This window comes from [Clostridium] saccharolyticum WM1 (assembly GCF_000144625.1).
Taxonomy (GTDB): domain Bacteria; phylum Bacillota; class Clostridia; order Lachnospirales; family Lachnospiraceae; genus Lacrimispora; species Lacrimispora saccharolytica.
In genome coordinates this window covers 1,614,053-1,729,395 of record NC_014376.1, presented here as the reverse complement: position 1 = coordinate 1,729,395, position 115,343 = coordinate 1,614,053, and the positions used below count along the sequence as shown (strand labels likewise).

The window sequence follows — 115,343 nt, the reverse complement described above, 5'->3', positions numbered from 1 at the left end:
CTCTGAAATTCCAAGCTTAGCCTTTAGGATTGCCGCCGCAAGGGCCCATAATCCGCCCAGCAGGAAACCGCAGGCAATGGCAAGGATGATCCGGAAAACACCAGGGACTGCGGTGGCATTGATTGCCACCCAGGCGGAAGCAAGCGCCCCTATGTAGAATTGTCCTTCCCCGCCAATATTAAAAAATCCGGTCCTAAAAGCCACGGAGCAGCCAAGCCCGGTTAAGATCAGAGGAGTTGCTTTCACAAACACTTCCCCGAAGCCGCTTGTACTGCCGAAAATTCCGTTAAAGAACATCTTGCTTGCCGTGAGAGGATCAGCACCTGACAAAAGCACAAGAATGGCCGCCGCCCCAATGGAAATCAAAGCGAGCTTCACCACTTCAGCCGCCTTTAACTGTTTCATCTGGTTCATGGCTTTCCTCCTTTTTTGTCACTCCGCCCATGTAAAGCCCGATTTTAAATACATCGGCTTCTTCTCTGTCAAGAACACCCATGATCCGGCCTTCAAACAGAACTGCGATCCTGTCACTTAATGAAAGGATCTCATCCAGATCCGCAGAAATGAGCAATACACTCTTTCCCTGGTTTTTCTGTTTCATCAGAGTCTGATGGACAAATTCCGTTGCTCCGATATCCAATCCTCTCGTAGGCTGGCTGGCAACAATCAATCTTGCCTCCGGGGATATTTCACGGGATAAAATCACCTTCTGCTGGTTTCCGCCGCTCATCAGCTTAACCGGCGTCCTGATCCCGCTTTTTCCAGAAGTGCGGATCCCATACTCTGCCACCGCCTCCAAAGCCAGGCTTTCCGCCTGCTTGTGGTTCAGGATCCTGTTTTTTGAAAAAGGCTGCCGGTTATAGCTACGCAGGATCATGTTTTCCGTTACCGTCATATCTGCAACCAGACTGTCCTGGTGCCGGTCATCGGATATATAGGAAATGCCCTTGTTAAAACGCTCTTTAACCGTTCTGCTGTCAATGGCTTCCCCTTCAAAGAAAATGGTTCCTTCCGTATGCTTACGGATTCCCGTGATCACCTCGGAAAGCTCCTTTTGCCCGTTACCTTCCACTCCGGCAATTCCAAGTATCTCACCTTTATAAACCGTAAGACAGATGCTGTCCAGGGACTTTTTGTTTCCATGTCTTTTCAATAAGGAAACACCCTCAAGTCTTAAGGCTGTTTCCTCTATCGGTTTCTTCCGCTCCGCCATGCCAGGGGATAGAGGCCTGCCTATCATATGGGCGGACAATTCCTCCGGGGTTGTATTTTGCGTGATGAAATCCTTAACCGCCTTGCCATCCCTTAAAATAGTGACCTTGTCACTGATTGCCATGATTTCACTTAAGCGGTGAGTGATGATGATAATCCCATGTCCCTCTTCCTTTAACCGCTTTAATACCTGAAAGAAATTTTCCGTTTCCTGCGGGGTCAGAACTCCTGTGGGTTCATCTAAAATCAGCAAATCTGCCTTCCGGTATAATGCCTTTAAGATCTCCACTCTTTGCTGTTCCCCCACGGATAAGCTGCTCACCTGTTCATAAGGATTTACAAACAGGCCGTATTTTTCAGCCAGCAGGCAGATCTCCTCTGCTGCCGCCTTTCTGTCAAGGACCTCTTTCTTACGTCCAGATCCCAGAATAATGTTGTCAAGCACTGTCATCCGGTTCACAAGAGAAAAATGCTGGTGGACCATGCCGATCCCCCGGCTGATGGCATCGGCCGGAGATTGGAACCGGGCTGTTTTACCTTTGTAAAGGATCTCTCCCCCATCCGGCTGATAAATACCGAACAAGATATTCATAAGCGTCGTCTTTCCTGCCCCGTTTTCCCCAAGCAGGGCATGGATTTCCCCCTGTTCCACGGACAGGCTTACATCCTGATTGGCGTAGACGCCGGAAAATGCTTTTGTGATGTGTTTCATCTCCAATAATGCCATAGCAAAGCTCCCTATCTGACCTTTGTATCACATGGAACCGTAAATTCTCCTGATGTAATGGCTGATACCTTTTTTTCAATCTCTGCCTTCACCTCATCCGGGATCTTAACTTCTAACTCATGGTAGGACGCGATGCTGACCGCTCCTTCCTTCATTCCCAGTTCATAGATTCCTCCTGCAAAGGTTCCTTCTTCCACAGTCTTGAATGCGGCCTCAATCACCTTTGGGATATGGTATACGGAAGAGGAAAGCACTGTTTCCGGAGCCAGCCCGTTCTGGTCATAGGAATCACCGGTAGCATAGATTTTTCCTTCCTTTGCCGCATTGATGGCACCAGTGCCGGATTCATTGGCACAATGGCCGATGACATCGGCTCCATTGTCGATCATCGCCTGGGCAGCTTCTTTTCCAAGAGCCGTATCCGTAAAGGAGCCGGTCCATGCAGTCTGAACTTCGATGTCAGGCTTTACCGATTTTGCGCCGTCTTCAAAGCCATTCATGATTTTTACAAGGGAGGCTCCCTGAATAGGACCTACAAAGCCGATCTTATTGCTTTTTGACATTCCTGCAGCAAGCATTCCCATGACGTAACCGCCTTCTTCGCATTTGGTCACATAGGAAGCTACATTGCCGGCGGAAACCTCTCCTTCTGTTACAATAAATTTTGTATCCGGATACTGCCCGGCTACTTCAACCGCAGGGTCGCCGAACTCATACCCATGACCGATCACCACATCAAAACCATTGGCGGCATAATCGGCAAATGCGGCTTCTATATCATCAGGAGTCAGATTTTCCGTATAGGCGGTTTCACAGCCATAGTCGGATTCCAAAAGCTTTAATCCATCATAGGCGGCCTGGCACCAGCCCATGTCGTTCGCAGCACCGGAAAGACAAAGTGCTACCTTTAAGGTTTTTGAAGTCTCAGCCTTTGTTCCTGCCTCAGCCTTGGTTCCTGTCTCTTCCCGGACCTCTTTTGTCTCTGCGGTTTTGCCGCAGCCTGCCAAAGATGCTGCCGCCATGGAGGCAGCAAGAACCAGGGCTGCCAGCTTTCTCATGTTTTTCATAATGTTTCTCCTCTCTTGTCGTCAACTGTGTCATCATTGCTTTATGGTTTCAATATCCGGATCTGGGTATGAGTGATATAACCGGAACTCTGGTTTTCCACAAACTGATCCAGAATATTAAAATTTATGGTAAGATCTTCAAAATCCAAATCCGGCCTCGCATTGCGGAGGCGTTCAATGGTTGCAGGAACTGTTTCATAAGAACCTAAATGGTAACCGCACAAAAAATCACCGGAAGGGATTCTGCGTATCTGGTCCTTTCTCACATGATCCGGCAACGGCTCTTCTGAGGGATATAAATAGGCTCCGAAATATTTCTCTTCCCCCTGATAGAAGGCAATGGTGGGATAAAAATAGAAGGAATTCTGCCGGTAAAGAGATTCTTCCTCTCCAATGACAAGGTAGGCCCTGTCCTCAAAATGGCGGATGGTGATTTCATCCGTATGAATTTGGTTCATCTCTTCCTCAATAAACCGAAGCTTTCTCTGAATGGCCTCATCAATGGATATCAGCTCCTTCCATTGCCTGTGAAGCTCCTCGGAACGCTGCTTCAATGACTCCAGGGCAGAACCGGCATGCTGAGTACTCCTCTGCTTTGTTATTTCCTCCAGGGAATACCCAAGCTTTCGCATATAGCATATGGTTGCCAACTCATAGATCTGGTCAAATTCATATTTTCTCCTGCCGTTTTTCATCTCCCGCATTCTTGGTTTAAAAATGTCTATGCTGTCGTAATAATACAGGGTCTGTATATTCAGCCCAAAAAGGGAACTCATCTCTCCAATGGATAAAAAGTCCTTCAAACCGCTTTCCTCTTCTTTCCGTGGTCAGGAGGCTTACAGAAAACGGCGGAATGCCTCACTCGGTTTCCGGATCACCCTGGTGCAGACCGCCTCTCCCTCTGAAGCCAGCCTTTTTTCGTCCACTCCCGTGATCACGCCATCCTGATAAACCACTTTTCCATTAATCATAGTGAGCCATACGTTTCCTGTCAAGCCAACTCTTGCAAGGAGGTTCTTGGGGTCATGAACCGCCCCTGCAAGCTCTAAGGCCTCCCCGTCGATCATAAAAAGATCAGCCGCCTTTTCTGGTTCCAGAGAACCTAAATCCTGCCTTCCCAGGGTTTTTGCCCCGTTAACGGTAGCGATTTTCAACATATCATAAGCTGACACACAGCCGCCTCTTTCCTTCGTATGATAAGCCTGCATCATGTAAGATACGCGAAGGGCATCCAGTAAATTGGAGCTGTCATTGGTTGCGGACCCGTCACAGCCTAAGCTTATGAGAACGCCGGCCTCCTGCATTGCCTTAATATCAAGAATGGGAAACCCACCCAGAACAGCCGGCGTGGGACAATGGGACACTCCGGTTTTTGTTTCGGCCAGTAAGCGGTATTCTTCCGGAAGCACTTCCCAGTTATGGGCATACCAGACATCTTCTCCTATAAAGCCGATGTCCCGGCACCATTCCAGGGTACGCTTTCCGTACCGGGACCTGATCCCCTCCGTCTCCCCTTCCCCTAAATGAGTATGCATCCGCACGCCCATGCTTCTGGCTGCCGCCACAGTTTCAATAAACGTTTCCGGCCGGCAGTTAATGGGCTGGCAAGGCGCCATGACGATCTGGCGCATGGAATAGGGCTTTGGATCGTGATAAGAACGGATGAGCCTTTCACAGTCCTTTAAAAATTCACCGGTGGTCTCCAGCATAAGATCCGGAATCGAACTTCCCTCGCTCCGGGGAAGCGTGTTGCTGCCCCTTCCTGCATGATAGCGGATCCCCATAAGATCCGCCGCCTCCATCTGCCGGTCCACCGGATCCTTGCCGGTTTTATTGGTATAGCAGTACTGGTGGTCAAAGGCGCAGGTGCAGCCATGTTTGATGAGATCGGCAAACGCCGTAAGAGTCGAATAGTATATGACATCATTATCAATGATCTGGAAAATCCGGTAGATTTTATCGATCCAGTCCATAACCGTAAGATTGGGATAATCAATGGTGATCAGATTCCTTACAAAGGTTTGAAAGAAGTGATGATGGGTGTTAATCAACCCGGGATATACAAATTTTCCTGTTCCGTCAATGACCTGTGCACCCTCACTAACAATCCCAGGGCCTATGGCTGTAACCTTAGGTCCTTCTATCAGGATATCAGTCTCCTTGTACACATGGTCATTTTCATCGCAGGTCACAATTGCTTTGGCATTTTTTATCAGTAATTTTGAAGCCATGGTATTCCTCCGTTTCCATCGGGGCATCCTGCCGCCGTTTAAAATTGAGGTCATTATATATCCTATAGCAGCTATAGCTTCAAGCTGGAAATACCAACTGATTCATTAAAAAAATTTATGATTATTTTATAATTTTCTTATAAACATGCTTTTGGTTCTTATTCACCGGCAAAAGATCCTCCGGACTTTTTTAAATCCAGTTCTACAAACAGTCGGTCTGCTGCTGTCCTGTACTCCAGCAGATTCTGGGACTTGCGGATTCTTTTTCCATGCTTTTCGCCCCCCTCAAACATCCGGATCATATACGCCCACAGCTCTTTCATCTTAAATAGAACATTGCGGTCCCCGGACATGATTTCTTCATATCCTCTCAGGACCTCATCATGGAAGGCCTTTAACCGTCCTTTCTCCAGGTTTTCCCCTCCCTTTATTTTCCTTACAAGACCTGGATTTGCCACCAGTCCTCTCCCAAGCATGACTCGGTCTATTGAGGGAAAGTCCGCGGTGAATCTCTCAAAGTCTTCCGCGGAAAACAGGTTTCCATTATAACATAAAGGAAAATTACTTATGGAAACCGCATCTTTCACAGACTTCCAGTCAGGTTCATTTCTGTAAAAATCCTTCTGGATCCGGGGATGGACAATCAGCTCCTCTATGGGATATTTGTTATAGATTTCCATAAGCCTTCCAAATTCCTCTGAGCTGTCCTTACCGATTCTGGTTTTTACGGAAACCTTCATGTCCAGTGCAGAAAAAATCTGATCAAAGAAAGCCTCCAGCAGGTCCGGCTCCCCCAGAAAGCCTGCTCCACGGCCTTTGGAAACCACCGTAGGAGAAGGGCAGCCCAGATTTAGATTCACTTCCTCATATCCATACCGCTTCAGCTCTTTTGCCGCCCAAATAAAATCATCTCCCTTATTGGTGAGAATCTGAGGAATCACATGCAAATCCTTGTTATGCTCCGGCAGAAAATCATTTATTTCCCTGGAGGTGAACTTCCGGTTCTGGGTGGGTACGATAAAAGGAGTAAAATACACATCCATCTGATCAAAAAACATATGGTGGGCATTCCGGTAGATATAGCCGGTAATTCCCTCCATGGGGGCAAAATAATACTTCATATCCTGGTCTCCGTTATCTAAATATTTTATATCGGTTCATTTTACCATATGAAACAAAAAATTCATAGAAGGTCATTTACAGAATCTGACAAGAAGTGATATAATGTAATACATAATGCCATTATTCTGGAGGAACGATCATGACTCATTTAAAAAACTTACTGCCTGCAGCCGCAAAGACTCTTTTACTAGCCGTCCTTATTTCCACCACTTCCTCTTCCGTCACATGGGCAGAAGAAGAAACCGGGCCGGCCTTTGCACCTCCGGTAACCAAAATAACAGCCCCTGAAATCGGACCGGGTATGCGGAACAACTCCAATTTTGTTGTAGTCCTGGATCCTGGTCACGGGAAAACCGGCGGACATTATTCCGGCTGCCACTTTGAATACAACGGAATTACTTATTATGAAGATGAGATCACCATGAAGATCGCCTCCTATACAAAACAGTATCTGGAACAGAATTCCAACTATACCGTTTATTTAACAAAGGACAGCGCAGAAACAACCGTCCCCCTGGACCAGCGGGCCGCCTTTGCCGCCTCTGTCCATGCAGACCTTTTTGTAAGTCAGCATGTGGACTCAGCTTTGGGGAACGGTACGGTAAAAAATGCTTATGGTGTAAGCTCCATGGCTCCCAGGACCGGCCGCTATAACAACGAACTGGCCGTTCAGTCCCAGGACGCCGCCAATACCATATTAAAGCAGTTAACCACTCTGGGGCTTCATAACCGGGGCCTGATCCTCAGGGATTCCGAGAACGGAACCTTATTTCCAGACGGCAGTCAGGCCGATTATTATGCCATTCCACGCTATTCCCAGATGTACGGGATCCGTGGCTTTATCATTGAACACGGCTTTTTGAACCATACCAGCGACTTGACCCTGTTTTTATCTACGGAAGTACAGTATAAGGCACTGGGAGAGGCCGACGCAAGAGGCATCATGGAATATCTGCAAAAAGCTGGAAAATCCACTTTCGCACAGACAGCTCAAGCAGCTCAGGCTTCCCAGACTGGTCAAGCTTCTGAGAATACCAATAACCAGAATGCAGGAACCGTTGCCCCTCCTCCTGTCTCTGAAAGCAAGGGGCCGGGGGTAAGCTGAAAACTGCCGGTCAACTCCTTATGATATGGTGTATATTCATTACCAGACGAAAAAGGCACTTACGTTGTCCTTGGCATCCCTGCCCCTCACATATGAAGGGCAGGGATTTTTTCTTTGGTTAAATCGTATTTTTTTTAACGAATACTGAAACAAAAAACCTTCAAGCCCGGCAGATCATCTGCCGACAGCTTGAAGGTTTTATTTGCCGGTCAAAGCCGCAATCTTACTCTTCAACAAACATGTCCTTACCAACTCCGCAAACCGGACAAACCCAATCTTCTGGTAAATCTTCAAAAGCAGTCCCTGGCTCAATACCAGAATCCGGATCACCGATTTCAGGATCGTACACATATCCGCAAGGCTCACAAACATACTTTCCCATCCTATCACCTCCTTTAACTTCACTGTGCTTTCTTTATAGCATATTATACCATTTTTATCAATAGATTTGTTTTACAAGTCCCATATTTATATATCATCAATTAAGGCAAATCTCCGGAAACTCTGTGATTTATAAAAAATCTTCTCTCATAGGCGTAAAAATATCTACTAAAATCCCCTTTTCAAGGCAAACACAGCCATGGACAATGCCATCCTGCTTTAAAAGAGTGTCCCCAGCCTCTACAACTTTAGTCTCTTCTCCAATGGTAAACTCAAACTTTCCGCTGGCAACATAGGTGATCTGGGTATGAGGATGGCTGTGAAGTTTTCCCACTGCCCCCTTTTCAAACTGGTTTTCCACACACATCATACCATCACTGTATGCCAGAATCTTTCTGATAACGCCTTCGGCTGCCTGTTCTCCTTCTATCTCACGATTGAATACCCATTTCTGATCTTTTTCCGGTTTTCTCATTTTATTTTCTCCTTGCTTCTTTTCTGCAATATTCTAGTTCCAGCTTTTCCAAACCTCCGGCCGGTATCCAACCGCAGCCAGTTTTCCGTTTCTGACAATAGGGGTTTTTAATACCTGCTGGTTTTCCAGGATCTTTTCATCCTTATCCTCATCAGCAATGTAACGGATAAGGGACAGGGCTTCCTGGTCCCTGCAGTTTTCATCAAGCATAGCGCCAAGTCCTCCCACAGCCTGTCTGACACCCTGGTATTCGCCTTTGCTCATTCCCTTTTCCTTCATATCAATAAACTGGTACTTGATTCCCCGTTCCTTGAAATAGCGCTCTGCCTTTCTGGTATCAAAACATTTTTTTGTTCCAAAAATCTGTATGTTCATGGGATTTGTCAACCTTTCTGGTACCATCCTTTTGATAGGCCCATTTTAACACAGGGAACCGCTGATTTCAATCCATAATCAGCGGTTCCCTAATTTCAAAATCCTATTTTACATACCGGTGCAGCGTCTTTCTGACCGCTCCGGGACCTTCCAGCATTTCACAAAGCATGACTTCTATCGTTCCGGACAGACCTGCTTTAACCAGATCGGTTCCAAAAAGAAGGGGATTGGACAGGATCTCTTCAAGCCCTTCCTCTCTGCCAGGCCTTTCTCCCAGCCTGATTCCCTTTAACTGTTCTTTTAATTCTGAGAGCATGGGATCACTGCTGATATCCATGGCATTTCCTTTATCATCCACGCCCAGGAGGTAACGGAGCCAGCCGGCAATCGAGAGAGGAATCGCCGTTAAGGTCTGCACATCCAGCTTATCATCTGCCAGATAAGCCTTTATGGTTTCTCCAAACCGGATAGGGATCTTCTGGCTGGTATCGGTTGCAATTCTCTGGGGAGCATCGGGGATAAACGGATTGGGGAGACGGTATTTAATGACCTCTCTGATAAACTCCTCAGGACTCAAGATCCCAGGATCCGTAACCACCGGCAGGCCTTCCCTGTAGCCAATCCGTTCCACAAGAGCTGTTAAATCCTCATCCCTCATCTCTGCGGCAATGCTATTGTATCCCAGCAGGCAGCCAAATACAGCCAGAGCCGTATGCAGGGGATTTAAACAGGTGGTGACCTTCATCCGCTCGGTTTTGTTTACCGTATCCCGGTCCGTCATGTATACTCCAGCCTTTTCAAGATCAGGGCGTCCGTTTGGAAAACGGTCTTCCACTACCAGATATTGAGGAATCTCTGCATTAACAAAGGGGGCAATGTAAGTGTTTTTGCTGGTGACAATCGGTGCCATGTCTTCGATCCCATCCTCCTCCAGCAGCTTCTGCACCACCTCTGCAGGCCGTGGAGTGATCTTATCGATCATGGACCATGGGAAGGAAACCTTATCCTCATCCTGTACCCAGGAAAGGAAGCTCTTAGAAGCATATCCTTTTTCTGTCCATGCTTCGGCAATAGCAACAATGCTGTCCTTTAACTTCTCTCCGTTATGGCTGCAATTGTCCATACTGACCAATGCCAGGGGAAAGCCTCCTGCCAGATACCGCTTAAGAAGCAGGGATGCCACCACGCTCATGGCATGTCCGGCTTTTTCCGGCCCCTCTTCCATGTCCTTTTCCACCACCGGAAATAGCTCACCCCGGAAATTGGCAAGGGCATAACCTTTTTCGGTAATGGTAAAGCTGACCATCTGAAGAGACGGATTTTCAAAGGCCTGTACCAGATATCCGAAATCTGTTTTATTTCCAACATCAGCCTTTATGCCCCTGGCAACGCTGGCCACTACTTCCCGTTCCATGGTTCCATCAGGTTTTAAGCTGACCAACATGGTCATATTGTCAAAGGGGATATAGATCTTCTCAATTATATCATAATCAAAGGTATCTGCCGCTATGATGCCGCTTTCTTCAAGGCCTAGCTCCAGCAGCCGCTGCTGGAGTACTGCAATGAAACCACGGAAAATATTCCCTGCACCAAAATGGATCCATCTTGGAGACTTGTCCGTAGTCTTTGTCATTTTATCCCAGTCAAATTCCGGCAGCTTTACAAAAGCCTTTTCCCAGGCCTCCCGGTTGGTTAAACAGGACCGATTCAGTTTCATAAAACCATGCCTCCTACTTTTTATTTTTATGGGTTTTATCGATGGCCTCCCAAAGACCTAAGAGATAATTTGCCCCAATGGCCCGGTCATACAGGCCATATCCGGGACGTGCCTGCTCTCCCCAGATCATACGGCCATGATCCGGACGGATATAGCCTTCAAATCCGGATTCATATAAAGCCTCCACTATGGAAAACATATCCAGATCTCCGCAGGAAGAAAGGTGGGCCGCCTCATCAAAATCCTTTTCGGAAATATGACGGACATTCCTGATGTGTGCAAAATGAATCCGCTTCCTGTTTCCAAACTCTCTCATCATGGCCGGAAGGTCATTGCTTAAATCACTTCCCAGACTTCCGGTGCATAAGGTCAGTCCATTATAGGCACTGGTGTTTAAGTCAAGAAAAGTGCGGATATTTTCTGCATTGGTAATCACCTTTGGGAGCCCGTAAAGAGGCCAAGGCGGATCATCGGGATGAATGGCCATCTTTATGTCATACTTTTCCGCATAAGGGACTACCGCATCAAGGAAATACTTCATATTGTCCCAATACTGCTCCCTTGTCATGGACTGGTAAAACTCAATATCCCGGGCCATGGCAGAAAGCCGCTCCGGTTCCCAGCCCGGAAGGGAATATCCTCTGGCTTTTCCTTCCATTGCCTTTGCCATCTTTTCCGGATTCATCTGAAGCACCTCATCATGACGGTAGGCCATGACATAACTTCCGTCTTCTGACGGGGAAGCAAGATCGCTCCTTGCCCAATCCATAACAGGCATAAAATTGTAGCAGAGGCACTTGACCCCTACCATGCTTAAATGCTCCAGGGTCTTTATATAAGCATCAATATACTTATCCCTGGAAGAAAGGCCCTTCTTTATATCCTCATGGATATTGACGCTTTCGATCACTTCCATTTCAAGGCCTGCCTCATGGATCTCCTCTTTTAAGGCTTTTAAGGTCTCCATGGGCCAGACCTGTCCCACCGGTACCTTGGGCAGACAGGTTGCCACGCCGGAAACTCCCGGTGTCTGGCGGATCTGGCCAAGGGTCACGCTGTCATCCCCAAAGGGAAACCAACGCATAATCATCTTCATGGTATAATACCTCCGTTCCTAGCTCCAAATTCTTTTATAAATGCAATAATTATGGCTTTCAAATCCTGCTTTTAGTATATATCTAGTATACTAGTAGTTCAATCAGCACATTCGATAAATATTCTATTTTTTTTTGTTAGTTTTACACAAACAACCAGATGTTAATCTTGGTCCTTCTTCAGATACGCACATAAAAAAACGGTAATAAACGATGAATGCCTATTCATCGATTATTACCGTTTTTTTTTAATTCTTAGGAAATTATATTCTGCGGGTCGGCCAGACTAAGAAACTTACCGGAAATACCCGGGATATTCCCTGCGCAAGGCTTCCTCATCAATCTTATATCTGGATAAATGTTTTTCCATCACATCCTTTGCCGTTTTTCCGTCTTTTGCTGCAATGGCTTCCACCATGGACTGATGGTCGGAAATTGTTTTTAAATCCTTTACTGCTATCAGGGACATGCTGCGTATCCGGTCGAAGTGAATGGTAATGCTGTCCATAAGCTGATAAACCTGGTCTTTGCCGGTTATATGAAACAGCAGCCGGTGAAATTCATCATCCAGCTTAAGAAGCTGCTCAGGGGAACGGTTTTCCAGGTAAAACTCCTGAAGCTTCACATTCTCCCTCAGTTTCATGACAGCATCTTCCCCGGCCATCTTACAGGCAAGCTCCACCACGGCACATTCCAGGACATTGCGCATAAAACGGGCCTCTTCCACCAGATTATAATCGATCAAAGCCACTGCGCTTCCCTTTTGGGGATAAATCTCTACAATTTTCACCTTTGAAAGTTCAATCAAAGCCTCTCTCACCGGGGTTCGGGATAAATGCATTTCTGAAGATAATTCATTTTCGCTCAGCATGCTTCCGGGAATCAGATCAAGATGTATGATATTATCCTTTAACATCCTGAGTGCATATTCCCTTCCAGTCTCTTTGGAATACCGTTCTGTCAGCCGCATACCATGACCTCTTTTCTCAAATTCTGTTATACATAGAATAAGCGAAATCTGTCTCAATGTCAAGCACTAGTATACAAGTACGCTGTGGCCGGAGAATCACAGTATCCGGGCTGATTAAAACGTTTCCCAGAAAAAATTCTAATATCTCATAGGTATGATTTCCAGGTATTCCTTAACCGTGGCACCTGCCAGGAACATATCAATGATCTGCTTTCCTAATGGATCCAGATCATCCGTATAATACTTCATCAGCTCCTGCTGAAAGAAATCTGTTAATATTTTCGCTCCGGCATCATACCCCTGGGTTCCTACCTCCTGCTGGGTTTCCGGTCTTAAAAATGCTCTTCTGATATACTGGCCGTCAATTTTTAAGGAATCAAGACCAAAGCCCAGAAGCGGACAGCGGGCCTCTACCAGATGCTCTGGTTTAAACTTGGCGCTGCCTCTTCGCGCAATGTACTCTCTGGCAACCCACTGGGGCATAAAACTCACTTCATAAGCGCCGATGTGCTGATTAGGAATCAGTACATACCGGGTATTGGTTGAATGTAAAATCTGTTCAAGAAGTAAGTTGGCCTGAGTCACCATTTTACCGGTGGCAAAGGGCCAATAGGAGCCGACTCCTTCACTGGTCATTTCCAGAGAATCTATAATGCTTGGATTGTTGAATCCTCTGGGGGCAACCAGACGCCATAACCAGGCCAGGGCCGGCGGCAGAATGTGGAGTATGCCAAGAATGCCGTAGGTAGGGTTTTCCTTGGTACAGGCAGGAGTCCGCACTCCAAAGCTTCTCACATCCACTTCCACCGGCATGTCAATGGCCTTGGGCACCAGCCTTCTTGGTAAAATAACGCGGGGATTGGGGCAAGGTTTTCCGTTTTGGTCCAGGGTATGCTCCCAAACCAGGCAGGTGGCACCGGGCACTGCCTGCATGTTTAAGAAAATAAGGGGTTCTTCCGGCTGGATCAGTATTTTTTCATATTGGGGGGAAGTGCCATAGCATTTGATATTATCCAACCGCAGAAACCATGCGGATTCCGCATCCTTGACAACCAGCTTTTTGCTGTCATTCTGCATTTTGGGATGGCATAATGCCATATCATCCGTTACCGGTATCAGATCACATGTTTCATTCAGTACCAGATAATTCTTTTCACCTGTGACTGTATTTCTGCCCAATATGGCCCTGCCATCCATTTCCTTGTGAATATCCTCAATCATTTCACTTTTTCCGCCTCCGGAGGCGCCTTCATGCATGATGACGATTTCATTGTCATACGGGGTGATTACTTTAACTGTTGAAGCATGGGCTGTTACCCAGCCTTCCTCTTCTCCGATATTAAGAAGAACTCCGTAAATACCTTTTTTGGCACTTGGGCCGGGATATAAATTGTAGGAATAAACTTCATGAATTTCATTCAGGCGGTTATGAACCACAATCTGCTTTCCATCGAAATGAGTATGTCTGAATGGGGGAGCCAGGAAAACTATTGCTTTTGGCTTAAAATCAGATGAAATCTCATCAATATTTAAAAATCCCTGTAAATCCCCCAATCCGGCAGCAAAAAAACCTGCGTTTGACGGTGCGATCAGGATGGAATCATATCCATATTCAAGTCCGCCAGACTTAAATGGGAAAAAAATCAGTTCCTGTTTTTTCAGCCAGTCAAAGGTCTGTTCTCTCAGGGACTCAAAATCAGACTGACAAACATCTTCGTATCTTGGTTTATCTGTTGGCTTCTTATCTGCTATCAGCAGACAGTCAGGATCACGTCTTCTCATATAGTCATCTGTATAATTGACTACAACACCGTTTTTACACTTGATCGCAGTAGCTTCCAAAACCGTGCCTTTGCCTTCTACTTCATATTCAATGTGAAATTCCGTATTTTCTGCATTTCCCATCGCCAGCGCCAGCAATTCTTCCCTGGTCTTTGGAATAACCACACCTTTTGACTGAACCAGTATATCCTCTACATACCCGGGTAAATTCATATCACGTAAAGATTCCAGCATATTTTCCTCCGTTCCTGCGCACGCCCTAATGCACATCTATCATTTGCACCGGCCATGGGACCGGCACAAACCATATAATTAATAATGACCTTTTAACCTTTGATTCCCAATTTTATTAAGTATTACATAGTTTCTATTTTAATATTCCCGGCATGTGATAATCTATGATTTTTTAAAAAACTCTTCACAGCCTCCTGGCGGATACCTTCTGTTATAACCGGAAAATCCATGGATTTCCCGCTACTGCTGCATTTTAACCCATTTACCGCCTCCCTTCTGATATATAGAAAGCCGATATCCAATTCATGGATATCGGCTTACTTACAACTTAGAACGATTCTAATTTGTGACGTCTTCCGGTGTTATTTAACTGTATAAAGCTCCTCTAAATTCCTGTCTACGGTAATGACAATGACCTTTTCACCTGTTTTTGTACTGATATCAGAATGAGTACTGATAACCGCCGCGTCTATGACGTCTGCCAGTAATTTTTCAAGATAATCTCTGCCGCCCTCAAATAAGGAAGTGCGTACTTTCTTCAGTAATTCTACTCCCTGTGAACTTTCTGCCAGCTTTTTCTCAGAAGGACTTAGGAATCCAATTAACCTGATTATGATCATATCACTTAAGATATAGGTACGGATGGTCTTTGGACCCCTTCCCATATATTCGACCTCAAATTTGCTGAGGATTTCACTGATTTTGGCCTCTAACTGACCTTTTGTCATACCTGCATCACCTGACTGATACAATATCATGAAAAACGGGTCATGTCAATGCTTTTTTCTTAAACGCAAATCCTCTTCTTTTTCTCATTTCATTAAATTGGATCTTAAATCTCTCCATAATTCCCCATCATATGATATGACATTCTAATCCTGAGAGAGATGGTTGACCCTGCCGACCGTTATAACCAGTGATTTTACCATACCCTTTCTCAGTTTTTCGGCAGGCGTGCCGGACAGCCCTGCAGCCTTAACTACCTTCGTCTGTCCATCATAATATTCCAGCTCCATCCGTTCAATGCCGTAGGACCCTGGAATCATATCCTGTTTATGAAAAAACCGGTAGATCACTTTTGTTTTTCCTAAAAATCTTGCTTCCACGGTTTTCTCTTTTGGGATTAGATACTCTGGAATTGCCGGCTCAAAAAAGCAGCACAGCCTTTCCCCATCCATGCGAAAGGGCTTTTCCCCAAACATCATGATCTGCCACATCTGCAGGAATTCGGCGGTTGAGCCGCTGAGTCTTGCTACAAAACCTCTTCCATGCAGCTTTTCATCGGCATTTGCACTGCTTACGATAAAGGAAGAGTTCTCCAGCAGGCTTCTTCCATATGCATTTTCATTGAAAAACGGAATACAGGCATTGCGGAAATCCCGGAAGAACTCTTCATATAATTTTGATTTGAGCAATTCCAGCAGATACTTATATTCCATATGAAGCCAGATGGATTCGTTTTCCAGCCAGCCGGGTGAAAATGCCTTAGCTCTTCCGATCTCAAAGGAAGCATTTTCCAGGGATTCATTTACCTTATACATGTTCAATTTCGCATCGTATAACCCGGTCTGCTTTACTTTTTGATACAAACTCAGTTTTTCTTCCTTGGATGCCGGCAGTTTCATATACCGGACAACCCCCTCTAAAAACAAAGGCAGGGGAACGACCCGCAGATTTTCCGGAATGATATGATCTCCTTCCATCTCATAACTGTCAAACAAATGCGTATAATAGGTGGGGATCTTTCCATCCTCCCCGCAGACGGACTTGATTCCCTCGTCCACATAGGAGATCCATTTCCCAAGAATCACCTTAACCATCGCTCCGGACATGGAAACCTCATTCCCCTGCACCCCCTGGGCCGTAAGCGCTCTGTACCGCTCCTTGCATCCATTGCACTCATTCCATACCCAAAGCTTGGTTTTGCCCCCTTTTTCATAGCAGGTAAAGATTTTGTCCAGATCCATGATAAAATCATAGAGTTCGGCCGGTACCGTAACCCTTTCATCAAACCGGTCCAGAACGCTTTCCATATAGTTCAGCAGCCGGTACAGTTCAAAGGTCTCCGCCATGGAGGAGCCTAACAGGCCGGGCAGGCCGTTTAATGCATCATACCAACCCGGCTTGCCTGCTTCCATTTCTATTCCTAAGCCGGACATATCCAGAGAAGCGGTTTTATTGGCGGCCAGCACCATAAGCTTTGTCATTAAGTTTGAAACATAGACCGTTCCCTTTCCATAATCAATGGAAACGGCTTCCTTTAAATCTCCCGTTTTCCGGCCTTCGTAAAGGGCCTGATACTGCCTGATTCCCCGGTCCGTCTTCACATAACGCTCACGCCTCGGCTTTACGGCTGCCCTTGATTCATAATAGGTGTAGCTTTTATCAGTAAACAGCAGATATTCTTCCATTTCTGGATAAACGGAAAGATAGGATTCGATCAGATCGAGATGATATGTCCAGTGATCGGTCCAGTAACCTTCCCCGAAATCAGCATGGAATTTTTCCGTGCTGTTTTCCACCACAGTATTTAAAAAATCCTCCCTGCTGCAATTCAGGGGAATAGAGTGCTGTTCCAGAAAGGCAAACAGGTTTCCAGGTGAAAATTCCTTTTGAAAAAATGCTTCCATAAGGCTTTTGCTGCCTTCTTCCACATGAACCAGTATCTTATCCGTCCGGACAGTTTCATAAGAAACCTGCTTAACCACCAGGGGATTATATCCATCCAACTGAAGCAGATTGTAAAACAGCTTGATGTTATGGTCCTTCACATAGGGCGTGAACAAAACATCACTTCTCCGGTTCTGGTTTACATCCCTGAAATTACCGTTTCCCTGGGAGTAATATTCCGGAATCATGGAAAAATCATTGTAATCTCTCTCCATGTCCCCATGCTTTCTGGAATATACGTAAAAAACAGAGTCCTTTCCAGTTTTTATGGGAAATCCGCCCCGCAGTACATTATCCACATACGTCTGCTTACAGTAGGCATCAAAAACCGGATCAGAGGTTTTCGTTTCAATGAAGGTTCCAAGCTCCCGTGTTTTTTCTGCCGCCCGGTTGTATTTATCCTGAAAATAGGTACTGTCCAGAGTTTTCGACCCATAATCTGCCAGGATCTTTTTATTTGACGCCTGGCCTGTCACACTGTTCCACTCCAGAATCTCCCCGGCAGATAGGATCCTGATCAGGCAGGAAAAGCCGCAAGGCAAAAGATTTTGAGTGATCTGTTTTTTTTCCAAAAGCTCACCAAGACTGTGCCGGTTCAATCCCACGGGATGCTCAAGCGCCGTATCATATTCAAACACCAGCTCTGGATCTGCAATGATTGGAAGCAGTTGGCCGGACTCTGAATAAGAAAGCATATAATTTCCCTTTTCGATCTTCGAAACCACTGATGAATCCCCGGTACTGTACCGCACCCGGTAATAGGGCGTCCTTTTCTCCACATCCTCCACCTGCATCCACGCTTTCATGGTCTGGGCCATATCCTTCATTTCTTTTAACCCGATTCCATAAGGAATGATTCCGGGCATTCCATCCAGGACCTGCAGACGATGCTGATGACGGGAGATATTTTGTACGGTTACCCTTCTCACCAGACCTGCAACCGATTCATCGGGAAGGGTATAATAGAGTACATTGGTTTTCAACCCTTTTTCTTCGTTAATCTCTTCCAGCTCCAGTTCATTCATGCCTACATACATTCGTGTTTTCACGGAATCCTGGCGGAAAGGTTCGTACACTTCATTCCCCAGCCTGATAAAGGTACGAAATCCCAAGTTGCGTACCATCTGGTAAGCCTGATGAGCCGGGTAAAATTCCATAATGGAATGATTTTTGTTTTCTACGCCAAAGCTTGTAATCGCCTGCCCCCGATTGGTATAAAAGCACCAGAGTGGGATACCGTAAATCCCGCTGATCCCAGGTAAGAAACTGGAAAATGCCGGTTTCCTGTGATAATTATCGATCCTATATCTTTCTTTTGAATCAAACATCATCCTGCTATCCTTTCACTGCCCCTGCAACCAGACTGTCCTGGATCTGATTGCTCAGCATAAAGTAAATGACAATGGTGGGCAGGGTGGCTATTACCATGCCCGCTCCGATCAGCCCCCAATCCGTGGAATATTGGCCTGCAAAGGACATAATTCCTACAGGCAGAGTCCGGTACCTGTCGCTGTCCACAAAAGTATTGGCCAGCATCAGCTCGTTCCATGTTCCCAGAAAAGTAAATATAGAAGCAGTGGCAAGTGCCGGTTTAATGATGGGAAGTATGATGGTTCCGAAGCACCGGAAAATCCCGCAGCCGTCAATGCAGGCAGCCTCTTCAATTTCCATTGGAATGCTTTTGTAAAACCCAATTAATATCATAATGCTCATGGGAATCGCCCCTGCAATATAAGGAATGAGGAGCCCCAAATACCCTCCCTTTAATCCGGCCTTATCAAGGACCTGAAACAAGGGAAGCAGGGCGGCCTGGGCCGGGATCATAATTCCCAATGCAAAGGCCCCGAACACCAGGGATTTAAGCCTCCATCTCATTCTGGCTATGGCATAAGCAGCCATGGCGGACAAAAGACCTGCAACAACGACGGTTACCATGGAATAGAATACGGAGTTTAAAAAGTACCGGATAAGGCTGGTCTGGGTAAAGGCATTTCCATAGTTTTCCCATCTCCATACCTGAGGTAGCCCGATGACGTTTTCTCCAAATATTTCTCCGTTGCTTTTTAAGGAAAAAGTAATAAGCCAATATAATGGAAAAATCTGAGTCAGCGCAATCAGGCACAGCAGTAAAAATTTTATCTTTTTTTTCATCTTCATATGACTGCCTCCAATTATATTGCTGATGCGTTTTCTTCTGCCTTTTTAAACAGTCTGCTGACAATAAAGGTAAAAAGCAGACACTCCACAACAATAAAAAATGCCTGCGCACTTCCATATCCATACAAACCCCTGCGGAGGTTTGGGCCGCCTCCTGTCATGACATAAATAAGGTCAAAGGCCCTTAGGGAACCAGTGATGGAGAATATGACGCAGGTCTTGATCACCGGAGCCAGAAGAGGCAGGGTGATCCTGGTATTTACCTGCCACTTACTGGCGCCGTCAATTTGAGCCGCCTCATAATAGTCCTGGGAAATGGACTTGATTCCTGCATAAAAAATCAATAAATGGTAGCCGATGTATTGCCACACTGCGGGAACCAGGGTGGAGAAAAATGCGGTTTTAGGATTTGAAAGCCAGGAGAAAGTGAAATCGGCTGGACCCAACGCCCGGATCACGTGGTTTAAAAGACCGTATTCGCTGTGAAACATCTTCATCCAAAGCTGGCCGATTACCATACTGGAGATCACCACCGGCAAAAAGTAAACAGTCCTGAAAAACTTTTCTCCTTTTACCCCTCTTGCCAAAACCATGGCCAGAAAAAGGGAGATAGGCAGCTGGATGAACAGGGACGCGCCTACTAAAAGGAGGGAATTTAAGATGGCTTTAACAAAATAACGGTCCTCGGCGAACATCCTTATATAATTTCCAAATCCGATAAATTTCATGGTCCCGATGCCGTCGTATAGAAAAAGGCTGTAGGTACCTGAAATAAAGAGCGGTATCATCGTAAAGCTGATAAACAGAATGAGCGCAGGCAGCACAAAGCAGGCCACATACCTCTTTTTCCCCAACATTTTATTCATAATCAATCTTCCTTTCCTTATTCCTGCCCATGGGTTCCGGGCATAAAGGGATACTCGAAGAGTGTTTCCTTATTCCTGCCCATGGCTTCCGGGCATAAAGGGATCCTCCATAGAATTTGGACAAAAAAGGGGGATCGCCTTCTTCCGTAAGCGATACCCCTTTGCTCTTACTTACTTATTGATAGCCGTTTCATGCTCTTTTATAAACTCACTGATGTCTGCATTGGGAGCGAACAGTGTCTGTACCTGTTCATTGTGAATGGTAGCAGGCTCTGCATCCAGTGAAGTATCCCAGGCAAGAACGGAAGTCTTTCCCTGGGAAAGAAGATCCTTGATCTGTATAAAGAGAGGATTTAAGCCTTTTTCATCCACCTCAGTTTTCCAGCCGCTGAAGCCTGTGCCTGTTTCGTAAGCCGCCTCTCCCATCTTTTCATTTATGTAAATAGCGAATTTAGCTGCTTCATCCGGGTTCTTTGTATTTTTATTTACCCAGAAAGATTCCACGAATCCGCCGCAGTAATCGGTTTCATTACCTTTGCCGGTGATCATGGGGATTTTCATAGCCACAACATCTTCCGGCTTGATGGTAACGGTTTTATCGGAGTAGATGCTGTTTGCAAACCAGCTACCCATAAGCCTCATGGCAGCCTTTCCTGTTCCAAATGCTGCATTGGCATCGTCATTGCTCTGCTCCAGAGGATTGGCTCCAAACGCCCCCATCTTGTATAATTCCTGGACTTTATTGGCTGCCTCTTCATAGCCCTCTCCTTCAAAGGGGGCTTTTCCCGACAGCATCTTGTTGATTCCCTCTGCTCCCACGGTCCGCAATGCCAGGGCCTGATAGATAAATGCCGCATTCCAGCCATCCTTTGCTCCTGAGGCCAAAGGTGTTACCCCGTCAAGGGTTGACAGCTTTTCAACTGCAGAAACCAGTTTGTCATAAGTATCGGGAAGCTCAGCACCTGCCTGATCGAACAAGGCCTTATTGCAATATAAGGTCATGTACCAGGAAAAAGAGGGCAGAGAATAGGTCTTGTCATTATATTCAAAGGCTGCCGTAGATCCTTCCAGCAGTTTCCCTTTGACTTCATCGGTAATATAAGGATCCAGAGGAAGCAGTTTATCTGCATTGATCATCTTTCTGGCAGTTCCCGCTCCCCAATAATAGAAAACATCGATTCCTTTTGCATCTCCTGCAAACTCTGCGGAAATCTTGGTCTTATAGGCCTCTGTATCCAGGGTCTGGGTGTTGATTTCCACATTGGGATTCTCTGCCATATAAGCAGAAACCACCTCGTCATATTTTTTCTTCAATTCATTGGTGTCATTGGACCACTGATGCCATACATTCAGTACCACCTTTCCAGATCCTGAACCGCTTTCCGGAGAGGTACTGCCTTTGCTTGCACAACCGGTCATGCCTGCTGCCAGGGCTGCCGCCATTACCACGGCGGAAATCCTTTTTAACATTCTTTTCTTCATTTCAAACTCCTCCTGGGTTTTCTTTGTTTCATGCTGATCTTAGTATACTGAAACTCCCATTTTTACTCAATCTAATATTTTGACCCAAAAGGTTAGAAATTTTACTACCTTTGTTTAAATTCCTTAACAGTTGTCAAAGATCAGCGACAAATTCCCTTTCAGGGCACTGACCGTCTGCGTGCCCGCATTGAAAATCTCATTTTTCGTATAGGAGCTGTTAATGACAGATATGACCGAAAAGGTGATCACAAAGGATAATAATAAGATTGTTAAATATGTAATCAGGATCTTCGTCTTGATCCTCATATTGCTCCACGAAAGTCTTAAACCAGTCATAGCCGCCTCCCTTTAAAACCATGTTAATACTTTTATTCTAGCGGTTCCTCCGGGAAATGTCAAAGAGAGAAGGAGACCTGTTTTTGGATCACTTCTTTCTGTCCGCTGCTTAAAAGTTCTGTAGGAGAATTCTTATCAGAAGTATCCTGATTCTCTATAATCAGGACGCAGCCTTCCTCATCCAGGGCATGGGTATGCCACACACCCTTCTTCACATTATAGAGCTGGTTTTTTATCATTCTTACGCACATTACTTCACCCGGCCGTTCTCCGTCTCCGCCTGAGATCAGCACACAGTTCCCTTCCAGCAATACAAATACCTCGTCGGTTTCCATATGCCTCTGCATGGAGTCCAGCCGCTCCACGTTCACGTCCTCACAATGCCTCAGCACAGCCACTCTCCAGGTCTGAAAATCAACAAGAGGAGTGTATCCCTCTTCTTGGATTTTAACGATTTCAATCAATTCTTTTTCCATTCTTCCCTCCTAATTTAATTCAACCATTATGGTATGCAGCTCCTGATCCGGCAATTTTAAAAGCTCTTCTCTTTTAATGATCCACTCTTCCCCAGGACAATGACAGGGAATTCCATTTACCGTGACACTGGTTATCCTATAGGCATCAGGGTCTAAATTCCGTGGATTTTTATAAAGAACCTTCAGGCTTTTACCTGCAAATTCCATGGACACCCAGGCCTGACAGTGTTCATCAAACTGTTCTTTTATCAACTGGGGCTTAAAAATCAAGTTTCCGTAATGACCTCTGACTCCAAACATCTGAGTGACAACCGTAACAAGATACCAGCTGGCGGCACCTGTGAGATAGTGGTACATTCCTCTCCCTCCGGCATCCACGTATTCAGGGATTCCAGGATATATCCTGCTCTTTTCAGAATTACTGCAATGTTCAAACAAGGACAGGAGGGCATGATACCCTTCCCCTGATGCGTTTCGCCTGTATAAGGCATTTCCAAACATGGTGGCCATATGGGAGAATACCGCTCCGTTTTCCTTATGCCCGTAGGCAAAACCAAACATCCTGCCTAAATCCATTTTTACTTCGTGGAAATCCGTATTTAACCGGTATCCTCCGATATCCTTTCGGTACAGGAGAGCATCGGCTGCCTTTACAATGTCCTTCACCTGGGGATCCTCTGCAACTCCAGACATGAGGGAAAAGACCTGGCTGGTGAGCATCATACGCACCCCTGCTTTTGTTTCACCCTCTACTCGGTTTCCGGAATTGTCATAATATCCGTTATACCAGCCGTACCCTTCCTTGGAATCAATCCATTCCGTTTGCCTGATATGATGATAAATCCATGAGGCTTTTGACAGTAGATCTGCCTGTAAATCCACGGCCTTTACGACCGCCCTTTTACCCGAAACATGGTGAGAACAGGTTCTGCAATAGTCTTTCAGTATTTCCTGCTTCCTTCTGATGTCATCGTAAACAGCCGGATCTTCGGCCAGTAAGAGCCTTACTTCCTCAGCCATCTCAAATTCAGCTACTCCCTGTGCCTTCAGCTCTTCTAAAAAAACGGCAAGACCTTTTAAATTATATCCATACATACAGGTAAACGCCACGCTCTCCCCACGCTGGGCAGCCATATCCAGCGCATCATTCCAGTCTGCGCCTCTGATCCTGATGTGGTTATACTCTCCTACATCATAAAAGGATGTGAGATTCTGGACCAGCAGATGCTCCAGGACCGTACCGGAATAAATCCTGCCTCTGCCATCTCTTAACCGTTCCCCGTCTTCCGTTTTCCATTGAATATCTTTGTCCTCTCCTCTGCATACCTGCATATCCTTAAAATAGCTGTTTTTTTCCAGTAAAATCTTAAGATCTCCAGTCTGATGGATATATAATTCCGTGGTGAGAAAAGGCCATACCCCATGATCCATCCAGACTCTTGTAATGTTATTTCTATCGGCAACAAACTCTCCCTGCCTGTTTCCGATGATGGTTGCGTTGGTTCCATCCATACGTACCCCGCCGAAATTGTCGATTAACATCTGGCGGACACCGGCAGGATTCATCATCAGAAGAGCCAGGCAGTCCTGCCACAAATCTCGCCACCCGCGCCCGCCTTTCCCATAGTCATGATGAGGTAAAAAGGAGCAGCCGTAAATTCTCCGCAGCATGGGCTGAAAGCTTACCCACCGCATCCAGAGATCAAACGCAGGATTGCCCGTCTTCAATCTGACATTCACCTTGTGATTCCAATATTCAGCAGTCTGCTCCCAGCACCTGTCAAAGGCCCGTTCACTTAGGAACTGGCTGCAGTTTTGTATCAGCTCATCTTCTGTATTTCCATAGCCCATAGCCACAACATAAGTGATTTTTTCTTTTGGCCCTACCCTGCATTCCTGAAAGCAGAGTCCTCCCAGCGCTTCATAACCGCCAGTCTTAAAATTCTCTTTCTCTGGCTTTAATTGGCGTTCCTGTAAAGCTTTAGGGTTTTCAAGGCTGCCGCCCTCTCCGATGAAATCCTCCAAAACCGGAAAATATCCCACCGGCCCCTGGGACTCACTGCCGCCAAACACACCGTAGGCTCTGAAATTTGGCTTATGGCCTCGTTCATCAAAGGTCATGGTGGGTGTCACAATCACTCCGGAAGACTTTGTCTTAATTCTATGAAGAAGGGAAGTTACATGTCTGTGGTCTCTGATATTATCCGCGGATCGGGCATAGAGGGGAATGGCTGTGATAATCTGAAAGCTTTTATATTGGGAAGAGGTGTTCTCAATCTGGATTTTCATCAGCTCCACGCTCTCTCCGGTGGCCGGTACAAGGCTGCTGATTTCCCCTTTTATTCCTATTTGATCGGAAGTTCTTGTAATTTTATGATGCATGAAGCCTGCTTCCACAGCCATTGGTTCCTTATTTTCTGAAAATTTCTGTGCTTGCTGCCAGGAAGAACGGCCGGTCAGTGACCATAATGTGGATCCGTCAATCCTGCACCATACGTTCCTGGAGGATTTGTCGTTATGTAAATTTTCGCAGCTGACCGGAGGCATTAAAAAGGAATTCTGGTCCATCTTACTATCTCCTCCCAGATCAGGGGATACGCAGCTCATTACCCCAGACTCATTTGCCAGAGGAAAGTATAAATAACTGGTCAGATCCGGATTTTCCATATAGAAATTGCCCCGATTTCCTTTAAATTCATATTTCATCCCTATTTTCCATCCTTTCATACCGGTAATTTTCTTAAAGTATATCCCAAGTGGATGAATTACTGAATTTAAATATTTTGCTGAAAAGGTCATTATTTTTACTTCCTCAGCACAGCGCCTCCCTTCCGTTTTCACTTTCCGTTCTACAAAAACAGGACAAAAACAGGCTGTCACCTGTTTTTGTCCTGCTTTTAATGGAATTTTATGCTTTCTCAATCCCCTTGCCAATATCCCGTCTCATATACTTGTTCTTAAAAGAAACCCATGTTACCGCCTCATAGGCATTATTCCGGGCCTCCTTTAAATCCGTTCCAACGGCTGTCACTCCCAGCACTCTTCCGCCATCGGTCACCACAACTCCATTGTCCTCCAATTTACTTCCGGCATGAAAGGCAAAATATCCAGTCCGGTGCTTAAAGGCTTCCAGTCCTGCAATAGGAAATCCCTTTTCATACTTCTCCGGATACCCCTCCGACGCAAGGACCACGCAGACCGCCGCATTTTCTTCAAACTGTAAGTCGATCTGGTCCAAAGTCCCATCTATGCAGGCCTCTAAAACTTCCACAATATCATTTTTCATCCGTGGAAGCACCACCTGTGTCTCAGGATCTCCGAATCTGGCATTGTATTCCAATACCCTGGGGCCTTTCTCTGTGAGCATCAGTCCAAAGAAAATAATTCCCTTAAACTCCCGGCCCTCCGCTTTCATGGCATCCACGGTCGCCTGATAGATATAGGCTTTACAAAACTTATCTACTTCTTCCGTATAAAACGGACTTGGAGAAAAGGTTCCCATACCCCCTGTATTAAGGCCCTGATCCCCATCCTTTGCCCGCTTATGGTCCTGCGCAGATGTCATAATTTTAACAGTCTTACCATCTACAAAGGAAAGTACCGATACTTCCCGGCCCGTCATGAATTCTTCTGCCACGATCCGGTTCCCTGCAGAACCAAAGCGCTTATCAAGCATCAGAGCCTTCACCCCGTTTTCAGCCTCTTCCCTTGTGTTGCAAATGAAAACACCCTTTCCCAAAGCCAGTCCGTCAGCTTTTAAAACAATGGGTATACTGGCTGTTTTTAAATAGGCTAAGGCAGCCTCCGGAGAATCAAAGACTTCATATCCTGCTGTGGGAATTCCGTACTTTTTCATCAGATCCTTGGAAAATGACTTGGAGCCTTCCAGCAAAGCTGCAGATTTCCTGGGACCGAACACCCGAAGCCCGGCCGCCTCAAAGGCATCCACCGCTCCAGCTACCAGGGGATCATCCGGGCCTATGACAGTTAAATCAATCTTCTTTTCTTTGGCAAAGTCTACCTGTCTGTCAAAATCCATGACGCCAATGTCCACACATTCCGCAATTTCCCTGATCCCTGCATTTCCAGGAGCGCAATATAATTTATCTACTTTGGGGCTTTGGGATATTTTCCACGCGATGGCGTGTTCACGCCCGCCGCCTCCTATGATCAAGACCTTCATTCCGGTTCCTCCTGTCCGTTTGCAATAAGCTGTATGGCCTGAGGAAGAATCAGCCATTCCGCCTCTTCCATGACACGCCGCTGCAGAACCTCCGGCGTATCCCCTTCCCGGACCTCAACTGCCTTCTGCAAAAGAATCGGTCCAGTATCCATCCCTTCATCCACATAGTGTACCGTGGCTCCCGTAACCTTCACTCCTCTTGCCAGGGCAGCTTCGTGAACCTTAAGTCCATAATATCCCTTTCCGCAGAAAGAAGGAATGAGAGATGGATGAACATTGATGATCTTGTTCCTGTACTTTTGTATCATGGCCACCGGAACCGTGACCAGGTATCCGGCAAGAACGATCAGGTCAAGGCAGTACTGGTCTAACTTTAAAAGAAGGGATTCATAAAACGCTTCCCTCCCCGTAAAATCTCCGGGAGAAATGGAGAAAGCCGGGATTCCATGATTTCTGGCCCTTTCCAGGGCATAAGCATTCCGGTTATTGCTAATAACCACCTTTACCTCCGCATTGGTGATCCTTCCGCAGTCTATGGCATCTAAAACTGCCTGAAGATTGGTTCCCCCGCCGGAAACCAGCACGCCGATTCTCAGCATAAAGTCACACCCTTTTCTCCCCGTTCCGTACGGCCGATTACGTATGGGACCTCTCCCGCCATGCGGATCGCTTCCATGGCTGCATGAGCATCCGTCGGACTCACTGCAAGAACCATTCCTATTCCCATATTATAGGTATTGTACATGGTTTCTTCCTCTATGTTGCCTTTATCCGCCAACAGCCGAAAGATGGCAGGCAGCTGGTAGCTGCTTTTTTCAACTACCGCCCGGATGCCCTCCGGAAGCATACGCGGGATGTTCTCATAGAAACCGCCTCCTGTAATGTGGCTGCAGGCTTTGATCACCACTCCGCTCTCCTTTACACGCTTTAACGCATTTACGTAAATCCTGGTGGGAGTGATCAATGCCTCTCCAAGAGTTTTTCCTAATTCCTCATAATAGGTGTCCAGGCTTTCCTTTGTCATGTCAAATACCTTGCGCACCAGAGAAAATCCATTGCTGTGAATGCCGGAAGAAGCTATCCCAATCAACACATCTCCCTCTTTCACGCCAGCCCCTGTGATAAGATCCTTTTCATCCACCACACCTACCGCGAAGCCTGCCAGATCGTACTCATCTTCCGGATAAAACCCCGGCATCTCCGCTGTCTCACCGCCGATCAAAGCGGCATTGGCCTGTTTGCAGCCGTTTGCAACTCCGCTTACAATCCGGGCGATCTTTTCCGGATAATTCTTTCCGCAGGCAATATAATCCAGGAAGAATAAGGGTTCACCGCCTGCACAGGCGATATCATTGACACACATGGCCACACAGTCGATTCCAACGGTATCATGCCTGTCCATTAAAAATGCAAGCTTCAGCTTTGTGCCCACCCCGTCGGTTCCTGATACAAGAGTGGGTTTTTCCATGTTCTTAAAGGCGGACATGGAAAATGCACCTGAAAATCCTCCGATCCCGCCAAGGACTTCCGGTCTCATGGTTTCCTGCACATGCTTCTTCATCAATTCCACCGACTTATACCCGGCTTCAATGTCCACTCCGGCATTCTTATAATCCATTTTTTCTCCTCGCCTCCGACTTTCTCACTTCTTCATCTGGGATAAATATTCCTCATAACCGATCTGATCCAGTTTTTCCGCCTTTTGTACAACCTCATTTTTTAAATTTTCAGAGAATTCCTTTAGTTTTCCCAGAAGCACCTCTTCACCCACCGCCAGAATCTTAACTGCCAGAATCCCCGCATTCGTTCCTCCGTTAATGGCAACAGTGGCAACCGGAACTCCGGAAGGCATCTGAACAATGGAATAAAGAGAATCCACTCCGCCAAGATCCGAAGTCTTCATGGGAATTCCGATTACCGGCATGGAAAACAAGGCGGCGCACATTCCGGGAAGATGGGCTGCCTTGCCTGCTCCTGCAATAATAACCTTCACACCTCTGGCTTCCGCCGTTTTGGCATAATCGAAAAATATATCCGGTTCCCTGTGGGCAGAGATCACAGTCATTTCAAACTCCACCCCGAATTTTTTCAAAACATCTGCCGCCTGAGCCATAACAGGCATATCAGAATCACTTCCCATAACAATGGATACCTTTGCCATAGTAAATTCTCCTTTTTAATTTGTGTGTTGTGATCACTCATTATTTGCAGTAATGGAATATATTAATTTAATTAATAACTGCGATCAATTAGTTAACTTGTGCTTATCAATATAATACTAGTTTTTTTCTTTTGCGTCAATGGTTTTCTTTAAAAAAATATGTCAAAAAAGCGGAATACAAAAAGGGCGGGAAAACCGGAAAGATATGTTCACTCTCCCCGGCTTCCCGCCTGACTATGTAAAGTTAATACTTTCCGCCTCCAAATGAGGTCGGCTCATCAAAATAAACAGGGTCAATGGTAATAACCGGGTCCTCCTGATCTTCTGAGAAAGCCGGCATTTCCGGCCGAATATTTCCGGAATTTGCATCTGCTTTGGATTGGAGAGCCGTTTCTACCTTCTCTCCATCATAAAGCTTAAATCCCTGAACAAGTCCTTTCATGATCTGGGCCTGGCCAGACAGCTCCTCACTCGCTGCGGCGCTTTGTTCCGCTGTGGCGGAATTGGTCTGAACCACACAGGATATCTGGTCAATTCCCTGAGCAACCTGGTCAACAGCCACTGCCTGCCTGTCAGTAGCCAATGCAATCTCCTCGATAATGGAGTTTATGCGCCGGCTGCCCTCCACAACCGCCTGCATCGCATGTGTCGTCTCCGCAGTAATCCTGGTTCCATTTTCTACCGCCTGCATGCTTTCCTCAATGAGCAGCGTGGTGTTTTTTGCCGCTTCTCCTGACTTGCTTGCAAGATTACGCACTTCATCCGCCACAACAGCAAAGCCTTTTCCGGCTTCCCCGGCACGGGCCGCCTCAACGGCCGCATTCAGCGCCAGAATATTGGTCTGGAATGCAATATCTTCAATCGTCTTTATGATCTTTCCGATTTCATTGGATTTATCGCTGATCTTTGTCATGGCCTGGTTCATTTCAGACATTTTCTTGTTACTCTTTGCCACATTCTCTGCCGCTTCTTCCGATTGGAAACGTGCTTCTTTTGCATTTTGGGCATTGGTATTTATCTGGTTTGAGATATCGCTTATGGTAGCTGCCAGCTCCTGGACCGAAGAAGCCTGTTCCGCAGCTCCCTGGGATAATGCCTGGGCGCCCGATGATACCTGCTCCGAACCATTGGCCACTAAATCAGCCGACTGGTTGATGCGGGAAAGCGCTTCGCTTAAGTTATTCCTGATTCCGCGCATGGCCAGGAGAATCGGTTCATAATCCAGAACATACTGTTCCCGGTACTTGGAGCCAACCTGGAAATCACCCATTGCCAGCGCTCCCAGCAGGTTGCTGATGTCATCAATCATGTTTCCAATATTGGAAATCGTAGTCCGCATGCTTTCGGCCAACGATCCCAGTTCATCCTTTGACTGGTAATTTAAGAGGACGTGAAGACTTCCCTTTGACATTTCCTCGGCAGCCTTTTCAATCTCTTTTACCGGTGCCACAATACTCCTGGTGGTATATAAGGAAAAGCCCAATGTAGCCAATATGGCAAGGATCTGCAATGCTACCACCGTGGTCAGGGTGAACCCTACCAGCTTCTGAGCGTTCTCATAATTATCAACTGCATATTTATTGGCGGAATCACTGATCGTGGCTAAATCTTCCTGAATCTTGGTGAAATAAGGGTCTAATGATTCAAAGTATATATCCGCCGCCTGTCTGGTCTTATTTTCCCTCGCCAGGCCAAACACCTTCTCCTTGTAAGTCTGGGCTTCATTTAAAGTACCTTCAATACTGTTCACCAGGGACTGATCTCCCCGGTAGTTTTCCTTTAGAAACTGCATTCTTTTCTGAAAATCCTCCAGATCTGCTTCTGCAGCATCCACATAGCCTCCGGTGGTCTTTAAATCAAGGCTCATCGTCGCATACCCTACATTCTTAGCTGCAGACTGAATGTCACGCCTCATCTCAAGAACCTGTACGGTAACCTGGTGGCCATTGTTAAAGAAATCTACAAACTTACCATTGCTTTGTCTTAAGCTTACCACTGAAATGGTGGAAACGATTAAAAACAGCATCAGAACAGCTCCAAAAGCAAGTCCAATTCTTTTACCAATCTTTAAATTCTTCACCTTTGTCCTCCATTCACTTTATCTATCATATTTTTCTATACGAATGAATCTATGGGAAATGCTTGCATCTCCGTATCATTCATAAACTTAAGGTTGAAAGAATTTATTCTTTCAACCTTAACCTTCGTATGTTTTATCGGCAAGTACTTTTATTATATAAGCATTTTCATATAATTTGTTAAATAATTGCAATTTTTTTTGATTTTTAAACTTTTTTGGCAATTAATCCTCTGACAAAGGAATATTTAATTCTTCCGTCCCCTTTAATACAAATCTTCCGTCATCAATGATTAAAATCCGCTTTCCCGTTGCTGTTATCGCTTCTATCTTATCCAGCTCTGCATAGGGAATGGTAATATCCGTATGGCAGCTGAAATAAGCCTTTGACGGGTCCTCTTTCCTCAGCATGGATACTTCATTATCCCTGGCGATCACCTCTTTTCCGTTAGGGTTATACACAGGGCTTTCCTCCGCCCAGCTATAGCAGGTATCCCCCACAGCAAAATGAGGTCCCATTTTTTCCACAATCAGAATGGGCAGCTTATCAATGATTCCGAATTTTCTGGCCATTGCATAAGCCGTGGTATTGGTGCCTATGGCAAATTCCCCCATGGGAAGGGTATCATGGTTCTTTAAAATCACCTGTTTTACCAGGGCCTTCCCTTCCGCCTGATCTTCAAAATTGCTGCAGGAATAGTCCTTTATCATGCCGTTTTCAAAGGTCATGACAAGATCCTTAAACTGGAAGTCCGTAATATACACCGAGCTGACAGCCAGAGTCCCTTCCGTTCCCGCAAGCCTTGGGGATGTAAATACCTCGCCAAGAGGAATATTTACATCTGCCACACAGTTTTCAAACTTTGTTTCCTTATCCCTGTCTGACAGCGGATGAAGAGCCACCTTCAGGCGGGTCCTGTTGCTTCCCTTTCCAGTCACCTCCACATACTCCGCCTCATCCAGAACATCAATAACCGATTGCTGGATTGCCTTATATTTTTCATAATCCAAAGTGTTAATAGCAATGGTTTCTTCAAAAATCTTTTCAAAATCCTCTCCGATTTCCGGTACCGGGAACGCAATGAGCGTAAAGCTGGTCTCATCTCCAGGCATATACTGATTGAGGATCCTTGAGGTTTCGTTGGACATTTCCGCAGATAGCTTTTCCTGTCTGGCATCCAATCGGTTGGCTTCCGGCTTATTTACCGGCGCAAAGCCTTCTTTTCCAAAGGTTTCAAGCACCGCAGGACCGGCAAAGGCTTCCGCCAGTTCCTTGTAGGTTTCATAAGCCACTTTTAAAACCGCTGCCTTCCGGTCCTTAAACGCCTTGTTTAAATAAAGAGCGTCATCATATCGGTGGTCATAATCATACTGCCTGTTTGGAGATGTGCTGTAATAACCGGCTTTCCGTCCCGCATTGGTATTGACGGTCCAGACAGCCGCACGGCAAAGAATCACTTTCAGGCCAAGCTTCTCAAAATTCTCTATAGCATACTTCACCATCCGCTCAAAGCCCAGCTCATAGCGGATTTGCACCGCTCCTTTTTTCTTTAAATCCCTCCCCATTACTTCAAAGCCTTTGCGGTACCCTTCCGTATAGGTATCTGCCATAAGGCGTACGGTTTCCTCAGGCAGCGAGTTTAAAAACTCTGCGGTTTTTAGCTCAGAATCGGAAATATATTCCCCAAAATAATACAAATACCGAAGATCCTTCAGATCATTGTCCCGAATGATATCCGATGCAAAGGTAAGACTTGGATCAAGTCCTTCCCTGACACGGAAGGTAACCGTATGATCTGTATAATCGCTGACAAACCAGTAAATCACTTCCTTGATTGCGGAAACCTCAGGGATTCCCTCTTCAAACATGTTGTAAATTTCAATCAGCGTTTCATTTAATATGGTAAGATCCGTAAGTCTCCACTCGTGGACAAAAACAATGTCTCCCCGTATCTCCTTATACAGATAGGAAAGAAGCTGGCCGTAACCCTCTCCCAGTTTAGATACGGCATAGGCTGGGTTTGCATAGCTTTCCTCATAATGGCCTGGTAAAATATCCTGATAAAGCTTCTGGTTCCATTCTTTTAAAACCTCTGCCGGAGCCGCCTTCTGATCTCCAGTCTCAAGGAACCGGAGATACTCCTCCATCATGCTGATAAAAGATGCTGTCCTGGCAAAATAATCACGGTACGGTTCCTGTACGGTCTGTTCCGATGCCATCTGCCTGACCCGTTCCATGGAAAGTTCAAAGCGCTCCATAATATTCTCATTTTCCTGTTGAAACATCACTCGATAATCCATAATTCTTACCCCTTTATTCCTATAATGATGAGAACTGTCCAAAGTATGATCAGACTAAAGCTGATCCCCATCCCAATCTTGGACAGTATGTATTTTTTATCCTTTTCAAAAAACGAAAGGACACCATAAACCAGTGAAAAAACGGAAATCATCAGGCTGCAGAAGCAGACAGCTGCCACATTAAGCTGCGCCTGGCCTTCTGCCATGACAGCGCTGACGATTCCGATGATCCCCAGGGCCAATGCCCCAACCGAAAGGCCCAGAGAGAGAAAGCTTCGCTTAGCAAAGGGCTTTCTAATGTAGGACACTCGTTTCTGCTTTTGCACGCTTTTTCCTCCTAACTCTTACTCTTATGTGCTGAATGATCTTATACAGGATGTATCCAAGAATCCCTCCTAATGTATTCAGTATCATGTCATCTACATCAAAGCTGCCAACCTTGAAAACAAGCTGGATGGTTTCAATGCATAAGCTGAACAGAAAGCTTAACAGCACCGTATTAAACCAGCGGCGGCTTCTGCGGCTGATGACAGGAAGAAAGAAACCGCAGGGCATAAAGCCAACAATATTGCCAACGATATTCAGCAGAAAAGACTCCCATCCAACCACATGGCGGTAAACGATAAAACGCCGTATTTCCTTAAATGGGGTCAGATTGTATGCATATTCCGCCTGAGCGTGGCTGCCCCTGCCAAAATAATCGGAAAAAAATAAAAAGTATGCCAAAAAGATCAGGTAAAATATGAAAATTACCCAACCCAATTTCTGCCGTTTCGTCGTGTTTTTAATCATAAAAGCTCCATCTATATGCGGAAAAAAGAGAGAGGCCGCTTAAAGCCACACTCTTTTAGCAGCATCCTCTCCTATCATAACAGTTAAAATGTAATTTCAGATTTTCTCTTCAGCAGAAGTGCCCCGTTTATAATTGATACAGTTCCGGCAGCAAGACCGATCACTGTCACCACAATCCCGACAGCTATGTTTAAAGCACCTATATTTCTCATCGTCTTATAAACTCTTTCCATACAAAACTCTCCTTTCCTTATTCCTGCCCATATTATTTGGGCATAAAGGGATACCCGCAGGGTGTTTCCTTATTCCTGCCCATGTTATTTGGGCATAAAGGGATACCCGCAATGGGTTATTTCACACCATACACCTGGTAATAAGCGTCAATGGCCCCTTTGATGGCATCATCAATAATGACCGTTCCTTCATACTCCCTGTTATACAGATGTTCAATGACCTCTGCCATGGATACAATCGCAGCCGCTTTAAATCCATACTTTTCCTGTATCTCATCCAAAGCTCCTTTGTCTCCCTTCCCCTTTTCCATACGGTTTAAGGAAACCATCAGGCCTAAGATCTCCACATTTCCCTGCGCCTTAATGATAGGGAAGGTCTCTTCAATGGATTTTCCAGAGGTCGTCACATCCTCAATGATTACTACCCGGTCCCCATCCGTTATGGGGCTTCCAAGAAGGATGCCTGCATCACCGCCGTGATCCTTCTCCTCTTTTCTGTTAGAGCAGTATTTGATCTCCTTTCCATACAGTTCATGAAAAGCAATGGAAGTGGCAACACTTAATGGGATCCCCTTATAAGCAGGTCCAAACAGAACATCAAAATCATCCCCAAAGTTATCGTGGATGGCCTTTGCATAATATTCTCCCAGCTTTTTAAGCTGGGCTCCCGTCACATAGGAGCCAGCATTCATAAAAAACGGAGACTTTCTTCCGCTTTTCAATGTGAAGTCGCCAAATTTAAGGACATTGCTTTCCACCATAAATTCTATAAATTCCTGCTTATACTGTTCCATCTTTTTTTCCTCTCTATTCAAAACCATGGGATTACCGTACGGCTCCTATGATTTCCCTGATGTCTTCCATCTGATATTTCTTCATATAATCCTCAATGCCTCTGACTATCTCTTCCGCCGCATAAGGATTCCGGAAATTGGCCGTCCCTACGGAAACTGCCGTGGCCCCTGCAAGAAGGAATTCCACTGCATCCTCGGCATTCATAATTCCTCCCATGCCGATAATAGGAAGCTTTACCGCATTGGCCGCCTGATATACCATGCGCACTGCAATGGGCTTAATGGCCGGACCGGATAACCCTCCTGTTTTATTGGCCACTGCAAAGGTACGGCGGTTAATGTCGATCTTCATACCGGTCAGGGTGTTAATAAGGGACAGTACATCTGCACCTCCCGCTTCAGCCGCCTTTGCCATTTCCCCTATATCCGTTACGTTAGGACTCAGCTTCATGATCACCGGCTGCTTTGCGTATTTTTTAACTTCCCTGGTTATGGCTTCCACTGCTTTGGGATCCTGTCCGAAGGCAATACCGCCCTCTTTCACATTGGGGCAGGAAATATTGATTTCCAGCATATCCACCGGCTCATCTGCCAGTCTCTCCACAACTTCAATATACTCCTCAGCGGTTTTTCCGCAGACATTGACAATGATCTTTGTATCGTACTGTTTTAAAAATGGAAGATCCCTCTTAATAAAGACTTCCATTCCAGGATTCTGAAGGCCGATGGCATTGATCATGCCACCATAGGTTTCCGCGATTCTTGGGGTAGGATTCCCAGGCCATGGCACATTGGCCACACCCTTAGTCACCACAGCCCCCAGATGATTCAGATCAATCATCTCGCTGTATTCCTCACCGGAACCAAAGGTGCCGGAAGCAGTCATAACCGGATTCTTAAGCTCCACTCCGGCCAGATTCACTTTCGTATTCATTTAAAATTCTACCTCCTCAGCCTTAAATACCGGACCATCCTTACAGATACGCTTGTTATGGACCATGGAATGTTCGTCCACTGACTTGCTTTTGCATACACAGGCAAGACAGGCCCCAATGCCGCAGGCCATCTTTTCTTCCAGGGAAAGATAACATTCCATACTATGTTCAGACGCATAGGCCTTAAGAGCTTTCAGCATGGGGGTCGGACCGCAGGCAAAGATCACATCGCCTTTCAGACCATGTTCCCGTATGGCATCCAGGACATTTCCCTTTATTCCCGCACTTCCATCCTCCGTGGCGACATAGGTTTTTCCGTAGGGTGTAAATTCTTCATTTAAAAACAATGCATCCCGGTATCCCAGAACCACCTGTTTCTCGCAGTGCAAATGCTTTGCCAGTTCCAGCATGGGGGGAATTCCGATTCCGCCGCCGATCAAAAACGCCTTTTTTCCTTCCTTGCAAGCTTCAAGAGGAAAGCCATTGCCCAAAGGCCCCAATACTTCAATCGTATCCCCTGCCTTGTAGTGGGAGAATTCTTCCGTTCCCCCGCCTACGACCCGGTACACCAGCCTTAACAGCCCCTTTTCCTTACGGGTTTCACAAATACTGATGGGGCGGGGCAAAAGCTTTGCCCCATCCCTTGTATATAAGTCAACAAACTGTCCGGGTTCTGCCTGGGCCGTTATATTCTCTGTCCTGATCCACATGCTGTATACGTCGTCTCCAAGCCATGTCTGGCTGTCGACCACTGCGGTTTCCTTTACTTTTGCCATCGTCTTCCTCCTATAATACCCTGTTAATATCGGAAACCATGTCAATGACCGCCTGTCTGGAAGCCTCGCCGAAATGCTCCCCGCCAAACCGGGCGTAGCTTTCAGATTTATAAGCGGCAATGATTCCTCTGGAGGAGTTTACAATAGCTCCCAGGCCATCTTCATTAAAGCAGGGTTTTAAGTCCTCTGCCGTTCCTCCCTGGGCACCGTATCCCGGTACCAGGAAATAGGTGCTGGGCATGAGCTTACGGAGGATTCTGCTCATCTCCGGGTAAGTAGCACCCACAACAGCCCCTACGTTGCTGTAAGCGCCATCCATACAGTCCTCTCCCCATTCAACCACCTTTTCCGCAACCAGCTCATACAAAGGCCTTCCATCGATGAGCCTGTCCTGAAATTCTCCGCTGGAAGGATTTGAGGTTTTCACAAGAACGAAAAGACCCTTGTCCTCTTCTTTACACACATCCACAAAGGGCTTTACGCCATCGGTCCCCAAATATGGATTGACCGTAAGGAAATCTGTACCGAAAGCAGAAAAGCTTTTGTTTCCAACCTTCACATGGCCGATGTGGGCCGCAGCATAAGCAGCTGATGTGGAACCAATATCTCCTCTCTTAGCATCTCCAATGACGAAAAGCCCCTTTTCCTGGCAATAGTTCACAGTCTTTGTATACGCTTTCAGGCCTTCGATGCCAAACTGTTCGTACATGGCGATCTGAGGCTTAACGGATGGAATCAGATCATATACATGATCTACAATTTCTTTGTTGAACTGCCAAATCGCTTCCGCAGCGCCTTCTAAGGTTTCACCGAATTCTTCCAGTGCCCTCTTTGTAACATGCTCCGGTATATAGTTTAACATCGGGTCCAAACCTACGCAGATCGGTGCCTTTGTTTTTTGAATTTTGTCTATTAACTGCCTGATCATAGCTTCCTCCTTAGATCTCTTCGCCCTTATTTTTCTCTATTCTTTCCAATTCTATCATAAGAAGGAACTGGCTTCAAGCCTTTTGCCAAACTGATCGTAAAAATCCTGCTCCCCGTCATAGGGGGTAAGATAGAACTGTTTTAAAACATACATGCTGACTTTATTTGCATAAGCCTGATCCCGGTTTTCCTCAAGCTTTCCTTCCAGCCGTTTCAGGAAGAAATGCCAGTCAGACACATACTTCTCATACCTTTTTACTTCTGGAGTATCCAGCCATTTGTACACCTTGACCTTTGTCCTGTTTTCCTTTCTGCACTCATTTACCTGGAGAAAATATTGAAATCCATGATCTCCGTAGATCCGCCCTAAGGGAAACAGGCGGCACACCCCCGGACGGAAACTGTGGATGCCGCACCGTCCCTCATGATCCAGGAACCCGCACCTTTCCTCTTTTCCTCCCATGATTAAATTGGGAAGTACAATTCCATCCACCACATTTAGCTCCAGTTTATGAGCAAGGAGTGCTTCCATGGTACACTTAAGATTTTCTGTCAGCCGGAAGCAGTCAAGGGGATCCAGGATGACGGACTGTCCCATCCCCTGGCAACAGGCCCAACAGCCCTCACAGTCCCCGCAGTCCGCCTTTACCATATCATTTAAACCATATAATTTTCCATCTGAGATCTCTTTCCAATCGATTTCCCGTTTCATGAATGATTTTTCCTCAACTTTCTTTTCAGCAAACATGGTTATTCTACCATCTCTTGTTCCCACATTCAATGAGATTTATTTCTTTTTTTATGAATAAAAATAAGCTTTCCTGTTTCCATTGATTAACCCTGCTTTCGCCCAAGGAAGAAGCAAGTAAATTCGCAGGGCTCTTTCTATAGAAAAATTAGCACTCACCTCTTGACAGTGCTAACAATGTGTGTTATATTACATGTATAACAAATACAAAAGCACCGGAAAACCGGTGTCACATAAATAACCCAAAAAGGAGGAACCATTTATGTTATTAACCAGAAGAAACAACTTATTTGATGAATTTTTCAATGATCCATTTTTTACGGATGCATATCACAACAGACAGTCTCTGATGAAGACAGACATTGAGGATGACGGAACCAGTTATGTGATTGAAATTGAACTTCCGGGATTTAAGAAAGAAGATGTGCGCGCCGAATTAAAAGAAGGTTATTTAACCATTTATGCGGACACCGTTTCCGAAAATGAAGAGAAAGACCAGAAAAACTATATCCGCAGGGAACGCTACAGCGGCTCTGTGAAGAGAAGCTTTTATGTAGGGACCAGCTTAAGGCAGGAAGATATTAAAGCCGCCTTTGAAAATGGCATTCTAAAGCTGGTGGTTCCAAAGGAAGCCCCGAAGCAGATCGAAGAAAACCACTATATCACCATTGAATAAAACTCCTAACTGAGAATCATCCTAATATGGACAAAAAGGGAAGGCCCCTGAAGAAGGACCTTCCCTTTTTGTCTGTACCAGTCTAAGAAGTAATCAGTATTTATACTCTTTAAAAAACGCCGTAGTCACATACGCACCGCTTTTATAGGACTTTTTCTCCATGGCTTTCTCAGCCTCCAGCTTCACATTCATCCACATTTCTTCTGCAGCAATGGTCAGATGAGAAAGCATGATCCCCGTGCCGATCTCCCGCATGGATACAAGAGTCGGTGACGGCAGGAATTCCCTGCAGGAAAATATATAAATTCTGTCATGATAAACGATAAAACGCCAGGGCTGGGTATTCATGGCCGACGGAGCGAGGCGGACAGCCCTTAAAATATTCTTCATGGATTCTCCGGCTTCTTCCTTAAACACGCACAATTCTTTCAAAGGAAGCCGCTTGGCAGTTGCAGGATCACGGTAGAGCAGGGTCTTGGGATAGCCGAAGGCTACTACGATCACCTGTTTCATCCCTGCCGATGCAGGTTCTAATACCTTGGTGCTTCCCAGATAACAGGTCCCCAGCCCCTTTCCTGTCATATACAAAAGTACATGCTCCATGATATATCCTGCATTTACCAGATACCCCTCTTTTTCCTCGGAATAAAAGGTCAGGTAATAGGGAGCTTCCACCTTCCACAGCCCCTTAACAGGCAGGTGGTCATCCAGATTCTCGCTTATCTCCATTTTGAACAGAATTTCCCCATGCAGCCTTGGTATATTTTCCCCAAAATAAAGGATGTCCTTTAACAACTGCTCCGGAACCTGTTCCTTCTTAAATTTTCTGATGGATCTTCTTTTAAATATCATCTGATACAGATTCATACCTGCTCCCCTCTCCTCTATCCAACAATCAGACCTAAATAAGCCGGCTCATTTCCTCCAAAAGTCCGGCAAATACGAACAGCGCATCCTTTACCGGCTCTGCCGTCCCCATGTCAACGCCGCACAGCTTCAAAAGGTCTATGGGAGTCATGGAATTTCCGCCGCTTAAAAATTCATAATAGCCTTTGACCGCACTCTCATCTCCTTTGAGAATCCTGCTGCTGATGGCAATGGCAGCCGAAAACCCTGTGGCGTACTGGTATACATAAAACGGAGTGTAAAAATGCGGAATCCTGGACCATTCATAACCAATTTCCGGATCAACCACCATATCAGGTCCAAAATACTCCTCATTCAGCCGCTGATAGATCCTGCAAAGGACTTCCCCGGTAAGCACTTCGCCTTCCCCTGCGCGGCGGTGGGTCTCCGCTTCAAATTCTGCAAACATAGCCTGCCGGTATAGTGTGCCCCTGAAACTGTCCATAAAATGATTCACAAGATAAGCACGTTCCTTCTTATCTGCTGTAACCTCCAATAAATGACGGATAAGCAGCGCCTCATTGCATGTGGAAGCCACCTCCGCCACAAAGATCTTATATCCGGCATCGATATAGGTCTGGTTTTTATCGGAAAACCAACTGTGGAGGGCATGACCCATCTCATGAGCCAGGGTAAAGACACTGTCCAGTGTTCCATTAAAGTTTAACAGCACATAGGGATGGATTCCGTAAACTCCCCAGGAATAAGCACCGCTCCGCTTTCCCTCATTCTCATATACATCAATCCACCGGTTGTCAAATCCTTCTCTCAAAAGAGATAAATATTCCGCACCCAAAGGTTTAAGGCCTTCCAGCACCATGGCCTTGGCTTCCTCAAAGGTAATTTTTCGTTCTTCCCTTGAAACCATTGGCACGTATAGGTCATACATATGAAGCTCTTCTACTCCAAGAGCTTTTTTTCTGATGGATATATATTGATGGAGATTAGGAAGTCCCTCATGAACTGCCTTTATGAGATTGTCATAAACTTCCTCCGGAATCTCATTCTCTCCAAGGGAATGGGCTCTTGCGGAAGGGTAATTCCTTGCCTTGGCGTAAAAGGCAGCCTGCTTTACATTGGAAGAAAATGTGGATGCCAGGGTATTGATAAACTGTCCGTAAACACTGTACAGGGCTTCAAATGCGGACTTTCTCACGCTCCTGTCCTGCTTTTCCATAAAAGCTATATAATTACCATGGGTAATCCTTACGGGCTGATTCTTCTCATCCTTTATTTCAGGAAATTTCACATCTGCATTGTTAAACATATGAAAGATCTCCGAAGGTCCGGAGGTGGCTTCCATGGACTTTGCCAGCAGCGCTTCCATGGGAGCTGACAGCGTGTGGTCCTTCTTTTTTAAAATAATTTCAAAGGTCCTGTCATATCGCTTAAGCTCAGCCGTGTTTTCCCGGAACTCAGTAAGGTTTTCCTGGGGTATGGCCAGGATTTCAGGTACTAAAAAGGAGGACAGCCCCGCAGCCTTATAGGATAAAGACCTTGCCCTGGAGGATAATTCCTGATACCTTGCATTTCCCGTATCCTCATCGGATTTCTGCCTTCCATAGACGAACAATGTTTCTATGTTCAGGGACATCTCCTCATCAAACCTTAAGCAGGAAAAAAGCATCTCGCCGGAATCGGCCAGATGTCCCTCGTAACGCTTATAACCTGAAAGCGAGCTTTCTGTTTCACGGAACAGATCCTCCCAAGCACTCTCTGACGGCAGAATGTCCGCCAGGTTCCAGGTATCGCAAACCGGTATTTCATCTCTCTTTTTCAAATAGATCCCTCCAACTGTTCACTTGTGTTTATTCTATCACCCATATTTCAAAGAGACAATCAGCAATATGGAAAATATTTTATTGATTTTTGATATTTTTTTATTGTATTATATTATCGGAAGCAAAAACGCTTCCGGTAATCGGATGGGCGGGGCTACAAGGCAGCCCATTTATCTTCACTTGCGTTACAAGTTCAGATATCCGATACTATACGAAAATACCAGGAGTCCAGCCATGAATATCATACGTACCAAAACCCCCAGCGAAACGCAGAAAAACAACCTGCTTCACCTGCAGGAAGCCTGCAGAAAGCATGACCATATTTCTCTTACTTTTCCCTTAGAAGAGGATTGTACTTTTTACTTATTATATGACGAAGACAATCTCTTATCCGCCTTATGCGCTTTTTTTAATGAAAACGGGGAGTATGAAACCTGCGCCTACACTCTTCCGTCAAACAGGCAGAACGGATATTTTACCATGCTACTGGATGAGCTTTTAAAGGAAACGGCCGACAATGATCTGGTCTTTCCTGTGGATGAAACCTGTGAGGATACGGTTCATACTCTGAATGCATTAGGAGCCGATTTCTGGTATCAGGAACACTTAATGGAGCTTTCAGCCTCTGGCTTTATAGAAACCGGCCTGGCAAAAAGCAACCCGCTTTGGGATTCCCCTGCCCTATCCATGGCCTATAATCCCAATGAAGAACACTCTCCATGGACGTTTCTCATGGATGGCAGCCCCATAGGCTCCTGTTATCTGGATTTTCGGGGTGAAACTGCCTATTTTTACGGTTTTGTAATTGCCGAGAACTTACGGAACCAGGGACTGGGAAGCGCCTGTCTTTTTCTGCTCCTGAAAACCTGCTTTTCGCTGTCCGGCCATAAAAGACTGAAGAAGCTGTTTTTACAGGTATCCGGCGAAAACGTGCCTGCCATTGCCTTATACAAAAAGGCAGGCTTTCAGATTACAGAGAGCCTGTCCTATTATTTGTATTAGTCTTTATTTTATATCCCGGACCATACAGTATTGTTTTAAATGAAGATGCTTTTCCACAATGGTGAAAACCTTAAAGCCAAAGTGCTCATAAAACGGTACATTATTCTCATTGTGTGTTTCCAGTGAGATCAGGAGCTGATTCCTGTCTGCATAGTGTATGGCCTCCCTTAACAGTAGGGAGGATAATCCATGATGCTGCATGGCCGGCCGCACTGCCAGGTAAATAATGTGCATCCTTTTTTCCTGTTCAAGTTCATCCGTCCACCTGGAGTTTAAATAATCCCTTCCCTGAAAAAAGTTCCAAAATGTTCTTAAGGTAGGATCCTCCTTAATCAGATAGCCGTCTGTCTTTAAAAGGGCGGCCGCTTCCGCCAGATAATAATGAAAGGAATTATAGGGTTGGGATTCGTCATCCACCACTAGGATCCCGTTAATCTCCGGGCTGTCGGCATATATTTCACAAGTCTCTAAAAATTCCTCCATATCGCATTCAAACAGCTCCGGAAGCAGGCGGCTCCTTGTCTTTCCGTCAGGAATCAGCTTACAGTAAAGGGGATCCCCTTCAAAGCATTCCGTTAACAGTTCCTTTAATCTTTCCACATCTTCTTTTTGTACCCGGTACAATCGACCGCTATCCATAATCTCAAACCTCTTCCATTCCTTAAACTCCGTACATTTTTCATAGCGTACGTCCATTTCTTTTCTCTTTGGTTCAACTAGCTGCTTGTAATTCCCCATTCCTTATTATATAATATTATATATAAAAATTGTACAGCACTTTACTACAGAAAGGGCGGAAAAAAGAGTATGATTGATATTAAAAAGTTCCTTGATCTAAACGCCTTGCAGAAAATTCAGGATCAATTTTCCGAGTCCACCGGCCTGGCCGCCATCGCAGTGGATGCAGAGGGCAATTACATAACAAAACCCAGCAATTTTTCGGATTTCTGCATGAAATACAACAGAGGGAGTGAGGAAGGTCTCCGGCGGTGCCGGAAATGTGATGAGGAAGGAAAAGGAACTTATTTCTGCCATGCAGGGCTCATGGACTTTTCCACCGACATCATCATAAACGGTGAAAAGGTAGGTGCCATTCTGGGAGGACAGGTGCTTCCCAATGAACCTGAGGAAGAGAAGTTCCGTAGCACTGCAAGAGAGATCGGCGTCAGCGAAGATGCTTATGTGGAGGCCTTAAAAAAGGTTCCGGTAAGGTCCGAGCAAATGATCCGGGCTTCCGCCCAGATGCTGGGAAACATCGTAAACCAGCTGGTCAATCTGGAATATATTAAGACAATTACCCAGAAAAGAAACGATGTTCTTGATTTACAGATAAGCAATATCCAAAGAGCCTTAAGCGAAGTTACAGAAAAAACCCGGGATCTGCAAAAGGTCGCTTCTATGGAAAGCATCCTATCCATCAATGCCTCCATCGAAGCTGCAAGAGCTGGAGAAGCCGGTGTCGGCTTTGCTGTAGTTGCCAGAGAGTTTGGAGAAATTTCAAAGAACTCCGGAGCTGTCTACCAAAGGATCCAGGAGCTTGTTAAGGAAATAGAAAATTCTGTCAGGAACCTGACCGAGATCGATTAGGTATAAAAAAGAGAGGAAAGCCGCTTAAAGCACTTTCCTCTCTTTTATCATTGTTTATTCATCCCAGTTATGGTACGTAGCCTGTACGTCATCCTCTGCATCAAGAAGTTCCAGGAGTCGGTTCATCTTCTTTAGGGAATCTTCATCTGTCAGCTCCACCCATGTCTGGGGGATCATAGTAACGCCTGCCTCCACCATGGGAACGCCTGCCGCTTCTAATGCTTCACGGACACTGCTGAATTCCTCCGGTCCGGTAATCACTTCGAAACTGTCCTCTTCCTCCGCAAAATCTTCTGCTCCCGCATCTAAGGAAACCATCATCAGCTCATCAGGATCCATTTCGCATTCTTCCTTATCAATGATGATCTGTCCTTTTTTATCAAACATAAAGGACACACAGCCGGGAGTACCTACATTGCCGCCGCCCTTGGTAAATGCGTTTCTTACATTTGCTGCAGTCCGGTTCTTGTTGTCTGTCAGCGTGTCTACGATGATGGCAACCCCGTTGGGGCCGTATCCTTCGTATGTAATGGTTTCATAATTAACGGAACCTGCATCACCGGCTGCTTTTTTAATGCCGCGTTCTATGGTATCGTTTGGCATATTATTGGCCTTCGCCTTTGCGATAATATCACGGAGTCTACTATTGTTTGCCGGGTCTGGTCCGCCTTCTTTCACCGCTACCGCCAATTCTCTTCCGATGACAGTGAAAATCTTGCCTTTTGCAGCATCATTTCTCTCTTTTTTGTGTTTAATATTTGCGAACTTTGAATGTCCTGACATCGTTCCCAACACTCCTTTTCTTTCTCTTCTTCGTCCTTATAATATCTGAAAAATAAACATCTTTTCTATTTTAGCACTATTTTTTTCATCTTGCAAGAAAAAGTAATGCACAGCCGCCGATTCTCCCCATTATTTACCGGGAAGCTCTGGCAACTGTGCCTGTTTTATCATTTTTCCGGAAAGGATTCCCCACGGGCCTCCATGTTTCTAGATTCCGGATCTTCCTCACTATTTTCTTCCGGCTCTTCTTTCCAGACCCGGATGGTATGAATGATCTTATTCTCCACCCGAAGGATTTTAAAACGGTATCCCAAAACAGATACCTCCGACTCCTCTCCTTCCTGGGGGATCCGGTCCAGCCTGGATATCAACAGGCCGTTGATGGTATCATAGGAATCATAATCTTCCTCGTCAAATTCAATGTTCAAGGCCCTTTCCAATTCTTCCAGAGGCGTCATGCCGCTGACACAAAAGGAACCATCCTCTGAGGGTATAATGTACTCTTCATCCACATCATATTCGTCCATTATATTGCCTACGATCTCTTCCAGAATATCTTCCATGGTCACGATTCCTGCCGTCTGCCCGTATTCATCTACCACGATCACCATATGGATTTTTCTGGACTGCATCTCCTTAAACAGGGTATCAATATTTCTGGTTTCCGGAATAAAATGAGCTTCTCTGAGAAGTCCTTCGATTTCCCAAAGCTGACGGGACGCATTCCGTTTATTTTCCACGGCAATCAAAGCATCCTTCATATGAAGGATCCCCACAATGTCATCTACATCCTTTTTATAAACCGGGTAACGGGAATTAAATCCTTCCTTTAATATGAAATTCACCGCTTCCCGGAGAGTGATCTCTCCGTCCAAAGCCACCAGATTTTTCCGGTGGGTCATAATATCCCCGGCTTCTTTATCATTCAGCTCAAAGATGTTTGTAATCATCTCCGCTTCCCTGGCCTCTAAAACGCCCTGTTCATGGCCTTCATTCACCATGGACATGATATCCTCTTCCGTAACGTTCTCATTATCCGATGCCATATCAATGCCCAGAAGCTTTAAGACGAAAAAGGCCACCACATTGGCCATCCAGGTAAAGGGGATAATAGGGATCATGATGAGGGATACGGCCGGCAGCATACGATACCCCCATCTTTCAGGATTCTTTGCCGCACAGCGTTTTGGAATAATAATGCCAAAGCTGATCAAAAGTACGATCAGTGCAACAGAAACCAACAGCAGGCTGATTAACGAGATCCACTGGCTGGGATAAACCCTTCCTCTGGTCAGGATCACTTCCAGCCTTGCTCCCAGTTCTTCCAAAACAAAAGCCCCTGTTACCATGCCGATTAAATTGGTGGTGATCTGGATAGTATTTACAAACCTGGTGGGCCTGTTCACTATATGTAACAGCTTCCGGGCTTTTTCACTACCCTCTTCCATCTGATGCTCCAGCTCGCCTGTATTCACGTTTTGGATCGCCGCTCCAAACCCATAGAATATTGCATCCAGCACGATAAAAGCAATAAAAATAATCACGCGTATAAGCGGATTGCCATCGTCCATTCTAAAAATCTACTCCTTTTGTTCATTATCATTCGTATTTTTCTTGCAACTATTAAAAAATATATCATTTTCTCTGTAATCCGTCAAGGAAGTTCGTTTCGCTTAAGGCTCACCGGCCAGCGGATCTGCCAACATCAGACTGCACTCAGCCTTTCTGAAGCAAATCACGCTATGGTGAACTATGTATCCAGTTCCAGGCTCACCCTTAACGCACAATCCACTTCCTGTTGAAGTTCGTCATCAATATGACAGATCTTTTCCTTCAGTCTTTGCTTATCAATGGTGCGAAGCTGCTCCAGAAGGATGACCGAGTCCTTGATCATATCGCATTTTTTTGTATCCAGCTCCACATGGGTGGGAAGCTTTGCCTTGTTCATTCTTGAGGTAATTGCCGCACAGATTACCGTAGGGCTGTGCTTGTTACCTATGTCGTTCTGTATAATAAGAACCGGACGGATACCGCCCTGCTCAGAGCCCACGACCGGCCTTAAATCAGCATAATAAATGTCTCCGCGTCTGATTATCACACTCTCACACTCCGTCAATTATTTAAGAAGTCCGATTCGCCTGACAGCTCACCGAACGGCAAATCTGCCTGTTTCATACTTCACAACTCTTTCTTCAAGCAAATTATGCCTAAGTCTAGTATTGACCTTCTTTGACTCGTGTATTCACTTAAGTTTTTCCGCCGCATACCTTATCATATGTTTTGGACACAGAGTATGTTATCAGACCCGGCAAAACCCTTTATAACAATCATTGAAATAATCTTTCGTGCCAATGACACGGCCGTCTTCCAGGTAAATCCGGGGGACCCGTTTGCCAATATCACAGACGATCTCATAATGAAAGCCGCCGCCGGCCATGGCAAGATCTTCTACTGTAATCTCTTCCTTTCCCTGTCTGCCGATTAAAACCACCTCATCCTCTTCCTCTGCCTCATGGATACCTGTCACATCTACCATGAACTGATCCATGCAGACACGGCCTAAGATCCTGGCTCTCTGCCCTCTGATAAGCACCTCCCCTTTACCGGAAAGATTCCTTGGATAACCGTCCCCATATCCTACGGGAACGGTAGCTACCGTCATTTCCCGGTCAGCCGTAAAGGTTCCTCCATAGCTTACTGAGGTACCTGGGCCAATTTTTTTCACATAAGAAATAAAGCTTTTTAATTCCATGGCAGGCCGAAGCTTTACCGTATCCCTGTCAACCTCTCCCGATGGATAAATGCCGTAAATGGATATCCCGGCCCGTACCGCATGAAGATTTGCTCTCTGCAGATCCAGGATTCCTGCGCTGTTGGAACAGTGGAGCATTGGAATAGTGATCCCGCGGTCAGCAAGCATTGCCACGAATTTCTGATACTGTTCCAACTGATGATCCGTGGCTTTCTTGTCTCTTTCATCGGCCTTTGCAAAATGAGTGAACAGCCCCTCCACTTCAATTCCCGGAAGGCCGCATATGGTTGCAGCTTCCTTTGCTGCTTCTTCTGTGACCGGATATCCGATCCGGCTCATACCAGTATCCAGTACCAGATGGATCACTGCCTTTTTTCCTTCCCTTACCGCCAGGCTGGAAAGGCGTTCCGCCCGTTTCAGCTGAAATACGGCGGAGCTGATCCCGTGTTCCACCAAAAGGCCATATCCCTCATAAGGCACCACGCCCAGGACCAGGATAGGCTTTCTGATCCCATGCTTTCTTAAAATCACCCCTTCTTCCACCGTGGCCACTGCATATCCCCATACATAGGGATCAATGGCCCAGGCGACCGGAACTGCTCCATGGCCGTATCCGTCAGACTTCACAACGCCAATCATCCTGGTTCCATCCTTTAGATTTGCCTTCATGGCCTCCATGTTGTGCCTAATGGCATCTAAATCCACTGTTTCATAAACCCTGCTGTATAATTTCATCTCTCTGTTTCCTCTTTCCGGCCCATGCTTTCTGGGCAAAAAAGGCATACCCGGAGGGTATTACCTGTTTTGTCCCTGCCATATTAAATGTATCTCTTCTGCCAACTCCCTGGCCAGAAGACTGTGATCTCCCTGTCTCTCTCTTACCATGTCTCCTGCACGGCCATGAAGCCATACACCGAAAGCTGCCGCATCGGACTCTTCCAGACCTAGCGCCAGCAGTCCGGCTATGATCCCGGTCAGCACGTCTCCTGACCCGGCCTTTGCCATGGCGCTGTTGCCGCTTCCATTGATATAGGTCCTCTGGTCCTTTAAAGCCCCGACGGTTACTGCATCCTTTAACACACAGGTGATGCCGAACCGGTCCGCATATTCCCTGGCAACGGCCACCAGATGTTTCCTGATGGTATCCACAGAGCTTCCTGTAAGTCTTGCCATCTCTCCCAGATGAGGTGTTATAATGATGTTTTCCGTAAAATAGCTGGTAAGCTCCGGGTTTGTGGCAATGATCCCCAGTCCGTCGGCATCCACAATAATGGGAACATAGGCATTTGCAAGAACTTCCTCCACCAGGTTCCTTGCATAGTCTTCCTGGCCAAGGCCCGGTCCCAGAACAATGGCGGTAGCCCACTCGCACTGCTTTACCAGGAGGCTTTTAAATTCCTCAGTCCCCGCTTCTGCCTCTCCGGCATCATAGGTTGTGATTATGGCTTCCGGAAGGCCTGTCTGAAGAATGGTACGGTTTTCTTCCACAGTAAATATTTTTACCAAGCCAGCCCCTGTCCGGTAAGCAGCCAGGGCACTGAAATACGCAGCCCCGCTCATGTTTTTAGACCCGGCGACCACAAGAACTTTTCCAAAGCTACCCTTATTGGAATAGGCCGGACGTTTTGGAAGACGATCTTCATCTCCTGGCTCCAGAGTGAAATATTCAGTTTTAAGACGTTCTAAGCTTATTCCCGGAAAACCGATGTCAGCCACATGCACCTTTCCGCTGTATTCTCTTCCGGGGTACAGCATGGTCCCAAGCTTTTCATAGCCAAAGGTCACCGTTACGTCTGCACTTAAAGCTATGCCCATGATTTGTCCAGTATCGGAATGGATTCCGGAAGGAAGATCCACCGCCACCGTAAACTTTGGCCGGCAGAGAAGGACTGTCTCCATGATTTCCCGGTATCTTCCAAGGATCTCCCGGTCCAGCCCAACACCGAAAAGCGCGTCGATAAGAATTTCACAGGTGCCGGGAATAAAATCAGAAAATTCCATCAGATTGACGCCCGTTTGCTCCGCTATGGAAACCTGGGTAATATATTCCCTGCTCCCCTTTTCCTTTCCAGCCGCCAGTAAGGCAGACACTGTATATCCTTTTATATGCAGTATCCTGGCAACTGCAAGTCCGTCCGCTCCATTATTACCGTTTCCGCATAGGATCCATATCCGGTCCGTCTTTTTCCCATGTTTTACAACCTCTTCCGTAACCGCCAGGGCCGCCCGTTCCATAAGCACCAGAGAGGGAATCCCTATTTTCTCTATGGTGTAGCGGTCCACCTCCTTCATCTGTCCTCCCGTAACCAGAGCTCTCATAATTTCTCCCGCCTTTCCTCAGGATTTCCCACTCATTTAGGGCACATAAGTATCCCCAAAGGGCGCTTCCTGATAAAACCGTTTCATAGAAAAACTACCGGCAGCGAAGAGCGTTCCCTTCGCCTGCCGGCAGGCATATCACCTTTTTTAAAATTGATTGTTCTTTTCTTCCCCGTTCTTATCCTGCATGCTGCAGACCCGGTAAGACAGCCTCATCAGACTTTCCGATAGGTGGACATTTTCCACGACCACATCGTCAGGTACACTTAAATCCGTATGAGCAAAATTCCAGATCGCCTTGATCCCTGCCTTTACAAGGCGATCCGCAATCTCCGGAGCCTTTGTCTTCGGAATGGTCAGAGCCGCAATCTTAACTTCATTGTCCTTTACAAACTGTTCCAAATCATCTACACTGCGGATCTCAATTCCGCGTACCACAAGGCCGATCAGCCGCGGATTGATATCAAACATCCCTTTAATGAGGAACCCACGTTTTTCAAAGTTCGCGTAATTGGCAATAGCCTGTCCCAAATTTCCAGCGCCTATGATAACGATATTATGCTGCCTGTCTATTCCCAGTATCTTCCCGATTTCTGCATATAAGTATTTTACATTATAACCGTAACCTTGTTGGCCAAATCCACCGAAATTATTCAAATCCTGACGGATTTGGGAAGCGGTCACTTTCATGCGGATGCTTAACTCATTGGAGGAAATACGTTCCACTCCATCTTCCATTAACTCGCCCAGATACCGGTAATATCTTGGAAGCCTGGTAATCACTGCTTTGGAAATCTCTTTCTCTGACACTTCTTCACCTTCTTTAACTTAGAATCTAACTAACATTATTATAACTGCATGACAAAATAATGTCAAACGGGTTTTATGATTGTATCCTTGAAAAAAAAGGGCACCTATATTATACTAGTCCTGTTGCCTTACATTCATTCAGGAGGAAAATAAAACATGATTCTGTCATGCAGTAATATAAGCAAAGCATTTGGAAGCAACCAGGTGATCAAACACGCTTCCTTCCATATAGAAGACCACGAAAAAGCGGCCATCGTGGGAATCAACGGCGCCGGAAAATCCACCCTTTTAAAGATCATCATCGGAGAGCTTCCGGCAGATGATGGAGATGTGGTAGTTTCCAAAGGAAAATCCATTGGTTACCTGGCCCAGCACCAGGATTTGTCCGGGAACCGGACCGTTTACCAGGAGGTTCTGGAAATAAAGCGTCCAGTAATGGAAATGGAAGCAAGGATACGCCAGCTTGAACTAGCTATGAAGCACGCATCAGGAGAAGAACTGGATGCCATGCTCACCACCTACAGCCGGCTGAACCACGAATTTGAGCAGTTAAACGGCTACGCCTATCAAAGTGAAGTAACAGGGGTGTTAAAAGGCCTGGGGTTTACAGAAGAAGAATTTCAAAAGCCTGTTTCAGCATTATCCGGAGGCCAAAAGACACGGGTATCCTTAGGCCGTCTTCTTCTTACCAAGCCGGATATCATCCTTCTTGACGAGCCTACCAACCACCTGGATATGGAATCCATTGCCTGGCTGGAAGGATATCTGATTAACTATGACGGCAGCGTCATTATCGTGGCTCATGACCGCTATTTTCTTGACCGGGTGGTCACAAAGATCATTGAACTGGACAACGGTCTTATGAATGTATATCAGGGTAATTACACCGATTACAGCGGCAAGCGGGCCATGATCCGTGATGCCCAGATGAAAGCATATTTAAACCAGCAGCAGGAAATCAGGCATCAGGAAGAAGTCATTGCCAAATTAAAGTCATTTAACCGGGAGAAATCCATCCGGCGGGCGGAAAGCCGGGAAAAGATGCTGGATAAAATTGAAAAACTGGATAAACCAACAGAAATAAACGATGAAATGCGGATCCGGCTGGAGCCAAATATCATAAGCGGAAACGATGTCCTCACTGTCCGGAGTCTGAAAAAGGCCTTCGATCAAAACCTGCTTTTTAAAGACATCAATTTTGATATCAAGCGGGGCGAACGGGTTGCAATCATCGGCGGCAACGGAACAGGAAAAACCACGATACTAAAAATATTAAACGGTATTGTGGAACCGGATACAGGGGAAATTTCCTTAGGCTCCAAGGTACATATCGGCTACTATGACCAGGAGCATCAGGTGCTTCATATGGAAAAGACACTGTTTGATGAGCTGCAGGATACCTATCCTTCCATGAACAACACCCAGATCAGGAATATCCTGGCAGCCTTTTTGTTTACCGGAGATGATGTGTTCAAACGGATAAAGGATTTAAGCGGCGGAGAACGGGGCCGCGTATCTCTGGCAAAGCTGATGCTTTCGGAAGCCAATTTCCTTATACTGGACGAGCCTACCAACCATTTGGATATTACATCAAAAGAAATTCTGGAAGATGCACTGGTCAATTATTCAGGGACCATCCTCTACGTGTCCCATGACCGTTACTTCATTAACAAAACAGCAACCAGGATCCTGGATCTGACCAATCAGACCCTGGTCAATTATATCGGAAACTACGACTATTATCTGGAAAAGAAAGAGGTCATGACGAATTTATACGCTGCCCCGCTTTCTGCAAAGAATGATTCCCAGGAAGATACTTCCGATACCAAGCTGGACTGGAAGGCACAGAAGGAAGAGCAGGCCCGCCTTCGGAAACGCCAGAATGATTTAAAGAAAACAGAGGATGAGATCCACCATTTAGAAATCAGGGATGGGGAAATAGATGAAGCCCTGGGAAAAGAAGAAATTTTTACCGATGTCTCAAAGCTGATGGAACTAAACAAGGAGAAAGAAGCTATCCGGCAGCGTTTGGATGAGCTGTATGAGCTTTGGGAAGAGCTTGCGGAATAAAGGAACAAAAATGGAAAGCAGTGAATGCGCTGCTTTCCATTTTCTTACTCCCTTTTATCGTGATACAGAATCCTTTTTAAAATCTCCGTCACCTGAGGTGCCGATTCTTCCATCTCTGCCCTGTCAGAGGAATTTCCAACGTAGGCTGCTACCAGCTTTCCAAAATAAAACTTCATATCATCAGAAAAATAATCAGGGATGTAAACAAATTCCTCCACAGAATCCCTGCCCATAAGGAGATCTGTGGCATCCTGGCTGGAACTGCTGTAGAGGCCGGAGACATAACCGATATATTCTCCAAAAGCTGCTGTCAAATCTTCCGGCTGGCATATTTTTATTTTTTTATAATTGATATCCAGCTTATGGCATACGTAATAAATGCCGCTTTCTGTCATTGGAGCAGAGAGATACTGTTTTCCCGGATAATAGATAATCTCCCAGCCCTGATCCGTAAATTTCTTGATCCAATCCCTGGGAATGTTCTTAGAGGCCTCCGTAAAAGCATCCTTTGCCTCAGAAGATACGGATGATGAAGTTTTCTTACCATCAAGAGTGATATCGAATTCTTTGTTTCGCTGGCCATTTTCGTCCATATAGAAAAGACCGACAAACTGATTGGCTGCCAACTGTCCATTGTCAAAGAAATAGTACCGTTTTCCTGAGATATTCTTATAACCGGAGGCCGCCATCTCCCCTTTTATGGAAAACCAGTACCAGTTTTTCCTGTCATCCTGATACCAGCCCTTCTGAGCCGTACCGTCTTCTTTATAATAATGCCACTTCTCTTCCTCATCGTTGTAACACCATCCAAGCATTTGCTCCCCAGACTCAGAAAAGCAGTAGTTCATCCCGCCGATCCTGGTCCAGTCCGAAGCCATAAATCCGTTATATTGAAAGTAATACCAATATCCATCAATCTCTTCCCAGCAGTTTTTCTTAAATTCTCCCGCGGCATTGACATATTTCCAGCCATCAGGTTCTTCAAGCCACTGCCAGTCCGACACTGCCGCCTGCTGGGTTCCGCTTACTTCCGGCTGCTGGGCTCCGCTTACTTCCGGCTGCTGGGCTCCGCTTACTTCCGGCTGCTGGGCTCCGCTTACTTTCGGCTGCTTCTCCTCCGCAGCCATGGAAGTCATCATGCTTCCAATACTGAGAAGGATACATGCCGCCGCTATCCATTGTTTCCTCAAGAGTTCTGCACTCCTTCCGGTCTTCCGTTTTTTATAACTAAAATCTTACTATATTTCATAAGAAAAGTACAGGTTTCAAATTGAAAGATTTTATAAACAATAGAAAGCTCTTCTTTTAATTTCTCCTATGATAAGCTATAATAGGAGAAATTAAACTTGTTCAGAAAGCGAGGTGATTCCTGTGAAATGGAAACGTCTCCTGGCTTTGGCCGGACTTTTCATCATTCTTGCCATGTACGTCATTGCCCTTATATCCGCCTTTTCTCACAGCCCGGAATCAAAAAACTGGCTCATGGCCGCCATTATTTCATCAGCGGTTATCCCGGTCCTTCTTTATGCCGCTCAGTTGGTTGCCCGGGTGCTTAAAACAAGCAAATCAGATTCAGATCGTATTTGATATATTGAATTCAATATATCTCTTACATTTTTGTGCCCAACCGGCTCACATTAAAAACGGAGAACGGAAAAAAGCTGACGCTTTTTCCCGTTCTCCATTTTTATAATGCTCCGTCAGATTATCTGCGGTAAATAATCTCGTCTCTTCCCGGTCCATTGGAAACCATGGTAATTGGCGTTTCCAGCTCTTTCTCAATAAATTCAATATAATTTCTGCAGTTTTCCGGAAGGTCCCCGTAGTTCTTAATTCCCCTGATCTCACATTTCCAGCCAGGAAGGGTGGTATATACCGGTTTCGCCCGGTTAAGCTCTACGGTTGTGGGGAAATCCTTAGTCACCTTTCCGTCGATTTCATAGCCCACACAGATACGAAGCTCATCCAGATAACCCAGCACGTCAAGAACAGTAAGTGCGACTTCCGTAGAACCCTGGATCCGGCATCCGTACCTGGATGCAACCGCGTCAAACCACCCCATACGTCTTGGTCTTCCTGTGGTTGCACCGTATTCGCCGCCGTCGCCGCCCCGGCGTCTCAGCTCGTCAGCTTCCTCTCCGAATATCTCGCTGACAAAAGCTCCTGCTCCTACTGCGCTGGAATAGGCTTTAACCACGGTGGTGATATTCTTAATCTCATAGGGCGGAATGCCTGCGCCGATGGCGCCATAAGCCGCAAGAGTAGAGGAAGAGGTTACCATGGGATAAATTCCATGGTCTGGATCCTTTAACGATCCAAGCTGGCCTTCCAAAAGAATGTTCTTGCCGGCTTTTATGGCTTCATGAAGATATTTGGATACATCACATACATAAGGCTTCACCATTTCCCGGTATTCCAGCAGGGTTTTAAATAACTCTTCTGGATCAATGGCCGGTTTGTGATAAAGGTGCTCCATTAAAACATTCTTTGTTTCACAAACCCGTTCCACCTTTTCCTTTAAGGATTCTTCATTAAAAAGCTCGCTGACCTGGAATCCGATCTTCGCATATTTATCGGAATAAAATGGTGCAATCCCTGATTTTGTGGAGCCAAAGGACTTTTTGCCAAGGCGCTCCTCTTCATACTGGTCAAACAAAATGTGATACGGCATCAGGATCTGAGCCCGGTCGGAAACCAGGATTTCAGGTTTGGGAACGCCCTTGCTTACCAGATCCTGGATTTCTTTTACCAGAAACGGGATATTTAATGCCACGCCATTGCCGATGACGCTGGTGGTATGATGATAGAATACGCCAGACGGCAGAAGGTGAAGGGCGAATTTGCCATAATTGTTGATGATGGTGTGTCCTGCATTGCTGCCTCCCTGGTAACGGATGATAATATCCGATTCCTTTGCCAGCATATCCGTAATCTTGCCTTTGCCTTCGTCGCCCCAGTTAGCTCCTACGATTGCTCTTACCATTTGATTGTTCCTCCTTCGAGTGAAAAAATGCCTTTTACTTACCTATGATAACTCAGGAAAACTCATAAGTAAAATCAATATTATTTATATTTTACATAATTTCAGCTTATATCACTAGTCATTAACTGCAAAAGGCGCTTCCCGGCAGGAGAAACGGTTGTCTTACTGTCTGTGACTATGGTAAAATGACGCTTCGGCATTTCATCACGGAACTTTAACTCCACTAGATTCTCCTTTTCCAGCTCCATCTGTGCAAATCCCGACATAACACATCCGATTCCCAGATTCCGCATGGCAAACTGAACGATCATGTCACTGGTGGAAAGTTCAAACTCCGGCTCTACCGTTATGCCCCGGCCAGACAGATATTCATCCATAAATGTCCTGGTACTGGTATTTTTTTCAAGGAAAATACAGGGCAGTTCTTTTAAAATTTCATAATCCAGTTCCTGATCTTTTAAATAGCGGAAATTATCTCCAGCCACAAACACATTCTTAATTTCTTTTACATCAATGCGCATGACCTCACTTTTTGCTTCAAAGGGAGTGCTGACCACCCCAAAATCAATCTTTCCCTCATACAAATACCGGAGAGTCTCAGGCGTAGGCCCGTTGGAAACGCTTACCTTGATGCCTGGATACAGCTCATGGAATTTCTCCAGATAAGGCAGTAGATAAAACTGAAGGGTCATATCACTGGCCCCGATCCGCACCTCTCCTGTCTCTAAATCCTTCAGCCTTTTTAACATACTTTCCCCGTGCCAGATACTTTCTAAACCGGATTTCACATATCCGTAAAAAAATTCCCCCTCCCGTGTCAGACGGACGCCTTTGGAAGTCCGCAGAAAAAGCTGGCTGTCCAGAGCTTTCTCCAACTGCCTTACCGCCTGGCTCACCGCCGGCTGGGAGATGCACAGCTTTTCCGCTGCCAATGTTATGCTTTCAAGCTGGGCCACATAATAAAACACCTTATAGTATTCCAAATTACTGCTCATGAATTCCTCCTGCTATGGAAAATCAAGAAAAACACAGGCAGACTTCTTAATATTTCTGACGTCTGCCTGTAAACCCTTTATACGTGAATTTCTGCTTTCATTCCAAGTATGTCCCTGTTTTCCTTCAGAAGGGGCTTTACAATCTCTTCCAGATAAGCGGTTACCTGCGCCGGGGCACAGCCGACATATCTTTTGGGATCCATGCTCTTTTTTAAATCCTCCAGGGAAAGATTAAAGGAAGAATCTGCAGCAATCAGCTCCAGCAAGTTGTTATCAAGGCCGTTGACCTTCACATTCCGTCCTGCTTCCATGGAAAGCTCCCTGATCCGTTCATGAAGCTCCTGCCTGTCTCCTCCGGCCTTTACTGCATCCATCATGATATTTTCCGTAGCCATGAAGGGAAGCTCAGCCATCATGTGCTTCTCAATGACTTTTGGATATACCACAAGCCCATCCACCACATTTAAATAAAGGTCTAAAATTCCATCCACAGCCAGAAAGCCTTCCGGAATGCTTAAACGTTTATTGGCAGAATCGTCAAGAGTTCTCTCAAACCACTGGGTGGAGGAAACCAGCATGGGGTTCATCACATCTGCCATGACATAATTGGAAAGAGAGGCCATTCGCTCACTTCTCATGGGATTGCGCTTATAAGCCATGGCAGAAGAACCGATCTGACTCTTTTCAAATGGCTCTTCCACTTCTTTTAAATGCTGAAGGAGGCGGATATCATTGGAAAATTTATGGGCACTTTGTGCAATACCTGCCAGAACATTCACCACACGGCTGTCCACCTTCCTGGAGTAGGTCTGGCCGGAAACCGGATAGCAGCCGGAAAATCCCAGCTTTTCCGCAATCATGTCATCCGCCCTTCTCACCTTGTCCATGTTTCCGTCAAACAATTCCAGAAAGCTGGCCTGAGTCCCTGTAGTCCCCTTGGAACCAAGAAGGCGGATGGAGCCGAGAATATAATCCAGGTCCTCCAGATCCATGGTCAGATCGTGAAGCCAGAGAGCAGCTCTTTTCCCAACTGTCGTTGGCTGAGCCGGCTGGAAGTGGGTAAAGGCCAGGGTAGGCAGATCCTTATATTTCTCAGCAAACCGTGCCAGCTCATCAATGACATTTAAAAGCTTTCTGCGGACCAGCTTCAAGGCTTCTGTCATTATAATAATATCCGTATTATCGCCCACATAGCAGGATGTGGCTCCCAGATGGATGATCCCCTTGGCCTTTGGACACTGGATGCCATATGCATATACATGAGACATAACATCATGACGTACTTCTTTTTCCCTCTGTGTCGCCACATCGTAATTGATATCATCCTGATGGGCCTTTAATTCATCTATCTGCTCTGAACTGATGGGAAGTCCAAGCTCCTTTTCCACTTCCGCCAGGGCAACCCACAGCCTTCTCCATGTCTTGAATTTTCTGTCCGGGGAAAAGATGGACTGCATCTCCTTGCCTGCATAGCGCTCAGACAGCGGGCTTTGGTATCTATCTGTCATGGTTGTTAAATTCCTCCTTGGGTTAATTATAATTTATGATAACATATTTTTTATTTCATGGGAAGAGGAACCGGGGACCTCCTGGCTGGATAACCCAGCCGGACCGGCGGTCCCCGGTTCTAATCATTCATGTTCCTACTCACTGTGTTCTCCCCTGATATCCTCCTTGGGAGGCTCTATGGGATAATTACCGCTAAAACAGGCATTGCAGATCGGAAGTCCTTCCGCCATTTCATTCAGCCGTTCAAGCTTTAAATAAGACAGGGAATCCGCTCCCAGAACCTTCCGGATCTCCTCAATGGTCCTGTTATGTGCGATCAGCTGTTCTTCGTTTGGTATGTCAGTTCCAAAATAGCAGGGATGAAGAAACGGAGGGGAACTGATCCTTACATGAACCTCCTTTGCTCCTGCCTCCCGAAGCATATTAACGATGAGGGCGCTGGTGGTTCCCCTTACTATGGAGTCATCGATCATGATAACACGCCTCCCCATTACGGCTTCCCTCAGCACATTCAGCTTAATCCTTACGGAGGATTCCCGGTTGCTCTGTTTTGGCTTGATAAATGTCCTGCCTACATAAGAATTCTTTACAAATGCAGTCCCATAAGGAATCCCGGACTGAAGGGAATAACCCAGGGCTGCGGCATTCCCCGACTCAGGAACCCCCACGACCAAGTCCGCTTCCACCGGGGAATCCAAGGCAAGGGCACGGCCTGCCCACACCCTGGAATGATAGACACTGACACCGTCAAATACACTGTCCGGTCTTGCAAAATAAATATATTCAAAAATACATCTGGCTTCCTTTGACTTATCTTCAGGGCAGAGGCTTGTATCAGAAACGATTCCTTCCTTTGTTATGGTCACGATTTCCCCAGGACGGACATCCCTGACAAACTCTGCGCCTATGGTATCAAGAGCGCAGCTTTCCGATACCAGGATATAGGCATTATCACGCTTTCCAATGCACAGCGGCTTAAATCCATAAGGATCTCTGACCCCGATCATTTTACGGGGACTCATAATGACAAGGGAATAAGCCCCCTGGATCTTTTTCATGGCATTTGCAACTGCAGCCTCAACCGTGGCAGCCTTCACCCTCTCCCGGGCAATGTGATAGGCAATCACCTCTGAATCAATGGTTGTCTGGAAAATGGCACCGTTATATTCAAGCTCACGTCTTAACTCCGGCGCATTGACCAGATTACCGTTATGGGCCATAGCCAGAGTTCCTTTTAAATAATTGAGCACAAGAGGCTGGGCATTTTCCCGTGTGCTGCTGCCTGCAGTAGAATAACGAACATGGCCTACGCCGATATTGCCCCGGAGGTTTTCTAAAATTTCCGGGGTAAAGACCTCGTTGCATAATCCCATCCCCTTATGGGCGTTTACCTTTCCCTTGGGACCTTCCGTTTCGCTGACAGCAATTCCGCAGCTTTCCTGGCCTCTGTGCTGCAATGCAAACAGTCCATAATAAATGGTGGAAGAAACGTCGCAACCATCAAAATCATACATTCCGAATACGCCGCATTCCTCATGCAACTCTTCCTCTAAATTGAAATCCCATTCGTTATTCATCTGATATCTTTCCTCTTTCCAGCCCATGCTATTTAAGTATAAAGGTACACCCGTTGGTTGTTCCTCTCTATGCTGCTTACCGGATGCCCAGGCGGCGGAATACTTCCTCATATGCGTCTTCCACACCGCCCAAATCCCTGCGGAAACGGTCCTTATCCAGCTTTTCGTGGGTATCCTTATCCCACAGCCTGCATGTATCCGGGGAGATCTCATCAGCCAGAATAACCTGATTATGGTAACGGCCGAATTCTATCTTAAAATCGATTAAATCAATATTTAAACGATCGAAATATTCTTTAAGCACTTCATTTACTTTAAAGGCATATTCCGTGATTTTATCGATCTCATCCTGAGTCGCCAGCTCCAGGGCCAGGGCATAATAGCTGTTAATGAACGGATCACCCAAATCGTCGTTTTTATAACTGAATTCAAGTGTGGGGCAGGCGAATTTTATGCCTTCTTCCATACCCATCTTTTTAGCAAAGCTTCCTGCGGAATAGTTTCTGATGATTACCTCAAGAGGAATGATCTCCACTTTCTTCACCACAGTCTCACGGTCATTTAACTCTTCCACCAGGTGGGTGGGAACGCCTTTGGCTTCCAGCTTCTTGAAGATAAAGTTTGTCATCCGGTTGTTGACCGCGCCTTTACCCACAATCGTGCCTTTTTTAAGACCATTAAATGCGGTTGCATCATCTTTGTATGAAACGATCAATACATCGGGGTCTTCTGTCGTATAAACCTTTTTCGCTTTTCCCTCATACAGCAGTTCTTTTTTCTCCACGGTATCCACCTGTCCTTTTCTGAATTAATTTATAAGTTTTTCAAATAAAACTATGGTGTTTCAGTAGAAATTATAATACAGTAAAAATGGGATTGCAACTGGTTTTATTATTATAAATACTTATGACCATCATGGGATTTTATTTCTCAATCAGGTCCCTGAAGAATCACCCGCTCCACCTTCTGCCAGAGTTTCAACGTGCCGTCCTTCCAGTCAACGGATAGTCCCCGCTCCCTGGTTTCTCCGGTTTTTCTGGCCCAGAAAGCTTCCGCCGTCACTTCCTTCTCTTCCTTTGTTTCATAACCGAAAAACAGAAATCCGTTTTCATTATCTCCAATCATACCTCCATACAGCAAAGTAAGTGCCGTACCTTCCAAAGCAAGAAGAAGCAGCAGGCTTTTTCTTAAGCGCAGGATCCGGCTCTCTTCGTGGGGAATAAACCGCTTAAGGTTTCTCCAGGTTTTTTTTCTTTTCTTATTATACCGCTGATATTTAAAATAATCAAATTTCCCTTTCATATTTGTTCTGCCTCCCTGCCAAGCAGGCCCTTACTAAATTAAAATGTTCTGGATATCCGGCCGGAATATAGGTTTTTGATAAAAATAAAAATAGAAATGATTGAAAATACAGCAAGACTTGATAATTTTATTATAACTTATAATTAAAAAAGCTTCAAGCATGGAATTCCTGCCTGAAGCTTTTTCATATTTTTTTTATTATGGAGCCTTTGTGACTTCAGTGGTTGGCTGGCCATTGCTTTCCCCTGTTATTTTGTCTACTCCTTTTTCTACATCGTTAACAGCACCATTAACCACTCCGGTGCTTTCATTCGCACCAGTTGTAGAAGCTCCGGCACCTGTTGTATCAGCAGCGCTGGTAGTATCAGTCTTTGTTGTTGCTGCTGTAGTCTGGGTAGTAGCTGCTGTTGTACCTGCTGAAGTTCCATCGTTATTCTTGGTGGTACCGCAGGCTGACAGACACATGACTGTCATAATGACAATCAGTGCGATTGCAAATGGTTTTATTCTCTTCATAATACATTCTCCTTTCATTTTCTACGATTAGTATGTGTAAAGGCCGAATGAATTATGGTGGGAAATTTTGGAATTTTTAAGAATCTATTACATCTTTCATGGTATAGAATCCCGGGGCTTTTCCTGCCAGGAACTTTGCTGCGGAGACAGCGCCTTTTGCAAAAATCGCTTTGGAATAGGCAGTATGATGGAAGGTGACGATCTCATCCGTTCCTGCAAAAATCACATCATGTTCTCCGACGATGGTTCCTCCCCGGACGGACTGGATCCCGATCTCTTTTTTGTCTCTGGCCTTTCTGACCTGACTTCTGTCGTATACATAATGAAACTCCTGATCCATAGCTTCATTGATGGAATCTGCCAGGGCAAGGGCAGTTCCGCTGGGGGCATCCAGTTTCTTATTGTGATGCTTTTCCAATATTTCAATGTCAAATCCTGCTGCCGCAAGAATCTGGGCTGCGTCTTTTACCAGCTTCATAAGCAGGTTGACTCCAAGAGACATGTTGGCTGACTTAAGTACTGCTACATGATTTGCAGCCTCTTCCAGCTTTTTCATCTGCTCCTCAGAAAGCCCTGTGGTACATACTACCACCGGTATTTCTTTCCTGACGCTGTAATCAAGAAGACCATCCACCGCTTTGGAGGAAGTAAAATCAACGATCACATCTGCTTCTATGTTACAAGACTCAAGAGACGGAAATACCGGATATGGATTCTGACCGGTATCATGGGGATCGATTCCCGCAACAATGACTATATTCTTTTCCTCTGCTGCAATCCCGGTCACCACTTGTCCCATGGCCCCGTTACAGCCGTGCATTATCATCCTAATCATGTTTCCTCTTTCCTGCCCAGGCTTTTTGGGCATAAAGGGATACCCCCAGGGTGTTTCCTCTTTCCTGCCCAGGTTTTTTTGGCATAAAGGGATACCCGAAGGGTGTTTCCTCATTTTGTATCATTTACCGGTCACAGAATTCCATACGCAATCATGGCTTGTTTTAATCGTTCCTGATTCTTAGGTTCCATCTCAGTAAGAGGCAGACGCATAGGGCCAGCACCTTTCCCCATTAAATTTAAGGCTGCCTTTACCGGAATGGGATTTACTTCGCAGAATAAGGCATTGATAAGAGGTATTGCAGCCAGCTGCAGTGCGGCGCTCCGCTTCACATCTCCAGCAAAATAAGCCTCACAGATTTCGTGAGTCTGAGCCGGTGCAATGTTGGAGAGAACAGAAATAACCCCTTTCCCTCCCAAAGAAAGCATGGGGACGATCTGGTCATCATTGCCGGAATACAGATCCACCCGGCCGTCCGTAAGATTCATTAAATCCGCTATCGCAGAAAAATTGCCGCTTGCCTCTTTTACTCCCACAATGTTGGGGACATTTAGGCACAAATCCGCTATGGTCTCGGCAGTAATATTAACTCCGGTCCTCGCTGGAATATTATATAGAAGAATAGGAATCTTTACTTCACCGGCAACTGCCTTAAAATGAGCCTTCAGCCCGTTCTGAGTTGCTTTATTATAGTAAGGAGAAACGAGGAGAAGCCCGTCCGCGCCGTTCCTTTGAGCTTCCTTAGACAGGTAAACAGCCGTATCCGTGCAATTGGAGCCGGTTCCTGCAATGACAGGAATTCTTTTTCTCGTCACATCACACACGAATTTAATCGCCTCTAAGTGCTCCTCATGAGTCATGGTGGACGCTTCGCCTGTTGTACCGCATACAATGATAGAATCTGTTCCTAATGCGATCTGCTCTTCTGTCAGCTCTTCCAGTTTTTCATAGTTAACTTCCCCGTTTTCCTTAAATGGTGTAACAAGGGCTACACCTGCCCCTTCAAAAATTGCCATAATATCATCCTCCTGATTCTTTTTCGTCATACATAGTAAACTTTCATCCGGCCCGATGTCTTCTCTGTTCCGCAAAGCATTTTATTCATAGAGCAAAATTTTCCAGGAATAAAAAACAGAGCTGACAACAGGGTCAGCTCTTAAAGTTCAGAATCTGGTAATCTCATCTTTCTTTAAGTAGCTCCCCATCCAATTGGATGACAGTCATATGGCTCTTAACCATATGCCCAGAACAAGTACGCTCAGGCCATACCGTTCTTCGGCGTTTCTTCCTTCCCCCTGCCCTCATCTGTACCTGATACATCGGACAGAGTACTAATAAGCAACGCAACCTCTACTCTATTATGTATGTTACCATACTATCATTATTATTTTGTGTTGTCAACTTTAACATGTTTGATTTCCAGAATACTGTCTACATAAGGTTCTATTTCCTTTTGAAATACCTTACCGGTTAATAGGACCTCCATATCATCAACTTTGGACTGAAGCAGCTTTGTCAGCTCCTCCGGCTCTATGATTTTCTGGTCCAGAAGCCCAAGAATCTCATCCAGGATCAGCATATCGCACTCCCCGGTTGAAACGACCTTTTTTGCAAAATTCAGGCCGTTACGGATATTTCTCCGTTCTTCCTCCTGCTGTTCTTTAGAAAGGCTTTCAAAAAAGCAATCGGACTTTTCAAACCGGAATATTTTCATCTCAGGCTCCAGGCATTTTATAACATCAAATGAAGTCCGGCCAGAGCATCCCTTTAAAAACTGTATCATAATAACAGTTCTATTTTGGGCCAGGGCTGCGATTCCCATACCTACTGCAGCCGCTGTCTTACCTTTTCCTTCCCCGTATATAACCTGTATCGCACCTCTACTCATCTTTCAGCACCTCATAACAGCCAAAAAGCAATTATTTACATATTATGTTAGAACCTGCTTATCGTATCATAATTTTAATTATTTTGCAAGTTTTCTTACCATTTCCTTAATATTACACATGCCTTTTGCGCATCAAGGGAGCCTGCAGGCGTTCTTTTCTATTGCACATGCTTTTACCGGGCATAAAGGGATGCCTGGAAGGCATTCCCTGATTTATATATAGCAGCTTTATTCCGCACACTCCAGCTTGCTGACCGAAACTTCGTAAGCCACTCTCTTTTCACACTCTGTTTCACTTAATTTTTTGGTGTATTCCCTGCTCTGGACCCTTCCCCATACTTTAACTCTGGTTCCTACCGAAAATCCTGAAGCATATCTGGCATTTCTCCCCCATGCGATGCAGGGTATGTAATCTGATTTTCCATATGGGCGGTTAACCGCCAGGAGCAGGTCCGCAATTTCCCTTCCCAAAGGCGTTTTCCTGTAAATGGGAGCTTTGCATATATATCCATCGAGAAAAATCTGATTGGTCTTCGTATAATCTGTAAACTCTTCTATAAAATGGATCTCCCTTACAAAAACAGAAAGCACCAGTCTGTTTTTCGTTCCTTCATGACGGTTATAGGAACGGAACTGGCCAATGGATTCCACCGTTAAACCGGTGTAGTCCCCTTCCACGTCGATCAGACGTTCTGAAATCATGAGCGGTATCACATCTGCCTGTTCGCTGAGACGGTTTACCGCAACATCCACCATATAGAATCCTTCTCCAAATACTTCATGGCTGAAGGTGAAGCCGGAGATGATTTCTCCGATAACGCTCACTTTGTTGTTTTCAATCATTTTTTCTGACATTGTATTTCCCCTCTTCTTTCACTTATTTGCTAATATGCTTCACAGCTAATATTAAATTTATGTGATAGAATCCCCTAAAATGATAGAAAACAATCCAAAAATATCGACACAACAAGGCAGAATGTCCAAGAAAAAGAAGGAGAACGCCGCCGCATTGCCGAATTTTCGGTTAATGAGGGCAGCATTCTCCTTAATATTACATTTTACGCCAATGATTTTTTGTTGAGAGAAGACCTTTTTCTTAAGGTTGGGTCTAAAATTTTCTTTCTGATCCGAAGATTGGAAGGGGTGATCTCCAGAAGTTCATCGGTATCAATAAAGTCAAGGCACTGTTCCAGGCTCATTTCCCTAGGCGGTGTCAGCTTAAGAGACTCATCCGCACTGGAAGAACGGGTGTTGGTCAGTTTTTTCGTCTTACATACATTAATCTCAATGTCTTCCGCCTTTGGATTTTGTCCCACAACCATACCGGAATAAACCTTTACGCCTGGTCCGATAAACAGACTTCCCCTCTCCTGGGCGCCAAACAGGCCGTAGGTAATGGATTCCCCTGATTCATAGGCAATGAGGGATCCCGTCTTCCGGTAGGACAACTCTCCCTTAAAAGGTGCGTAGCCGTCAAATGCCGTATTCATGATTCCGTTTCCTTTTGTATCCGTCATGAACTCTCCCCGGTAACCGATAAGTCCTCTGGAAGGAATGGCAAACTCCAGTCTTGTATAGCCTCCGTTGGCAGGACTCATACCCTGAAGCTCTCCCTTACGGCTTGTCAGCTTCTGGATAACGGCACCTGTAAATTCCTCCGGAACGTCCACATAGGCGATCTCCATAGGCTCCAGCTTATGGTTCCTCTCATCATAGCGGTACAAAACCTCTGCCTTGCTGACAGCAAATTCAAAGCCTTCTCTTCTCATGTTCTCAATCAGAACAGACAAATGAAGCTCTCCCCGGCCGGAAACCTTAAAGCAGTCTGGAGAATCGGTCTCCTCCACACGAAGGCTGACATCCGTATTCAGCTCTTTAAATAAGCGCTCCCTGATATGGCGGGAGGTGATGTACTTTCCTTCCTGTCCGGCAAGAGGGCTGTCATTTACCATGAAATTCATGGCAATGGTTGGTTCTGAAATCTTCTGGAACGGAATCGCCTCCGGCTTATCCGAAGAGCAGAGGGTATCCCCGATATGGATATCCGTAATACCGGATATCGCCACAATGGCTCCTATGGTGGCCTCCTGGACCTCTACCTTGTTAAGGCCTTCGTATTCATAAAGTTTTCCAACCTTTACCTTGCGGAATTTATCCGGGTCATGGTGGTTTACGATTACGCATTCCTGATTCACCCTGATCCTTCCGTTATCCACTTTGCCTACGCCGATACGGCCAACGTATTCATTGTAGTCAATGGTGCTGATGAGAAGCTGGGTGGAGGCATCCGGATCTCCTTCGGGAGCCGGAATATGATCGATAACAGTCTGAAACAGCGGACCCATGTCAGCTTCCGGATCCTCAAGCTCCTTTTTGGCAAATCCGGCTTTCGCAGAAGCATAGATAAAGGGACAGTCCAACTGCTCTTCATTGGCATCAAGGTCCATGAGAAGCTCTAAGACTTCTTCTTCTACCTCCTGGGGCCTTGCCTCCGGGCGGTCGATTTTATTAATGCAGGTCACCACAGACAGTCCCAGCTCCAGTGCTTTCCGAAGGACGAACTTTGTCTGGGGCATAACGCCCTCATAGGCATCCACCACCAGGATCACTCCGTTTACCATTTTTAAAACACGCTCTACCTCACCGCCAAAATCCGCATGGCCTGGGGTATCAATAATGTTGATCTTGGTCCCGCTGTAATGAACAGCCGTATTCTTGGATAAAATGGTGATTCCCCGCTCTCTCTCAATATCATTGGAATCCATGACCCGCTCCATGACTTCCTGATTTTCACGGAAAATGCCGCTTTGCTTAAGCAGTGCGTCCACCAGGGTTGTTTTGCCATGATCGACGTGGGCAATAATTGCCACATTTCTTACGTCTTCTCTTTTCATCTTCATAAACTGTACTCTTCTTTCTACTCTTTAAACAAAGAATGTACCCCGGCCATTCATAGGGTATACCGGCCAAAGTACATTTTTATAATACAGGCAATCCTGTTCCCATATCATAAAAAACTAAGGACCAGATCCGCCCTTAGTTTCATTTACATTATCACAATTATCCAGTATATCATCCTATATATCATATTGCAAGATTTTTTCCTCCTTTTTCGACAGTTTATTTCAAGCTTCTCTCCCTTATCACGGAAACAGTATCACGTCCTTATTAAAAATCCCGTAATAAACCTCCCCTGTTACAAGGAGAACGGCTCTTCCGCTGGTGGCCTCTGTAAGATCTGCCCGGAGATGGTCCAGGGCCTCGTCAGGTACCAGGGCCGTAAGCTCCACCCGGTCTGTATATTCAATACCAAGAGTCGCAATCTCCCTCTGCCCCAGCAGATACTGGATCTTGCCAATACCATTATAGTCCGTTAAGACAGAAAGCTTCACTGCCGGTTCCACAGTCATAGGGGTACAGGCCTTAAGGCCTTCCTGAACTGCCTTGGAGTAAGCTCTTACCAGGCCTCCCGTGCCAAGAAGAGTTCCTCCAAAATACCGGGTCACCACTGCGCAAAGGTTTACTAGTTTCTCGCCTTCCAGAACATCCATCATGGGTTTTCCCGCTGTCTGACCAGGTTCCCCGTCATCGCTTAAGCGCTTTTCTTCCCCGCCCCTGCCTATGATCCAGGCGTAGCAGTTATGCCTTGCATCCCAATACCTTTTTCTTGTTTCCTCTATAAAAGCCAGGGCTTCTTCTTCTCTTTCCACAGGCTTTAAATTGGCAATGAACCGGGACTTTTTCTCCGTAATTTCTCCAGTACCGCCCTGATACAAAATCCTGTAAGCCTTCCTCATAAATATCCTCATTTCTTCCTGTTGACCGATTCCTTCCATTATATCCAAAAGTCCAATCCCATGCAAGCTTCCATGTATATTTTGTCTGATTATCTCCAAAAATGGTAAGTGTTGAATTGTACGACAATTTTTGGTATAATGATTCGGTAAAGGAGGTTTCCTATGAATTACGGCAAACAATCGACAGAGAAAAAAATCAGATCTGCCAATTCGAAAGCAAGGAAATACACCACCAAGGTCTTTCTTGCTTTTTTTAAAAGCTTATTTGTGCTGTGCTTATTTGGCGGCATTGTCGCTGCAAGCATCGGTTTTGGCATGGCAAAAGGTATCATAGACAATGCTCCTGAAGTAGATATCGCAACCATTGTTCCCAATGAATATGCAACAACCGTCTATGACAGCGCCGGCAATGTTACTGAAACTCTGGTGACCGCAGGCTCTAACCGGGAGGAGGCCAGCTACGATGAGCTGCCAAAGAATCTCATCAATGCTTTTGTATCTTATGAAGATGCCCGGTTCTGGGACCACAACGGAATCGACCTGCGTTCCATTATGCGAGCCGTCAAGGGCGTTCTCACAGGCGATTCCAGCGCAGGCGGAGGAAGCACCATTACCCAGCAGCTGATTAAAAACAGCGTCTTCGGCGGCGGTATGGAAAAAAGCTTTGGGGAACGGCTGGAACGAAAGCTGCAGGAATGGTTTTTAGCCGTCAAGCTGGACGGGGCTATGTCCAAAGAACAGATCATTACCAATTACTTAAATACCATTAACCTGGGCAACAATTCCCTGGGAGTCAAGGTGGCGGCCAGGAGATACTTCAATAAGGAAGTATCGGATCTGACCTTATCGGAATGCGCAGTCCTTGCAGGGATCACCCAGAACCCGTCAAAGTTTAACCCTATCACAGGACAAAAGGCCAATTCGGACAAGCAAAAGGTAATTCTCCAATACATGCTTGACCAGGGATACATTACAAAGGAAGAGGAGGATAAGGCTCTGGCCGACGATGTCTATTCCAGAATCCAGAATGTAGACACCGCCACCAAGGAAACCTCCTCCCCATACAGCTATTTCACGGATGAACTGGTGGAGCAGGTCAAAAAGGCAATGAAGGACCAGCTTGGTTATACAGACACCCAAGCCCATAACCTGCTTTACAGCGGCGGTCTGTCCATTTATACGACTCAGGACCCAAAGCTCCAGACGATTGTAGATGAGGAAATCAACAATCCTGAAAACTATTCCGCTGCCAGATATTCCATTGAATACAGACTCTCTGTTACCCATAAGGATGGAACCACCACCCATTACTCCCAGGAAAATATAAAGCATTACCACCGGGAAAATGGGGATACGGGATATGACGGCTTATATAATTCTGAAGAAGCCGTTCAGGCTGATATTGAAGGATACAAGGCTTATCTTTTACAGGACGGGGATACCATTCTGGGAGAAAGCCTTCATAAGACACTACAGCCTCAGGCTTCCTTCGTTCTCATGGACCAGAAAACTGGTGAAGTAAAAGCCATAAGCGGCGGACGGGGACAGAAAACTGCCAGTCTGACCTTAAACCGGGCCAGCAACACATACCGTCAGCCAGGATCCACATTTAAGGTCTTGACTGCCTTTGCCCCTGCCATGGATACCTGTGGAGCCACCCTGGGTACTGTTTATTACGATTCCGTTTACACAGTGGGTAATAAAACATTTTCCAACTGGTACAGCTCCGGCTATCAGGGCTACTCAAGCATTCGGGAAGGAATCATCTATTCCATGAACATCGTGGCCGTACGCTGCCTGATGGAAACCGTTACCCCTCAGCTTGGGGTGGAATATGCCAAGAATTTCGGCATCACATCCTTGACCGATACGGATTATAACCCGGCCCTGGCCCTTGGAGGAATCACTACCGGTGTTTCCAACTTAGAGCTGACCGGAGCCTTTGCCACCATAGCCAATGGAGGAGTATACAAAAAACCCATATTCTTTACCAGGATCCTGGATCATGACGGCAAGGTGTTAATCGATAATACACCGGAAACCCACCGGGTATTAAAGGATTCCACCGCATTCCTTCTGACTGATGCCATGGCAGACTCCATGGAAAGCAGCAGAAAGTTCTCAAGCTCCGGACCAAGCTCCACCAGTGCCGCTGCCCGTATACCCGGCATGTCGGCAGCAGGAAAAAGCGGTACCACCACAGCAAACAATGATATCTGGTTCGTAGGCTATACCCCCTATTATACGGCAGGTATATGGGCCGGCTGCGATGACAACCAGAAGCTGACCAAGCAAAATGGAGGCACATCTTTCCATAAGGGTATCTGGCGGAAGATCATGACCAGAGTCCATGAAGGTATGTCTGATCCTGGATTTACAGTGCCGGACAGCATTGAAACCGCACAGATCTGCCGCAAATCCGGCAAGCTGGCAGTCTCAGGAGTCTGTACCAATGACCCCAGAGGCAATGCGGTATATACTGAATTTTTTGCAAAGGGTACCGTTCCTACTGATGTATGCAACAATCATGTACGTGCCACGGTCTGCTCTGTATCCCACCGGCTGCCTACTCCTTATTGTCCGGAACGGACCACTGCTATTTTCATGGCTATCCCTGCGGGAGAGGAAGGGGCAACGGATGATTCCAAATACGCTATGCCAGGATACTGTACCATCCATTCCGCCAATTCCATCATTCTTCCTCCGGGAGATGGCCAGAACTCATCCGGCGGAAGCCCCCAGCAATACGAACCTGGATATCCCTCTCAGAATCCGGGATATACGCCTCAGAATCCGGGATACACCAATCCAGGAGGTGCAACACAGATTCCACCTTGGGGAGGCTATTAAAAACATAAATATGCCGCAACAGCCAGTTTGGCTGTTGCGGCATATTTTATAAGCAATCTTCTTTTCCCACAGCAATATCAACTCTTCATTTTGGGCTTGAACAAAATAGATCCCAGATATCCGAAAATCAGTGCTCCGGAAATCCCGACTGCACTGGCAGTAAATCCTCCTTTAAAAATCCCCAGGAACCCATCCTCTCCCATGCTCTTCCAAACACCTTTCCATAAGGTGTTTCCGAAGCCCAGAAGCGGAACCGTGGCTCCGGCTCCGGCCCATTCTGCAAAGGGCTGATAGATCCCAAGTGCTCCCAGAATGCTTCCTGTGACCACTAGAAGTACCATGATGCGGCCCGGCATCAGCTTTGTATTGTCCATCAGAATCTGCACCAGAGCGCAGATCACTCCTCCTACTATAAACGCTTTCAAGTAATCCATGGCTTTCTCCTTTCTTCTTTATTGCCCATAATCTCCGGACATGAAGGTTGTCTTTCAACAGACACATCCCCAGAGTGCCTGTTTATGATAAGTTTCCCATATTCTCGATCACGACCGCATGCGCAATTCCCGGGATCGTCTCACCTTCGTTAAAGCTTACTGTGGAAAGAAGGGCGCCTGTGGGAACAAACAAGACCCGTTTCCATGTACCGTTTTGAATTTTCGGAAGTATATAGGAGCACAATGTGGAAGCCGCACAGCCGCAGCCGCTTCCTCCCGCATGGGTGTCCTGCTCTTCGCTGTTATACATCTCTATTCCACAATCCATATGAACCGTTTCCAGGTCATGCCCCTTATTTTTCATAAAATCAAGGAGGATGGTCCGTCCTACCTGTCCTAAATCTCCTGTAATGATTTTATCATAATAGGATTCATCCACCTGAAAATCATCAAAGTTCTGCTGAATGGTGTGAAAAGCAGCAGGAGCCATGGCAGCTCCCATATTCATAGAGTCCTTGATGCCCATATCCACCATACGTCCGGTTGTGATCCCGGTAACGGCTGCAATTCCTTCCTTCCTATGCTTGGCAAGCACCACTGCACCGCAGCCGGTGACAGTCCATGAGGCGGAATACGGCCTTTGGTTCCCATAACTCAATGGAAAACGAAATTGTTTTTCAGCCGTTGCAAAATGACTGGAAGCCATAGCCATGACCTTGTCCGCATAGCCTCCTGCAACAGTCATTGCCCCCAGGTTAAGAGCCTCTCCCATGGTAGAGCAGGCTCCAAATAAGCCGAACAGAGGGATTTCCAAATCCACCGTTCCAAAAGAAGTGGCAATAAGCTGGCCCAAAAGATCCCCTGCAAACAAATAACGGATGTCCTTTTTCCGGATATCCCCTTTTTCAATGGCCAGATCAGCCGTCTGCTTTTGGAGGGCGCTTTCCGCCTTTTCCCATGTGTCCGCCCCAAACATGTCATCCTGCTCCACAACATCAAATAATTTTCCCAGGGGACCCTGGCCTTCTTTTTTTCCGACTATGGATGCCATGCTTTCAATAATCGGAGGTTCTTCAAATTTAATACTTGCTTTTCCTATCTGCATTTTCTCTCTCCATTTCTTGACCGGTTTCACTCCTACAGCATGCTAAAAGCCTTTAACACATAGGCGATGATCCCAAGGACCCAGGAGCTTAATATTCCATATAGTATGACAGGACCGGCAATCGTAAATATCTTACAGCCGATTCCGAATACCTGACCCTCCGCCTTAAATTCCACCGCCGGAGCCACTACGGAATTGGCAAATCCCGTGATTGGCACCAGGGCTCCCGCTCCCCCAAACTTTGTAATCTTGGGATAAATGTTAAATCCGGTGAGGATGACACTGGCCGCGATCAGAACCAGAGTGGTCCAGGCTGATGCCGCCTCCTTTTCCAGACCCGCATTCATAAATAAGGTTGTAACAAACTGGCCAAAAATACATATGGTTCCACCTACCAGAAAAGCCTTTATAATTCCCGGAAATTTTTTATGGACCGGTGTCACCTCTTTTACATAAGCTTCATATGCTTTTTTGTTTATTTCCATGATTTTCCTCCATTCTGTAAATCCTTTACATCCTGTTACTTTCCGAGATTTCCTGTAAAATAAAGCAGGGATCCCATCATTTTTCCAAGACCGAGAGAAAGGATCAGATACTGCAGTCCAACGGCCAGATGAATCCTTCGGCTCATCACAGGAAGGGCCTTCAACGTTTCCGCAAGGGACATAACAAGGATACCCACGAAGATTCCAGCAGACAGACCGTATATACCAAGAACCGGATTTCCCCCAAATCCTATGGGAAATTCATAGATATCCCAGATATTCCCAAGAACTCCCCCAAGAATGATAAAGGACTCATAAAGCAAAATATGCTTTTTCGTATGTGTGATTCCAATCAGCCTGGGAAATATGCCGATTATTGCTAAAAAAGCAAAAACGCCGGCTGCTATAATGCCGCCAGCGCTGAGCCCAATAAAAACAAGAAATACTTCTTTAAGAAACATCAATATCCGACTCCTTTCTTCCATCGTTCTGAATCAGGGTCTTACTGATATTGTCTTCGTAAAGCCGCATTTCCACCTCCAGCGGCGTCGGATCAGTATTAATCTTGTATTTTGCGAAATGATTGAAAAATCCCACGATTCCAATGGCCAGTCCAACGGAATAGCTGACCTCCAAAATCGTGAATCCGCTGGACTCCTGCTTCATGATGATCCGGTAAATTTCCTTGAAAACATCCGAAACACTGGCGTCATTATTAAAGGTCATAATGGCAAAGGATGCGCCGCAGAAACAAATGATACAGACAAAAATGGTTTTGGCCCACTGCCAGGCCCAGCTGGGGGGCTTCGGCTTATGGTAGTCTATGATAAAGTTTACCTCTCCCACATTATTGATCTGGAGAGTCGAATCCATTTCCATCAGTTTCTTAATGACATCCAGAGTGCTTTCGATATACCGCTTATTGCGGTCCAGATGGATGGTTTTTATCCGAAGAGCTTTGCACTTATTCATAATAGCCGAATCGTCACAATAAACGTCTGCCACATCCTTTAACTGGATCTCTTTGTGCCGGACCTCTGTAATCTGGCTGATATTCAAATATACGGTCTTGCTCATGAAACCATCATCTCCAATCCCGGAATGGCTTCTACAAGCGTCCCTTCTTTTTCCGCCCCATCCGGCATAACAGCAATCATGTACCAGATAGCAGCAGCCACTGCAATCAGGCATAACACAAGAAGCGCCATGACAAGCTTATGTTTTATGGATTCCATACGTGCTCACATCCTTTTCTCTGGTTTTTCAAAGCTAGTATGAGCCGTATAAAATTATTTTATTCTACAATTTTTCCCTCATCTGTTTTAAAATCTTTTTTTCCAGCCTGGAAACCTGAACCTGGGATATCCCAAGCTTTGCCGCAATCTGGCTTTGAGTCTCATTATAATAATAACGCCTGATAATGATTTCCCTGTCCTTGTCGGAAAGCGCCGTTAATAGCTCCCGTAACACCATGCGGTTTAAAAGTTCTTCCTGCGCGGAACTTTCTTCTTCAATTTTATCAATAAGTAAAATGCTGTTTTCGTCATTTTTGTTTACAGAACGGTATAAGGATTCCACTTCTGCTCCAGCCTCAATGGAAGCTGCCACTTCTTCCTTGCTGGCCCCGATTTCTCCTGCAATTTCTTCTACCGTTGGCTCTCTTCCCAGGCGATATATTAATTCCTCCCTGACATTTTTTACTTTTAGCCCCATCTCCTTAATGGAACGGCTGACCTTAATCATCCCGTCATCTCTTAAGAAACGTTTGATCTCTCCTGTGATCATGGGAACAGCATAAGTAGAAAACTTCACCTCATAGGACAAGTCGAATTTATCGATAGCCTTCATCAGTCCTATGCTGCCTATCTGAAATAAATCTTCAGCCTCATATCCACGCCCTGTAAATCTGCGTACAATGCTCCAAACCAGCCCGAAATTGTCGGTCACAAGCTGATCCCTTGCCGCTTTATCTCCTTCGTGAGCCATTTGTATCAATCTCATGGTCTCATCCATAAGGCTCACCCGCTAATCTTCTTTTTCATGGTCACGGCTGTCCCTTCGCCGGTCGCCGACTTTACTTCTACCTGATCCATAAAAGCTTCCATAAAGGAAAATCCCATGCCTGACCGTTCTCCATCCGGATCTGTGGTATACATAGGTTCCATGGCCAGTTTGATATCTGGGATTCCGATACCTGTATCCTTTACGGTCACAGATATTTCCAACCCGTCAATCTCTACTTCCAGGTAAATGATTCCTCCCTTCCCCTGATATCCATGGATGACCGCATTTGTGACTGCCTCCGACACGGCTGTTTTTACATCATCCACTTCTTCCAGAGTGGGGTTTAACCTTGCCATAAAAACAGCCACTGCCACTCTGGCAAATTCTTCATTCTTTGACAGGGCCTCCAATTCCATTTTCAGAATTTCTGGTTTATTCTGTTCTGACATACGTTCCTCCTCAACCTGTGACTGCTGCTTCCTTAGAGTCATATAATTTCATTAATTTTAAAATGCCCCCTATTTTTAGAATGCGGAGAGCCTGGGGACCTGCTCCGTAGAGGCTTACGGTCCCCCCGCTTAAAGCCATCTGCTTATATCTGTTCAGCAAAATACCCACTCCCGAAGAATCCATGAACCTGGTTTTTGAAAAATCGAAAACAATGCGCCTGATATAGTTCTCAGAAAGGATTAAATCGGTTTCGTATTTAAGCCCTGAACAGTTATGATGATCCAACTCCTCCGGCAGATGGATAATCAAGGTCTGTCCATCTGCTTCATATGTAAAGTATGGTTGATTCATATGCAATACTCCTCCATTCTTCATTGTCTGCCCGTAATACCAGAAAAGAACTCCATTGTTCCCCGGAAGAGTTCCTGAGAACAAAAGAAGACACCACAAAAAAATTCTCTTCTGTAGTGTCTTTCCATGCATTCTGCTGCCTAAAAACCACGTTCTGATTTTGCCTTAGCAGATAGCTCTTCATCTTTGCTGTTATTTATGATGTCGGAGAACAGCCCGTTGGCCTGTTCCTTCTGATCCATTCCTTTATAAATGACTGCAGTCTTATATTTTGCCTGCCAACTGTCCGGTTTTAAATCAATGCATTTTGAATAATAAACAAGGGCATTCTGAGGATCTCCCGCCTCTGCTGCCTTGTCCCCAAGACCTTCCAGAATCGGACACCCCTTCTCAGCCATGTCTTTTCTTATCTCACCGATTACTGCCTGGACATCGGCGGAAGTAATAAGATCCGGGTTCAGCCCTGCATAAATCCGTACCGCAGCCGGGAAATCATCCTTCTTATAAGCCTGGAGGATTCCGATCACGGCCTGATATTGGGCAAGAACGCTGTCTGAATCACTGGTAAGGGAGGCCAGAGATGCCTCTGCAGTCTTTTTCTCCGCTTCCAAAGCTTCCAGCTGCCCTGCCAGGCTGTCGGCCTTTTGGCTGGCCTGGCTTAAGGCTTCGCTGTATTTTAACATTTCCTTGTTATGGCTTTCATTAATGGATTTTGTATTGGCCGGCATTACCAGAAAAAAGATCACAGCAGCCCCCAGCAAAAGTCCGGCAAGTATATTCCACACCGCCTGGTCTTTTGTATTTTCCCGATAGCTTGGAGGGATGATCACATCGTCATCTTCCATCTGCCTGTGGGAAAGCACATTTTTCAGCTTTCGTTTTTCCGGTTCCTTTTCATATTTGGTTTTGGGGCTTCCCCCCCCATCCTTGACTAAAGACTTGTAATATAGAGCCTTGGGATGATTGCGGTCAATCTGCAATACCTTATAAACTGCTTTTCCTGCTTTCTGATAATCTTCCCTTGCAATGCATAAGAGCGCCAGCAAAAGCTGGGCCTTCACATAGTTCGGCTTGCTTTCCGTAACCTTGTTTAGCTGCAGAATGGCAAGATCTTCACTTCCGTTCTGGGCATAGATCAGTGCCTGGTTGAACCTTCTCACTGCACGCCGCTCCGTCTCCATAGCGCCTGACTTTCTCTGTATCTGGCCAAGATATTGATCTGCGCGGTTTTCCTCAGGCTGTAAGTTCATGCTGATTACCCATTGCACAAGGGCTTCTCCCACCTCTCCGACCTCATAATAAATCAGGCCCAAAAGGTTTCTTGCATCTGTCATATATTTATTGAAATGAAGGCTTTTTTTCAGGCATTCAGAAGCGCCTGACAAGTCCCTGAGTTTTGCCCGTTCCAGCCCCATGTTATAATAGCTGTTTGCAATCACCCTGGTTTTTCTTTCATAATCCATAGTTTAACCGCCTATTCCTTGTTGATTTCTTTTATAAGATCCATCATCAGATCATTCATATCCGTCAGATCACTTCTTACAATGGCATCTTCTATGGCATCAACCTCCAGGCTTGGCCTGTAACTGTCAATCTCAGCTTCAAAATCGATCATATGCTTTCCTCTTTCCTGCCCATCTTTTCCGGGCATCCAGGTATTCATGGAATGGAGTTCCTCCTTAAAACCGCTTTTATCTCCCCCATAAGGTAAAGGGAACCCACACAAAACAACAGATGCCCTTCATCCTTTATATGAAGCATGTATAAAACTGCCTCTTCCACTGACGGAAATCCCTTCACACCGCAGCCGCAGGCATTTTGAAACTCCTTAAGCAGGATCTCCGTTTCAAGTCCTCTTTCCGAGTGTATATGAGCCACCGCCACCAAATCAAGAGGCAGCGCCCCTGCAATTTCCTTAATCATTTTATTATGATCCTTATCGGATACTGACGAAAACAACAAAGTTGCCCGTTTCTTCCCGGCTTCACACAAACCGGCTGCCGCTTGGGTAAAGGCCCTGATGCCGCCCGGATTATGGGCTCCGTCCAGATATACCCCAGGAAGCACCTCTTCCATTCTGCCCGGCCAGTACATATGAGCAATTCCTTCCTTCAGCTGCCCAGGGGAAATCTCAAGGCCCATAACCTCCTTAAGCCTTGCTGCCTCAAGAGCTTTATATGAAAGAAAGGCGTTCATAACCTGATATTCTGCAACGGAGGGAACGTTCACTTCGATAAAATCCCCCCCGGCTTTATAAAATCTGGCCTGGCACCCCTTATCTCTCCAGCCGGTTATTTCATACCCCTGCCTGTCCACCTCATAAAAGGGAGAGCCAATCTCCTTCGCCCTGCTGCGGATGACCTGAGACGATGTCCTTTCGTTTCCGTCAAAAACTACCGGGACCCCTCTCTTTATAATTCCAGCCTTCTCCCATGCGATCTTTTCAATGGTATTTCCCAGATATTCCATATGATCCAGGCTGATGGAGGTGATCACAGATACCAGGGGGGACCGAATGACATTGGTGGTGTCCAGCCTCCCTCCAAGGCCTGTTTCCAGGATTACAATATCCATTTCCGTTTTTCGGAACATGTCCATCGCCATATAAAATAAAAACTCAAAATAAGACGGGTGGCAATACCCTTTCTCCATCATACTCCGGGAAAGCATTCTGACGGCTCTGTAGCTTTCTTCGAAAACTTCCTCCGCCACCATCTCACCATTGATACAGAAACGCTCTCTGATTTCCATGAGATGCGGAGAAGTAAAAGTACCTACCCTGCAGCCTGCCGTTCTTAACACAGACTGTAAAAATGCACATACCGACCCTTTTCCATTGGTACCTGCCACATGAAAAATTTGCATCCCTTCATCCGGTTCTCCCATTTCCCAAAGAAACTTCCGGATATCTTCAAGAGAATTTTTCTTTCTGGTCCACATGGGAATCCGGCTTAAATATTCTTCTGCCGTTTCTTCAATCTTCATCGTTAGAATACCATCTTCCATATTTGCATATTAATGAATCAAAGGGATATCCTTGCATATCCAGATGATGCCCGTTGAAGTGGGGCACACTGTTTCCAAACGCAAGGTTGAATGCTGCTTTTCTTTCAACCTCATTTTCAGACCTGATTTTCCTTCTGAACATAAACCTGATAAAACCATGTTCCGGAAAAACAGCCGTCCGATGAGCCAAAAACAAATCGGACTTTCTAATTAATTATAATATAAGTCCGTCAATATGCAACCCATTTCTTTCGCAAAAAGCCCTTTATTTCTACAACTGCACTTGAAATATGCCTTATGTTTACTTAAAATGCAAAAAGAGAGCAAAGCTCTCTGAAATGCTTTTAAGCATCTTAAAGAGCCGTACTCCCTGCTTTCGTTCCCTTAAATCAAATTCTCAGAAAATGATCCGGCAGCCATATCTGCTATTCTGGGCCTGTATATTACTTGCCGCAGTAAGCGATAGCTTCGATTTCAACCAAAGCGTTCTTTGGAAGGGCTGCTACTTCATATGCAGCTCTTGCCGGGCATTCCCCTTCAAAAAATGAAGCATAAACCTCGTTCATGGCGCCAAATTCGCTGATATTCTTTAATAGAACGGTTGTCTTAACCACGTTAGCCATCGTTAAGCCTTCGCTATCCAGAATGGATTTGATATTTGTCAGGGACTGTCTTGTCTGGGATACGATATCATCTCCTGCAAACTCACCTGTAGCAGGGTCAATAGGAAGCTGTCCAGATATAAATACGTAATCACCTCCGCGAACGCCCTGAGAATAAGGGCCGATTGCTGCCGGTGCTTTTTCTGTTGCTAATACTTTTTTCATAATTTTTTATCTCCTTTCGTTCATCTCTCTGATAATTCTAGATTAGCACACATTCGTCAAAAGTCAAGAATCTTTTTTTGGTATTCTCAAAAAAATTTAGTGCATTATATATTTTTACCCCTTGTCATCTGGTATTGAATACTATATAATATGATATGACAAAGGGGATCATCCCTCATGTACGGCAACAGCCGTGCGGAAGGCCTGTACCCTGCGGGCATACTTTTATGCCCAGGAGGCATGGGCAGGAAAGAGGAAAACATATGAAGACCAACGAAGAAAGAATGCAGGACATCCGAAAGTATCTGGAATCCTTAGACCACATCAGGCCGGAGTCCATTCCCAACATCGATTTGTACATGGACCAGGTCACTACCTTTATGGATGAGCATTTAAAAGATACCAAACGCTATCCGGAAGACAAGGTCCTGACTAAGACCATGATCAATAATTATGCAAAGAATAATCTCCTTCCGGCTCCCAATAAAAAGAAATATTCCAGAGAGCACATTTTGCTCCTCATATTTATATATTATTTCAAAAATCTGCTTTCCTTCCATGATATTGAGCAGCTCTTCCGCCCAATTACGGAAAAGCATTTTAATTCTTCGGAAGGGATTCCTTTGGAGGACATCTACAGGGAAATCTTCTCCCAGGTGGAAGGGGATATAGACCGCATCAAGGAGGATATTACCCAAAAATACCTTCACGCCGGTAAAACCTTTGAAGATAAGGGGCTCCAGGGTGATGATCTGGAATATCTCCGGCTTTTTTCCTGGATCTGTGAGCTTTCCTTTGATGTATACTTAAAGAAGCAGATCATTGAACAGATCATTGATGATTTAAGGGAGACCGATCCTGTGAACATAAAAAAGAAAAAATAATACAATAGACCAGGGGAACGTAAATGAGCTTGCTCATCGGCGTAAACAGAGAATGAGATTAAGGACCCCAGGTTTATGGTATGATACAAACAGGGGCAAGTGCTAACTCCAGGCTTGTCCCTGTTTGTATCAGCCTTCTCTTTTTTCCTCTTCCAAACGCTTAAACACCATATCATACCCATCGTTACCATAATTCAAAGAACGGTTCACCCGGCTGATTGTCGCGGTAGATGCCCCCGTCTTTTCCGCAATTTCCAAATAGGTGCGGCCCTCCCGCAGCATTTTAGCCACCTCATACCTTTGGGATAAGCTTAACAGTTCATTGACCGTACACACATCCTCAAAAAAGGTATAACACTCTTCCGGTGTTTTCAAAGTTAAAATGGCTTCAAACAGATGATCGACCGCATCTGTCTTAATCTTTTTATTCATAATATCAATCAATCCCCTTTTTCTTGTTTTTGCTCTCAGATGCATTTTAACATACTAAAGTTGTAAAGTCCACCCTCCGCAAACATTAGGAAAGCATAAATTTTTCAACAACATGAGCCACTCCGTCATGATTATTGGAGCAGGTCACATAATCAGCTGCCGTCTTTACCGGAAGTACGGCATTCTCCATGGCAACGCCAAGACCTGCATACTGGATCATGGATAAATCATTGTAGCCGTCTCCGCAGGCAATCATATCATCCCGCTTCATGCCCAGCCGTAAAAGCAGGCGTTCCAGACTTGCCGCTTTGTCGATCCCTTTTGGCAGTATTTCCAGAAAATATGGTTCTGAACGGTAAACGCTGTAATCCCGCCCCAAAGCCGCTTTAACCTTTGGCTCTACCATGGCAAGGAAATCTCCTTCTTCAAGCATCAGGAACTTTACAACGGGAAACTGCACATAAGCCTCCATATCCTCCACTTCTTTTACTTCCAGCTTATTGATGGCGGCCTCCTTTTCCACGTATTCATCCCGGGCATTGGGCGTCACAATCAGATCATTCTCATAAGTCAGGATGTTCACCCCATGATCCTCAGCCATGCGTATAATTCTGGCATTGGACGATACCGGCAGTTCCTTTGCAAAAACCGTTTCCCCGGTTTTGCAGTCGATAATACGCCCTCCGTTAAAGGATAAAATATATCCGCCGGATTCATGAAGCTCCAATTCCCGGGCAAGGGGCATCACCCCGTATGTAGGCCGTCCGGAAGCCAGTACGATAATTCCACCCTGTCGTTTTAATTCAAAAAGTGCCTCCTTGGTCCTGGGCGTGATCTCCTTATTCCGGTTCGTCAGCGTCCCATCCAAATCCAGCACGATCATCCGATAGTCCATTATATTTCTCCTGTTTGTAAATTTTACTATAGCAGTATATCACAGTTTCTCTTCTTATTCTATCCTAAAATACAGAAATAAATAAATGACCGGAACAGCAGCCTGACCGGCTTCATACAATGCCACTAGGAGACACTAAGAAAGGATGCACGATATGAAAAAGACAATCGCCTTACTTCTGGCGGCATTTATGCTGGCTGTCTCCCTGACAAGCTGCAGAACCTCGGGCAGAAAACAGATAAGGCCGCTTTTTTATCATGTATCTTCCTCGACAACTGAAATATAAAATTTTTTTACAAGACAAAGTACCTTCCCATATTCTCTTAATAAAATGTAGTAGTAAGATTTCCCTAAGGAGGATTTTATGAGAAAAGCCTATCACTTTTTTCTGGCGGCCATACTCACCGGAACTACTTTGCTCAGCCTGACTGCCTGCGGCTCAAAGGCAAAAGCATCTGAATTGACTCCTGTCACACTAAATGAAGTTGCCCACTCCATTTTCTACGCTCCCCAATATTCAGCCATTGAACTGGGATATTTTGAAGATGAAGGCATTAACCTGACTTTAGTCAACGGAGCCGGTGCCGATAAGGTCATGACTGCCCTGATATCAGGCGATGCCGATATCGGATTCATGGGTTCTGAAGCCAGCATCTATACTTACGCAAACGGTTCGAAAGACTATGCCGTCAACTTTGCACAGCTAACTCAGAGAGCCGGAAACTTTCTTGTAGGAAGGGAACCTCAGCCTGACTTTCAGTGGACGGATTTAAAAGGCAAGAAGGTACTGGGCGGAAGAGCCGGAGGAATGCCGGAAATGGTCTTTGAGTACATCCTGAAGAAAAATGGAATGGATCCTGCTACAGACCTGGCCATTGACCAGAGCATAAGCTTTGGCCTCACTGCAGCAGCCTTTACCAGCAATGACGCAGACTATACCGTGGAATTCGAGCCATTTGCCACTGGTCTTGAAAAAGAAGGCAACGGCCATGTAGTGGCCTCCCTGGGCGTTGATTCCGGTTATATTCCTTACACCGCCTATAGCGCAAAGAAAAGCTATCTGGATAAGAATCCGGAAACCATTCAGAAATTCACCAATGCCATTCAAAAAGGATTGGAATACGTGAATTCCCATTCTTCCGAAGAGATTGCAAAAGTGATACAGCCTCAATTTAAAGAAACCGATGTAGCCACCATAGCAGCCATAGTTGACCGCTATAAGGCTCAGGATACCTGGAAAAAGGATACCGTGTTTGAAAAAGAGAGCTTTGAGCTTCTGGAAAATATTCTGGAGGAATCCGGACAATTAAAGGAACGGGTTCCCTATGAAACACTTGTGACCACAGTCTACTCGGAAAAGGCAGCCAAATAAATCCTATCTTTTTTAATCCTTCCATCAGTGCTATAATAAGAGTTGCAGGGCCGTCCTTTGTGCGGTCCTGTAATTCTTACAATGATTGGAGTGAACTCTATGAACATCGTTTTATTAGAATCCCTGGGCATCCCGGACGTTCTTCTGAATGAATACGCAAAGCCGCTGACTGATGCCGGCCACCACTTTGCTGCCTACCCAAAGAATATTGATCCTGAAGTCCAGATTGAACGGGCCAGACAAGCAGATGTGATTATGATCGCCAATATGCCTTTGTCCGGTCAGGTAATATCTGCCTGCGAGCATTTAAAATTCATAGATGTTGCATTTACAGGAGTCGACCATGTGGACCTGGAAGCCGCCAGGGCAAAGGGTATCAAGGTCAGCAATGCTGCCGGATATTCCACAGAAGCCGTAGCAGAGCTTACCATCTGTCTGATCCTCTCTCTTCTCCGCAACGTCCCTCAGGTGGAAGCCCGCTGCCGGAAAGGAAAGACCAAGGATGGCCTGGTGGGCTTTGAGCTTATGGGAAAAACCGCAGGAATCATAGGAGCCGGTGCAATCGGAATAAGAACTGCAGAGCTCTTATCTGCCTTTGGTTGTAAGGTTCTGGGTTACAAGCGCCATTTAAATGGCAATGAGCCTTCCTTTATGGAATTTGTATCCTTAGATGAGCTGTTATCCCGCTCTGATATCGTAAGCCTCCATTGTCCTTTAAACGAGGAATCACGCCATTTAATTAACCGGGAAACTATCGCAAAAATGAAAAAAGGCGCTTACTTAGTCAATGCTGCCAGAGGACCTGTGGTGGATTCCAGTGCTTTGGCGGAAGCCTTAAATAACGGCTACCTTTCCGGCGCTGGAATCGACGTATTTGAGACAGAGCCTCCTCTTGACCCGGACCATCCGCTTCTTAAAAGCAAAAACACCATCGTTACCCCTCATGTAGCCTTTGCATCGGAACAATCCATGGAAGCCAGGGCTAAAATCGTATTTGACAATATCGCGAATTGGCTGGATGGCTGCCAGGCAAATATCATTCTTTAAGATCAGAATAGAAATGATGTAATTTCATGTTTTATTTGCACAAATAATACTTGTAATTCCCAATCATCGTGCTATAATTTAGTTATGGGGATATAGCTCAGCTGGGAGAGCGATGCGTTCGCAACGCATAGGCCACGAGTTCGAGTCTCGCTATCTCCATGAATGGAAGTATAGCTCAGCTGGGACGAGCGTTCGCCTCACACGCGAAAGGCCATGGGTTCGAGCCCCATTACTTCCAGTATCTTAGGACTCTAGTAAATGCAAGATTTTCTTGTAAATACCAGGGTCCTTTCTTTCACCCAATCTTAATAATTAATTGTCCGCATTATGATAATTGCTCAGGAGAATTTGCAGTTCCCCTTATCCTAAGTCAATTTCAATGTAGTTTTATTTGTCCCCTTCTCTCTTATTTTTAATATAGACATATCTTTGAACACTTTTCATATAATTTACAAAATTATATTTTTTAGAGGAAAAATGTTAAACTATAATTACACATCTCCTAACAACCTGGATAACAACCGCTTCAGGTCTCGGCCTTTAGCACCAACGGATTACGGCCCAAATCCGTTTACTATCGATATTAACAAGGCTGCCATGAATAATGACACGTTTCGCACTGCCTTATGGACAGGTAATCATTTACAACTCACCTTAATGAGCATCCAGGCAGGTGACGAAATAGGATTAGAGATTCATCCGGATGACGATCAATTTTTGTACATTGAATCCGGTCAAGGGGTGGTTCAAATGGGGAACCAAAGGGATTGTTTATATTTTCAACAGCCCATTTTTACAAACAGTGCTATTTTTATTCCCGCAGGAATCTGGCACAATGTGATTAATACCGGCGAGCTTCCTTTAAAATTATTCTCTATTTATGCACCTCCCCATCACCCTTGGGGTACTATTCACCAAACAAAAGCTGTTGCAGAAGCAGATACTAATCATTATTAATTATTGCCCGCCCCTGGTAAATACAAGAAATCCTTGTATTTACCAGGGGCCTTGAAAATTGTACCACCCAGTGAAATATCTTTTCGATAAACATGTAATAATTTGCAGTTTTGTGTCGATTTTTCAGACATTATCAATCAATCCACAATTATTTCCACAATATTGTGGATAAGTGTCGTTTGAGGTATGAAAAATATACGATATATTTTGCTTGACTTCTTTGCAATGCCATGTTACACTAAACCGGTATTTTAAATAAAGTTTTGATTTCGCATGTATTTGTAAGTCATGATTCTATTGATGATTTACACTTATATGCGATTTTTTATTTTATTAAAATAATTATAATTTTATAAGGAGGTATCTTTCATGAAAAAAGGTACAGTAAAATGGTTTAATGCACAAAAGGGATTCGGTTTTATCTGCGATGAAGAAGGCAACGATATATTCGTTCATTTCTCCGGTCTTGCTATGGAAGGCTTCAAGTCTTTAGAAGATGGCCAGTCAGTTATTTTTGAAACTACGAACGGCGCTCGCGGCTTACAGGCTGTAAATGTACACATCGCCTAATCCCATATCGTATTGGCACCACATCTAATTTATCCATTTTCTTCAAAATACCCAATTGATAAAGTGAATAGTACCAACAATCTGTAGATTAAAAAGTCAGAGCAATGTTTAATTATTACAGCTAAGTCAGCAAGGTTTATGATATATTCCTTGCTGGCTCAACCTAAATGCTCCATGCCGTTCATTACAATGGTAATTCCATTTCAATCATCTGGCAAACCAAAGAGTTACATCATTATTTTTCTTACCCTCCATATGACTCCTGTGTATGGCAGATAAACATTTTGCATCTCTAAATCAGCGATTGCCATATCTGATATATACATGGAATCGTCAGGTCCGAAAATAACATCAGTGGGACGGCTCAGCCCCCTTTCTTCCGGAAATCCTGATTTATTTATGGCAAATGTTGCAATATCTCCATTGACAACATTCACTCTCAATATCCTATGTCCAACACCGGAACGAATATAATCGTTGGATTCTTCGTATTGGACACCCCCAAAACACGCAATATAAATATCACCAATCAGTCCAAAATCTGATGACCTGTTAAAATCAAATCCCATTATATTGGAGCCTGACGGAAAAACTGCAATGGGTGTCGGAGGCACTGACGGTATGGTATGAAGCAATAATTCTGGCTTTCTGCCTCTAATAGGAACAAACCTGGGCATTGTAACAGGAGCTCCTCCTGAATAATCCGGCCAGCCATACCATGCCCCTTTATTAAACAAATGCAATTCGTCCAAGGCATTGGCAATCGGTCTGCTCCCTCTGGTATCCATGCCCTGATTTGATATAATCAGCCGATTTAAGTCATCAAATTTCATACAAAACGGATTGCGAAGCCCCCATGCAACCTGTTCGATTCCAGAGCCATCCAAATTTGCCCTTATTACACTGCCTGAAGCTAAAAGTCTGCCTTCTTTCACTTGGTATTGTTGGATATTGGGAACCCCAAAAGGGGAAAACGCTCCCGTAACAGCCGAATCCATGGCTGGTATCAACACATTTTTAGTTTCAAAATTAGCGTAGTTAAGGAATATATAGGAACCGGGATAATCGTGTAAATAGGGATGCTCCAAAACCCAGTCATTATCAAGACCTACTACACCGGAATTCGTTGTTGTTCCCTGTCCAAAGTAAATTTTCTCATCATTGCCAAACTCTACCCGATTATTGGAATAGTCCCCGTTGCTTGGCAAGCCGCTGATGATATCCTGCCTTCCTCCATTAGGATGAATAATCGTTACCTTACCTTTATGGGATACATAAATGCGTCCATTTTTATAATTAATTCCAGTAAGGGGAACATTAAAGCCATCCGCAATCACCTGGAGGCTTCCATTGCTGATACGTAAAACCCGGGGATTCATTGTTGCAATTCCGGAATCAGCAATTAGCATATCTCCATTTTCTGTGAAAACCATACCAATTGGTGCGTTTAATCCTTGAGCAAAGACTTCTATCTGATAACCTACAGGGACGCTAATTCGATTGGGATCAAGCTCTCTTTGCTTATTTGGAGCCTGCTGCATGTATGACTTCTGCAGATACTTGTTTACAGCGAAATTCACATTTTGTCTCCGCTATCTATATTATTTACAATATATGATAATTTTTTTTGTATAATGACCAATCTGAATAGGATAATCATTTTCAAGCATTCTATCCGGTCCCTGATGTAAAAATCTTTCATAAGTATTGAATAAAACAAACCTTTATGCTGCTCATAATAGCACTCCTGCTGCATAATATAAAACAAATGCTCCTTTCAAACCAGACCTGGAGGCTGAAATTTGGAAAAAGTTCTGGACAATAACTTTTATGACCTTATTATTAATAATGTCTCCATCCCCATGTACTCTACCGGGGATAACATTACTACGCTGAATTTCAGGCACTCTCTTCTTCACATCCCTACGACAAACTCAGATCCCTGCAACCTGGGTGTGTATCCTTATCACAGCTTCCCCACTCTTTATGTGCCAACGTCTAGTGTCAGCATCGAAAAATCAGGAATCGGCACCGTACAGAGAAATCCCTTTTTGGGCATGTTTGGGAGGGGAATCATCGTTGGAGTCATCGATACCGGAATCGATTACCAGCATCAGACCTTCCTTTATAATGATAACACCACCAGGATCCTTTCTATCTGGGATCAGTCCATACAGGGAAGTTCCCCTCCCCAAGGATTTACCTTTGGAACTGAGTATAAAAGAGAGCTTATTAATCTTGCCTTGAGATCAGATAACCCCTTATCCATTGTACCTTCCGTAGACACCAACGGCCATGGCACATCCATTGCAAGTGTAATAGCCGGAAGGCCTAATGCAGATGAAACCTTTTCCGGTATTGTACCGGAATCCGAACTGGTCGTTGTAAAGCTAAAGGATGCTAAGCAGAATCTAAAGGAAATCTTTTTTGTGCCGGATGACATCCTTTGCTTTCAGGAATCCGACATTATACTTGGAATACGCTACTTAATTGCATATGCACAAAGTATAAGCCGTCCGTTGGTTATATGCATTGCCATGGGAAGCAGCCAGGAAGGGCATGAAGGAAGCGGCGCTCTTAGTAATTATCTAAACTATTTGGGCAGGCTTCCAGGAATTGGTCTTTCCGTTTCCGCCGGAAACGAGGGAAACAACCGCAGACATTACTATAACAATACCGCACAGGCACCCTTTTATAATGACTTTGAATTAAGAGTCGGGGAACAAGATAAATTGTTTTCCATGGAGATATGGCCCTATGCTTTCGGAAGGCTTGCCGTAGATGTTTCTTCGCCAAACCGGGAATCCACTCAAATGATTTATCCCAGCATCGGTTCCTGCAGAATGTTCAACTTTATTTTCACTCCAAGTGTCATCTGGGTTAATAACTTTATTTTTGAAGAGGAGACAGGTGATCAGCTGATCCTGATTCGCTTTAAAGATCCCCTGCCAGGGGTCTGGAGCATTCGGGTACAAAGCACAGAAAACGAACCCATATCCTTCCATTGCTGGCTGCCTTCCGGTGATCTTATTTCCAATGAAACCTTTTTTCTCAGTCCAAATCCGGATACCACCATAACTTCTCCTGGTAACGGACTCCATCAACTAACGGTTTCGGCTTATAACCAAATTAATGACAGCATACTAATTGAATCAAGCAGAGGTTATACCAGAAACGGCCTGGTGAAACCAGATATAGCCGCTCCCGGCTATCAGCTTCCCTGTGCCATCTCCGGTCCGGGGAACCAGTATGGTTCAATCACCGGAACAGGAGCCGCAGCCGCTCACACAGCCGGCGCCGTTGCCATGATCCTGGAATGGGCCATTCCCAGAGGGAATTATACTTCTATGACCGGATATGATGTAAACCGCCTTCTGATCCGAGGTGCCAAGCGTGAAACCGGTACTGTTTATCCAAATAACATATGGGGATATGGACAGTTGGATGTAAACAATCTGTTTCGCCGGCTTACCAATGTTTAAAGAGACTTCGCAGTGCCGTCATTCCGTCATTGCAATCGCCTTTTTAAGCTGCCGTACTCTTCCGGCTATGGAGCAATTATACACGCATAAGGGTGTCCCTTTCTATCATTTGAAAACAATAGTTCAGGACACCCTAAAATGAAATTTGGATTTTATGCATCCATTAATTCAATAAAGATATGTGATATTTAAACTTCCGGTAAAACTTCCATATAATAACCGCAGGCATGCTCAAAAACAGATACAGGGTGGACAACCCACCTATGACCGCATAAATGACAATCAATATAACAACAAAGGCATTCATAGATTCCCCTCCTTCCCCCTCCATATTCTAATGAATAATGTCCGAGAAAGGAAGTGGAAACGGGAAATTTTAACAGTATTTTAATCCCTGTCACCGCATTGAACTGTGGAAAAAGCAGCATAGGATCCTTCTTTGTTTTTCTCTGAAAAATTTTATTTTTTCCACAATACTCTTGTCACAAATCAAAAAACTTTGTATAGTAAAAATGAGGTGATGAATCATGCGCGTAATTACAAGAGTAAGGATCGGTAAAGATAGAATTTTCATTGGGAAAGGCGTTAAAGAAATGCTGGATGCCATTGAACTTTATAAATCTATTAAAAAAGCAACAGAGCAAACAGGAATTTCCTATCCAAAGGCCATCCGGATGATCCGGACCCTGGAAGAAGAATTGGGATTTCCTGTTGTTATATCGGAAAAGGGCGGAAATGAACGGGGAGGAACCCGTTTAACGGAAAAAGGAAAAGAGGTTCTTGAAACCTTTCGCAGAATTGAAAAATCAGTGGAAGAATATGCAAATAAGCTGGTTGAGGAGGAATTTCGTTTTTAAGAAACAAGGATATCATTTTATTTTTATAATGGACAGTGTATCGTTTCCAGATAGGAATATTTTTCTCACCCACTGTACATACTCATCTGGTGAGGTGATAATATGAATCTTTTGAATCTCTGTGAAATTATTTTTCGCTGTACTTTATTTGCGCTGGCAGTTTATCATATGTTCAAAAGGGATTTCAAGTTGCTGAAATCCCTTTTCCTAGTATTTGCATTATCCTTTTTACCAGAATTATCACATGCTCTATTTCAAATAAAAATTGATGCCTTCAGCATCTTCGTGTATTGGATCATCCTATTTATGGCTTTGTACCTTGGCACTTCTCTCTATTTTTATGATAAATATAAATGGTGGGACCGGGCTCTGCATTTCCTGTCAGGAGTCGGATTTGTAGGCTTTGGTATTGCTTTTGCCGGTATAAGCTCCGGTATCATGAAATTGGTGATTCTGTTCTTTGGCTTTACCTTTTCTATCACACTTCATGTAATTTGGGAAGTACTTGAATATATAAGCGATTGTATCTCTCACGGAAACGCTCAGAGATGGCAAAAGGTCAACGCTTCTGTTAACCATGTATCTGAAAAAGCAATTCAGCCGGCCGGGCTTGTGGATACGATGAATGATATCATCTGCTGCATCATCGGTGCCGGGGTCACAACCCTTGTATGGTGGTTCATCCTATAGCTCAATCCACCCTCTCCTATCCCGCCTCTGTCCTATGTATAATTTTCCAAAAAGGATTAATAATATCCCATATCACTGAAGAAACAGCAAGAATCAGAAGAGGTTTTAATATGGAAAAATATAAAAGCGGCACAGAATTGCCGGTTGGCCTAGGTTTAGCGCTTGAAGAATATCAGGCTATGGATTACTTTTTCTCTCTGGCACCACAAGCACAGCAGCAGATCATAGATCACACTCATTCGATCCAGTCAAAAGCGGAAATGCTCGCTTACGTTCAATCCATAATCCCAGCAAAGTAAAAAGCAACAGCCACTTTTATGATAGTGGCTGTTGTTATATAAGCAGCTTTTTTCAGGAATATTCCTAACGGAGTTCATCCCTCCAATAGGCCACTCTTCTCTCATTAATTTCCTTTATTCTCTCAGGATCCACCTTAGCGTTTCTTCTGATATCCATTAATCCATTGACCTCCTGCTGAACATCTGTAACCTGTGTATAGCAATAACCGCATACATAGGGAATCTCCTTAATGGCCGTTGTAATGCTGTCAAACCGTTTTAAAAAATCCTCTTTTGTAATAACCTTATTCCCATACCCCCAGCCCTCCTTGTCACGGTCAAATGCGATGCCTCCAAATTCACTGATTATCACCGGCTGGCCCTTGTAGGAAAAGCCGTTGGCAAAAGCCGATTTAGAAGTGGAGTGGTAAATCTCTGCCGTCATAATCTCATCCTTGTATTGGGTGTAACGTTTTTTTAGTACCTCCCCCTTCTCTTCATAGTCGTGAAGGGTGATTATGTCGGAAACCGTATGCTCCCAGCCGTCATTTACAATCACCGGGCGGTATTGGTCCATGCTTTTGGTCAGATGATAAATTCCCTCCGTAAAATGCTGCTGCGTTCTGTTTGTCTCAACCTGAGGCACTCCCCAGGATTCATTGATAGGAGTCCAGGTTATAATGGAAGGATGATTATAATTCTGCTTTACAATATCCATCCATTCCCTTGTAAACAGCTCCACTGCCCGGTCGGAATATACGTAAGCGGCCGGGGCCTCGCTCCAGACCAGCATCCCCTTTACGTCACACCAGTAAAGGAACCTTTCATCCTCTGTTTTTTGATGCTTTCTTAAACCGTTATAACCCAGGGCATGGATCTTTTCAATATCCTGGATCAGCGCTTCCTCATCCGGGGGCGTCAGATGGGTGTCTTCCCAATACCCCTGGTCAAGGATCAGCCTCTGGTACAACGGTGCCCCGTTGAGAAGAACGTTGGTACCTTCGATCCGAATCTCCCGCATCCCAAAATATGACCCTGCCTCGTCACACACTTCTCCGTCATACCGGGTGAGGAAACGAATGTCATACAGACGTGGTTCCGCAGGAGACCATGTGCGTATCCCCCAAGGATCGTCTGCCTCAGCTGCTTCCAGATCAATGGAAACCTTTGTAGGATTTTTCCCTATGGCAGTCAGAATCCTTGTAACAAACCTGCCCTCATAGCTTACGGCTGCCTCCACCTCCAGTCTTCTTCCGTCAAGAACTTCGGGACAATCCACAGTATATTCCAGTTCCAGTCTGCCCTCTGGTAAATTGGGGGTCATTTTCACGGAGCGTAAGCTGATGTCCGGTACATACTCCATCCAAACGGTCTTCCAGATCCCTGTTGTCTGAACATACCAGCAACCGAAGTTTTCCGGAACCCACCGCTGCTTTCCTCTGGGCTGCTGAGGGTCCAGATGGTCCTCCGCTTTTACAACCACAAGGTTTTCCCCATCTGTTACAAGATTTGAGATATCAAAGGAAAAGCGGGAATATCCTCCTTCGTGCGCTCCGGCAAACTGGCCATTGATCCATACTTTTGTAAGGAAATCACTTCCCTCAAAATGCAGAAGCAGTTTATTTCCGGTTAATTTCTCTTTTTCTGCCTGAAACCTGCGGCCATACCACACAAAATGATGGACCCCTTCGTCATGAATGTTGCTTTTCTTTGTTTCATAAGTAAAGGGTACGCATATCTCCTGTTCCCCCAGGAACCCCTTATACCAGCCTTCGGTTTCTCCTTTATTGTCGTCGTCAAAACCGAAGTCCCAGATACCATTTAAGCTGGTCCAGTCCTTACGGACAAATTGCGGTCTTGGATAGTCCTTTTGATAGCATCGCATGTAATTGTATCTCCTTTCCTCTTTCCCGCCTTTTGTAAGGCAGGAAGGTACACCTTTCAGGTGTTTCTTTAATACGCATGTCAGCCCTTAACGCCGGACATGGTAATTCCCTGCACGATCTGCTTTTCAAAAATCAGATAAATAATCATGGCAGGTATGGAAGCAATCATATTGGCCGTCATTGGCTTCACATAATCTACGGTGTAAGTTCCGGCGAAAATGGGAATTCCAACAGGCAATGTAAATTTACTGCTGTCCATGGCACAAAGCAGAGGCCACAGATAATTATTCCAGCTTCCGATAAATGCGAAAATGCTGATCGTGGAAAGCACCGCCTTTGATAAGGGCATGATGATCCTGGCGAAAATCGTGAGCTCTCCGGCGCCGTCAATTCTTGCGGCTTCTATGAGGGAATCCGGAATTCCCTTAAAAAAAGTAACCATGATGATCAGATTCATGGATACTGCCACAGAAGGCAGAAGCAGACCTGCGTAAGAATCAATTAAGTGCATGCTGTTAGCCGTGATAAACAGCGGAACAATGGTCGCTTCTCCGGGAACCATGAGTCCCAGCAAAAAGTAAAAATAAAGTTTATTTCTTCCCATAAATTTAATTTTTGACAGGGCATAGGCGGCCATAGAGGAAAAAAGGATAGTCAAAACCGTAACCAGCACCGCAACAATTACGGAATTAAGCAGCCACTTGGCAACATCAGAGCCGATAATCAGGTCCAGATAATTCCCTAAGGTATAGGGAGGAGAGAACCAGCTGACCACGCTTTTAATCTGCTTCCCTTCATACTGCAGGGATACAAAAAAGGCCCAGATCACAGGTGCCAGAAACATGACAGCCAGCCCGGCGGACAGAAGAGTCAAAACAATACTTCCTGCCTTTATTTTCTTATGCTTCATCTTTCATTTCCCCCCTTTTCTGAACCGCCTTCTGGATGAGGGTGCAAACCACCAGAATGGCAAACAGCACATAGGACATGGCAGCGGCATAGCCCATATTGTTTTTCGTAAATCCCGTTTCATAAATGTACTGGATCAAGGGCTTTGTGCTTCCTGCCGGTCCTCCCGCCGTGATTAACTGAATCTGGCCGAACACCTTAAAGCTTGCAATGATCTGCAGCATAACGATTAAGTAAGTGGTGGGCTTTAACAGAGGCAGGACAATGGACAATAACTGCTGCCATTTTGCTGCTCCGTCGATTTCCGCAGCCTCGTAAATCTCCGGAGAAATTTCCTGCAGAGCAGATAAATATAAAAGCATGGAAAACCCTACCGTCCACCATACGGTCATTATGGTAACGACTGCCCATGCATGATTGGTGTCAATCAGCCATTGTATTTCCGATCCAGGACCTAAAAGACCCGTCAGATGAAGTATTCCGTTTACAAAGCCCATATAGGGCGCAAACATATATTTTGCAATAAAAGACGCAACGGAAACGGAAATAATGCTGGGAAGATAATATGCAATCCTTAACCCCCGCCTGATCTTTACCGGCCTGTTGGCAAACAGGGCCAGTATCAAAGCCATGATCACCAGAAAGGGTACAGAAAGACCGACAAAGATGACCGTATGCTTCAATGCGTCAACAAACTTCTGATCCGATAAAAATTTAATGTAATTATCCAGTCCTATGAATTTTACCTTACCCATTAGGGACCACTTATGCAGGCTCACATACAGCCCCTGGACCACCGGCCAAATGGTAAAGACCGTATATAAGGCCAAAAAAGGAAAGCACAATCCAAGGCCCGTAACCATATCTCTTATTTTTCTGCTTCTGCTCAAATCCCTGTCCTCCCCAACCATACAATTCCTTTTATAAAAGGGGGGAAATATCCCCCCTCTGTTATGCAGTTATTACGGAAGGTTTGATTCAAGCTCATCATAAAGCGCATCTATACCGGAAGCAGCATCTCCTTTTCCCGTCCAGATGGTATCAAGGCTGTCGATCATGCCCTTCTTCATTCCGTTAAAGGTAGATACCTTAGCCGGAAGAACTGCTTTCTCAACCTCTGACATGTAGCTGCTTCTGTATGGAAGAGCCTTATATTCATCACTTGCAAGAACCTCTTTGCAAGCCGGAATCTGGCCGGAGCTTGCCCAGGTCACTCCGCCTTTCATGGAGGCAGCTGCCATGAATTCAACGGCAGCCTTGCTGTCAGCCTCATTCCTTGCTTTCTTTGCAGGAAGAATAAAGGTGTGGGAATCTGCCCAGCAGTTATCTGTATCAAAAAGCTTGGGAAATGCCACCGGTACAAAGTTTAAGTTATCCGTCTGCTCAAAAGCGCCTACCGCCCAGGTTCCGCCGATGCAGATACCTGCTTTTCCGCTCTGGAAGAATTTCTGGTGGTCATCAATCCCTTCCTTAACATAGCCTTTGTCATAAAGCCCCTTTACAAACTCTGCCGCCTTAACAGCCTTTTCCTTATCAAGAGTGACAGACTTGCCGTCATCGCTGACAATAGGGGCTCCTCCCATTTGGAAATAAGCAGCCCACCATAAGCGGTAAGGATCGTCTCCGTTGCTGGTGATGGCGATCGTAGAGCCATCTTCCGGAATCACAGCCTTGATTTTATCGCAGATGGCATAAAAATCATCTGCATTTTTAATGTCAACCCCTCCGGCCCCATTTAATGCCACGCCGGCCTGCTCCAATATGCCTTTGTTAAAATACATAATCTCTGCATGAGTGTCCAATGGAACCGCATAGACCTCACCGCCAAAGGTCACTGCATCAATGGAAGCCTGGGAATAATGCTGGCTTAAATCGATCCCCAGCTCATCAAGATAGGAAGTGATGGGCTGCACCACACCGTCTTCCACCAACTGCGGCAAAGAGGAGGCATGGGATATGCCGATATCCGGTCCTTTTCCGGCAGCAACGGCTGTCTGAAGCTTTGTATAATAATCCGCCCATACCAACATGATGGACTGTACCTGCTTGGTTGGATTGGTACCGTTATATTCCTCGATCATCTTTGACATAAAGCCGCCGTCACCGCCGCTGAATAAGGACCACATGACCAGCTTGTTGGCATCCACAGCCACCTGCTCCGGATTGTTGACCGTTCCGTCGTCATTGACATTCTTTGTCTCTTCCGCAGCTGCTGAAGTTTCTCCTGAAGCAGTCTCCTTGCTCTCTTGTGCCGCCTGAGTCCCCCCGCTCGTCTGCGTTGATGCGCTGCGTCCGCATCCTGATAATGCTGCCATAACCACTGCCGCTGCACCTAAGGCAGCCATCCATTTTTTACCCCTTCTCATAATTACCTCCTTATTTTGCTCATTTTGCTTCACATACCATAAAACAGCCTGTTGCCTTTTCGCACAAAAAGTCGAATTAACAACAGCATTACTGATTTAATACATCAACCATACACCTTTTTATTGTGTAAGTCAATATATTAACCCCTAATTTTTGATTTATTTTGTTTATATTTTACATTAGCAACAGTATTACTGTTTTATTATGAATTACCTTTATTCAAAAAAATAGAATTCCTGTTATAATCTAAGTCCTCCCCATTCCGGGAGAAAGGCAACAAAAAACAACTGCCGGGAAAATAACCACAATTTCCAAACAGTTGTTTCATGGTTCTCCATTTATCATCAAAATTCGATCTCCATAAGAATATCCTGGGGGTAATCACCGAAGGTCTTTCCAAAGAGATTAAAGCCGCCTTCGTACTTTGCATTTTTTTTATTTCCCATGGTCATGGTGACAAAAGCGTTTTCCGAAAGCCAAATATCACTGATTCTGACTTTTGAGACCCGCTCTCCATTCATATAGCTTCCGTCTCCCCTAATCTCCCACTTTACCAGAATACCATATTGAGTAGAACCGTTGGGCCACAGGGCAGGTGTAAGCCTCCCTCTTCTTGACCCAAAATCTCCGGGGCAGCACCATGTGGCACACTCTATGCCGTTTACCCACAAGGTGATATCAGACTTCCAGTCCTCTGCATACCCAGGCGCCTCGGAGCATATTTCCATAGAAAAGGACAAACGCACCGGTTGTTTACCCGCAGGCAGCTGATTGGGGAACTTATATTCCACATACCCTTTAGACGTCCATAAAAGACCTGCCTCCATCCGTTCCGGAAGATAAAAGCTGTATACCTTATCCTCCATACCAACGACTCCATTGGGCGTGTATAAACCGCAGGTGGGAAAAATACTGCAGCCCACAAATGCGCCCACAGGCATCTCAATGCTTAACACCTGATTGATCTGGCTGCTTCTGGGCAGAAAACAGAGATTGGCATAATCCTGTTTCCGGCTGCATACCTTCATGGTCCCATGACTCCCTGGCTGTTCCTCCATACGGATTAAATCCGCTGCTTCCAGAAGCTTCAAATGAAAGGCAGCACTGGACTGGGGAAGACCAAGAGCATCTGCAATCTGGCTTATGGAATAATTATCCTGATATAACAGTTTTATGATCTCCAGCCGGACAGGCGATGAGACCGCTTTGCCAAATTCACAGATTTCTTTAATATTTTCCAGGGTAAATTCCTTAATTTTTGCCATGGCACTGCTCTCCTTCCTCCCTTTTAAGCACCCTGGGCACTGTCAGGCTTTGCAGGTACTGTCTTCCGGGACCGGGATCCATGACGTTCTGGACCCTGATATTTGATACTTATCATACCTTATCTTCAGGGTTTATGTCAATCCCGGAGGCCTCCCTTTGAAAGGCTTTGAACTTGTCCTGAATTCCGTCAGTCCCCCAGCGGAAAGCCTATACTTCTTCCAAATAAATGCATGTGTTTTGCGTCTTTCTGCAAATAGATATATCTACCAAAAAAAATTCTAAAAAAGAAAATTCTTGCTGAATAATAAACAATTTTATGTTAGAATAAAAAAAGTTTCATCGCAAAAAAAATTATTGTAATATGTTAAAACCTGGTATTATGGCAATGATTACTTTGAAGATGAAAGAATAACGAAAAAAGGAATCCTATGAGATAGGACTGGTTAAATTATGGAACCGAAGTTAGAAAAAAAATATGGTCTTTTTACAGCGATCGCAATGGTTGTAGGTATCGTCATCGGCAGCGGCGTGTTTTTTAAAGCGGAAAAGATCCTTACTGCAACCGGAGGCAATTTAAAGCAGGGCATCCTGGCATGGGTGATCGGCGGTATCATTATGATTTCCTGTGCGTATACGTTTTCTGTCATGGCTACCAAATATCAGTATATTAACGGAGTGGTGGATTATGCGGAAGCAGCTATGGGGAAAACCTATGCCTACTATGTGGGCTGGTTTATGGCAGCGATTTATTATCCTACAATAACCTCGGTACTGGCGTGGGTTTCCGCCCGGTATACCTGTGTAATTTTCGGCTTTTCCATTACCGGCGGAGAATGTATGACCATTGCCTGTCTTTACCTGGTTTCAAGCTTTACTATGAATGCATTATCACCTGTTTTGGCCGGAAAATTCCAGGTAAGCACTACGGTCATCAAACTGATTCCCCTCTTTTTAATGGCAGTGGTTGGAACCTTTGCAGGAGTCCGAAGCGGTATGACCATGTACAATTTCACTCATTACGTGTCCCAAAGCTCCTCTAACGGATTATTTACGGCTATTGTTGCAGCCAGCTTTGCTTATGAAGGCTGGATCATAGCTACCTGTATCAACGCAGAATTAAGAAACGCAAAGAAAAATCTTCCACTGGCTTTGATCGCAGGCACCTTTATTACCATGTCAATATATATCCTGTATTACATTGGGCTGGCCGGTACTATTAAAAATGAACTGATGATGGCCGGAGGAGAATCCGGTGCCAAGCTGGCATTCCAGACGGTTTTCTCTTCAGCAGGCGGTTCCCTGTTGTTTGTATTTGTTATTATTTCATGCCTGGGGACCTTAAATGGGCTGATGCTTGGCTGTACCCGGGGAATCTATTCCATTGCCGCCAGAGGCCTTGGCCCTAAACCATGGGTTTTCAGCCAGATCGATCCGGCAACCAATATGCCAGTAAATTCCGCAATCATGGGATTATTTCTATGCGGCATCTGGCTGTTTTATTTTTATGGTGCAAACTTATCCTCCAACTGGTTTGGGTTCTTCCGCTTTGATTCTTCCGAATTGCCTATTATCACAATTTATGCCCTGTACATCCCTATTTTTATTATGTTCATGGTTAAAGGCAAAGAGCTTAATTTCTTTAACCGGGTATTAATGCCCTGCCTCTCCCTTGCAGGCTGTGTATTTATGATCGCTGCCGCCTGGTTTGCCCACGGAATTGCTGCAGTTGCTTATCTGATTGTGTTTTTTGTTATCATGGCCTTAGGCGCTTTGCTTTTTCGAACAAATTTATTTCACAGGAGACTTTTATGAATTGGGAAAAGCAACGGATCTGCTGATTATTTTCTCTCCCGTATATGCTTTCCGCTTAGCCTCTATTGCGGAACGCTGGACGAAAAAATGTTTGTCATGCCGTCTAATTTTGCCGCTCAGGCTGATTACCAATTAAATCTCCAGTTAATTAATGCTATACCCCAAAAGGTGGCTCAGGCCATCACAGAAATTTTAACAGGCAATGTGCACCTTACAAGTCCCCGGTTTCCTGATGGTATTTTTGCTTTTATCGGCAGTTTAGAACACTTTGGTGCAAAAATTTCCGGTTTATCCATACGTCCATCCCAGGCATGTACCAAATGCGGAATGTGCGCGAGGGAATGTCCGGCAAAAAAACATCAGGACGCAATAGGGATTCCTAAATTCGGAGGCAACTGTATGTGGTGTCTGAAATGCATTTACGATTGTCCAAGCAAAGTGCTTTCTCCTGGTATTATGAAGTTTTCTGTTTTAAAAGACGGCTATAACTTAAAAGAAATGAGTGAAAAGGCCAAAACTCAGTGCTAAGAGGATTATATTCCCACCAAAGATATGCTCTGGCAAGGGGTTATGGATTACCTAAAAGAATAGCAGACAAAACAAATCATTACATATACCGTGATCTTACAAAAGATATCGAAAGCCGCTGCCCGGTTGCACCCGATTGCACAGGGCAGCGGTTTATGTTTACAAAAGAGGGCAGAAAAAGTGAAATTTTTTCCCTTTTAGGACAAAACGGCGCAGGTCTATTTTCTGCTTAGCACAAAGCACTTCCATTGAAACACATCTGTCACTTACGGAAAACATGATATTTCAAGGTTCAATAAACCATTGTATCTAATCATACATTCTCTAATTCCGTTAAATATTCCATGAACATACTTGCATAAGCAAAGTACTGAAATCAGTATTGAAAAAATAAATAAATATGTTATAATAGTTCAATGTTGAACTATTATTCTGCATGAGGTGCATCTATATGAAAAGGAACGGAATAGATGGTAAAAAAAGCTTTTTATTACGATTTAACTGGAAGTTAAAAAAGGTGTATGAAAAAATGTTTTATCATTTAACAGAGGAATTACACCTGACGCAAAATGAAATTGACGTACTCTTATTTTTGTATAATAATAACTCACTTAATACAGCAAGCGATATAGCCAGATATCGTGCCATGTCAAAGTCTATGATATCTAAATCCGTGGATTCTCTATATCGAAAGGGTTATCTGTCTTATGAGGCAGATAAAACAGACAGACGATGTATTTATCTAATAATACAACCGGCCGCTACTCCTATCATGAAAAAATTATATGCTGTTCAACAGGAGTTTTTTGCTGTTCTTTCCTGCAATATTACTGAGGAAGAAAATGAGGTAATGGAAACAGTATTAAATAAAATGTATCAAAACATCGTTGATCAATATGAAACATATGAGGATAACAGAAGAGATGGAAAATAAACAACAAAGTGAATTAGGAACTAAAAGCATAAGTAAATTACTCTTTGACATGGCTTTTCCTGCAATTACAGCACAGATTATCAACCTTTTGTACAATATGGTGGATAGAATGTATATTGGACATATTTCTGACACAGGAGCTGCTGCATTAACTGCAATAGGTGTTACAATGCCGCTGATTATGGTAATATCAGCATTTGCTGCTTTAGTCAGTATGGGAGGTGCACCACTCTCTTCGATTAAGATGGGAAAAGGGGAAAAACAGGCTGCTGAAAAAATACTTGGAAATTGTACCACTGCACTCGTGTTTCTTTCAGTAACATTAACAGCTGCAGTCCTTATATTCGGAGAGAAATTGTTAATGGCATTTGGGGCCAGTGAAAATACAATAAAGTATGCTTTGGATTATTTAAACATCTATGCGTGCGGAACATTGTTTGTACAACTAGCTTTAGGATTAAATGCATTTATTACTGCACAAGGGTTTGCCAAGACAAGCATGCTTACGGTACTGGTTGGAGCAGTTTTAAACATTATATTAGATCCAATCTTTATTTTTAAGTTTCATATGGGTGTAAAAGGTGCTGCGCTGGCAACCATAATATCACAGGGTGTTTCTGCATTGTGGGTTATAAAATTTCTTACAGGAGATAAGACTCTGCTAAAAATCAGGAGAAAAGATTTAAAGATTGATTTTAAGGTGCTGATGCCTTGTGTTGCTCTTGGATTATCACCATTTATTATGCAATCAACTGAAAGTATTTTAGCCGTATCATTTAATACATCACTGCTTAAATATGGCGGAGATTTAGCAGTCGGCGCCATGACAATCCTTTCTAGTGTTATGCAATTTTCCATGCTTCCATTAGCCGGACTTACCCAGGGAGCCACACCCATTATCAGCTTTAACTATGGAGCAGCGAATGGTACCAGGGTCAAAGAAGCATTTTTGTTACTGCTTAAGGTATCTCTCATTTATTCCATAGGATTGTGGGCAGTTGCAATGTTAACTCCACAAGTTTTTGCCAGATTTTTTACCAAAGATGTCGGTTTGATTCAAATTTCTATAAAATCAATGAGAATTTACATGGCTGCTTCTTTTCTATTTGGAATCCAAATCAGTTGCCAGCAGACCTTTATCGCATTGGGAAATGCAAAAACATCTGTATTTCTTGCTGTTTTGCGTAAAATAATCCTTTTAATTCCACTTATATTTATATTGCCATTGTTTTTTGAAAATAAGGTGGCTGCGGTATTTTTCGCAGAGCCTATAGCAGATATGATTGCTGTCACAATAACAAGTATCCTGTTTGCCACTCAGTTTAAAAGCGTGTTAAGGAAATTGGAGCTTAAATAATGATAAGCATATGACAAAATAGAGACCTAACGAGTTAGGTCTCTATCTTTCTATTTGTTTCCTGTTTTGTAATCGTCTCTGGCCCAGTTTGGGGCATTGACCGGACCGGCCTTGTCATTTCCATTCTTGGCTGCGCCCTGAATTTCCGGGACCCGGGCCTGCTCATTTTTTGGACGATGCATTTTCTCATGATTCTCTGTACCATGGTTGTTTGAATCATAGGGACTTGGTCTTCTCATACCTGCTTTTGCCATAATGATACCTCCTATCTGCCATTAGTTTTTGTATTTCCTGAGAAACTATGCAGAAGATTTCGGTTTCATAAATATAGCGGCAAAAAATGTAAAATAGGGACTGTCTGATATTACAATGAATTATTTTCGGGGCAGTGCATGAATGGCTCCGCCAATGCAGTCCTCCAACGCTTCCCCTATGGATTCATTATAGGTAGGATGGGCACGCATGGCCTTTAAAAGCTGCTTTGCAGTAAGCTTATTGGATATGGCGGTCCCCATTTCCCCAATCATGTCCGTCGCTCTGGCACACATCATCTGTGCTCCCAGCAGTACATTGGTTTCCTTATCTGCTACAACCTTAACAAAACCTCTTTCTTCTTTTGTTATCAATGATTTACTGTTGGCATGGGTTAAGAATCTTCCGGTTACGGTCTCAATTCCCTTTTCTTTTGCATCCTCTTCCGTCATACCTACACATGCAATTTCAGGGTCTGTATATACACAGGACGGAACGACTGACAGATCAATAGACGGCTCTTTCCCATTCATCCATTCTACCGCGCAGATCCCCTGGGCGCTTGCAGCATGGGCCAGCTGGATACCTCCGATGACATCTCCGATGGCAAACACGCCCGGCATACTTGTTTCAAAGTTTTTACTTACCTTTATTCTGCCCCGGTCCATTTCCAGTAATGTCCCATCCTCCAGCAGACCTTCCGTCATGGGGATACGTCCGGCTGCCGAAAGCAGACACGGTGTCTTTAAGACCTCTGTTTTCTCTTTCTCCTTCCCCTTCTCCGTAAAAGTACAGATAAAATCAAGGCCCTCTGTTTCAATTTTCCGGACAAACGCTCTGGTATGGATGGTGACGCCTCTCTTTTTCAAAAGCATCTTAACATTCTGTGATATTTCTTTATCCAGGCCGGGCAGAAGTTTATCTTCTGCTTCCAGTATGGTGACCCTGGAACCAAAGGAAGAGAATACGGTGGCAAATTCCACACCAATGACCCCGCCGCCTATAATAACCAGACTTTCCGGCACATGATCAAGTAGAAACATATCATCGCTGGTCATGACTCCCGGAAGGCGGATTCCCTCTATAGGAGGAAAAGAGGGCTTGGAACCTGTGGCCAGTAAGATATTCTTTGCCTGAAGGATCCGTTCTTCCTCCTCTGTCTTAACCCTGACTCTTCCATCCTTTATCAGCGTCCCGGTTCCATGGATCTGTTCTATTTTATTTCCCTTAAGGAGCTGTTCCACACCAAGTCTGAGGCTTTCAGAGGTTTCATTTTTATAGGACAATACTTTGCCGTAATCATAACTCACCTCTTTGGAAACAATTCCGAACCGTTCTCCGGACAGAACCTCCTGATATAATTTGGCAGCATGCAGCAAAGCCTTTGCAGGAACACACCCCCGGTTTAAACAGGTACCTCCCACTTCCCGGTTTTCTATCAACCCGGTCTTCATCCCCAGCTTTGCAGCTTTTATTGCCGCCACATATCCTCCGGGGCCTGCACCAATAACAAGCAGATCATATATGACATCCATTCAATCCCTCCCTGGCTTCTATAATTCAGCAGCGGCAAAAAACTCTTTTAAATCATTTATTATGATTGACTGGGTCTGGGTCTCTGCCGGCACCTGATCCAGTCTGTGACAGATATCCTTATATTCGTATCTGCTTCCCTTTATATATCCGGGGATCCTGTCTACCAGATCCGGCTCCATAGAATCGGAAAACAACTGCAGATCCTTTACGATCCCATTGTTCACCTGAAACTGCCAGATTCCGTTCCCCCAGGCAAACCGTTTTGACAGCTCGTACTGAAAGTCCATGCTGCGTCCGTACAGCCAATCCCAGGAGGAAAATTTCTTTCTTCCATCTGACAAGGCTTTGGGATCCAAATCCTCCTGGCTGCAGTAAACCGCCTTACGTTCATAGGTTTCCTCAAATGCCTCCAGCAGCTTATTCTTCAGGGTTTGAATGGTCAGGCCAGGCTCATACTCGGAAAGATTGGTTACCCTTGATTTGACGGAGTCCACTCCTTTTAGTGCCAGCTTCTCCTTTGAAACCTGCAGATATTGGGAAAGCTTCTGCATATCAGCATGGACCAGGAGAGTTCCATGATGATAGCACTTCTCCCCTCGGGTGTAAAAGGCATTTCCGGAAAATTTCCTTCCTGATACGGTAATATCATTTCTTCCGGATTTCTCTGCATGGATTCCTACTTTTCTGACCCCACTTAATATAACCTCCAGCTGCTTATCCTGATCATAATGGTTCTTTCGGACAAGAAACGTAAAGTTTAAATTGCCAAGGTCATGGAATACGGCACCGCCTCCTGATAATCTTCTCACCAGATGTCCGCCATCCTCTTCCAGTTCCCGGATCCTGCATTCCTTCCATGGATTCTGGTTCCTGCCGATTACAACAGTATTTTCATTCTGCCATAGGTATAAGATACAAGTGTCCTCCTCTGTTGTTTCCATTAAATATTCCTCTATGGCCAGGTTTAAATAGGGGTCAAAACCGCTTCCGTCGAAATATTTAATATTCTGTATCATCGTTATGGTTTTCCTTATCTGCAAAGTCATACTTTAACATTAAATTTCTGGCTGCTTTCACTTCATCAAGCCTGGTGACCGGTGTATGGACAGGCGCCAGATGAAGGATTTCCGGATGGGATCCGGCTGTTTCATAAAGGTCCAGAAGTACAGAAATCACGTGATCCAGGGTTTCCTTTGATTCCGTTTCCGTCGGCTCCGCCATTAACGCCTCTGATACGATCAGAGGGAAATACATGGTCGGGGGATGGATGTCATGGTCTAAAAGTCCTTTTGCTATGTCCATAGCTGATACACCGGTTTCTTTTTTAAGTCTGGCCAGACTCATAACAAACTCATGCATACAGGGTCCCGGATATGCCATGTCATATCCATCCTTTAATTTTGCCATCATATAATTGGCGTTTAATACCGCATGCTTGGAAGCTTCCGGAATTCCTTCCTTTCCAAGCATGAATAAATAGGTCATGGCCCTGACAACGATCAGAAAGTTTCCGTAGAAATTTTTCACCTGTCCGATGCTCTGCGCAGGACTTTTAAAGGTATATCCGTTTTCCTCTTCCACCAGGTTGTTGGGCAAAAATCCAGCCAGCAGATTCTTGCACCCCACCGGCCCGCTGCCGGGACCGCCGCCTCCATGAGGAGTAGAAAAGGTTTTATGAAGATTTAAGTGTACCACATCAAAGCCCATATCCCCTGGTCTAACCATTCCCATGACTGCGTTTAGATTTGCTCCGTCATAATAAGCCAGCCCTCCTGCTTCATGAACGATTTTTGTTATTTCCAGAATATTTCTGTCAAAAAGGCCTAAGGTGTTGGGATTGGTCAGCATCAGCCCAGCCGTATCTTCCCCCACTGCCTTTTTCAGTTCCTCCAGATCCACCCCGCCGTCTCTTGAAGAAGGAATACTGATCACGGAATAGCCCACCATGGACGCACTGGCAGGATTGGTCCCATGTGCAGAATCAGGTACTATGATCTTTGTTCTTTTACCGTCTCCCCGGCTCTCATGATATGCTTTTATCAGCAATAACCCCACAAATTCACCGTGAGCTCCTGCAGCCGGCTGAAAGGTCATGCGGTCCATTCCCGTGATCTCACACAGATAATTTTCTGCTGTTTTCAAAACCTCCATGCAGCCCTGAACCGTATGCTCCGGCTGAAGAGGATGGATGTTTGCAAATCCTGGAAGCGAAGCCATATCTTCATTGATTTTTGGATTATATTTCATGGTGCAGGAACCCAGAGGATAAAATCCGTCATTGACTCCATATGCCATTTTTGCGGCTTCCGTATAATGCCTGCTTATATCATTTTCAGATACCTGGGGAAGGTGCATGTTCTTTTTTCTACGGCAGTCTTCCTCCGGCAGTCTCACCGGCACATCGCATTCCGGCAGAATGGTCATTCTTCTTCCTTTCTGCCCCTTTTCAAATATCAGCATCCCCTTACACCTCCTTCAGAATGCCAACGACACGGTCCATGTCATTCTTTGCATTCAATTCCGTACAGCACCATAAAATCTGCCCGGCTCTTTCACCAGTTAAGGGATAGCCGCCCAGGATTCCCTGTTCCTCCAGCAGCTCCATTACCTGTTCCGCAGGAATTTTTGAAATGGTCACAAATTCATGAAAAAACTCTCCCCGGTTTACAACCGGATATCCGATTGCTTGTAATTGGTCTGCCAGATAGTGAGCCTTTGACATACACTGTATGGCTGTTTGTTTCAGTCCTTCTGCTCCCATAGCTGATAAATAGACTCCTGCTGCCAAAGCACAAAGCGCCTGGTTTGAGCAGATGTTGCTTAATGCTTTTTCTCTTCTTATATGCTGTTCCCGCGCCTGGAGAGTCAGGACATATCCTGTCTTTCCGTTGGAATCAACGGTTTCTCCCACAATTCTTCCGGGCAGCTTTCTGGTCAGTTCTTTCGTGCAGGCCATGAAACCAATATATGGACCGCCGAATGCCAGAGGCAGTCCCAGAGGCTGCCCCTCTCCTACTGCAACATCTGCACCATATTCTCCCGGCGTCTTTATGATTCCCAGGGAAATTGGATTTACGCCCATGATATAGCGTGCACCGGCTTCCTTTGCTATGGTTCCGATTTCCCCGGCCGGTTCCAGACTGCCGTAATAATTGGGATTCTGAATATAGATACATGCTGCCTGATCATCCAGATGTTCCTTTAGAAAATCCAGATCCGTGATACCGTCCTTTTCAGGAATCACCCTAAGTTCCATCCCATTTCCAAAACAATAAGTCTTTATGGTCTCCATGACATGGGGATGAACTGCCGCAGAAACAAAGGCCTTGTTTTTCTTTCTGTCCCTGCACATCGCTACCGCTTCTGCTGCCGCTGACCCTCCGTCATACACGGAGGCATTGGCCGTATCCATTCCCGTAATCTCGCAGATCATTGTCTGGTATTCAAATATGGATCGTAAGATCCCCTGGCTGATTTCCGCCTGGTACGGGGTATAAGCCGTGTATAACGTTTCCTTAGACAACACACTTTTCACTATGGAAGGGATATAGTGCCTGTACGCACCCGCTCCCCTGAATATTACCGGAAACTCCGTGTTCTTTGCCGCAATGCCTTCCATTTTTTTGCTTACTTCCATTTCAGACATCCCCCGGGGGAGATTCAATCCATCCTGTAACATCACTTCCTTTGGAAGCTGCCCGAAAAGGTCTTCGATGCTGTTGATTCCGATCGCAGACAGCATTTCTTTTCTGTCCTGGTCGGTTGCCGGTATAAATGAACCCATATGCAGACCTCCTTTATTCCATTTCTTTTTTTACAAATTCTCCGTACTCCTCAGGACTTAAGAATTCTTCCTTATCCGTAATATCGGTGATCTTTGCAAACCAAGCCTCATACGGGGCCTCATTGATCTTTTCCGGTGCATCCAGAAGTTCCTCATTGATTTCTGATACAACTCCGGTTACCGGACAATACACATCGGAAACAGCTTTTACGGATTCCACATCAGCAAATACTTCACCGGCTGTCGTCTCATCTCCTTCTTCCGGCAGATTAACGAAAACAAGCCCTCCCAATGACTGCTGTGCGTAATCCGTAAGGCCCACCAAAGCTGTGGTTTCATCTTCAAACCTTACCCATTCATGTGATTTTGTGTAAACCAGATTTTCCAATACCTTCATGCTTTATTCTCCTTTTTCTTTTATTGCCCATGTTTTCCGGGCAGGGCCGCCCGGCTTGTCAGGGCGTCCTGGTAAACCCACAGGGTGATTCCCCATGGGATTATTTTGATTTTTTATAGAATGGAAGAGGTACCACTTCCGCCTCAACGTCCCTTCCCCGGACGATTACCGTTACTTTTGTACCTTCTATTGCATATTCCTTATCCAGAATGGCCATGGCAGCCGGATACCCCAGATAGGGGCAGTGGGTTCCGGATGTAGTAAAGCCTGCCTTTTTTCCGTTTACAAGCACCTCTTCCTGTTCCCGTATGATCCCGCGTCCTGTTACCTTTAATCCTACCCGCTTTCTTAAGAGGGAATCCTTATCCGGCAAATGGCTTTTGCCGATAAAATCCTCCTTCTTCATTTTCACGGCAAATCCCAGTCCGGTTTCCACCGGATTGATTTCATCGTTCATTTCATGTCCATACAGAGGCATGCCCGCCTCCAGCCTTAAGGTATCTCTGGCCCCCAGCCCGCAGGGGATCAGTCCGTATTCCTTCCCTGCCTCCATAAGCGTTTCCCACATGGTCTCAGCATATGTATTGTCTAAATAAAGCTCAAAACCGTCCTCCCCTGTATAACCGGTTCTGGATACGATACACGGGATTTGGGCAACCCTTCCATTGAAATTACCATAATAATATTTTTCAGGAATGTCCCCGGTCAGCTTCCTCAGTATTTCCTGGGATTTGGGACCCTGCAGGGCAATCTGGGTGATATCATCGGAAATATCTTCAAACACCACTTCTCCAAATTTATGATCCAGCATCCACCGGTAATCCTTTTCTTTATTGGAAGCATTTACGACGATAAAATACTCCTCAGCCTTTTTCTTATATACAATCAGGTCATCCACTGTCCCGCCCATTTCATTGCACATAGGGCTGTATCTTGCCTGGCCGTCTGCCATACCGGTAAAATCATTGGTCAGCATCCGCTGCAGATTCTCAAGTGCATCAGTTCCCTTACAGATTATTTCTCCCATATGGGAAACATCAAACAGCCCTGCTCCAGTTCTAACTGCCATATGCTCCTTTATGATTCCCTCTTCATACTGAATGGGAAGAAGATATCCGGCAAAAGGGACCATTTTGCCATGATACTTCCGATGCATTTCATAAAGCGGTGTTTTTCGTTCCATGTATTAATCCTCCTTGAATTTATATGATAATAGGAAGTCACCTGTTTATCCGCACAAAAAAAGGCAGAAAGAAATATCTCTATTGGATATTCCTGCCTGCCTCTGTCCTTTTACCTGAAAGATTGACTTCTTCGGTACATAAATGTTCTCCAGAGTTACGTCCGAATCTGATCCTTTTGCCTGAGAGTTTCTGCGTTCCCCTTCGGCGGCACAGATTTGTGCTCTCTCTCAAATTCATCATCCGTTATTTATTATTGATATTATCAGAGTACTTTTGCACTGTCAATGATTTTTTACACAAAAGACCAATTCAGGAAGCTTTCATTCTAAGTAAGCCCTGATTCCATTTATTCTGTTTTATTAATGGTGATTGCTTTTGGTCTGGTCATGGCTTCTATGTATACTTTACTCCCTGGGTCCCCATGCCGGAGGCTTTTACTCCCAAAACGGAAAATGGTCCGGTCCATCTGCTCTCCTTTCAATGCGTTCTTACGTTCTGCCTTCTTATAATATATTTAAAGATAAGGATTAAATGTCATTGCCGCTGCAATATAATCTTCCGGCACCGTTTTAGAGTCTATTGAAAAGTATGGAGCTATACACGCCGGAAAATACTAGAAAAAACGCCCCGGGCCAGGCCTGGCTCCAGGACGTAGGAATCATATGCAGATCCATTGCATCTTGCTTACCTGCAAATGTCAAGAATGCGGTCACGAGTCATTTCACCATAATACTTTTCCATGATCCGGCTCTCTTTGATCCACACCATACAGGGGGTATTCTCAACATCAAGGCGTTTCGCAATTCCATCTGATTTATAAATATCAATGCAGGATACCCTTAGGTCACCATGCTCCTGTTCATACTCTTTAAAAACCGGCAGCAGCTCTCTTGCCTGGGGATCGATTGCATTATAAAGATACACGAGGGAGGGTCTTCCTTCATTCATTATCTGCTTTTCAAAAATTTCACTTTCCGATACATATTTTTCTGCACCGTAGCCGGCAACAGCTCCATCTCCCACTGCCGTTGCGACCTGTTTTAAGTATTTGTCCCGTACATCTCCTACGGCAAATACTCCAGGTATATTTGTTTCCATCCGTTCATTGGTTATGAGATAGCCTCCCCTGTTCATGTCCAGAATATCACGGAATAATTCTGTATTTGGCAGATAACCGATAAACAGGAAACAACTGTCCACGGAGACAGGAATTTTTTCCTCTGTCTTTAAATTCTTTAACACAACCGTGTGCAGCCTTTCGTCCCCCTCAAAGCGGTCAACAACCGTATTCCAGAGAAATTCCATTTTAGGATTGGAAAGAGCCTGTGCCTTTGCAATCTCATTACAGTCCATTTTGCCATTCTCATGCATAACAGATACGATAACCTTATCTGCAAATTTGGTTAAAAATATCCCCTCTTCAATGGCTGCATCACCGCTTCCGATCACCATAACCGTTTTCCCTGTATTTGCCGCAGCATCACAGGTGGCGCAGAACGAGATCCCTTTATCATAAAGATATAAGTCCTCATTTTTCGCACCGGTCAGACGGGGTTTTCCGCCGCTTCCGATAATCACGGCCTTTGCCTGGTAAATGGTACGGAACGTTTCTACCTGCTTCATATCCCCTGCCAGGGATACGGATTTTACATCCGTTAATTTAAACTCTACGCCAAATTTTTTGGCCTGTTTATGAAATAAATCCATAAGTCCAAGACCTGTAGCCCCATCCGGAAAGCCGGGATAGTTCTCTATTTCATTGGTATAAGTGGCAAGCCCTCCTACCAGGGTTTTTTCTATGATTAAGGTTTTTAGCTTGGCTCTGCCGCAATAGATTCCTGCAGTTAAGCCGGCTGCTCCGCCTCCTATAATCACCACATCATATGATTCTGTTTTTTTAGTCATTTTAACCTGTTCCTTTCTGAATACTTTTATTCAGTTTTCACAGCCGTTTTTCTTTTTTCCAAAACCGGGCATTTATATGACAGGGGCAATCAGATATGATCGCCCCATGATTACAAATCACATAAAATATTTGGCTAATAATTTGCTTCCCAGAAAAGCACCTACCAGCAGAAATGCCCCAAATACCCAACCGGATAAGGAAAAAGCAGAAATTGCGGTAAATAACGCTCCTATATTACAGCCATTGGCAAGTCTTGCCCCATAACCCATTAACAAGCCGCCAAGAACAGCCGCAACGACCTGCCGCAACGACTTGATCTTCTTGACCTTAAACTGTGATGCAAATAACGTTGCCGCAAAGGCTCCCAATACAATGCCTAGATTGCGGATGGAACCCCCGTCTGCCAGAAAGCTGGTATTGAGTTCCTTCTGCATTTTTTCAGAAGCATAGTATACCCAGCCGCTTGCATCACCGCCAAGAGCTTTGTAATTCCAGGTGCCCCAGTTGGCAAATGCGCTTGTGACACCCCAGCCGCTTCCCAGGGCTGCAAAGTGGGCGATTTGAAAGACGGCCAGTAAAACGGCTCCTGCCACATAGGTCAAGGGTTCTTTTAACAGCTTCTTGTAAATCGGATGATCACCAAGCTTAATAAAAAATTGTTTCAAAATCATTCACCTGCTTTCACAGAAGTTATCTACTTCGTCTTTTCAATGACAATTTCCCATTCTCCATCATCCACTTCTTCGATTTCTACGTTATGTCCCTGCTTTCTTGCCCACTCAGGAACATTTTTCATTGCACAGCTATGATCAATGGATACGATCAATACGTCTCCAACCGATAACTCACTGATCTTCTTTTCCGTTTTCATAAGCGGGACCGGACACGCCTCTCCCAGACAATCTAATGTAAATTCAGCCATGTGATATATCTCCTTTAAAAATAAATTTTATTCTGCACTTCCCATTTTCTTTTCCTGCCATTTGACGGCGGCTATGTATAACAGAACAATAATCAATCCCTGTACAACGATTGCGCCAAACCAGCCAAACACGTCCGGCAAAAAGATCTTCGGAGCATTTTCATTGAATTTACTCCAGAAGTTCATGTCGTGTGCGCCCCAGAAAGAACCTGCTATGAAGAACACCAAAGACAGCATCTGCATGGCAAAGCCCTCTCCAACGCGCATCAGGGTTCCTGATGCACAGCCACCGGCAATGACCATTCCGATACCAAACATAACCGCACCGACAGCCAAGGGCAAACCGATGGGCGCCACGCCGGTCATGCTGAAATTGGATTCCGCATTTGCCATGACACTGGCATACTTGATTGCCCAGAAACCTACACTGGCTACTGCTACCGCTACCAATACGGCCCTTGTTACGGATGTGCTTCCGGTGATACAAGGGTCGCGGAATGCCGCCGTAAAGCAGAACCTGGAACGCTGCAGGATGTACCCGAATGCAATACCGAATCCCCAATAAACAGGCAGCTTATTGCTCCCTCCTGCCAAATAAAAACCAAAAGCAATGATCAGGATCGTAACCAAAATTGCATATGGAATCTGGCTTTTCTTGGGTTTTCTTGGCTTACGCACTCTTTCCCCACTTACGCTTGTGTTAACCTCTGACACGTAAATCCCCCTTTCTTTAAAATAGTATTTGTTAATATTATAACAAAATCACAATTTAAATTATACCACACTTATTAAAAATCAGTTAATCAAGAATCTGATATGTCATAAGATTTACTTATATCCCATTATTTTATCGCACTAGCCACACCCATTGATATCTGCTATAATAAAAATACAAAAAAAGAACTGTTAAGATTTTAACAGCTCTATTAACTGGTTTTGGAGTTAAATTCAGAAAGGCGGGTTAACATGAACATTCATAACCTGAAAATGTTTATTAAAATAGTGGAGTCCGGCAGTATCTCAAAAACAGCGGAAGAAATGAACATCAGTCAGTCTGCATTAAGCCAGCAGCTGCGTGTTATGGAACAGGAATTCAGTGCACGTCTTTTCGAACGGAACTATCAAGGTGTGATTCCGACTAACATTGGGATGATTGTCTATAACCGGGCTTTAGAAATATTATCGTCGTATGATAGAATGCTGGCCGATATTACCAATGCACAAAATCAAAATAAGACCCTGCACATTCTTGCCTCTCCCTGTGTATATTCCTATGCCCTGCCTTGTACTGTTTACCATGTAAAAAACAAATACCCCGAATATACGCTGAACATGGAAATGATGTCCAGCAGAATCATAGAAGAAAAAATATCAAAAGGCTTCGCTGATATGGGAATTATCATCGGCAGGCCCAAGGATAAAAACCTATCTGCAAGAAAGGTGTTTTCCGACCGTGTTTTTCTGGTTGCAGGAGAAAAAATGAAGGTTCCTTCCCAGTTGAACTGCCAGGATCTTTCTCATTATCCTCTGCTGATGCTGGTGAAAACCCAAAAAACAAGACAGGTACTGGATAAAATGCTGAGCAAAAACGGAATCCGCATCAATCAGCTGCATATCCCATATACTCTTGATTCCACAGAATCCATTAAACTGTCCGCCATTAATGGATTCGGGCTTGCGTTTCTTCCCTATATGGCAATTAAGAAGGAGATCTACAATAAGCAGCTTCGCATTATAGAATGCCACTGTCTGGAATTTGATAATGATTATTATTCCATTAAAAATGCAGCCAGCGTTCCTCTGAATTATGAATCGTCAAAACTTATCAAATATATTGAAACAATACTAAAAGAGACTATTTGTTAGCAGAAATGGTGATTTCCCATACACCATTCATAACTTCATCCGTATCATACGTTAAATGATGAACCTTGCAAAACGCTTCAATATTAGAAATCGTACAGCTATGATCCGTAACCAGCATACATTCTTCCCCGTTTTTTAAGGAATCAATGACTGTTTTTAATCTCAAAACAGGCACCGGGCACATATCACCCAGGCAATCGATTTTAACCATAACTACTCCTTCTGCACATTCCAATGCGTTGTAAGCTGCTGTTCCTAATAAAGAACTAGAACTTATAACCGGATACAGATTCATTTTATCTAAAAAGAGAATGACTATCAATAGTAAATTTAATTTTCCTCACCGAATCCTGTTTGAAAAGCTATTCCATAGGCGCCTGATAAAAACCGCCGTAGAAATTCTCTGTCTTAATCATATTCACAATCACATGGGAATCTGTTTCCCGCATGAGATGGACAATGTCATTGACTTCATAGGAAGAAACCACCGTATGAAGAAGATACATGCTTTTATGGCTGTAACCTCCCACTGCATTCACATAAGAAATGCCGTGCCGGTACTGTTTAACATATTCCTCAATGATCTCCTCTGCCCTGGAAGTGGTTATCTGAAGTGTCACCCGCTCATACCTGTGGTGGAAGGTAGATATGGCTTTCGTTGAAACGAACTGAAACAAAATAGAATATCCGGCATACATCCAGCCAAACAAGTATCCGAAAATGCAAAGGATTACACAATTTCCGGCAAACACATATTCCCAGATGGACCGGCCCGTTTTTTGGGAAACATACAATGCTATGAAATCCGTTCCTCCGGTAGAGGCATTTCCCCGGAGAGCAATGACTATGGAAAGTCCATACAGAAACCCGCCGAACACAACATTCAGCAGCACGTCGTTAAACAGGGCCTCAAAGCGGAATATCTTTAGAAATAAGCTGGCCAGGAAGACCTGCATCATGGAGTAAA

General features: G+C 45.0%; 113 protein-coding genes, 2 tRNA genes and 2 riboswitches (2 of these 117 running past the window's edge). Of the genes, 23 read left to right on the top strand and 92 right to left on the bottom strand.

Features of this window, described 5'->3' with window-relative positions; translation table 11 throughout:
• The 6 genes from CLOSA_RS08275 to CLOSA_RS08250 form a co-directional block, all read right to left on the bottom strand.
• Positions 1–414 carry the 5' portion of an ABC transporter permease gene (locus CLOSA_RS08275; protein WP_013272320.1) on the bottom strand. It extends 621 nt beyond the left edge of the window, so only the first 414 of its 1,035 coding nucleotides appear in the window; it begins with the start codon at positions 412–414; the stop codon falls past the left edge of the window.
• On the bottom strand, positions 383–1,939 hold the full coding sequence (locus CLOSA_RS08270) for an ABC transporter ATP-binding protein (RefSeq protein ID WP_013272319.1): 1,557 nt from the start codon (positions 1,937–1,939) through the stop codon (positions 383–385). The genes CLOSA_RS08275 and CLOSA_RS08270 overlap by 32 nt, the downstream gene beginning before the upstream one ends.
• Before the next feature lie 11 nt (positions 1,940–1,950).
• Entirely contained in the window at positions 1,951–3,006 is a 1,056-nt protein-coding gene (locus CLOSA_RS08265; RefSeq protein WP_013272318.1) for a BMP family protein, read from the bottom strand.
• Positions 3,007–3,047: 41 nt separating this feature from the next.
• Positions 3,048–3,809 (bottom strand): MerR family transcriptional regulator, encoded by a 762-nt coding sequence (locus CLOSA_RS08260; RefSeq protein WP_013272317.1) that lies wholly within the window; start codon positions 3,807–3,809, stop codon positions 3,048–3,050.
• 33 nt (positions 3,810–3,842) lie between these two features.
• Positions 3,843–5,237, bottom strand: a complete 1,395-nt coding sequence (locus tag CLOSA_RS08255; protein ID WP_013272316.1) for an amidohydrolase — start codon at positions 5,235–5,237, stop codon at positions 3,843–3,845.
• A gap of 158 nt (positions 5,238–5,395) precedes the next feature.
• Complete coding sequence (locus CLOSA_RS08250) at positions 5,396–6,358, bottom strand: tRNA dihydrouridine synthase (RefSeq protein WP_013272315.1); 963 nt, start codon at positions 6,356–6,358, stop codon at positions 5,396–5,398.
• Positions 6,359–6,498: 140 nt separating this feature from the next.
• On the opposite strand from CLOSA_RS08250, the gene CLOSA_RS08245 reads away from it, so the two are divergent.
• Complete coding sequence (locus CLOSA_RS08245) at positions 6,499–7,464, top strand: N-acetylmuramoyl-L-alanine amidase family protein (protein WP_013272314.1); 966 nt, start codon at positions 6,499–6,501, stop codon at positions 7,462–7,464.
• Between the two features lie 223 nt (positions 7,465–7,687).
• On the opposite strand, the gene rd is transcribed toward CLOSA_RS08245, so the two are convergent.
• The 29 genes from rd to CLOSA_RS08095 all read right to left on the bottom strand — a co-directional run bounded on the left by rd (position 7,688) and on the right by CLOSA_RS08095 (position 38,370).
• Positions 7,688–7,846, bottom strand: coding sequence for a rubredoxin (gene rd / locus CLOSA_RS08240; RefSeq protein ID WP_013272313.1), 159 nt, complete (start codon positions 7,844–7,846; stop codon positions 7,688–7,690).
• A 129-nt stretch (positions 7,847–7,975) separates the two neighbouring features.
• Positions 7,976–8,320, bottom strand: a complete 345-nt coding sequence (locus tag CLOSA_RS08235) for a cupin domain-containing protein (RefSeq protein ID WP_013272312.1) — start codon at positions 8,318–8,320, stop codon at positions 7,976–7,978.
• A gap of 33 nt (positions 8,321–8,353) precedes the next feature.
• On the bottom strand, positions 8,354–8,695 hold the full coding sequence (locus CLOSA_RS08230; RefSeq protein WP_013272311.1) for an arsenate reductase family protein: 342 nt from the start codon (positions 8,693–8,695) through the stop codon (positions 8,354–8,356).
• 103 nt (positions 8,696–8,798) lie between these two features.
• A complete protein-coding gene (locus CLOSA_RS08225; protein WP_013272310.1) occupies positions 8,799–10,412 on the bottom strand; it encodes a mannitol dehydrogenase family protein in 1,614 nt (537 codons plus the stop codon).
• A gap of 13 nt (positions 10,413–10,425) precedes the next feature.
• Entirely contained in the window at positions 10,426–11,508 is a 1,083-nt protein-coding gene (uxuA, locus tag CLOSA_RS08220; RefSeq protein WP_013272309.1) for a mannonate dehydratase, read from the bottom strand.
• 293 nt (positions 11,509–11,801) lie between these two features.
• Positions 11,802–12,476, bottom strand: a complete 675-nt coding sequence (locus tag CLOSA_RS08215) for a GntR family transcriptional regulator (RefSeq protein WP_013272308.1) — start codon at positions 12,474–12,476, stop codon at positions 11,802–11,804.
• A 138-nt stretch (positions 12,477–12,614) separates the two neighbouring features.
• Positions 12,615–14,492 carry a DUF4914 family protein gene (locus CLOSA_RS08210; RefSeq protein ID WP_013272307.1) on the bottom strand — a complete coding sequence of 626 codons (1,878 nt, stop codon included), beginning with the start codon at positions 14,490–14,492 and terminating at the stop codon, positions 12,615–12,617.
• 362 nt (positions 14,493–14,854) lie between these two features.
• Positions 14,855–15,220: a DUF2294 domain-containing protein gene (locus tag CLOSA_RS08200; RefSeq protein WP_013272306.1), complete on the bottom strand. Its 366-nt coding sequence runs from the start codon at positions 15,218–15,220 to the stop codon at positions 14,855–14,857.
• Between the two features lie 144 nt (positions 15,221–15,364).
• Entirely contained in the window at positions 15,365–18,493 is a 3,129-nt protein-coding gene (locus CLOSA_RS08195; protein ID WP_242647789.1) for a hypothetical protein, read from the bottom strand.
• Between the two features lie 4 nt (positions 18,494–18,497).
• Positions 18,498–19,319: a carbohydrate ABC transporter permease gene (locus tag CLOSA_RS08190; RefSeq protein ID WP_013272304.1), complete on the bottom strand. Its 822-nt coding sequence runs from the start codon at positions 19,317–19,319 to the stop codon at positions 18,498–18,500.
• 14 nt (positions 19,320–19,333) lie between these two features.
• A complete protein-coding gene (locus tag CLOSA_RS08185) occupies positions 19,334–20,185 on the bottom strand; it encodes a carbohydrate ABC transporter permease (RefSeq protein WP_013272303.1) in 852 nt (283 codons plus the stop codon).
• A gap of 171 nt (positions 20,186–20,356) precedes the next feature.
• On the bottom strand, positions 20,357–21,667 hold the full coding sequence (locus tag CLOSA_RS08180) for an ABC transporter substrate-binding protein (RefSeq protein WP_013272302.1): 1,311 nt from the start codon (positions 21,665–21,667) through the stop codon (positions 20,357–20,359).
• A gap of 123 nt (positions 21,668–21,790) precedes the next feature.
• A complete protein-coding gene (locus tag CLOSA_RS08175) occupies positions 21,791–22,003 on the bottom strand; it encodes a hypothetical protein (RefSeq protein WP_013272301.1) in 213 nt (70 codons plus the stop codon).
• Positions 22,004–22,062: 59 nt separating this feature from the next.
• Positions 22,063–22,479, bottom strand: coding sequence for a hypothetical protein (locus CLOSA_RS08170; RefSeq protein ID WP_013272300.1), 417 nt, complete (start codon positions 22,477–22,479; stop codon positions 22,063–22,065).
• A 9-nt stretch (positions 22,480–22,488) separates the two neighbouring features.
• Complete coding sequence (locus tag CLOSA_RS08165; RefSeq protein ID WP_041709023.1) at positions 22,489–25,185, bottom strand: GH36-type glycosyl hydrolase domain-containing protein; 2,697 nt, start codon at positions 25,183–25,185, stop codon at positions 22,489–22,491.
• Positions 25,186–25,387: 202 nt separating this feature from the next.
• Positions 25,388–26,662, bottom strand: a complete 1,275-nt coding sequence (gene purD / locus CLOSA_RS08160; RefSeq protein ID WP_013272298.1) for a phosphoribosylamine--glycine ligase — start codon at positions 26,660–26,662, stop codon at positions 25,388–25,390.
• Complete coding sequence (gene purN / locus CLOSA_RS08155) at positions 26,659–27,261, bottom strand: phosphoribosylglycinamide formyltransferase (RefSeq protein ID WP_013272297.1); 603 nt, start codon at positions 27,259–27,261, stop codon at positions 26,659–26,661. Before purN ends, purD begins: the two co-directional genes overlap by 4 nt.
• Complete coding sequence (gene purM, locus CLOSA_RS08150) at positions 27,255–28,280, bottom strand: phosphoribosylformylglycinamidine cyclo-ligase (RefSeq protein ID WP_013272296.1); 1,026 nt, start codon at positions 28,278–28,280, stop codon at positions 27,255–27,257. Before purM ends, purN begins: the two co-directional genes overlap by 7 nt.
• A 24-nt stretch (positions 28,281–28,304) precedes the next feature.
• On the bottom strand, positions 28,305–28,823 hold the full coding sequence (gene purE / locus CLOSA_RS08145; RefSeq protein WP_013272295.1) for a 5-(carboxyamino)imidazole ribonucleotide mutase: 519 nt from the start codon (positions 28,821–28,823) through the stop codon (positions 28,305–28,307).
• A 244-nt stretch (positions 28,824–29,067) separates the two neighbouring features.
• Entirely contained in the window at positions 29,068–30,903 is a 1,836-nt protein-coding gene (locus CLOSA_RS08140; protein ID WP_013272294.1) for a methyl-accepting chemotaxis protein, read from the bottom strand.
• A gap of 222 nt (positions 30,904–31,125) precedes the next feature.
• Entirely contained in the window at positions 31,126–33,201 is a 2,076-nt protein-coding gene (locus CLOSA_RS08135) for an aminopeptidase (RefSeq protein WP_013272293.1), read from the bottom strand.
• 5 nt (positions 33,202–33,206) lie between these two features.
• Positions 33,207–33,527: a DUF6142 family protein gene (locus CLOSA_RS08130; protein ID WP_013272292.1), complete on the bottom strand. Its 321-nt coding sequence runs from the start codon at positions 33,525–33,527 to the stop codon at positions 33,207–33,209.
• Positions 33,496–33,993 carry a VanZ family protein gene (locus tag CLOSA_RS08125; protein WP_013272291.1) on the bottom strand — a complete coding sequence of 166 codons (498 nt, stop codon included), beginning with the start codon at positions 33,991–33,993 and terminating at the stop codon, positions 33,496–33,498. Before CLOSA_RS08125 ends, CLOSA_RS08130 begins: the two co-directional genes overlap by 32 nt.
• Positions 33,994–34,076: 83 nt before the next feature.
• Complete coding sequence (locus CLOSA_RS22875; RefSeq protein WP_013272290.1) at positions 34,077–34,226, bottom strand: hypothetical protein; 150 nt, start codon at positions 34,224–34,226, stop codon at positions 34,077–34,079.
• Positions 34,227–34,342: 116 nt separating this feature from the next.
• The gene (gene pyrE / locus CLOSA_RS08115) at positions 34,343–35,020 is read right to left on the bottom strand and encodes an orotate phosphoribosyltransferase (RefSeq protein WP_041709016.1); all 678 of its coding nucleotides are present in this window, start codon (positions 35,018–35,020) and stop codon (positions 34,343–34,345) included.
• Positions 35,021–35,051: 31 nt separating this feature from the next.
• Complete coding sequence (locus CLOSA_RS08110) at positions 35,052–35,954, bottom strand: dihydroorotate dehydrogenase (RefSeq protein ID WP_013272288.1); 903 nt, start codon at positions 35,952–35,954, stop codon at positions 35,052–35,054.
• The gene (locus CLOSA_RS08105) at positions 35,955–36,731 is read right to left on the bottom strand and encodes a dihydroorotate dehydrogenase electron transfer subunit (protein ID WP_013272287.1); all 777 of its coding nucleotides are present in this window, start codon (positions 36,729–36,731) and stop codon (positions 35,955–35,957) included. It lies immediately after the preceding gene.
• A gap of 10 nt (positions 36,732–36,741) precedes the next feature.
• Positions 36,742–37,659, bottom strand: a complete 918-nt coding sequence (gene pyrF, locus CLOSA_RS08100) for an orotidine-5'-phosphate decarboxylase (protein WP_013272286.1) — start codon at positions 37,657–37,659, stop codon at positions 36,742–36,744.
• A gap of 54 nt (positions 37,660–37,713) precedes the next feature.
• On the bottom strand, positions 37,714–38,370 hold the full coding sequence (locus CLOSA_RS08095) for a YkgJ family cysteine cluster protein (protein WP_013272285.1): 657 nt from the start codon (positions 38,368–38,370) through the stop codon (positions 37,714–37,716).
• Between the two features lie 298 nt (positions 38,371–38,668).
• Here CLOSA_RS08095 and CLOSA_RS08090 point away from each other — a divergent pair, with 298 nt between their 5' ends.
• Positions 38,669–39,082: an Hsp20/alpha crystallin family protein gene (locus CLOSA_RS08090; protein ID WP_013272284.1), complete on the top strand. Its 414-nt coding sequence runs from the start codon at positions 38,669–38,671 to the stop codon at positions 39,080–39,082.
• A 93-nt stretch (positions 39,083–39,175) separates the two neighbouring features.
• On the opposite strand, the gene CLOSA_RS08085 is transcribed toward CLOSA_RS08090, so the two are convergent.
• Positions 39,176–39,949 (bottom strand): nitroreductase family protein, encoded by a 774-nt coding sequence (locus CLOSA_RS08085; protein WP_013272283.1) that lies wholly within the window; start codon positions 39,947–39,949, stop codon positions 39,176–39,178.
• 34 nt (positions 39,950–39,983) lie between these two features.
• The gene (gene pepF, locus CLOSA_RS08080; RefSeq protein ID WP_013272282.1) at positions 39,984–41,768 is read right to left on the bottom strand and encodes an oligoendopeptidase F; all 1,785 of its coding nucleotides are present in this window, start codon (positions 41,766–41,768) and stop codon (positions 39,984–39,986) included.
• A 235-nt stretch (positions 41,769–42,003) separates the two neighbouring features.
• On the opposite strand from pepF, the gene CLOSA_RS08075 reads away from it, so the two are divergent.
• Positions 42,004–42,771, top strand: coding sequence for a GNAT family N-acetyltransferase (locus CLOSA_RS08075; RefSeq protein WP_013272281.1), 768 nt, complete (start codon positions 42,004–42,006; stop codon positions 42,769–42,771).
• A gap of 3 nt (positions 42,772–42,774) precedes the next feature.
• On the opposite strand, the gene CLOSA_RS08070 is transcribed toward CLOSA_RS08075, so the two are convergent.
• Positions 42,775–43,410 carry a GNAT family N-acetyltransferase gene (locus tag CLOSA_RS08070; protein ID WP_013272280.1) on the bottom strand — a complete coding sequence of 212 codons (636 nt, stop codon included), beginning with the start codon at positions 43,408–43,410 and terminating at the stop codon, positions 42,775–42,777.
• A gap of 168 nt (positions 43,411–43,578) precedes the next feature.
• Between CLOSA_RS08070 and CLOSA_RS08065 the strand changes: the two genes are divergently transcribed.
• On the top strand, positions 43,579–44,358 hold the full coding sequence (locus CLOSA_RS08065) for a PocR ligand-binding domain-containing protein (protein ID WP_013272279.1): 780 nt from the start codon (positions 43,579–43,581) through the stop codon (positions 44,356–44,358).
• 54 nt (positions 44,359–44,412) lie between these two features.
• Here CLOSA_RS08065 and CLOSA_RS08060 read toward each other — a convergent pair whose 3' ends face one another.
• From CLOSA_RS08060 to CLOSA_RS08035, 6 genes are all read right to left on the bottom strand, one after another.
• Positions 44,413–45,141, bottom strand: coding sequence for a YebC/PmpR family DNA-binding transcriptional regulator (locus CLOSA_RS08060; protein ID WP_013272278.1), 729 nt, complete (start codon positions 45,139–45,141; stop codon positions 44,413–44,415).
• Positions 45,142–45,308: 167 nt separating this feature from the next.
• Entirely contained in the window at positions 45,309–46,712 is a 1,404-nt protein-coding gene (locus tag CLOSA_RS08055) for a hemolysin family protein (protein WP_013272277.1), read from the bottom strand.
• 179 nt (positions 46,713–46,891) lie between these two features.
• Entirely contained in the window at positions 46,892–47,239 is a 348-nt protein-coding gene (locus tag CLOSA_RS08050; protein WP_013272276.1) for a type II toxin-antitoxin system PemK/MazF family toxin, read from the bottom strand.
• Between the two features lie 201 nt (positions 47,240–47,440).
• Complete coding sequence (gene alr / locus CLOSA_RS08045; RefSeq protein WP_013272275.1) at positions 47,441–48,628, bottom strand: alanine racemase; 1,188 nt, start codon at positions 48,626–48,628, stop codon at positions 47,441–47,443.
• A gap of 60 nt (positions 48,629–48,688) precedes the next feature.
• A complete protein-coding gene (locus CLOSA_RS08040) occupies positions 48,689–50,212 on the bottom strand; it encodes a bifunctional ADP-dependent NAD(P)H-hydrate dehydratase/NAD(P)H-hydrate epimerase (protein WP_013272274.1) in 1,524 nt (507 codons plus the stop codon).
• Between the two features lie 147 nt (positions 50,213–50,359).
• The gene (locus CLOSA_RS08035; RefSeq protein WP_013272273.1) at positions 50,360–51,022 is read right to left on the bottom strand and encodes a redox-sensing transcriptional repressor Rex; all 663 of its coding nucleotides are present in this window, start codon (positions 51,020–51,022) and stop codon (positions 50,360–50,362) included.
• A gap of 156 nt (positions 51,023–51,178) precedes the next feature.
• On the opposite strand from CLOSA_RS08035, the gene CLOSA_RS08030 reads away from it, so the two are divergent.
• Positions 51,179–53,092: an ABC-F family ATP-binding cassette domain-containing protein gene (locus CLOSA_RS08030; protein ID WP_013272272.1), complete on the top strand. Its 1,914-nt coding sequence runs from the start codon at positions 51,179–51,181 to the stop codon at positions 53,090–53,092.
• Between the two features lie 44 nt (positions 53,093–53,136).
• Here CLOSA_RS08030 and CLOSA_RS08025 read toward each other — a convergent pair whose 3' ends face one another.
• Positions 53,137–54,282 (bottom strand): N-acetylmuramoyl-L-alanine amidase family protein, encoded by a 1,146-nt coding sequence (locus tag CLOSA_RS08025; protein ID WP_013272271.1) that lies wholly within the window; start codon positions 54,280–54,282, stop codon positions 53,137–53,139.
• A 181-nt stretch (positions 54,283–54,463) separates the two neighbouring features.
• On the opposite strand from CLOSA_RS08025, the gene CLOSA_RS08020 reads away from it, so the two are divergent.
• Positions 54,464–54,679: a hypothetical protein gene (locus CLOSA_RS08020; protein WP_013272270.1), complete on the top strand. Its 216-nt coding sequence runs from the start codon at positions 54,464–54,466 to the stop codon at positions 54,677–54,679.
• A gap of 118 nt (positions 54,680–54,797) precedes the next feature.
• On the opposite strand, the gene CLOSA_RS08015 is transcribed toward CLOSA_RS08020, so the two are convergent.
• The 13 genes from CLOSA_RS08015 to CLOSA_RS07955 all read right to left on the bottom strand — a co-directional run bounded on the left by CLOSA_RS08015 (position 54,798) and on the right by CLOSA_RS07955 (position 68,494).
• Positions 54,798–56,075, bottom strand: coding sequence for an adenylosuccinate synthase (locus CLOSA_RS08015; protein WP_013272269.1), 1,278 nt, complete (start codon positions 56,073–56,075; stop codon positions 54,798–54,800).
• A gap of 101 nt (positions 56,076–56,176) precedes the next feature.
• Positions 56,177–57,070: a LysR family transcriptional regulator gene (locus tag CLOSA_RS08010; RefSeq protein ID WP_013272268.1), complete on the bottom strand. Its 894-nt coding sequence runs from the start codon at positions 57,068–57,070 to the stop codon at positions 56,177–56,179.
• 77 nt (positions 57,071–57,147) lie between these two features.
• Positions 57,148–58,578 (bottom strand): adenylosuccinate lyase, encoded by a 1,431-nt coding sequence (purB, locus tag CLOSA_RS08005; RefSeq protein ID WP_013272267.1) that lies wholly within the window; start codon positions 58,576–58,578, stop codon positions 57,148–57,150.
• A 135-nt stretch (positions 58,579–58,713) separates the two neighbouring features.
• Positions 58,714–60,156 (bottom strand): amidophosphoribosyltransferase, encoded by a 1,443-nt coding sequence (gene purF / locus CLOSA_RS08000; RefSeq protein WP_013272266.1) that lies wholly within the window; start codon positions 60,154–60,156, stop codon positions 58,714–58,716.
• Between the two features lie 76 nt (positions 60,157–60,232).
• A complete protein-coding gene (purC, locus tag CLOSA_RS07995; protein WP_013272265.1) occupies positions 60,233–60,940 on the bottom strand; it encodes a phosphoribosylaminoimidazolesuccinocarboxamide synthase in 708 nt (235 codons plus the stop codon).
• 146 nt (positions 60,941–61,086) lie between these two features.
• Complete coding sequence (locus CLOSA_RS07990) at positions 61,087–61,458, bottom strand: hypothetical protein (protein ID WP_013272264.1); 372 nt, start codon at positions 61,456–61,458, stop codon at positions 61,087–61,089.
• A gap of 198 nt (positions 61,459–61,656) precedes the next feature.
• Positions 61,657–61,974 (bottom strand): hypothetical protein, encoded by a 318-nt coding sequence (locus CLOSA_RS07985; RefSeq protein ID WP_013272263.1) that lies wholly within the window; start codon positions 61,972–61,974, stop codon positions 61,657–61,659.
• A 76-nt stretch (positions 61,975–62,050) separates the two neighbouring features.
• Positions 62,051–62,809 (bottom strand): 4-hydroxy-tetrahydrodipicolinate reductase, encoded by a 759-nt coding sequence (gene dapB, locus CLOSA_RS07980; protein WP_041708566.1) that lies wholly within the window; start codon positions 62,807–62,809, stop codon positions 62,051–62,053.
• Positions 62,810–62,940: 131 nt separating this feature from the next.
• A complete protein-coding gene (gene dapA, locus CLOSA_RS07975) occupies positions 62,941–63,825 on the bottom strand; it encodes a 4-hydroxy-tetrahydrodipicolinate synthase (RefSeq protein WP_013272261.1) in 885 nt (294 codons plus the stop codon).
• A gap of 170 nt (positions 63,826–63,995) precedes the next feature.
• A riboswitch (Lysine riboswitch) is annotated at positions 63,996–64,170 on the bottom strand.
• 23 nt (positions 64,171–64,193) lie between these two features.
• On the bottom strand, positions 64,194–64,697 hold the full coding sequence (locus tag CLOSA_RS07970) for a cob(I)yrinic acid a,c-diamide adenosyltransferase (protein WP_013272260.1): 504 nt from the start codon (positions 64,695–64,697) through the stop codon (positions 64,194–64,196).
• Positions 64,698–64,925: 228 nt separating this feature from the next.
• Positions 64,926–65,552: a single-stranded DNA-binding protein gene (locus CLOSA_RS07965; protein ID WP_013272259.1), complete on the bottom strand. Its 627-nt coding sequence runs from the start codon at positions 65,550–65,552 to the stop codon at positions 64,926–64,928.
• A 203-nt stretch (positions 65,553–65,755) separates the two neighbouring features.
• Positions 65,756–67,597 carry a translational GTPase TypA gene (gene typA / locus CLOSA_RS07960; RefSeq protein ID WP_013272258.1) on the bottom strand — a complete coding sequence of 614 codons (1,842 nt, stop codon included), beginning with the start codon at positions 67,595–67,597 and terminating at the stop codon, positions 65,756–65,758.
• 243 nt (positions 67,598–67,840) lie between these two features.
• A complete protein-coding gene (locus tag CLOSA_RS07955; protein ID WP_013272257.1) occupies positions 67,841–68,494 on the bottom strand; it encodes a YigZ family protein in 654 nt (217 codons plus the stop codon).
• 162 nt (positions 68,495–68,656) lie between these two features.
• Here CLOSA_RS07955 and CLOSA_RS07950 point away from each other — a divergent pair, with 162 nt between their 5' ends.
• Positions 68,657–71,344, top strand: a complete 2,688-nt coding sequence (locus CLOSA_RS07950; RefSeq protein WP_013272256.1) for a transglycosylase domain-containing protein — start codon at positions 68,657–68,659, stop codon at positions 71,342–71,344.
• Between the two features lie 77 nt (positions 71,345–71,421).
• Here CLOSA_RS07950 and spoVAE read toward each other — a convergent pair whose 3' ends face one another.
• The 13 genes from spoVAE to CLOSA_RS07885 all read right to left on the bottom strand — a co-directional run bounded on the left by spoVAE (position 71,422) and on the right by CLOSA_RS07885 (position 80,006).
• Entirely contained in the window at positions 71,422–71,778 is a 357-nt protein-coding gene (gene spoVAE, locus CLOSA_RS07945) for a stage V sporulation protein AE (protein ID WP_013272255.1), read from the bottom strand.
• Between the two features lie 82 nt (positions 71,779–71,860).
• Positions 71,861–72,883 carry a stage V sporulation protein AD gene (spoVAD, locus tag CLOSA_RS07940; RefSeq protein ID WP_013272254.1) on the bottom strand — a complete coding sequence of 341 codons (1,023 nt, stop codon included), beginning with the start codon at positions 72,881–72,883 and terminating at the stop codon, positions 71,861–71,863.
• 32 nt (positions 72,884–72,915) lie between these two features.
• Complete coding sequence (locus CLOSA_RS07935; RefSeq protein ID WP_013272253.1) at positions 72,916–73,368, bottom strand: SpoVA/SpoVAEb family sporulation membrane protein; 453 nt, start codon at positions 73,366–73,368, stop codon at positions 72,916–72,918.
• Positions 73,369–73,403: 35 nt separating this feature from the next.
• Positions 73,404–73,832, bottom strand: a complete 429-nt coding sequence (locus CLOSA_RS07930; protein ID WP_204593051.1) for a stage V sporulation protein AB — start codon at positions 73,830–73,832, stop codon at positions 73,404–73,406.
• Complete coding sequence (locus CLOSA_RS07925) at positions 73,819–74,445, bottom strand: stage V sporulation protein AA (protein ID WP_013272251.1); 627 nt, start codon at positions 74,443–74,445, stop codon at positions 73,819–73,821. Before CLOSA_RS07925 ends, CLOSA_RS07930 begins: the two co-directional genes overlap by 14 nt.
• Positions 74,442–74,603 (bottom strand): hypothetical protein, encoded by a 162-nt coding sequence (locus CLOSA_RS22870; RefSeq protein WP_013272250.1) that lies wholly within the window; start codon positions 74,601–74,603, stop codon positions 74,442–74,444. Before CLOSA_RS22870 ends, CLOSA_RS07925 begins: the two co-directional genes overlap by 4 nt.
• Positions 74,604–74,667: 64 nt before the next feature.
• Positions 74,668–75,381, bottom strand: coding sequence for an RNA polymerase sporulation sigma factor SigF (gene sigF / locus CLOSA_RS07920; RefSeq protein WP_041709007.1), 714 nt, complete (start codon positions 75,379–75,381; stop codon positions 74,668–74,670).
• 5 nt (positions 75,382–75,386) lie between these two features.
• A complete protein-coding gene (gene spoIIAB, locus CLOSA_RS07915; protein WP_013272248.1) occupies positions 75,387–75,821 on the bottom strand; it encodes an anti-sigma F factor in 435 nt (144 codons plus the stop codon).
• Between the two features lie 10 nt (positions 75,822–75,831).
• Complete coding sequence (locus tag CLOSA_RS07910; protein ID WP_013272247.1) at positions 75,832–76,173, bottom strand: STAS domain-containing protein; 342 nt, start codon at positions 76,171–76,173, stop codon at positions 75,832–75,834.
• 140 nt (positions 76,174–76,313) lie between these two features.
• Positions 76,314–77,636 carry a tetratricopeptide repeat protein gene (locus tag CLOSA_RS07905; protein WP_013272246.1) on the bottom strand — a complete coding sequence of 441 codons (1,323 nt, stop codon included), beginning with the start codon at positions 77,634–77,636 and terminating at the stop codon, positions 76,314–76,316.
• Between the two features lie 11 nt (positions 77,637–77,647).
• Positions 77,648–77,836 carry a hypothetical protein gene (locus tag CLOSA_RS07900; protein WP_013272245.1) on the bottom strand — a complete coding sequence of 63 codons (189 nt, stop codon included), beginning with the start codon at positions 77,834–77,836 and terminating at the stop codon, positions 77,648–77,650.
• Positions 77,833–79,158 carry a bifunctional folylpolyglutamate synthase/dihydrofolate synthase gene (locus CLOSA_RS07895; RefSeq protein ID WP_013272244.1) on the bottom strand — a complete coding sequence of 442 codons (1,326 nt, stop codon included), beginning with the start codon at positions 79,156–79,158 and terminating at the stop codon, positions 77,833–77,835. Before CLOSA_RS07895 ends, CLOSA_RS07900 begins: the two co-directional genes overlap by 4 nt.
• Positions 79,159–79,622: 464 nt before the next feature.
• Positions 79,623–80,006: a RidA family protein gene (locus CLOSA_RS07885; protein WP_013272243.1), complete on the bottom strand. Its 384-nt coding sequence runs from the start codon at positions 80,004–80,006 to the stop codon at positions 79,623–79,625.
• A gap of 263 nt (positions 80,007–80,269) precedes the next feature.
• Between CLOSA_RS07885 and CLOSA_RS07880 the strand changes: the two genes are divergently transcribed.
• Entirely contained in the window at positions 80,270–80,890 is a 621-nt protein-coding gene (locus CLOSA_RS07880; RefSeq protein ID WP_013272242.1) for a DUF1836 domain-containing protein, read from the top strand.
• A gap of 129 nt (positions 80,891–81,019) precedes the next feature.
• Here the strand turns inward: CLOSA_RS07880 and CLOSA_RS07875 are convergent, their stop codons facing one another.
• Together CLOSA_RS07875 and CLOSA_RS07870 are read right to left on the bottom strand one after the other, a co-directional pair.
• Complete coding sequence (locus CLOSA_RS07875) at positions 81,020–81,322, bottom strand: YerC/YecD family TrpR-related protein (RefSeq protein WP_013272241.1); 303 nt, start codon at positions 81,320–81,322, stop codon at positions 81,020–81,022.
• A gap of 85 nt (positions 81,323–81,407) precedes the next feature.
• On the bottom strand, positions 81,408–82,217 hold the full coding sequence (locus CLOSA_RS07870; protein WP_013272240.1) for a Cof-type HAD-IIB family hydrolase: 810 nt from the start codon (positions 82,215–82,217) through the stop codon (positions 81,408–81,410).
• 364 nt (positions 82,218–82,581) lie between these two features.
• Between CLOSA_RS07870 and CLOSA_RS07865 the strand changes: the two genes are divergently transcribed.
• From CLOSA_RS07865 to CLOSA_RS07840, 6 genes are all read left to right on the top strand, one after another.
• Positions 82,582–83,589 carry an ABC transporter substrate-binding protein gene (locus CLOSA_RS07865; RefSeq protein ID WP_013272239.1) on the top strand — a complete coding sequence of 336 codons (1,008 nt, stop codon included), beginning with the start codon at positions 82,582–82,584 and terminating at the stop codon, positions 83,587–83,589.
• Positions 83,590–83,688: 99 nt separating this feature from the next.
• Positions 83,689–84,636, top strand: coding sequence for an NAD(P)-dependent oxidoreductase (locus CLOSA_RS07860; protein WP_013272238.1), 948 nt, complete (start codon positions 83,689–83,691; stop codon positions 84,634–84,636).
• An 86-nt stretch (positions 84,637–84,722) separates the two neighbouring features.
• A tRNA-Ala gene (locus CLOSA_RS07855) sits at positions 84,723–84,795 on the top strand.
• 5 nt (positions 84,796–84,800) lie between these two features.
• Positions 84,801–84,874 (top strand) — tRNA-Val (locus tag CLOSA_RS07850).
• Between the two features lie 239 nt (positions 84,875–85,113).
• Positions 85,114–85,593, top strand: coding sequence for a cupin domain-containing protein (locus CLOSA_RS07845; protein WP_013272237.1), 480 nt, complete (start codon positions 85,114–85,116; stop codon positions 85,591–85,593).
• Positions 85,594–85,962: 369 nt separating this feature from the next.
• On the top strand, positions 85,963–86,163 hold the full coding sequence (locus CLOSA_RS07840; RefSeq protein ID WP_013272236.1) for a cold-shock protein: 201 nt from the start codon (positions 85,963–85,965) through the stop codon (positions 86,161–86,163).
• Between the two features lie 227 nt (positions 86,164–86,390).
• Here the strand turns inward: CLOSA_RS07840 and CLOSA_RS07835 are convergent, their stop codons facing one another.
• Complete coding sequence (locus CLOSA_RS07835) at positions 86,391–87,743, bottom strand: PQQ-dependent sugar dehydrogenase (protein WP_013272235.1); 1,353 nt, start codon at positions 87,741–87,743, stop codon at positions 86,391–86,393.
• Between the two features lie 222 nt (positions 87,744–87,965).
• On the opposite strand from CLOSA_RS07835, the gene CLOSA_RS07825 reads away from it, so the two are divergent.
• The 4 genes from CLOSA_RS07825 (at position 87,966) to CLOSA_RS07810 (ending at position 91,491) form a co-directional block, all read left to right on the top strand.
• Positions 87,966–89,645 (top strand): S8 family peptidase, encoded by a 1,680-nt coding sequence (locus CLOSA_RS07825; RefSeq protein ID WP_013272234.1) that lies wholly within the window; start codon positions 87,966–87,968, stop codon positions 89,643–89,645.
• A gap of 527 nt (positions 89,646–90,172) precedes the next feature.
• Complete coding sequence (locus tag CLOSA_RS07820) at positions 90,173–90,502, top strand: winged helix-turn-helix domain-containing protein (RefSeq protein ID WP_013272232.1); 330 nt, start codon at positions 90,173–90,175, stop codon at positions 90,500–90,502.
• Between the two features lie 306 nt (positions 90,503–90,808).
• On the top strand, positions 90,809–91,192 hold the full coding sequence (locus CLOSA_RS07815; protein WP_157669007.1) for a hypothetical protein: 384 nt from the start codon (positions 90,809–90,811) through the stop codon (positions 91,190–91,192).
• A gap of 110 nt (positions 91,193–91,302) precedes the next feature.
• Entirely contained in the window at positions 91,303–91,491 is a 189-nt protein-coding gene (locus tag CLOSA_RS07810) for a hypothetical protein (protein WP_013272230.1), read from the top strand.
• 64 nt (positions 91,492–91,555) lie between these two features.
• Here the strand turns inward: CLOSA_RS07810 and CLOSA_RS07805 are convergent, their stop codons facing one another.
• The 5 genes from CLOSA_RS07805 to CLOSA_RS07785 form a co-directional block, all read right to left on the bottom strand.
• A complete protein-coding gene (locus tag CLOSA_RS07805; protein ID WP_013272229.1) occupies positions 91,556–93,355 on the bottom strand; it encodes a glycoside hydrolase family 2 protein in 1,800 nt (599 codons plus the stop codon).
• A gap of 80 nt (positions 93,356–93,435) precedes the next feature.
• Entirely contained in the window at positions 93,436–94,266 is an 831-nt protein-coding gene (locus CLOSA_RS07800) for a carbohydrate ABC transporter permease (protein ID WP_013272228.1), read from the bottom strand.
• Positions 94,256–95,155: a carbohydrate ABC transporter permease gene (locus CLOSA_RS07795; protein ID WP_157669006.1), complete on the bottom strand. Its 900-nt coding sequence runs from the start codon at positions 95,153–95,155 to the stop codon at positions 94,256–94,258. The genes CLOSA_RS07800 and CLOSA_RS07795 overlap by 11 nt, the downstream gene beginning before the upstream one ends.
• 72 nt (positions 95,156–95,227) lie before the next feature.
• Positions 95,228–96,631, bottom strand: a complete 1,404-nt coding sequence (locus CLOSA_RS07790; protein ID WP_013272226.1) for an extracellular solute-binding protein — start codon at positions 96,629–96,631, stop codon at positions 95,228–95,230.
• Positions 96,632–96,976: 345 nt separating this feature from the next.
• Positions 96,977–97,897 carry an ArsR/SmtB family transcription factor gene (locus CLOSA_RS07785; RefSeq protein WP_013272225.1) on the bottom strand — a complete coding sequence of 307 codons (921 nt, stop codon included), beginning with the start codon at positions 97,895–97,897 and terminating at the stop codon, positions 96,977–96,979.
• Between the two features lie 451 nt (positions 97,898–98,348).
• Here CLOSA_RS07785 and CLOSA_RS07780 point away from each other — a divergent pair, with 451 nt between their 5' ends.
• The 4 genes from CLOSA_RS07780 to CLOSA_RS07760 all read left to right on the top strand — a co-directional run bounded on the left by CLOSA_RS07780 (position 98,349) and on the right by CLOSA_RS07760 (position 102,529).
• Entirely contained in the window at positions 98,349–99,710 is a 1,362-nt protein-coding gene (locus tag CLOSA_RS07780; protein ID WP_013272224.1) for an APC family permease, read from the top strand.
• A gap of 399 nt (positions 99,711–100,109) precedes the next feature.
• A complete protein-coding gene (locus CLOSA_RS23400) occupies positions 100,110–100,238 on the top strand; it encodes a hypothetical protein (RefSeq protein WP_278146013.1) in 129 nt (42 codons plus the stop codon).
• A 451-nt stretch (positions 100,239–100,689) separates the two neighbouring features.
• A complete protein-coding gene (locus CLOSA_RS07765) occupies positions 100,690–101,172 on the top strand; it encodes a MarR family winged helix-turn-helix transcriptional regulator (RefSeq protein WP_013272222.1) in 483 nt (160 codons plus the stop codon).
• Complete coding sequence (locus CLOSA_RS07760; protein WP_013272221.1) at positions 101,162–102,529, top strand: MATE family efflux transporter; 1,368 nt, start codon at positions 101,162–101,164, stop codon at positions 102,527–102,529. The genes CLOSA_RS07765 and CLOSA_RS07760 overlap by 11 nt, the downstream gene beginning before the upstream one ends.
• A gap of 50 nt (positions 102,530–102,579) precedes the next feature.
• On the opposite strand, the gene CLOSA_RS07755 is transcribed toward CLOSA_RS07760, so the two are convergent.
• The 11 genes from CLOSA_RS07755 to CLOSA_RS07705 all read right to left on the bottom strand — a co-directional run bounded on the left by CLOSA_RS07755 (position 102,580) and on the right by CLOSA_RS07705 (position 113,224).
• The gene (locus CLOSA_RS07755; RefSeq protein WP_013272220.1) at positions 102,580–102,783 is read right to left on the bottom strand and encodes a hypothetical protein; all 204 of its coding nucleotides are present in this window, start codon (positions 102,781–102,783) and stop codon (positions 102,580–102,582) included.
• Positions 102,784–102,903: 120 nt separating this feature from the next.
• Positions 102,904–104,316: a dihydrolipoyl dehydrogenase gene (gene lpdA, locus CLOSA_RS07750; RefSeq protein WP_013272219.1), complete on the bottom strand. Its 1,413-nt coding sequence runs from the start codon at positions 104,314–104,316 to the stop codon at positions 102,904–102,906.
• 18 nt (positions 104,317–104,334) lie between these two features.
• Complete coding sequence (locus tag CLOSA_RS07745) at positions 104,335–105,333, bottom strand: lipoate--protein ligase (protein WP_013272218.1); 999 nt, start codon at positions 105,331–105,333, stop codon at positions 104,335–104,337.
• On the bottom strand, positions 105,317–106,777 hold the full coding sequence (gene gcvPB, locus CLOSA_RS07740) for an aminomethyl-transferring glycine dehydrogenase subunit GcvPB (protein WP_013272217.1): 1,461 nt from the start codon (positions 106,775–106,777) through the stop codon (positions 105,317–105,319). Before gcvPB ends, CLOSA_RS07745 begins: the two co-directional genes overlap by 17 nt.
• A gap of 4 nt (positions 106,778–106,781) precedes the next feature.
• Complete coding sequence (gcvPA, locus tag CLOSA_RS07735) at positions 106,782–108,101, bottom strand: aminomethyl-transferring glycine dehydrogenase subunit GcvPA (RefSeq protein WP_013272216.1); 1,320 nt, start codon at positions 108,099–108,101, stop codon at positions 106,782–106,784.
• A gap of 13 nt (positions 108,102–108,114) precedes the next feature.
• Positions 108,115–108,498, bottom strand: coding sequence for a glycine cleavage system protein GcvH (gene gcvH / locus CLOSA_RS07730; protein ID WP_013272215.1), 384 nt, complete (start codon positions 108,496–108,498; stop codon positions 108,115–108,117).
• Between the two features lie 100 nt (positions 108,499–108,598).
• Positions 108,599–109,681 (bottom strand): glycine cleavage system aminomethyltransferase GcvT, encoded by a 1,083-nt coding sequence (gene gcvT / locus CLOSA_RS07725; protein ID WP_013272214.1) that lies wholly within the window; start codon positions 109,679–109,681, stop codon positions 108,599–108,601.
• Between the two features lie 158 nt (positions 109,682–109,839).
• Positions 109,840–109,922: riboswitch (glycine riboswitch) on the bottom strand.
• A gap of 444 nt (positions 109,923–110,366) precedes the next feature.
• A complete protein-coding gene (locus tag CLOSA_RS07720; protein WP_013272213.1) occupies positions 110,367–111,587 on the bottom strand; it encodes an FAD-dependent oxidoreductase in 1,221 nt (406 codons plus the stop codon).
• Positions 111,588–111,704: 117 nt separating this feature from the next.
• On the bottom strand, positions 111,705–112,259 hold the full coding sequence (locus CLOSA_RS07715; RefSeq protein ID WP_242647788.1) for a YeeE/YedE thiosulfate transporter family protein: 555 nt from the start codon (positions 112,257–112,259) through the stop codon (positions 111,705–111,707).
• Between the two features lie 23 nt (positions 112,260–112,282).
• Positions 112,283–112,510 (bottom strand): sulfurtransferase TusA family protein, encoded by a 228-nt coding sequence (locus CLOSA_RS07710; RefSeq protein WP_013272211.1) that lies wholly within the window; start codon positions 112,508–112,510, stop codon positions 112,283–112,285.
• Between the two features lie 27 nt (positions 112,511–112,537).
• Positions 112,538–113,224: a YeeE/YedE thiosulfate transporter family protein gene (locus CLOSA_RS07705; RefSeq protein WP_013272210.1), complete on the bottom strand. Its 687-nt coding sequence runs from the start codon at positions 113,222–113,224 to the stop codon at positions 112,538–112,540.
• A gap of 252 nt (positions 113,225–113,476) precedes the next feature.
• Here CLOSA_RS07705 and CLOSA_RS07700 point away from each other — a divergent pair, with 252 nt between their 5' ends.
• Positions 113,477–114,376, top strand: coding sequence for a LysR family transcriptional regulator (locus CLOSA_RS07700; protein ID WP_013272209.1), 900 nt, complete (start codon positions 113,477–113,479; stop codon positions 114,374–114,376).
• Here CLOSA_RS07700 and CLOSA_RS07695 read toward each other — a convergent pair.
• Both CLOSA_RS07695 and CLOSA_RS07690 read right to left on the bottom strand, forming a co-directional pair.
• Positions 114,366–114,587: a sulfurtransferase TusA family protein gene (locus tag CLOSA_RS07695; protein ID WP_013272208.1), complete on the bottom strand. Its 222-nt coding sequence runs from the start codon at positions 114,585–114,587 to the stop codon at positions 114,366–114,368. The two genes, CLOSA_RS07700 and CLOSA_RS07695, sit on opposite strands and share 11 nt — an antisense overlap.
• 151 nt (positions 114,588–114,738) lie before the next feature.
• A protein-coding gene (locus CLOSA_RS07690; RefSeq protein ID WP_013272207.1) for a YitT family protein crosses the window boundary here: on the bottom strand, positions 114,739–115,343 show its 3' portion. It continues 268 nt past the right edge of the window; only the last 605 of its 873 coding nucleotides appear in the window; its start codon lies off the right edge, out of view; the stop codon is at positions 114,739–114,741.

Excerpts from the sequence above, each read along its gene's own strand:
- CLOSA_RS08270 (WP_013272319.1), bottom strand. The coding sequence starts at position 1,939 with ATGGCATTATTGGAGATGAAACACATCACAAAAGCATTTTCCGGCGTC.
- CLOSA_RS08265 (WP_013272318.1), bottom strand. The coding sequence starts at position 3,006 with ATGAAAAACATGAGAAAGCTGGCAGCCCTGGTTCTTGCTGCCTCCATG.
- CLOSA_RS08255 (WP_013272316.1), bottom strand. The coding sequence starts at position 5,237 with ATGGCTTCAAAATTACTGATAAAAAATGCCAAAGCAATTGTGACCTGC.
- CLOSA_RS08250 (WP_013272315.1), bottom strand. The coding sequence starts at position 6,358 with ATGAAGTATTATTTTGCCCCCATGGAGGGAATTACCGGCTATATCTAC.
- CLOSA_RS08245 (WP_013272314.1), top strand. The coding sequence starts at position 6,499 with ATGACTCATTTAAAAAACTTACTGCCTGCAGCCGCAAAGACTCTTTTA.
- rd (WP_013272313.1), bottom strand. The coding sequence starts at position 7,846 with ATGGGAAAGTATGTTTGTGAGCCTTGCGGATATGTGTACGATCCTGAA.
- CLOSA_RS08235 (WP_013272312.1), bottom strand. The coding sequence starts at position 8,320 with ATGAGAAAACCGGAAAAAGATCAGAAATGGGTATTCAATCGTGAGATA.
- CLOSA_RS08230 (WP_013272311.1), bottom strand. The coding sequence starts at position 8,695 with ATGAACATACAGATTTTTGGAACAAAAAAATGTTTTGATACCAGAAAG.
- CLOSA_RS08225 (WP_013272310.1), bottom strand. The coding sequence starts at position 10,412 with ATGAAACTGAATCGGTCCTGTTTAACCAACCGGGAGGCCTGGGAAAAG.
- uxuA (WP_013272309.1), bottom strand. The coding sequence starts at position 11,508 with ATGAAGATGATTATGCGTTGGTTTCCCTTTGGGGATGACAGCGTGACC.
- CLOSA_RS08215 (WP_013272308.1), bottom strand. The coding sequence starts at position 12,476 with ATGCGGCTGACAGAACGGTATTCCAAAGAGACTGGAAGGGAATATGCA.
- CLOSA_RS08210 (WP_013272307.1), bottom strand. The coding sequence starts at position 14,492 with ATGCTGGAATCTTTACGTGATATGAATTTACCCGGGTATGTAGAGGAT.
- CLOSA_RS08200 (WP_013272306.1), bottom strand. The coding sequence starts at position 15,220 with ATGACAAAAGGTCAGTTAGAGGCCAAAATCAGTGAAATCCTCAGCAAA.
- CLOSA_RS08195 (WP_242647789.1), bottom strand. The coding sequence starts at position 18,493 with ATGATGTTTGATTCAAAAGAAAGATATAGGATCGATAATTATCACAGG.
- CLOSA_RS08190 (WP_013272304.1), bottom strand. The coding sequence starts at position 19,319 with ATGAAGATGAAAAAAAAGATAAAATTTTTACTGCTGTGCCTGATTGCG.
- CLOSA_RS08185 (WP_013272303.1), bottom strand. The coding sequence starts at position 20,185 with ATGAATAAAATGTTGGGGAAAAAGAGGTATGTGGCCTGCTTTGTGCTG.
- CLOSA_RS08180 (WP_013272302.1), bottom strand. The coding sequence starts at position 21,667 with ATGAAGAAAAGAATGTTAAAAAGGATTTCCGCCGTGGTAATGGCGGCA.
- CLOSA_RS08175 (WP_013272301.1), bottom strand. The coding sequence starts at position 22,003 with ATGACTGGTTTAAGACTTTCGTGGAGCAATATGAGGATCAAGACGAAG.
- CLOSA_RS08170 (WP_013272300.1), bottom strand. The coding sequence starts at position 22,479 with ATGGAAAAAGAATTGATTGAAATCGTTAAAATCCAAGAAGAGGGATAC.
- CLOSA_RS08165 (WP_041709023.1), bottom strand. The coding sequence starts at position 25,185 with ATGAAATATGAATTTAAAGGAAATCGGGGCAATTTCTATATGGAAAAT.
- purD (WP_013272298.1), bottom strand. The coding sequence starts at position 26,662 with ATGAAGGTCTTGATCATAGGAGGCGGCGGGCGTGAACACGCCATCGCG.
- purN (WP_013272297.1), bottom strand. The coding sequence starts at position 27,261 with ATGCTGAGAATCGGCGTGCTGGTTTCCGGCGGGGGAACCAATCTTCAG.
- purM (WP_013272296.1), bottom strand. The coding sequence starts at position 28,280 with ATGGATTATAAGAATGCCGGAGTGGACATTGAAGCCGGGTATAAGTCG.
- purE (WP_013272295.1), bottom strand. The coding sequence starts at position 28,823 with ATGGCAAAGGTATCCATTGTTATGGGAAGTGATTCTGATATGCCTGTT.
- CLOSA_RS08135 (WP_013272293.1), bottom strand. The coding sequence starts at position 33,201 with ATGGATTATCGAGTGATGTTTCAACAGGAAAATGAGAATATTATGGAG.
- CLOSA_RS08125 (WP_013272291.1), bottom strand. The coding sequence starts at position 33,993 with ATGATTAAAAACACGACGAAACGGCAGAAATTGGGTTGGGTAATTTTC.
- CLOSA_RS22875 (WP_013272290.1), bottom strand. The coding sequence starts at position 34,226 with ATGGAAAGAGTTTATAAGACGATGAGAAATATAGGTGCTTTAAACATA.
- pyrE (WP_041709016.1), bottom strand. The coding sequence starts at position 35,020 with ATGGAACAGTATAAGCAGGAATTTATAGAATTTATGGTGGAAAGCAAT.
- CLOSA_RS08110 (WP_013272288.1), bottom strand. The coding sequence starts at position 35,954 with ATGAATACGAAAGTGAATCTGGCCGGAGTGGAGCTTAAGAATCCGGTT.
- CLOSA_RS08105 (WP_013272287.1), bottom strand. The coding sequence starts at position 36,731 with ATGGCAAAAGTAAAGGAAACCGCAGTGGTCGACAGCCAGACATGGCTT.
- pyrF (WP_013272286.1), bottom strand. The coding sequence starts at position 37,659 with ATGATCAGGCAGTTAATAGACAAAATTCAAAAAACAAAGGCACCGATC.
- CLOSA_RS08095 (WP_013272285.1), bottom strand. The coding sequence starts at position 38,370 with ATGAAACGGGAAATCGATTGGAAAGAGATCTCAGATGGAAAATTATAT.
- CLOSA_RS08090 (WP_013272284.1), top strand. The coding sequence starts at position 38,669 with ATGTTATTAACCAGAAGAAACAACTTATTTGATGAATTTTTCAATGAT.
- CLOSA_RS08085 (WP_013272283.1), bottom strand. The coding sequence starts at position 39,949 with ATGAATCTGTATCAGATGATATTTAAAAGAAGATCCATCAGAAAATTT.
- CLOSA_RS08075 (WP_013272281.1), top strand. The coding sequence starts at position 42,004 with ATGAATATCATACGTACCAAAACCCCCAGCGAAACGCAGAAAAACAAC.
- CLOSA_RS08070 (WP_013272280.1), bottom strand. The coding sequence starts at position 43,410 with ATGGATAGCGGTCGATTGTACCGGGTACAAAAAGAAGATGTGGAAAGA.
- CLOSA_RS08065 (WP_013272279.1), top strand. The coding sequence starts at position 43,579 with ATGATTGATATTAAAAAGTTCCTTGATCTAAACGCCTTGCAGAAAATT.
- CLOSA_RS08060 (WP_013272278.1), bottom strand. The coding sequence starts at position 45,141 with ATGTCAGGACATTCAAAGTTCGCAAATATTAAACACAAAAAAGAGAGA.
- CLOSA_RS08055 (WP_013272277.1), bottom strand. The coding sequence starts at position 46,712 with ATGGACGATGGCAATCCGCTTATACGCGTGATTATTTTTATTGCTTTT.
- alr (WP_013272275.1), bottom strand. The coding sequence starts at position 48,628 with ATGAAATTATACAGCAGGGTTTATGAAACAGTGGATTTAGATGCCATT.
- CLOSA_RS08040 (WP_013272274.1), bottom strand. The coding sequence starts at position 50,212 with ATGAGAGCTCTGGTTACGGGAGGACAGATGAAGGAGGTGGACCGCTAC.
- CLOSA_RS08030 (WP_013272272.1), top strand. The coding sequence starts at position 51,179 with ATGATTCTGTCATGCAGTAATATAAGCAAAGCATTTGGAAGCAACCAG.
- CLOSA_RS08015 (WP_013272269.1), bottom strand. The coding sequence starts at position 56,075 with ATGGTAAGAGCAATCGTAGGAGCTAACTGGGGCGACGAAGGCAAAGGC.
- CLOSA_RS08010 (WP_013272268.1), bottom strand. The coding sequence starts at position 57,070 with ATGAGCAGTAATTTGGAATACTATAAGGTGTTTTATTATGTGGCCCAG.
- purB (WP_013272267.1), bottom strand. The coding sequence starts at position 58,578 with ATGACAGATAGATACCAAAGCCCGCTGTCTGAGCGCTATGCAGGCAAG.
- purF (WP_013272266.1), bottom strand. The coding sequence starts at position 60,156 with ATGAATAACGAATGGGATTTCAATTTAGAGGAAGAGTTGCATGAGGAA.
- CLOSA_RS07990 (WP_013272264.1), bottom strand. The coding sequence starts at position 61,458 with ATGAAAGGGAAATTTGATTATTTTAAATATCAGCGGTATAATAAGAAA.
- CLOSA_RS07985 (WP_013272263.1), bottom strand. The coding sequence starts at position 61,974 with ATGAAGAGAATAAAACCATTTGCAATCGCACTGATTGTCATTATGACA.
- dapB (WP_041708566.1), bottom strand. The coding sequence starts at position 62,809 with ATGATTAGGATGATAATGCACGGCTGTAACGGGGCCATGGGACAAGTG.
- dapA (WP_013272261.1), bottom strand. The coding sequence starts at position 63,825 with ATGGCAATTTTTGAAGGGGCAGGTGTAGCCCTTGTTACACCATTTAAG.
- CLOSA_RS07970 (WP_013272260.1), bottom strand. The coding sequence starts at position 64,697 with ATGAGTAGAGGTGCGATACAGGTTATATACGGGGAAGGAAAAGGTAAG.
- CLOSA_RS07965 (WP_013272259.1), bottom strand. The coding sequence starts at position 65,552 with ATGTCAGAAAAAATGATTGAAAACAACAAAGTGAGCGTTATCGGAGAA.
- typA (WP_013272258.1), bottom strand. The coding sequence starts at position 67,597 with ATGAAGATGAAAAGAGAAGACGTAAGAAATGTGGCAATTATTGCCCAC.
- CLOSA_RS07955 (WP_013272257.1), bottom strand. The coding sequence starts at position 68,494 with ATGAGGAAGGCTTACAGGATTTTGTATCAGGGCGGTACTGGAGAAATT.
- CLOSA_RS07950 (WP_013272256.1), top strand. The coding sequence starts at position 68,657 with ATGAATTACGGCAAACAATCGACAGAGAAAAAAATCAGATCTGCCAAT.
- spoVAE (WP_013272255.1), bottom strand. The coding sequence starts at position 71,778 with ATGGATTACTTGAAAGCGTTTATAGTAGGAGGAGTGATCTGCGCTCTG.
- spoVAD (WP_013272254.1), bottom strand. The coding sequence starts at position 72,883 with ATGCAGATAGGAAAAGCAAGTATTAAATTTGAAGAACCTCCGATTATT.
- CLOSA_RS07935 (WP_013272253.1), bottom strand. The coding sequence starts at position 73,368 with ATGGAAATAAACAAAAAAGCATATGAAGCTTATGTAAAAGAGGTGACA.
- CLOSA_RS07925 (WP_013272251.1), bottom strand. The coding sequence starts at position 74,445 with ATGAGCAAGACCGTATATTTGAATATCAGCCAGATTACAGAGGTCCGG.
- CLOSA_RS22870 (WP_013272250.1), bottom strand. The coding sequence starts at position 74,603 with ATGGAATCCATAAAACATAAGCTTGTCATGGCGCTTCTTGTGTTATGC.
- sigF (WP_041709007.1), bottom strand. The coding sequence starts at position 75,381 with ATGGATGAGACCATGAGATTGATACAAATGGCTCACGAAGGAGATAAA.
- spoIIAB (WP_013272248.1), bottom strand. The coding sequence starts at position 75,821 with ATGTCAGAACAGAATAAACCAGAAATTCTGAAAATGGAATTGGAGGCC.
- CLOSA_RS07910 (WP_013272247.1), bottom strand. The coding sequence starts at position 76,173 with ATGAATCAACCATACTTTACATATGAAGCAGATGGACAGACCTTGATT.
- CLOSA_RS07905 (WP_013272246.1), bottom strand. The coding sequence starts at position 77,636 with ATGGATTATGAAAGAAAAACCAGGGTGATTGCAAACAGCTATTATAAC.
- CLOSA_RS07900 (WP_013272245.1), bottom strand. The coding sequence starts at position 77,836 with ATGAATACCTGGATGCCCGGAAAAGATGGGCAGGAAAGAGGAAAGCAT.
- CLOSA_RS07895 (WP_013272244.1), bottom strand. The coding sequence starts at position 79,158 with ATGAAGATTGAAGAAACGGCAGAAGAATATTTAAGCCGGATTCCCATG.
- CLOSA_RS07885 (WP_013272243.1), bottom strand. The coding sequence starts at position 80,006 with ATGAAAAAAGTATTAGCAACAGAAAAAGCACCGGCAGCAATCGGCCCT.
- CLOSA_RS07880 (WP_013272242.1), top strand. The coding sequence starts at position 80,270 with ATGAAGACCAACGAAGAAAGAATGCAGGACATCCGAAAGTATCTGGAA.
- CLOSA_RS07875 (WP_013272241.1), bottom strand. The coding sequence starts at position 81,322 with ATGAATAAAAAGATTAAGACAGATGCGGTCGATCATCTGTTTGAAGCC.
- CLOSA_RS07870 (WP_013272240.1), bottom strand. The coding sequence starts at position 82,217 with ATGGACTATCGGATGATCGTGCTGGATTTGGATGGGACGCTGACGAAC.
- CLOSA_RS07865 (WP_013272239.1), top strand. The coding sequence starts at position 82,582 with ATGAGAAAAGCCTATCACTTTTTTCTGGCGGCCATACTCACCGGAACT.
- CLOSA_RS07860 (WP_013272238.1), top strand. The coding sequence starts at position 83,689 with ATGAACATCGTTTTATTAGAATCCCTGGGCATCCCGGACGTTCTTCTG.
- CLOSA_RS07845 (WP_013272237.1), top strand. The coding sequence starts at position 85,114 with ATGTTAAACTATAATTACACATCTCCTAACAACCTGGATAACAACCGC.
- CLOSA_RS07840 (WP_013272236.1), top strand. The coding sequence starts at position 85,963 with ATGAAAAAAGGTACAGTAAAATGGTTTAATGCACAAAAGGGATTCGGT.
- CLOSA_RS07820 (WP_013272232.1), top strand. The coding sequence starts at position 90,173 with ATGCGCGTAATTACAAGAGTAAGGATCGGTAAAGATAGAATTTTCATT.
- CLOSA_RS07815 (WP_157669007.1), top strand. The coding sequence starts at position 90,809 with ATGGCTTTGTACCTTGGCACTTCTCTCTATTTTTATGATAAATATAAA.
- CLOSA_RS07810 (WP_013272230.1), top strand. The coding sequence starts at position 91,303 with ATGGAAAAATATAAAAGCGGCACAGAATTGCCGGTTGGCCTAGGTTTA.
- CLOSA_RS07805 (WP_013272229.1), bottom strand. The coding sequence starts at position 93,355 with ATGCGATGCTATCAAAAGGACTATCCAAGACCGCAATTTGTCCGTAAG.
- CLOSA_RS07800 (WP_013272228.1), bottom strand. The coding sequence starts at position 94,266 with ATGAAGCATAAGAAAATAAAGGCAGGAAGTATTGTTTTGACTCTTCTG.
- CLOSA_RS07790 (WP_013272226.1), bottom strand. The coding sequence starts at position 96,631 with ATGAGAAGGGGTAAAAAATGGATGGCTGCCTTAGGTGCAGCGGCAGTG.
- CLOSA_RS07785 (WP_013272225.1), bottom strand. The coding sequence starts at position 97,897 with ATGGCAAAAATTAAGGAATTTACCCTGGAAAATATTAAAGAAATCTGT.
- CLOSA_RS07780 (WP_013272224.1), top strand. The coding sequence starts at position 98,349 with ATGGAACCGAAGTTAGAAAAAAAATATGGTCTTTTTACAGCGATCGCA.
- CLOSA_RS23400 (WP_278146013.1), top strand. The coding sequence starts at position 100,110 with ATGTGGTGTCTGAAATGCATTTACGATTGTCCAAGCAAAGTGCTTTCT.
- CLOSA_RS07765 (WP_013272222.1), top strand. The coding sequence starts at position 100,690 with ATGAAAAGGAACGGAATAGATGGTAAAAAAAGCTTTTTATTACGATTT.
- CLOSA_RS07760 (WP_013272221.1), top strand. The coding sequence starts at position 101,162 with ATGGAAAATAAACAACAAAGTGAATTAGGAACTAAAAGCATAAGTAAA.
- CLOSA_RS07755 (WP_013272220.1), bottom strand. The coding sequence starts at position 102,783 with ATGGCAAAAGCAGGTATGAGAAGACCAAGTCCCTATGATTCAAACAAC.
- lpdA (WP_013272219.1), bottom strand. The coding sequence starts at position 104,316 with ATGGATGTCATATATGATCTGCTTGTTATTGGTGCAGGCCCCGGAGGA.
- CLOSA_RS07745 (WP_013272218.1), bottom strand. The coding sequence starts at position 105,333 with ATGATACAGAATATTAAATATTTCGACGGAAGCGGTTTTGACCCCTAT.
- gcvPB (WP_013272217.1), bottom strand. The coding sequence starts at position 106,777 with ATGCTGATATTTGAAAAGGGGCAGAAAGGAAGAAGAATGACCATTCTG.
- gcvPA (WP_013272216.1), bottom strand. The coding sequence starts at position 108,101 with ATGGGTTCATTTATACCGGCAACCGACCAGGACAGAAAAGAAATGCTG.
- gcvH (WP_013272215.1), bottom strand. The coding sequence starts at position 108,498 with ATGAAGGTATTGGAAAATCTGGTTTACACAAAATCACATGAATGGGTA.
- gcvT (WP_013272214.1), bottom strand. The coding sequence starts at position 109,681 with ATGGAACGAAAAACACCGCTTTATGAAATGCATCGGAAGTATCATGGC.
- CLOSA_RS07720 (WP_013272213.1), bottom strand. The coding sequence starts at position 111,587 with ATGACTAAAAAAACAGAATCATATGATGTGGTGATTATAGGAGGCGGA.
- CLOSA_RS07715 (WP_242647788.1), bottom strand. The coding sequence starts at position 112,259 with ATGATTTTGAAACAATTTTTTATTAAGCTTGGTGATCATCCGATTTAC.
- CLOSA_RS07710 (WP_013272211.1), bottom strand. The coding sequence starts at position 112,510 with ATGGCTGAATTTACATTAGATTGTCTGGGAGAGGCGTGTCCGGTCCCG.
- CLOSA_RS07700 (WP_013272209.1), top strand. The coding sequence starts at position 113,477 with ATGAACATTCATAACCTGAAAATGTTTATTAAAATAGTGGAGTCCGGC.
- CLOSA_RS07695 (WP_013272208.1), bottom strand. The coding sequence starts at position 114,587 with ATGGTTAAAATCGATTGCCTGGGTGATATGTGCCCGGTGCCTGTTTTG.